Below are 112,573 nucleotides of genomic sequence, written 5' to 3'. Positions count from 1 at the left end.
CATTGCTTTTGGCACCGCCAGCTCCGCATCCAGCGCGCCTGGTGGTTTGCCGATCAACACGGCCAGCCCGTTCATCGCCTGGTGAATTTGCGACTCATACTGCGGCAGCTGCGCACGCAGTGAATGTAACTGAGCGCGAGCGTTTTCCACATCCATCTGCGGTGCCAGACCGTTGCGTTGCTGGCTCTGCGTTAGCTCAAGCGTTTGCTGCGCCACCTCGATTTGTGTTTGCAGCGTCTGGCTGATTAGTTGCGCGCCGCGCAGCTGTAGGTAAGTGCGAGCTACTTCCGCTTCAAGTGATACCAGCGCATCGTTACGGCTTTCCAATGATTCCTGCTGCTGCGCGCCTGCCGCCTCAACCTGACGGCGCACTTTGCCCCACAAATCCAGCTCCCAGGAGGCATCGAAACTGCCCTGATAAAGCCCAACCGGTTTGGTCAGCCCGTTCAGCGCCGAACTGAGATCGGTATCGTTCTCGCCTCCAACCTGATCCAGCTGGCTATAAACGCCGTTGGATTCCAGCTCGCCTTTCAGGCCGAGCTGCTGGCGCTGTGCCGAAGCCTGCCCGTTAATCGAGGGGAACCAGGCGCCGCGAGCCTGATTAAGCTGCTGACGGGAACCAGCGATGCGCAGCACTGCCTGCTGCAAACTCAAATTCCCGGCGATAGCGCGATCGATCAGGCTGTTTAACTGAGGATCGTTAAATGATTTCCACCAGCCCGGATTAGTCACGGTAGCCTGAGGACGTGAAGCGCGATCCGATGCCAGCGAGTTAAAAGCGGCTGGCGTGGAAGGTTCAGGCGCGCGGTAGTCAGGCCCGACGGTACAGGCTGATAATGCAATAGTCGCAACCAGCAGCACGCCGAGCCGCGAACGTGGGAATAAAGGAATAACGTTCATGTCAGTGTGCTCCTGCACTGCCCTCGCTCTTGATTGGCGCCAGCAGTAAACAAAATGGAATAAGAACCAGGGCCAGGATGCTTAGCCCCATAAAGACATCGATATAGGCCAGAATGCGCGCCTGAGCGATCATTTCTTTATAGACCTGTCCGGTCGCTATAGTAAGAGGATCGCCAACAGCCGAGGTAAAGTCTCTTACCCCTTGCGCCCAGCGTTCTACCGTCAGGTTAAAAGGCTCGTTAAGCGGCGTCATGTTATGCACCATATGCGCACTACGCGCCTGCTCCCGCTCTGTAATCATCGCGGTTGATAGCGAGATACCGATCGAACCCGCCACGTTACGGCACATGGTAAACAGCGCTGAAGCGTCCGCGTTCAGCTTTTGCGGGATAGTTACGAAAGCAATGGTCGTTAGCGGCACGAAAAGGAAACCCAGACCGATGGTTTGTGCACTGCGCATCATGACCAGCGTAGTGAAATCGATGTTCGGCGTTAGCTGCGCAGAGTAGATAAACGAAACAAACAGGCAGGTAAAACCGAAGGCGATAATCCAGCGCGTTTGCACAATCGGCATCAGCTTCAGCACCAGCGGGATAGTCAGCACGATCAGCACTGCGCCAGGCGAAAGCACCAGGCCCGACCAGGTCGCGGTATAGCCCAAATCCTGCTGCGCAAGTTGAGGAATAACCACGGAACTGCCGTAGAGAATAGCCGCCATACCGGACATTAAAATACTGGCAACGGCAAAATTGCGATCTTTCAGTACATGCAGATCCACTACCGGTTTCTTCGCATAAAGTAGCCAATAGACCGCGCCGACCAGACCTATGGCGCTCAAAATAGCGAAAGTCACGATAAAGTTTGAACTGAACCAGTCATCATCCTCGCCACGATCAAGGAATACCTGTAGACAGCCAAGCCCCAGCGTAATCAGGCTGATGCCAATATAGTCAATGGACAGCTTGCCCTTCGCCATCTTGCGTTCCCACGGCGGATCTTCCAGCAGCTGATAGATAGCCAGCACGCTCAGAATACCAACGGGAATATTGATAAAGAACACCCAGCGCCAGCTGTAGTTATCGGTGATCCAGCCGCCCAGCGTTGGGCCAAGCACCGGCGCAACGATAATGGCGATAGAAGAGAGACCGAACGCTTTACCGCGATCCTCCGGCTTAAAGTAATCCAGCAGCACCGACTGCTGCACCGGCTGCAGGCCGCCGCCGAAAAAGCCCTGTAGCACCCTGAACAGGATGATTTGCCACAGTTCGGTAGCGATGCCGCAGAGAAAAGAGCAGACGGTAAACATCACAATACAGATTAAAAAGAACTGCTTGCGGCCGAATACGCGGCTAAGGAAAGCGGAAATAGGTAAGACTATGCCGTTCGCCACCAGATAGGAAGTCAGCACCCAGGTCGATTCGTCATAGCTGGAGGAGAGCGAACCGGCCACGTGCGGCAGCGCCACGTTGACGATGGTGGTGTCCAGGATCTCCATAAACACCGCCAGCGTCACCGTCATGGCGACCAGCCAGGGATTGCTGGCTGGCTGCCAGCTCTGGCCGTGACTCATTCCACCGTTACCTCAGGCTCAACCGACAGGCCCAGCGGTAGCGGTCGGTTGGGATCCAGACCTTTATCAATCACGATTTTCACCGGTACGCGCTGAACAATTTTCACATAGTTGCCGGTCGCATTTTCTGACGGGAAAGTCGAGAAGCGCGAACCGGAGCCCATCTGGATGCTGTCTACGTGCCCTTCCAGCTTCATATCCGGCCAGGCATCTACGGAAATAGTCACCTTATCGCCCGGATTCATACGCTCAAGCTGAGATTCTTTGAAATTAGCGGTGATCCAGACATTTGGCGACACCAGCGAAAACAGCGAGGTGCCAGCCTGCACCAGCGTGCCGACCTGCACATTGCGCTTGGTGACAAAGCCATCGTAAGGCGCGCGTACTTCGGTATAGGAAAGGTTCAGATTAGCCGTATTCAGCTGCGCTTTCGCCTGCTCCACCTGCTGCTGGCGCGCTTCAACATTGGTTTCCTGCTGGCGGATTTGCAGTTGGATTTGCGAGGCGACTTCAACCTGCGCTTTTGCGCTTGCCAGCTCGGCTTTAGCGCTTCTCAATTGCGCGCTTGCGGCATCAATATTTCGCTGCGAAGTGGCACGCGGATCGACACCGCGCTGGCGTTTATAGTCTTCCTGCGCGTTCAGGTAGTTGGCTTCCGCCTTTGCCTGCTGCGCCAGCGCCTGATCTTTCTGCGCCGGATACTGCACGCGGGAAAGCGCCAGCTGCGCCTGAGCCTGATGCAGTTGGGCAGTAGCCAGACCAAGCTGCGCCTGCGCCTGATCGCGCTGGGCCTGATTATCCTGCGGATCGATAACTACCAGCAGATCGCCTTTTTTCACCCGCTGGTTGTCAGTAACCAGCAGCTTAGTGACATAGCCGGAAGCTTTAGGCGCGATAGTGACCGCGTCCGCTTCGGTAAAGGCATCGTCGGTGGTTTCGATATTCCGGCCGGTAAACCAGAAGTAAAAACCAACGATAATCATCACTATGACCACGACTGCCAGAATAATCAGCGGTTTTTTGCCGGGCCGTTTGCGCTCCGGCTGCTCGTCATCTTTTTGCTGGCCGTGGTCCTGCCGCTGGCCGTTTTCCTTGTCGTTATTCGATTGCGAATTATTTTGTGGATGACGCTGGTCATCATCTGAGGAAGAATTTGATTGATTAGCCATAGTTCTCATCAGGTTACGGCGGGCCCAAACCGAGCCCGCAAGATTCACGCTGTTATAAACATAGGGCCAAAATTGACAAATGCCAGTGTTTCTTTACGAAGTCAGACAAGACTCAGGTCAGAGCGCACCAATGCCTAAAAGCAGCAGCCAGCCCAGCGCCATTGCCCACAATAGCATGGGCAGCGAGTAGAAATGAAAGTGCAGCCAGACGGCGCGATCTTTCGCCATGCGCAGAGCGATAAGATTGGCCAGTGAACCGGGCAGCAGACCGAAACCGCCAATATTCACCGCCCATGCCAACAGAGTGCTGGCAGGCAGATTCGCCAGCAGCAGAATGGTGGCCGGAACGTTACTGATAATTTGCGACAGGCCTATGGCCAACAGAAACTGTTTACCTTCTGATAGCTGGGGGATCTGTTGGAGAAGATGCTGCGAGGCGGGCAGTCTGGTCAGCAGAAAAACATCTACAAACATAGCGATAAAGACCGCCAGCAGGCTCCAGTCAATGGCTAACAGCGTGCGGCGTGAGATGCTGAGAAACACCAGAAACACTACCAGCACGCCCCACGCGGTATAGCCCAACTCCAGCGCAGCAATAAACAGCAGATAAAGTATAACGCTGGCAATCAGCAACGAGCGCTGCCACTGCGGCTCCGACTGCTGTTCTGCGCGTTCAATTTGTTTGCCAGAAAAGCAAAGCGCGGTAAGCAGCAGCAGGCTAAGCATCAGCGCCCCGCCCAACGGCAGCATCTGCCCGATAAAACCAATAAAGCCAACTTTACCGTGCTGCCACAGCAAGATGTTTTGCGGATTGCCAATCGGCGTCAGCAGCGAACCGGCGTTGACCGCCAGCGCTTCAAAGATGATCAGCCGGGTAATTGGCAGCGAAGAGTAGCGACGTAACGTCAGCGTTAACGGCACCAGGATAAAAAGCGCGACGTCATTAGTAAGAAAGGTGGAAAGCAGTGCAGCAGCGGCAACCAAAAACAGCGCCAGCGAGCGCCGGGTGCGAAAGCGCTGCACCAGCCGCCTGCCCAGCACGTCAAAATAGCCGCTGGCCTCAATGCCTTTGGTCAGCATCAGCAGCCCGCACAGCGTCAGTATCGTCGACCAGTCAACCGCCGCAGGCAGCTGCCGCAGGGAAAAAGGCGCAAAGCAGGCCAGCGCCAGGCCCAGTAAAACCAACAGATGCAGTAAGCGATCTTGCAGGAAAGGCCTGAGCAGCATTGCCATTATTCACCCATTACTGACGGCTTTCATAAAACTGCTGGAAAATAGCCAGGGTTTCGTCGCTGACGTGATGTTCCAGCCCTTCCGCATCGCGACGGGCCGTATCGGGACTAATGCCCAGCGCCAGCAGGAAAGTTTCAACAATGTGGTGCCGCTTGCGGCTCTCTTCTGCCAGCGCTTCGCCTTCTTCCGTCAGGAAAACACCACGATAGGGAACCTGCTCAACCAGTCCCGCTGTTGCCAGCCTTTTCAGCATCTTCGCCACGGTTGGCTGAGAAACGCCAAGACGCGCCGCCATATCCACCTGGCGGGCCTCGCCAAATTCACGGATGAGATCGGAAATTAGCTCAACGTAGTCATCGATCAGCTCGCGCCGATGGGCTTCACGCACCTGCCGGAAGCCTTCAACGTGCTCTTCTATTTCTTTTAGTGGCGCAGGTACTGCGGTTTTCGCGCGACGACTCATTCAGCTTCCTCTTTATTATTACTGACGCCTGATATCCGCATCAGCCTGTTGGTGCCACATTGTAATCGAAGCTCAAAGAAGCACAAAATTTCGCGCAATAGCAGTAGCTACGAATTATAGCCTGTGCTATACCTGATGATAAAGCGAACAAAGGAGAAGACGATGCAAAAGCCACTTTTACTCAAGCTGCTCTGTCGCTCCCCTTTCACGCTACGGCTGAAACTGCTGGAGATGCTGACGGCGGAGACCAAACCCGGTAACCGACAGGCATAAAAAAATCCGCCACCTGGGCGGATTTTTTATCAGCCAGCCGAAGCTGGTTGTTCAGCAAGCTTAGAAGCTGTAGCCTACGCCAGCGATCCAGGTGCCAACGTCTACGCTGCGGATACGGCTCTGCTCGTAGCCAACATCCAGAGCAACGTTTTCGATGCCTGGGTTGAACTGGAAGCCTGCGCCGTAGGAAACGCCAACGTCGCTGGAGTCAGACTTAACACGGTCTGCTGCGTTCTGCTGGAATTTACCGTAGCCGATACCCACCACGCCGTAGATGCTTGCCCAGTCATTCAGACGGAAAGCAGGACCTGCGGTGATGCCGTAGTACTGACCTTTGTTATAAACGCCAGCATCGGTACGATCTTTCTCGGTGTAGGTGAAAGAACCGATCCAGCCCAGCGGATCGCTGCCGTTTTCGTAGCGGTATTTCAGGTTGAAACCGTTGGCTTTGTTAGCCACGCCCTGCATATCGCTTTGTGCGTAACCACCGGAAACAGTGCTCTGTGCCATTGCTGAACCAGCAGAAACCGCCAGTACGCAAGCCAGTGCTGAAAGACATGCAATTTTTTTCATAACCACCTCAAATGTGAAAGTACTTATCTCCTGACAACGCTGAAAATATAACAAAACTCAGGCAGAAACTCTGCCCCGTTTTTGTTGTCCAAGACAATGTTTGGTGTAACAGGACGTTAATGATTCATTGTATCTTGTTATTTTTTCAGAAATTTTCGGCATTACCGCTTCACCCGACCCGCAATGTAAAAATTTGTTCATTGAGATAAATCTTAAATAAATTGACACTTCTTTACCTTCCCATCCCCTTTTTTCCGAATTTCCTTAACCTTTTTTAGGGGCTGAATCTGCGATTTTTTCCCGGCTGTTGATACACTCCAGGGAACTTTTTTCTCACTTGATGGACAAATAAGGTTGGTTCTAAGGATGTCTTTCTCTTCTTCTCGCGCTTCCCCGATCTGGCTACCCGTGCTGCTGCTGTTACTTGCCATGATATCTATTCAAAGTGGCGCATCCCTGGCTAAAACACTTTTCCCTCTTGTCGGCGCGCCAGGTATCACTGCTTTACGCCTTATGCTGGGAACGCTGATTCTGTTCGTAATTTTTAAACCCTGGCGCCTGCGCTTCAGCCGCCAACGGGTAGTGCCGCTGATCTTTTATGGCCTGGCGCTGGGCGCGATGAATTACACCTTTTACCTGTCAATCCGCACCGTGCCTTTAGGTATCGCCGTAGCGCTGGAGTTTGTTGGCCCGCTAACGCTGGCGCTGGTGGGTTCAAGAAAGCCGCTTGATTTTCTGTGGGTGGCGCTGGCGCTGGCTGGTCTCTGGTTTCTGCTGCCGCTGGGTAAAAGCATGGCGGGTGTAGATCCCAAAGGCGCGTTGCTGGCGCTGACGGCAGGCGCATGCTGGGCTATTTACATCCTGAGCGGCCAGCGAGCGGGCGCAGAGCATGGCCCGGCTACCGTAGCCGTGGGATCGCTGATTGCTTCGCTGGTATTTGTCCCGGTTGGTTTTACCTTCGCCGACAGCGGTATCTGGAATCTGTCGATATTGCCTATCGCCCTGGCGGTGGCCGTGCTTTCTACCGCTTTTCCCTACACGCTGGAAATGGTGGCGCTGACCCGACTGCCGGCTAAAACTTTCGGCACTTTGATGAGTCTTGAACCGGCGATGGGCGCCTTTTCCGGCATGCTTTTTTTAGGCGAGCTGCTGACGCTGCCGCAGTGGCTGGGCCTGCTGGCGATAATTATAGCTTCGGCAGGAGCCACGCTAACGCTTCGCCCCGCTAAACCCAAAATTGAATCTCTTAACGAGTCGGCTAAGTAGCTATATTTTTACACCTGCGCCTTCCCGCTACGGCAATTTAAATAATCCTCTGTTAACGGAGGATTATTTTACTTAAGTCAGATAAATCTGAGATGATAAAATAATTTATACGCGCGCACAGGTTCTATATCTCTTTTTTTGCCTGCGGCCATGAAAATAAAATTGCATTTATAATCAAAAGATTACCCCTCTCGCTCTTAATGAGAATATTTATTAATCTCATTTACCAAAATAAATCACAGCAATACCAGCCAGTTAAGCTGTAAGGCGGCTGCTATTTATACGATAGGCAGTATCTTTATGGCAGGCGCGGAAAGCGCTGCTATACTTGATCGGTACATTCAGGATAACTGACCATTAAGAGGATATTAATGATGAGTACCGCTAAACTGGTAAAAACGACTTCAACCGATCTGCATTACACCCGCAACAACGTGGCTGATGAAGAGAAAAAAGCCACTATTGAAGTGCTGAATCGTCTGGTAACGGAATTCATTGATTTATCCCTGATTACCAAGCAGGCGCACTGGAACATGCGTGGCGCAAACTTTATTGGCGTACATGAAATGCTGGATGGATTCCGTACTACTATTACTGACCATCAGGATACTATCGCGGAGCGTGTAGTCCAGCTGGGCGGCGTAGCGCTGGGTACCACTCAGGTCGTTAATGACCGAACCCCACTGAAAAGCTATCCGCTAAATATCCATACTGTTCAGGATCACCTGAAAGCGTTGGCAGAGCGTTACGCTGTGGTAGCTAATGATACCCGTAAAGCTATTACAGAAGTAGAAGACGAAGATACTGCAGATATCTTCACCGCGGCTTCACGCGATCTGGACAAGTTCCTGTGGTTCATTGAATCCAATATCGAGTAAGTCAGGCTGGGCTGCCAAAACAGCCCGCTTTTCATAGAGTAATTGTAGAGCAGATGAGGCCTTTCATCTGCTCTTCTTATATGGAGGAGAATGCGATGGCCAGCGGTTGGGCACGTGACGATGCCGTACAGGAACAAATTGACTCTACGGTAGAAGATGCTGTGATGCGCGCCAGGCGTGCAATGCACCAGGGTGTTAGCGCCGAGTTTTGTGAAGAGTGTGGCGAAGCTATTCCGCAAGCCCGCCGTGTAGCATTACCCGGCGTGCAATTTTGCCTGCAATGCCAGGCAGAACGTGATAAACAGCAGGCAGCGACGCTTTATAACCGTCGCGGTAGTAAAGATAGTCAGCTACGCTAAAAATATAATTTTTCTTTCCTTCCTAATCCTTTTCACTTTGTTTTTTATCCTCCGCCAGGTTAAAACTGATTTGCACCATTATGAACGTCATGCACCATTATGGTGCCTCATGATGGTGCATGACGCTGCTACAGGCGTGAATATCCCGGCTAAATTGATTCAACGTGCTGTTTTCAATATCTTTTGAAAACCTGGCACGATTCTTTCATATGGCTGCTGGCATTTAATCGGACAAAGCGCTTGTCCGACGGCAATAAGGATAAAAAGATGAAGTCACTTGTTAAGTTTTCCCTGGCTGCGCTGACGCTGGCGTTTGCCGTCTCCTCTACCGCCGCAGAAAAAAAGCTGGTTGTCGCTACCGACACCGCCTTTGTGCCTTTTGAGTTCAAACAGGGTAACCAATATGTTGGCTTCGATGTGGAACTCTGGGCCGCCATCGCTAAGCAGCTGAATCTGGATTACACCCTTAAGCCTATGGATTTCAGCGGCATTATTCCTGGCCTGCAAACCCGTAACGTCGATCTGGCGCTGGCGGGCATCACCATCACCGATCAGCGTAAAAAGGCGATTGATTTCTCTGACAGCTACTATAAAAGCGGTCTGCTGGTAATGGTCAAAGCTAACAACGATCAGGTTAAAGGCATCAAAGATTTAGACGGTAAAGTCGTCGCGGTGAAGAGCGGTACAGGTTCGGTGGACTATGCTAAGCAGCATATTAAATCCAAAGATCTGCGCCAGTTCCCGAATATCGACAACGCCTATATGGAGCTGGGTACAGGTCGTGCGGATGCGGTTCTGCATGATACGCCAAACATCCTTTATTTCATCCATACCGCCGGCAAAGGCCAGTTTAAAGCGGTAGGCGACTCTATCGAAGCACAGGATTACGGCATCGCCTTCCCTAAAGGCAGCGATGAACTGCGCGAAAAAGTTAATGGCGCACTGAAAACCCTGCGTGAAAACGGCACCTACAACACTATTTATAAAAAATGGTTCGGCAGCGAACCTAAATAATAATTTTTATTTTTTTGCAGGCGCGCCTCGCGCCTGCCTTTTTCCACGCTAACAAAGTTTTGACCCGGAGAAATAACAATGCAGTTTGACTGGAGCGCCATTTGGCCATCTATCCCGGCCCTGCTTGAAGGCGCCCGACTGACGCTATGGATTTCCATCCTTGGCCTGTTCGGCGGCCTGATTATCGGTCTTGTCGCCGGTTTTGCCCGCGCCTATGGCGGCTGGCTTTCGCGCAACATCGCGCTGGTCTTTATCGAACTGATCCGCGGCACGCCGATTGTCGTCCAGGTTATGTTTATCTACTTCGCCCTGCCGATGGCCTTTAACGATTTACGCATCGATCCCTTCAGCGCAGCGGTTGTGACTATTATGATCAACTCCGGTGCCTATATCGCCGAAATCACCCGTGGTGCCGTGCTTTCCATCAATAAAGGCTTCCGTGAAGCGGGTCTGGCACTGGGGCTTTCCAGTCGCGAAACGCTGCGCTATGTCATCATGCCGCTGGCGCTGCGCCGTATGCTGCCGCCGCTGGGCAACCAGTGGATCGTCAGCATCAAAGATACCTCGCTGTTTATCGTTATCGGCGTGGCGGAACTGACGCGCCAGGGTCAGGAAATTATTGCCGGTAACTTCCGCGCGCTGGAAATCTGGAGCGCCGTGGCCGTTATCTATCTGTTTATTACGCTGGTGCTGAGCTTTGTTCTGCGTCGCATTGAAAAAAGGATGAAAATCCTGTGATTGAATTTAAAAACGTCTCCAAACATTTTGGCGAAACGCAGGTTCTGCACAATATCGATCTGACGATCAAACAGGGCGAAGTCGTGGTTATTATCGGGCCGTCCGGCTCCGGCAAATCTACGCTGCTGCGCTGCATTAACAAGCTGGAAGAGATCACCAGCGGCGAGCTAATCGTCGATGGACTGAAGGTTAACGATCCGAAAGTAGACGATCGCCTGATCCGTCAGGAAGCGGGCATGGTATTCCAGCAGTTCCATCTGTTTCCGCAGATGAGCGCGCTGGACAACGTAGCCTTTGGCCCTATCCGCGTGCGCGGTGCTAACAAAGCGGATGCGCAAAAGCTGGCGAAAGAGCTGCTGGGTAAAGTCGGTCTGGCTGAACGCGCCCACCACTTCCCGTCCGAGCTTTCCGGCGGCCAGCAGCAGCGCGTGGCTATCGCCCGTGCGCTGGCGGTCAAACCGAAAATGATGCTGTTTGATGAGCCGACCTCCGCACTGGATCCAGAGCTGCGCCATGAAGTACTCAAGGTAATGCAGGATCTGGCGGAAGAAGGCATGACTATGGTTATCGTGACGCACGAAGTGGGCTTTGCAAAAAAAGTCGCTTCACGTCTGATCTTCATTGATAAAGGCCGCATCGCGGAAGATGGCGATCCGGCAGCGCTGATCGACAACCCGCCAGGCGCGCGCCTGCAGGAGTTTTTGCAGCACGTTTCCTGATGCTTTGGGGCGGTTTAGCCGCCCCGCTTTCTCATTTCGCTGTTAAAAAACGCTTCCCGCTCATCCCCTTTTCCCCTGCCGACTATACTTGCTGGTCGATGCTTCTTTGCGTCGCTTCAGGAGAATATGATGTCAGGAACCCTACCATTCTGGCGCTGTACGTTCAGATGGCTACTGTTAGTCGCTTTATTGTTTTGTTGTCAGGCACAGGCCGTGTCGCTGCCTGCCGCCGCCGTTGCTGCTTCCCAGTCGAACTCCTCCGCAGCCAATCCGCCTGCCGAACCCAGCCTGGAAGAGAAAAAAACCGCCTGGGCCGCGCTGGCCACTATTCTGGAAAATGACCAGTCGCGCGCCGAGTTGATCAAGCAGCTGCGCAATGCTTCCGCCAGCGCCTCTGAAACGAAAGATCCCGTACTGGCACCGCCCGACCAGGAGGAAGAAGACAAAACGGTGCTGGAGAGCGTGACCGATGTCAGCCGTCACTTCGGCGGCGAGTTTTTAGGCAAAATTGAGCGGCTACAGCGTAATATCGCCAATGCACCGCACAAGGCCTTTAATCCTAAAACCTTTTATAACGCGCTAAGCCATTTTGCGATGTTGGCCGTTGCGCTTTTCGCTTTTTACTGGCTGATTGGTCGTGCGGTTTCGCCGTTGTACCGCCGCATGGGCGCATGGGGACGTCGCAAAAACAGTGAACGCACCAGCTGGCTGCATCTGCCTGCGATGATTTTGGGCGCTTTTATTATCGATTTGCTTCTGCTCGCCGTGGCGCTGTTTGTCGGCCAGATGCTCAGTGATTCACTGAATGCCGGTAGCCGAACCATTGCCCGTCAGCAGGGATTGTTTCTCAGCGCCTTTGCGCTGATTGAATTTTTTAAAGCTATTCTGCGGCTAATCTTCTGTCCGCGCTTTCCTCAACTGCGTTTTTTCCATATTTCAGACGAGCGCGCCGCCTACTGGAAGAACCGTCTGAGCTGGCTGAGCAGCGTCATCGGCTATGGGCTATTGGTTATCATCCCAATAGTTTCCAATCAGGTTAATGTTCAGATCGCCGCGTTAGTTAATCTGGTTTTGATGTGCGCTATCACTGCCTGGGCGCTATACCTCATTTTCCGCAACCGGCGCTCCGTACAGCTGGCGCTGGTGCAGCTGGCTGACCGCTCAATGAGCTTTTTTTCGCTGTTTATCCGCGCTTTCGCCCTTGTCTGGCACTGGCTGGCCAGCGCCTATTTTATCGCCCTGTTTCTGCTTTCCATCTTTAACCCCGGTGACAGCCTGAAGTTTATGATGTCTGCTACCGTGCGTTCACTGGCGATTATCGGTCTCGGCGCGTTGATTTCCGGCATGCTCAGTCGCTGGATCGCCAAAACTATTATCCTTTCGCCAGAACTGCGCCGGAATTATCCCGAACTGCAAAAAAGGGTTAACGGCTGGGTTTCCATGATGCTAAAACTGGCGCGTACGCTGACTGTTTTCGCCGTTTGCCTGCTGTTGCTTAACGCCTGGAACCTGTTTGACCTCTGGCACTGGCTGACGGTGGGCGCAGGCGTCAAGATGGTGGATGTGATTATCCGTATCGTGATGATCCTGTTTTTCTCTGCGGTAGGCTGGACGCTACTGGCCAGCCTGATTGAGAGCCGTCTCGCCTCCGATTCGCACGGCCGTCCCATGCCCAGCGCCAGAACGCGTACGTTGCTGACGCTGTTCCGCAACGCGCTGGCCGTGGTGATAAGCACTATTACCATTATGATTTTGTTATCGGAGATAGGCGTAAATATTGCGCCGCTGCTGGCTGGCGCGGGCGCGCTGGGGCTGGCCGTTTCATTCGGTTCGCAAACCCTGGTGAAAGATATTATTACCGGTATTTTTATTCAGTTCGAAAACGGTATGAACACGGGCGATTTAGTAACTATTGGCGCAATCACCGGCACGGTGGAACGCATGTCGATCCGTTCGGTAGGCGTGCGTCAGGATACCGGCGCTTATCACATCATCCCGTGGTCTTCGATCACTACCTTCGCTAACTTTGTGCGCGGTATTGGCTCTTTTGTGGCGAATTACGATGTGGATCGCAGCGAGGACAGCGATAAAGTTAACGCCACGCTACAGGAGGCGGTCAGAGAGCTGATGCAGGATGAAACAATTCGCGGCATGGTCATCGGCGAGCCAAACTTCGCCGGGCTGGTGGGGCTGACTAACCAGGCATTCACCGTGCGCGTCTCCTTTACCACCCAGCCGCTGAAGCAGTGGACGGTGCGTTTTGCGCTGGATAATAGGGTGAAAAAACATTTTGATGCGGCAGGGATCAAAGCGCCGCATCCCACTGTTCAGGTAATGCAAACAGGCAGCGAGCCGGATGCGGCCGCTACTTATCCTTCACTGCCTGCGCCGGAGCAATAGATCCGCACGTCCGCTAGCGGCGGCTAATCTGCCGCTCGCGGGCCGCTTTATCCATAAAGGTCCAGGCGATAAAGCGGCTCTGTTTCTGGCCCTGCGCCATTTCTACGGTGCGCACGGCAACCGCGCCGACTTTTTCCAGCGCGCGCCACAGCTCAGGAAGATTCTCGCGGCGTGACACCAGCGAAGTGAACCAGACGCACTGCTTAGCAAAATCGACGCTCTCGTTAATCATCCGGCCAATAAAGGCTTTTTCGCCGCCTTCGCACCAGAGTTCATCCTGCTGGCCGCCAAAATTCAGCGGCGCGTTTTTATCCAGCCCCAGATTGCGCGCCTTGCGCTGGCTGCCCTGCTGCGCGTCGCTGGCGGAAGCGTGGAAAGGCGGATTACAAAGTACGGCATGGTAAAGCTCGTTTTTATGAATAATGCCGCTGAAAACCGCCTGCGCGTTTTTTTGACGGCGCAGACGAACACCGCGGTTTAAGCCGGGATTAGCGGCAATAATGGCGTTAGCCGCGCGCATCGCCTCTTCATTGACTTCGCTGCCGGTAAATCGCCACTCATATTCGCGATGGCCAATTAGCGGATAGATGCAGTTGGCGCCACAGCCAATATCCAGCACGTTAATAGCGCGCGGCGCTACGGAATGATTATCTTCCGCCAGCAGGTCGGCTAAATGATGAATGTAGTCGGCGCGCCCCGGCACCGGCGGACAGAGAAAGCCGTCCGGGATAGCCCATTGTTCAATCTGGTAAAAATGTTTCAGTAAGGCCTGATTGAGCATTTTCACCGCGGCCGGATCGGCAAAATCCACGGATTCGTCCCCATACTGATTTACCGCCACAAAATCCGCCAGCGGCGGGTGGCTGGCAATCAACGCGGGAAAATCATAGCGGCCGCGATGACGGTTACGGGGATGAAGCTGGGGTTTCTCGGTACTTTTTTTCATGAACGGCTCTCTTATCAGCAGGCGCGTAAGATACCTGCTGCAGCAAAAATCGTAAACAGTTCCCGCGCGGTTACGGCTACTATAAAAGGATAATGATTTCACAAGGAGTTTAAATGACGCGTTCCCGCCATTCCTACCAGCCCCGTCTGGGCCACGGCCTGCCTCACGATCCGCTTAACGCCATTATCGGTCCGCGCCCGATCGGCTGGATCAGTTCGCAAAGCGCCAGCGGCGAGCCTAATCTGGCACCCTACAGCTTTTTCAACTGTTTTAACTACAAGCCACCGATTATTGGCTTCGCCAGCCAGGGCTGGAAAGACAGCGTGGCAAATATCGTCGAAACCGGCGAATTTGTCTGGAACCTCGCTACCCGCGAGCTGGCTGAAGCCATGAATGAAAGTTCAGCTTCGGTGCCGTCAGGCGTGGATGAATTTAAACTTTCCGGCGTGACGCCTGTTCCCGGCACTCAGGTTGCGGTAAACATGGTGGCGGAAAGCCCGGTTAACTTTGAGTGCAGACTGACCCAGGTGATTCAGCTACAGGACGCCGACGGCGGCAAGCTGGAGCAGTGGCTGGTGCTGGGCGAAGCCGTGGTTATTCATATTGATCAGGCCTTACTGGAAAACGGCATCTATCAGACTGCCAGAGCCAATCCCATTTTGCGCGCAGGCGGCCCGAGCGCCTACTATGCCATTAGCGACGATCTGCGTTTTGATTTGATGAGACCGGACGCGCGTCGCTCCTGATGCAACCATCGTTTGCCGCCGCTGTCTGAACAGGCACGCTTAGCGGCAAACGACAAAAGCTTATAACTCTTTCTTTCTGACAGGCCCGGCATTTTACGCCAGAATAGCGGCGACCGGAATTCAGGCGCTTTTTAGCCTTTATCGACGTTGCGGCTTTTTTGCTATGATGGCGGCAAGCCGGGCGCAGTCATGGAGCGATAATGAAAAGAATTGCTATTGATATGGATGAAGTCATCGCTGATTTTCATCCTAAAATGGTTGCCACTTTCAACCATCACTTTTCGCTGGAGCTAAAGCACAGTGAACTGAATCTGTTTAGTCTGGCGCAGGAAAAGCCCGACATGCTGCAGGAAATTTTCACGCTGGTCAGCGAGGATGTTGATTTCTTCGGCGACCTGGCGGTGATCGCCGACAGCCAGCGCGTTATTGAGCGGCTAAGCCAGCGCTACGAAATTTTTATCACCACCGCCGCCATGCAAATGCCCACTTCGTTTAACGCGAAATTCCGCTGGCTGAACACCCATTTCCCCTCAATCAAACCCAGCAATATCGTGTTCTGCGGCAACAAAAGCATTATCAACGCCGACTATATGATTGACGACAACGCCCACAATTTTACGGGCTTCTGCGGCGAAGGCATCCTTTACAGCGCCCCACATAATTTGCAGGTCACCGGCTACCGGCGGGTAAAAGATTGGCTGGAAATCGAAAGCCTGCTGCTTTGAAGCGGGCCTTTGCGTTGCTGCAACCCGTTACTCTACGCGCCTGTTGACCGTATAAGGAGAAGATATGATCCCCGTTTCACTGATCCAGCAAGCCGTTGAGTGGCGCAGAGCCTTTCATGCGTTGCCCGAGCTGGGCTATCAGGAGCAGCACACTTCGCAGCGGGTGGCTGAACTGCTGCGCGAGTTCGGTCTGCAGGTGCATACAGGCCTTGCGGGAACCGGCGTAGTCGGCACGCTGGAGAATGGCCCGGGGCCTGCAATTGGCTTTCGCGCAGATATGGACGCGCTACCCATCACCGAGCTGGGCGATGTTCCCTGGCGTTCCTCGCGGCCCGGCGTTATGCATGCCTGCGGACATGATGGGCACACGGCTATGCTGCTGGCGGCGGCAAAACACCTGAGCGCCACGCGCCGTTTCAGCGGCACGCTGCATTTTATTTTCCAGCCTGCGGAAGAGAACCTTGGCGGTGCCAGAAAAATGGTCGCCGACGGCCTGTTTACGCTGTTTCCTGTGGAGGCTATCTACGGTCTGCATAACTGGCCGGGCTTGCCTGTCGGGCACGTAGCGGTTAACAGTGGGCCGATGATGGCTTCGCTGGATGCCTTTGAAATCACCCTGCGCGGCAAAAGCTGTCACGCGGCCATGCCAGAGAACGGTGCCGATCCCATCGTTGCCGCCGCGCAGCTTATTCTGGCGCTGCAAACTATTCCAGCGCGGCGCTTGTCTCCGCTTTCTTCCGCAGTGGTCAGCATTACGCAGATCAACGGCGGCGAGGCGATTAATGTAATCCCGGAAAGCGTTGTGCTGCGCGGCACGCTCCGCTGCCTGCAAAGCGATGTGCGCAGTAGAGTACGCAGCATGATCGATGAGTTCGTTAGCACTTTTACCGCGCCATTGGGTATAGATGGCAGCATAGAGTATCTGGCCGATTATCCGGTGACCTGCAACCATGCCGCCGCCGCGCAGCAGGTTCGCGACTGCGCGCTGGCGCTGCTGCCGCCCGGGCAGGTTCACTGGGAAACGAATCCTTCGATGGCTTCGGAAGATTTCGCCTGCATGCTCGAAGCCTGTCCGGGCGCCTATTTCTGGATTGGTGCAGACGGCGAAAAGCCATCCGCTCCGCTGCACAACGCTGGCTATGATTTTAATGATGAAATTGTTCCGCAGGGCATTGCATTCTGGACGGCGCTGGCGGAAAAACTACTGCCGCTGACCTAGCCCACCTGCACGCATCGCCCGGCAAAATACCTTTTTTACGCCGGGCGATTTCAGATCCACTTCATAAAAGAATGAAAGCTATTGTCGGACGCATAAACTATTTTGCGTAGCCTGTTCCGCCTGATGAAAACGCCGCTCGCATCCTGATTATAGCGCTTTATCCTGACGTCATACTTATCAGGGAAGCCGCTAATTATGAACATCATCAGCAGGATGCAGACGCTGTTGCCGGACAGCAGACAGGCCATGTCATATCAGGTCAAAACGGGCGGAACGGGAGATTATTATTTACAGTTCAATGAAATAGTAACGGCAGAAGATTCTCTTATTGCTCTGCCTCAGGGATTGTTAACGGGTCAGCGCCCCGATCTTCTGACGCTACGCGGCGGCTGCTATGAAATCTTTTTCGACAGCCTGAATAATATTGAAGCCGGCACGCCATTTTTCAAAAGACGATTACGCGGTAAGCGCTCGCAGGCTTTGAATATAATTATTGATTACATAATAAACCATCACTATATTATCTATCGGCCTTATTGCTATACGTTTCTGGCTTTTGACGATCTGCTTTCGCGAGCTTATCGTCTGATCCTGCAAAAGCTTTGCAGAAGCCTGCCGCACCGGATAGCAGCCGTCCACCTGAACCTTAATCCACACAGGAGGGGTTATGCTGTCAAATTTAAATAAACCCACCAGGCCGCTAACGCTGGAAGAAGCGATAGCCCTGAAAGCCCAACGGTTGAAAGAAGGCTGGGAGCGCTTTAAGAAGCTGGGCAAAAAGCGCAACCAAAGCGTTATCTTCATCAGGCCAAAGGCGTAACGGTAAAGTAAGGCTCGCCGAGCCTTACTTTTTAACAAGCGGCCACCAGGACAAATTCAGCCTCACAAAACAGCTGGCATTTCGGTCTTGCTTGCGCCTGCGGGCCTGAGCTTCGCGATTGTCTTCCCGCTGTTGTACAAAGCAAATCGCTTTTGATCAGCGAATACCATCTGATGGCGTGGCTTGCCAAATCGCTTTTTATCAACGAACGCCATTTGATGGCGCGGCTTGCCAAATCGCTTTTTATCAGCGAACGCCCTCTGATGGCGCAGCTTGCCAAATCGCCTCTGTCTGCCCGGCCGCAGGCAGAAAACCTGCTGGCTTAATAGCCTGCCTTCGCTATCTGCTCCAGCGCGCTTTCGACATCTGAAGCGCGGCCGGTAGCCACATAGCAGCAGGCGATTTGCTGGCGCAGCGACTGCGGCACCGGCACCTCGCGGTTCAGGCAGCGTTTTATCCATTCCGCTGTTGTCTCTGGATCTTTCGCGGCGGGCAGCTCATCACGGCCAATATTGCTCTCTTCCTGCCGGGCCAGCAGCGCTTCCGGCTCGTCACCAGCGATCAGATTAAGCGCCGGACAGCGCTGCGGATTGGCATACACCTCGCCTTCCGTACCGTTCAGCAGCAGCGCGCGACCGCCGACTGCGCGAAAAAACTTGCCTACGCGCGGGATGTACTCCGGGTGCGAGACGCTGGAGAGACGCAGCGCTGCATCTTCGCCAAAAGGCGTCAGCAGCTTGGCCAGCGTATGCGCGCTGTTGCGCACGCCCAGCTGCCAGCGCAGCGCAAGCTGCCGCGCCAGCGGCGCGCAGAGCGTATCTATAGCGACAAACACCAGCTTGCCCGCTTCCAGCCGCTGCTGTGCCTCGGCCATATCGGCGGCAGCTTTCACGCCCAGCGCAGCAAACACAGCCTCGCTGGTTATGCGCGTGGCATCTTCGCTGATGCCATGCACTACTACGGGAAAACCAAGTGCGGAAAGCAGCAGCGCCAGCAGCGGCGTCAGGTTCGCCTGCTTGCGCGCGCCGTTATAGCTGGGGATGACTATCGGCATCGGCAGGTTGGCCGGCGGCTGTAGCCTCTGCACCTGCTCCTGAGTGGCCTGATAAAAGCCGAGCATCTCCTCTTCGCCTTCGCCTTTGATGCGCAGCGCAATCAGGATCGCGCCCATCTCCAGCGGCGGCACCTCGCCTGCCAGCATGCCGCGATATAACCCGGCAGCGGTGGCGGCATCCAGATCGCGGGCATGATTTTTTCCGCGTCCGACTTCTTTAATAATCTTCGTATAATCCATGCTTTTGCTCTTTCCGGTAATTAGCGACGCCGACGGCGTACTGTTTTCTTGCCCTGCATAGCCGGAACGGCTTTTGGCAACTCGCCTGGTGGCATCGGGGGTTGCTCAATCGGGAAAACCGGCAGGGCACCCAGCAGGCGTGCGCCATAGCTTTTGCTCAGTAAACGGCGATCGTAAATTACGATTTCACCAAAACAGTCGTGGCTGCGGATCAGCCGACCGACCTGCTGTATCAGGTTAAACGAGGCGCTTGGCAAACTCTGTACTTCAAAAGGATAGCGCTTCAGGCTTTTTAGCCACTCGCCCTCGGTCAAAATAACCGGACTGTCCACCGGCGGAAAGGCAATTTTATGAATATGTACCTGCGACAGTAGCTCGCCTTTTAAATCCAGGCCTTCGGCAAATGACTGCAGGCCCACCAGCACGCTGGTTTCGCCCTGTAGCACTTTCTTGCGATGCAGCGCCACCAGCGCCGGACGAGGCTTGTCGCCCTGCACCAGCAGCATCAATCGTAGCTCTGGCAAATAAGAGATAAATTGCTGCATCGCCCGGCCGCTGGCGAACAGCACCAGCAATCCTTTGTGCTTACCTTCTTTGATCTGATGACGGAAGAAGTGCGCCATTTCCGCCAGATGTTCGACCTCGTTTGCCAGCATCGGCTCATAGCGCATTTGCGGAATGATGATTTTGCCCTGCTCCACGTGATTAAAGGGCGAATCCAGCGCGACAAAGCGATCGCCTGGCTTCTCGCTCAGGCCCGCCATCTCCTGCAGGCGCTGGAAACTGTTTAGCGAGCGCAGCGTGGCCGAAGTCAGCACCACATGCGGGATCTTGCGCCACAGCAGCTTCTCTAGCTGCTCGCTGACGCGAATACCGGCACAGTGGAACAGCAGGTGCGCATTGCCTTCACGCAGTTCACGAGTCACCCATTTAGAGACTGGCGCGCCCGATGCCTGCTCCATTGAGGCCAGCCGCCACAGCTTGCTGCTGGCTTCGAACCAGCCCAGTGCGCGGTTCATTTGAATTAGCGTGCGATGCAGACGCACCACGTCGAACTGGCCAGTTTTTTCGCTAAGATCGTTAAGCAGCGCTTCTGCCAGCCCGCGCAGCCCATCGCTGAGCTTAAACAGGCGCGCGCACAGCGTCATTACCTCTTCCGGCAGCTGACCCATCTCAAAACGGTATTCGCCTTCCTGGTTACCGGGCGGCAGCAGCTGCGCCAGGATCTGCGACAGCTGCTGTAGCTGTTCCCGCACCTCTTCGCAGTGCGCCTTAAGGCGTTCCGGATTGCCGAGATGCGGCGGCTTTTTCGGCCTGAACTGCGCCATGCACTGTTCTACCAGGCGGCAAAACAGATCGAGCTGTAGCGTGCTCCAGGCCGGGGTGATATCGCCGCTCATCTCCAGCGCGTCTCGCGCCACTTCCGGCAGGTGGTGGCCTTCGTCCAGTACCAGCAGCAGATTTTTTGGTGGCGGCAGCACCGATTCCGTTTCCAGCGCCGCCATCACCAGCGCGTGGTTGGTTACCACCACATCGGCATGTTCGATTTCCCGGCGGGCCAGATAAAAGGGACATTCGCGGAACCAGTGGCAGTTGCTGCCCAGGCAGTTGGCTTTATCCGTACTGATGCGCTGCCAGAGCGAATCTTCAATGGTTTCTTCGCAGCGATCGCGCAGACCGTCCCATTCGCGGCGATCGAGCTTTTTCGCCAGCTTAGTGCAGAGCGCCCGCTCATCTTTGCTGGCGGTCATTTCGTCGTCGAGAAACAGCAGCAGATCGCCCTGCTTTTCTTCATCGCCGCCCAGCGCAGAGAGATTGCGTGGGCAAACGTAGCGGCCACGGCCAAACGCAGCGGTAAACCGCAGATCGGGAACGATCTTCTGCAGCAGCGGCAGATCCTTGCTGTAGATCTGATCCTGTAGCGCTACGTTGGCGGTACTGACCACCAGCGGCTTGTCTTCTGCCCGGCTGACCGCGATGCCCGGGATCAGATAGGAGAGCGTTTTTCCCACGCCGGTCGGCGCCTCAATCGCCAGATGGCGGCCCTCGTCGCCCGCCAGCGTTTTCGCTACTTCAGCGATCATCTGCCGCTGCGGCGCGCGGGAAATAAAATCGGGGATCTGCTGCTGGAGAGCCTTATACCAGCCGGCAATTTGCGCTTTTAACGCGGCATTTAGCGCCATAACCATCACTTTTTATTGAATCGGCCTGTATTTTTACACAGTATTCCGCTCAGCAATAGTCCCCGTTGGCCAATCCTTCGGCACGGCTCGCAACTTGCTACCCTGTCAGCATTAATTATCGCTGTCTGTCTCAAGTTTGCTCGTGCCCAGCCTGCCGGTAAACGGCAGCCGCAATGCCGGATGTTTAAAATCAATGCCGAAGTTTAACGCCAGGATATTAAATTCCAGCCCCTCTTCCGCGCCCAGCGTCAGCCCCAACACGCCCAGCAGCGACAGCTGTATGCCTTTGCCGGAGGCGGGAAGGCCTACAGGACGAGTAAGCGGACGAAAATCCTTGCCGATAGCGTTGGCGGGCAAATCCAGCTTCAGCGCGGGCACTTCCCTGCCGATATGAGCAAGGAAAGTGTTGCTGTTAGGCCCGGGCCAGACGCGATAGCGGTGCGGCCAGGGATAGCTGGCAACAGCGGCTTCGATCGCCGGGATCATCGCCGCCGCGCGCGTGCCGCGATGATCGACCAGCAACCTCGGCTTCGCGCCGAACCAATAGCCATCGGGCAAAGCGTAGTTATGGCGAACTACATTGCTGCTGCCCCAGCTGATAACTTCATAGCGGTTGTAGCGGCTTTCGCCTGCCTTTTTGTAAATGATCCACGGATGGACGGCAAACAGTCCACGCCAGCCAAATGTCGGTGCGGCATAAACCTGTACAATTGCCGTATCAATAAATTTTTTCGGATCGGGTGCTATCTCCGCCGAGTCGCGACGCGCGGTTGACCAGTGTTGGCCCGTAATAGCAACGCCGCTATGAGTAGCTTTAACGTAGCTCTGGGCAAAAGAGAGCAGCAGCATGGCTAAAAAACTGAGACTTATCGCTTTAACAAAAAACATAATACCTTCGGCTGCCCGCGATAGCGGGCCTGGCAATGAAAGGAATGACGTGAGCAAGTAGCGTTCCGTCGCTTAAAAATCAGACAGATAACATTACTGAAAATGATACCGGCATTCAATCTTTACCCGCCGAATGCCGTTATGAGCAAAAATAATGAAAGCGCGACGCTTTAAATCGCCGCTGGCTCAAAGAGTTTGTACATGACGGTGGTGGCATCCAGCTCGCCCTGGGTGGAAAGCGCAAAGCGGGGAATTTGCCCGCAGACCTGCCAGCCCTGAGCCAGATAAAGCTGCTCGGCCGCATCGCCGCTGCGCGTGTCCAGTACCAGCAGCGTTTTTCCCTGCTGCTGCGCCAGCTTCTCCACGCGGGACAGCAGCTCGCGGGCTATTCCCTGGCGTCTGGCGTCCGGATGCACCAGCAGTTTAGCGATTTCCGCGCGGTGCGCACCGTTCGGCTTGCCGCAGAACTCGAGGATTACTGTGCCAACGATCTGCTGCTGTCGGCGCGCCACCAGCAGCATTTTTTCGCCGCTGGCGACACTGTTAATAGCATTCTGCCAGAACTGCCTCATGGGTTGAGGGTCGTTATCAATAAAGCCAATGCTGGCGCCCAAAGCCACACAGGCGCTCAGTACCTGGTATAATTCCTCATGAGCCTTCTGTGCTTCTTCCGCATTCAGAATCTGGTAATCAATAGCCGTCATATTCAGCAGCATCTCCTGCAAGAACGTGCTTTGGAGCACGGGGATTAAAGGGTAAACTATACCGGCTGCGGGCACACCGCCTGCATGTTTTTGGGAACTTTCAGCAAGATATACGCTGTTGCAAAATATCGGGCAAGTTGTACAGATAAATAATAGTTGTACAACAATGGAGAGTTGGTTAGGCTCAGGGAAGTTAAACGGGTTTTAAGGAAAGGCATGGCTTTATACAGTATTGGCGACGTTGCCGAACGCTGCCGGATAAATCCTGTTACGCTCCGCGCGTGGCAGCGACGCTACGGTTTACTTAAGCCGCAGCGCACCGAGGGCGGCCATCGTCAGTTCGATGATGAGGATATTCAGCGTATTGAAGAGATCAAACGCTGGATAGAGAGCGGCGTGCCGGTAGGTAAAGTCAAGGCCCTGCTGGAAGGCGAAAGCGTCAATGTGCACGACGGCTGGACAGCATTGCAGGAAGAGATGATGGCGGTGCTGCGCCACGTCAAGCCGGCAAAATTAAGAGCGAAAGTGGCGACGGCGGGCCGGGAGCATCCTGCCGAGGCGCTGATCGATCACGTATTTATTCCTATCCGCCAGCGTCTGGGTCTGGATCAGAACACCGCCAGAACCATGTGCAGCCTGCTTGACGGCATTCTGATTGATTACGTGACCTTTTGCCTGGCAGGCAGCCGGAAAAAAACCGGTCAGGATGCGTTGATTATCGGCTGGGGCACGGAAGATCGCACCCGCATCTGGCTGGAGGCCTGGCGTCTTTCCCAGCTGGGCTGGCGTATGGAGGTGCTGGCTGAACCGCTGGATCTGCCTCGTCCTGAGCTTTTCCCCGGCCAGCAGCTGTTTATTTTCACCGGCAAGCCGCTAACTCGCCGCCAGCAGGAGCAGATAACCCACTGGCAGGAACAGGGCTACGCCGTTACGCACCAGGCTGGTTAAGCGTCGCGCGGGCTTCTTTTAACAGAAAGCCAGCAAAGGCTTAACGTCCGCTAATGAAAAGCGATATACTTTGCCCTCTTTACTACGGCAGGCGGAAAACGGCATGAACTGGCAAAAAATTGGCGTAACGATAATTTTCCTGATGATGGCGCTGGGCGGTATCGGCGGCGTTATGCTCACCGGCTACACTATTCTAATCCGTTCTTAAACCACCGCAGCAGGCGCTCAAAAAGGCGATCCGTCACGATCGCCAGCAGCGCCACCAGGCAAGCTCCCTGCAAAATATAGGCGGTATTGAACCCGCTTAGCCCAATGATAACTGGCGATCCCAGCGTTTTAGCGCCTACGGTTGAGGCGATGGTAGCAGTGCCGATATTAATAATCACCGAGGTGCGGATGCCCGCCAGGATTACCGGTGCTGCAAGCTGCAGCTCAACGTTAAGCAGGATCTGGCGTGGGCTCATGCCTACGCCCGCAGCTACTTCCCGCAGGCTTGCAGGTACCGCGCCAATCCCCGCCAGCGTGCCCTGAAGCACGGGCAGCAGGCCATACAGCAATAGCGCCACTACTGCGGGCCATTCGCCAAAACCGATAACGGGCACCGCCAGCGCCAGCACGGCGACCGGAGGAAAAGTTTGCCCGGCCGCGACTACCGTTTCCACCACGGATCTGAACTCTCTCCCCGCCCGGCGCGTCACCGCAATCCCGGCGCTCATCCCGATAATCACCGCCGCGAAGCTGGAAAAAGCCACCAGCCTGATATGCGCCAGCGCCAGCCGTAAGAAACTTTCCTGCTGATAGAGCGGCCTCTCCAGATCAGGAAACCAGCGCGCAAACAGCGGGCCGCTGTAGGGCATCAGCAGCAGCAATGCCGCAAAAAGCAAAATCAGCCAGAGAAGCGGATCGCGAAGCAGCCGCACGCTATTCCCCCTGCCGCCGCAGCAAATCGGCAAAATACAGCACGCCGAGCGGCTGCTGCCTGCTGTCCCGTACCGGCAGACGATCGGTGCCGCGAGCGATAAAGACCGACAGCGCTTCTCTCAGCGTCATGGTTGCCATAATGCTTTCTTCCTCAATCCATTCTCCTTGCCTTGCCGCTTCGCCAGCGCAACGCTGAGACAGTAGCCGGATACCCCATTCGCTCTGCCCGAAAAAGCGCCGCACAAACTCGCTGGCAGGCCTGGTCAGCAGCTCTGTCGGGGTGCCCTGCTGCACGACCTTTCCGCTATCCATCAGCACCAGCCTGTCGGCCAGCGCCAGCGCCTCATCAATATCGTGAGTGACCATCAGGATGGTTTTGCCGGAAAGCCGATGAATACGGATAATCTCCTGCTGAAGCGCTGCTCGCGTGACCGGATCGAGCGCGCCGAAAGGCTCATCCATCAGCAGCACTTCCGGATCGGCCGCCAGCGCTCTTGCCACGCCGACTCGCTGCTGCTGTCCGCCAGACAGCTGATGAGGATAGCGATGGCGAAATGCTTCTTCCATATTTAGCAAAGCCAGCAGCTCGCTAACGCGCGCTTTGATTTGCGCCCTGCTCCAGCCCAGCAGCATCGGCACGGTGGCGATATTTTTTTCTACTGTCCAGTGTGGGAAAAGTCCCGTCGACTGGATAACGTACCCCATACGGCGGCGTAGCGCCTGAAGTTCGCAACCGCCAATCTCTTCACCGTTAAAGCGAATTTCGCCCTGATCATGTTCCACCAGGCGGTTAACCATTTTCAGCGTGGTGGATTTGCCGCAGCCAGAGGTGCCAATCAGTACCGCCAGCTCGCCTTTGCCGATATGCAGCGTCAGATCGCTGACTGCCGCCTTGCCTGCAAAATATTTGCTGACTCCGTTAAATTCAATCACTCGTCTTGTTTCCCGGCAGAGAAAGTAAAAGCTTAAATAGCGCATCCACGCCCACCGCCAGCGCGATCACGGGTATCACGCCCAGCATAACCAGATCCAGCGCGCTGCTTAGCAGCCCCTGAAAGATGACCGCGCCGAAGCCGCCAGCGCCAATCAGCGCGGCGATAACTGCCATGCCAATAGTTTGCACAGCCGTGACGCGCAGCCCAGCCAGCAGCACTGGTAGCGCCAGCGGCACTTCAACCTTGCGGAAGATTTGCCCACGGCTCATCCCCATCCCCTGCGCCGTTTCAATCGCGGCGTCCGGCACGTTTTGCAGACCCGCTACCACGCTGCGCACCAGTGGCAGTAACGCGTAGAGCACCAGCGCGATAAGCGCTGGTGCCATGCCTATGCCGCTGATGCCGAGCGTTGCCAGCGCTGGAAACTCACGGGCCAGCCCGCTGAGCGGCGCGATCAGCAGACCGAACAAGGCGACGGAAGGCACGGTCTGAATAATATTCAGCGTAGTGAATACCGAAGATTGTATGCCCGGGCGACGGCAGCAGTACCAGCCGAGCGGCACGCCGATCAGCAATGCTGGCAGCAGCGTGCCGCCCAGAATTAACAGATGGCGGGAGAGCGCCTCGTCAAAGACCTCTTTCCGGTTGGCGTACTCTTTCAGCAGCGACAGTGCATCAAGCTGGCCGCTCAGCAGCAGAAAAACGATCGGTAGCCAAATCTGCGCGTTGAGCAACAGCCGCCACATGGCGTTTTGCGTAGCGCGACCGATCGCGTCTGTCGCAATCAGCAACGCCAGCGCGGATGCCAGCCAGAAACCACCACCGTAAGAGGTTCTTGCCAGCGGATGGCCCTGCTGCGCCAGCGAAGCTGCGGCGAAACCGCCAGCGGCGACCATAGCGACAAACAGCGTCTCGCTACAGGCCAGCGTTAACGCCAGGCCTGCGCGCCTCTGCGGCAAAAAGGCGAGCAGCATCAGCAGGAAAGCGGGCAACAGCAGCCACCAGCCGACGCCGTCCGCTATCTGCGCCAGCGCAACGGGCTGACCGGAAACCAGCCTGTTCGGTGCCCAGTTAAGAAAAGGCAGGGTTGTCAGCGCCGCCGTCATAAGCAGCGCAAGCGTCAGCGTTACGCGGTTATGAACCTGGATAGCCATATCTCGCGCGGCTACAGGTTTTTCTGCTGCAGATAGTCAGCGGCTACTTTTTTAGCATCCATGCCTTCTACCGCGATTTTGGCGTTCAGCTGCTGTAAGGTTTGTTCATCCAGCGAGGCGAAAACCGGCTGTAGCCAGTCGCCGATCTGCGGCCAGGCTTTCAGCACCGCTTCGCGGATCACCGGCGTCGGCGCGTAAACCGGCTGCACGCCCTGGGGATCGCTTAGCGTTTGCAGCCCCAGCGCAGCTACCGGGCCATCGGTGCCATAGGCCATCGCCGCATTGACGCCGGAAGTCTGCTGGGCGGCCGCTTTCAGCGTTACCGCCGTATCACCGCCGGCCAGCGACAGCAGCTGATCCTGTTTTAGCTTAAACTGATAGGCGTTTTCGAATGCGGGCAGCGCGTCGGGCCGTTCGATAAACTCCGCCGAGGCCGCCAGCTTAAACTCGCCGCCGTTTTTAAGATAAGCGCTCAGATCGGCCAGGCTGGCGAGTTTGTTTTTTTGCGCCAAATCGCCGCGCACCGCTATTGTCCAGGTGTTATTCGCGGGCGAAGGCGTCAGCCAGATCAGATGATTTTTTTCGCCGTCGAGTTTTTTCACCAGCTGATAGCCCGCTTGCGCGTTTTTCCAGGCCGGATTTTTTTCATCGTGGAAGAAAAATGCACCGTTGCCGGTATATTCCGGATAGATATCCAGCTCGCCTGCCGTTATCGCGCCCCTGACCACCTGAGTATTGCCCAACTGGATTTTGTTGATGGTTTTTACGCCGTGCTTATCCAGCACCTGTAAAATAAGGTTGCCCAGCAGCGAGCCTTCCGTATCGATTTTTGACCCTACTTTTACCGCTTCCGCCGCCTGAGCGCCACCTGCCAGCCCCAGCCAAACTACCAGCGCCAGCGCGCCGCCTGTTTTAATGCCCATAGCCATTTGCGTTTTCCCTGTTATCGACTCAGCTTCAAGAGTAGTCGAAAAATTAATCACTTAAAACTTTCTCTTTGCATCAGGCCAGCGCTACGTTATTTGGTTGTAACTTATAACCAGCCGGAATTTAACTCCGCCAGCGCCGGGAGTATGCTCATCGTCACGCTACTAAAAATGAACATAACATCATGACTGATTTAACTTCTTCGGCGCATATCGCCACGGCAGGGAACGAACCTGGCGGCAAGGCTTTTATCCTCCGCCAGGCTTCCGATGTTTCAGGTCTGGTAAACAACAGTACCCAGGCGCGCAGCAATGCGCAGATTGTCATAGCTATCGCGCTGGGTGGCGTGTTTCTGGATGCTTATGATTTAGGCGCGCTGGCGTTTGGCATGAAGGATGTCACCAAAGAGTTTGGCCTGACGCCCGCTGGCGCAGGCATGGTCGCTTCCGCTATCGCTTTCGGCGCTATCGTCGGAGCACTGATTGGCGGCTATCTCACGGATAAAATTGGCCGCTACCGCGTCTTTATGGCCGATATGTTTTTCTTTGTGGTAGCCGCGCTGGCCTGCGCCTTTGCGCCAAACGAATATGTGCTAACCGGCGCCCGTTTTGTTATGGGCCTGGGCGTAGGTATAGATTTGCCAGTGGCAATGGCTTTTTTAGCCGAGTTCTCGAAGCTCAAGGGCCGGGGTAACAAAGCCGCCAGTATTGCCATGTGGTGTCCGACCTGGTACGCGGCTATTTCCATCTCTTATCTGCTGGTTCTGTTCTTTTACGCGGTGCTGCCGGAAGCGCATACGGGCTGGTTGTGGCGGATTATTCTGGGCTTTGGCGCCGTACCTGCGCTACTGATTATAGCTATCCGCAGCCGCTACATGAGCGAGTCGCCGATTTGGGCCGCCAATCAGGGCGACCTGCACGGTGCCGCAGCGATTTTACGCCACTCTTACGGCATCAATGCGCAGGTAGCGGAAGGGGCCGATTTAACGCCTGCCAGACCGGTTCGTCGCGCTGGCTGGCGCAACTATGGCGAGCTGTTTAAAGGCGTTTATCTGCGCCGCACGCTGCTTGCCGCCGTGACCGCCATCGCCTCTGCTTTTGCCTATAATGCCGTGGCTTTTGGCCTGCCGGTAATTCTCTCCAGCTTTCTTGCACAGTCGATGCTGAGCACAATCCTGGTCTCGCTGGCGCTGAACCTGCTGTTCGCTTTTGTCGGTGGCCTGCTGGCGGTGCGTCTGGTGCCGCGCCTGGGCGCCTGGAAGATGACGGTAGCCGGATACGTCTGCCAGTTTCTGGCACTGCTCGGCCTGGCGCTGGTAGGCAGGCCGGACGACGGCGCGCAGGCGGCAATCTCCATCGCTATGCTGGCGCTGTTTCTGCTGGGCCAGGGTTTTGGGCCAGGTTCGCATACCATGACCTTCGCCTCGCTCAGCTATCCGACCTCGCTGCGTGGCGTTGGCGTTGGCATGAACCAGACGCTGATGCGCGGCAGCTCAACCCTGTCGCTGTTCCTTTTCCCGCTGCTGTCGGCCGCGCTGGGCACCAACGTTTTCTGGGTAATAGGCCTTGCGCCGCTGGCAGGATTACTGGCGCTACTGCTTGTACGCTGGGAACCTTCGGGTTATGACGTGGACGCCGAAGATTTTGCGGCGGCTACACCGCCAGCTGCTGCGCGGTAAAACGGGCGAATTCAGCAGGAATACGGGCAAAGGTATGCAGAAACCAGGGCGTAAACCGCTCGGGATACGCAGCCATTTCCTGCTGAATTTCCGCCAGGGAAGCGTAGCGCCAGCCGTCCGCTTCTTCCGGATTGGGCTGCGGCAGCTCGTCGCTGAAGGTAAACCAGACGTGGCCATATTCATGCTCAATCAGGCCATTAGCCAGCGGCAGATTGTAGCTGAGTTCAAACACGGGATGCAGCTTTAGCGCCAGCCCCATTTCTTCGAACAGGCGCCGCTCCGCCGCATGCTGTGTAGATTCTTCCGGATAAGGATGGCCGCAGGTGGTATTGCTCCACAGCCCGCCGCAGTGGTATTTACCGCTGGCGCGCTGCTGCAACAGCAGCTGATGGCGGGAGTTGAAAACATAGACGGTGACCGCACGGTGCAGTAACCCTTTTTGATGAACTTCCAGCTTTTCCATCCGGCCGACGGCGCGATCCTGGTCGTCAACCAGGATAACTTCAATTGCAGACATGCAGACCCCTTGAGAATAATCTCAGGTAATTGTGGCACATCTGCGGCCATCGTGGCTGGGGAAAATCGTGCGGAAATATGACGGTTTATTTAACAGGTTCCACCAGCTCCGGACGCGCCCGAAAGATATGATTGTTGCCGGACTCGGTTAAACGCTCTACTAACGCCAGCCCGCCGCGCGGCTCTGTTTCGACAAATGCCTGCTCGGCCGCCGTAACCGGTGTTGTCCACAGCAGCGTTACTTTTTCGCCCTCACGCTGCGGCAGCCTGAAGCTGTCGCCCAACGTGGCGGAAAGCAGAAAACCTTCAAAGCCGATCGGCGCTGATGCCGATGAAAGCGTATGGCCCTCGCCCAGCCAGCTAAGGCGCGCCCAGGGAAAATGAGCAAAGCTTGCCAGCGCGCTGGCCATCTGTACCGCGCTCTCTTCGCTCATTACTTCAGCATCAATCGCCATCGCCAGCTCAATGCGGCGATGGTCGGCGGCTTCTTTATAGAGAAAATCTATCCAGGGCATCGGGCGAATGCTCATCCCCAGCGTCAGGAAGTACCAGCTGCCTTCGTGATAATGCTGCGAAATCGCCATTGGCGGCCAGTTACCCTGATCGATGGCGTAGTACTTTAATGAGTCGCCGTATTGTGCTTCGTAGCAGCGCAGCAGCTCGCGCTGGATGGCATCCCACGGCTGGCCATCCTGCCACTCGCGCCAGAAGAGCCGGTCTTTTTCGGCGCGGGCATACCAGATATTGGTGGAAGCAGAACCCAGCGGCGCGGTCAGCCGGTTTTCTTTGATGCAGCCCGCAGAAAAGCTGACCTGTTTATCCTGATAAAGGCTCCAGCCGGGAATGGTCGCCAGCAACTGGCCCTGATACCAGAGCGAGGCACCGTCATCGCCTGGCGTCCAGATCACCTGCAGCCCGGCCGGATGCAGAACCGGCTCTGCTTCCAGCGTGCGGCAATATTCCGCGCTAAGCAGCGGCGGTACGCCCTGCTCCATCGCTTCGCTATCTTCCTGCGCGGGCGCGGGCAGCAGATTTCTCAGCCAGCAGCCGCGAACCGCAAACTGGCCGCGAAACGGCTCGGCGGGACGCAGATAAAAATAGGCGGTGCGCTCATCCTGCTCAACCGTGGCAATAAGGGTTTGTTGCTGGTTGAAGACTTCAGCCAGCCGGTACGTCTGTGTCATAGCGCCTCGACAAGGGTTCAGGGTCATCCCTCTTCCCGGAGAATAGAGCAGGATGCCCGCGCGCGCCATGTTACGACAAGGGTAATAATCTCAAATTTCGCGTCCCATACGCTTCATGGCGCGATAGTAGCCACCGCGCCGCACGCACCAGCGCAGCGTTGCCGCCAGTGCTTTCATCCGCAGCTGGATTAACCTGCGCTGCCAGCCGGGAAAGCAGAAGCCAAACTGCTGCTGAGTCCATTCCGGCAACAGCTCAATGCCCGCCATCATCATAATGCGCATTGCCGGACGCGCCTGCCAGCTGGGCGCGGGCGTGTTCAGCAATACCGCAAGCACTTCCCGGGTGCGTTCATCACAGCGCAGCTGCGGCCGCATTGCCGCCAGGTAATCTTCCACTTCCCGTACCGTTTTTGGAACTTGCTCCGCGCCCAGTGCTTCGGCTACCACAGCCGCTTCGGCATAATAGCGATCCTGCTCCTGCTGGCTTAGATGCGGATTTTTGTAACGCAGATGGGCCGCCAGAAAACGGCTGGTTTCGGCAACGTGAACCCAGGTCAACAGCTGCGGATCGCTGGCGGCATAGGCATTGCCTTCGTTATCCACGCCGTTAACTTTTAGATGAATGCGTTTGACGCGCTCAATTAAAGTATGGGCATCTGCCGTATTGCCGAAGGTAGTGACCGCGATAAACTGGCTGGTGCGCCGCAGCCTGCCCAGCATATCTTCACGAAAGGTAGAGTGATCCCAGACGCCCGCTAACGCCTGAGGATGCAGCATCTGCATCAGCAGTGCCGAAATGCCGCCGCACAGCATAGAAGAAAAATCGCCGTGTACCTGCCAGATAACGCTGTCCGGCCCATAAAGCCCCGGATCGCCCGGCGGCTGGCTAAGGTCGAAGTCGTTCATCGCCAGGCCGTTAAGGCGAAAGACCTGCTGCTGGATCCTGTCTCTGACTGAAAGCATAACGCTCCATAGATAAAAAAGCCGGAAGCGCTCAACGGCGGCTTCCGGCCTGGTATTGCTTCAGCTTAACAGTTCAGGCTTATGTACGCACCCTGAGCGCAGCTTCGATCCTGTCGGCCAGCTTAGTGACCACCCAGGCGATCGCCATATAAAACACCACCGCGACCGCAAAGGCTTCCAGATAGTAGAAGTTCAGCGCGGCGGTCAGCTGGGCCTGGGCAAAAATATCCACCACTTCGATAGCAAAGGCCAGCGACAGCGCTTTCATAATCACCATAAAGGCGTTAGCCAAATCCGGGATCGCCGCCACGATAATCTGTGGAAACAACACGCGACGAAATAGCTGACCACCAGTGTAGCCCAGCGAACGCGCCGCTTCCGCCTGACCAGAATCAAAGGAGTTGAGCGCCCCTTTGACCACTTCCGCCTGAAAAGCGGCCATGCAGGCGGTCAGCGCCACGACAATGATCACCCAGCCGGGCATTGAGTGCGCGTTATAGTCAATACCGAACAGCGAGACGACAAAGTGCAGCGCTGGCGGCAGGCCGTAGTAGGCGAGAAAAATCACAACGACCATAGGCACGCCCTTAAAGGCGATTTTGTAGGTCACGACCAGCTGGCGCAGCAGCGGCAGCTTTTTATGTTCGATAAAGGCGAACAGCCCGCCGAGCAGCGTGGAAAACAGGAAAATAGCCAGCGCCATCGCCAGCGTTACCGGCACCGCATCCAGAATGCTCCAGAAATCGGGCAGCAGCAGATCGAATTCAAACATGGTTGCCTCTCATCAGACGCTTGCCGTCAGCTTGATTTTTGTCGTTTCGTTTTTAGCGACCCAGCCGTGGCGGCGCTCAAAGAAGCGAACAATCAGCCAGGCGATCAGGCAGAGCAGCGAGTAAAGCACCGCCAGCACCAGATAAGTGCCAAACTGATACTGGTTGTAATCACGTTCCATGATCAGATGAGCGGTAGCCATTACATCGGCCGCACCGATATACATCACCAGCGCCACGTTGTGGATCAGGTAGATTACGGCATTGCCATAGCCGGGCAGCCCGATATGCAGCGCCTGCGGGCCGACGACGCGGCGGATTTTTTGGCGAAAGCTGTAGCCGAGGCTGTCGGCGGCGTCATGCTGGCCTTGCTCTACCGCCAGGAAAGCAGGCCGCATCACTTCAGAGAGGTAGCCGCCGTGGTAGAGACTCAGCCCCACCATCGAAGCGGTAGTTGCCGAAAGGAAATCATCCACGCCGAATAAACCACCGATCAACGGCAGCCCGTAGAAGGCGACAAACAGCTGCAACACCACGGGTACGCTGCGGGCATAGGAAACGTATAAATCTGCCAGCAGGCTCACCAGTGGTATTCTGCGCACGCGTAGCGCGGTAGTCACCAGCGCCAAAAAAAATCCGGCGAACAGCGCGACGAACACGATCGCCAGCGTCAACGGCAGCGCCGACAGCAGCTCGGGGATCATGGAGGAGAGATTCATGCAGGGCTCCTGTTTTCGCGCGGGCTGACCACCCGCGCGAATAATGACTGACGGCTAACGGCGTACGGATAGCACGCGCAACCGGGTTACTTCATGTATTTGACGACCGGCTCGCCAAACCATTTCTGCGACAGCTTATCCAGCGTGCCGTCATCTTTCAGCTCTTTCAGCGCTTTATTAATATCGTCGCTCAGCGCCTTGTTTTTATCGGATTTATGGATCAGCACGTAGGTGTTGTTGGTTACAACCGGCTCGCTCGCCTTGATCGCCAGCTTTTGATTATCAATAACCGTTTGCTCGCCCAGGTTTGACGGCAGGATCAGCGCATCATATTTGCCGTTCTGTACTTCTTTCAGGCGATCCGGATAGGGAATACCGGCGCTGGAGGCTTTGATAGTTATTTTGTCGCCTGGATTTTCCTGCTGCCACTGAGTGACGAATTTATAAACGCCGCCGCCAGCGGTAACGGGCACGATGTTTTTGCCAACCAGATCTTTCATGCCGTTAATGTTGCTGTCTTTACGGCTGTAGATTTTCATCAGGCTGGCGCCCATCGGCGCATCCGGGATCAGGAACTGCTTGCTGCGCGCTGGCGCTTTGTAATAGCCGCCGGTCGCCATATCGTACTTGCCGGTGACCAGACCGGTTTCCTGGGCGATATCCGCCGCGCCTTCCATTACAAATTTATACTGCGGCAGTTTAGCATTGACCGCTTTCAGCACGTCCGGCTCGTAGCCCTGCGGCTCGACGCCGATAGCGCCCCAGGAGAGCGGCTTGGATTCTGCCGCCGTAGCGATTTTAATGGTGCGCACGCTGTCGGCGGCATTGGCGCCAATAGCGGTAAACAGAGCGATGGCGACGCCGCCGGAAAAGGCCAGGCGACGCAGGGTGGTGATTGCAGGCATAGTATTTCCTTTTATTATCAGATTTCGCGTTCAGAATTCAGGAAGCGGGCAAGGCGCGGCAGCGTCGGGTTGTCGAAAATCGCCTGTGGCGAACCTTCTGCGGCGACCACGCCCTGATCCATAAAGACGATACGGTTGGAGATGCTTTTAGCAAACTGCATTTCATGAGTAACCAGCAGCGAAGTAATGCCCGATGAGGTGACTTCTTTGATCACTTTCAGCACTTCGCCTACCAGTTCCGGATCCAGCGACGAGGTTGGCTCATCAAACAGGATCACGTCCGGCTTTACCGCCAGCGCGCGTGCGATACCCGTGCGCTGAAGCTGACCGCCAGAGAGCTGCGAAGGATAGTGATGCTGTTTTGCGCCCAGGCCGACGCGCTCCAGCTCCTGCTGCGCGATCGCCCTCGCCTCCTGCTTTGATTTACGCTGCACCACTACCAGCGGATCCATCACGTTTTCCAGCACCGTCATATTACGGAAAACATTGAACTGCTGGAAAACCATAGCGGTACGCAGGCGAATGGCCTGCACCGCCGCTTTATCGACCTTCTGATAATCCATGCGGATATCGTCGAAAGCAATGGTGCCGGAGGCTGGCTTAGCCAGATAGTTAATGCAGCGCAGCAGCGTGGTTTTGCCGGTGCCGCTGGGGCCGATAATGGAAACGACGTCGCCGCGATTCACCGAAAGGTTGACGCCTTTCAGGATCGGGTTAGGGCCGTAAGCCAGCTTAATATCATTAAGTTCAAGCATTTGCAGACCTTTTTGCAGAAGAGGCGTGGCCGAGGACATGCATCAGACGGTTCGCCCAGCCAAAGATAGCCACAGCATGGATAAGATCGATAATTTCCTGCTCGTTCAGGCCCTGCTCGCGCAGCGCGGCAATATCTTCCGCCGTCGCCTGCGAAGGCGTCACCGAAAGGCGGCTGGCGAAGCGATAGATCGCCGCATCGCGTGGGCCAAGTTCTTCCGGCTTACTGAAGTAAAGCGCGCTGACCACCTGCTCGCTTTTGGCAAGCTGCGCATGGCGGCGCGCATGGACTACCGCGCAATATTTGCAGCCGTTGACGATGGAAGCGCCCAGCGCACCCAGTTCGCGGTCGGCACGATTCAGGCCGCCTTCGACGTACATAATCGCGTTAAACAAAAGAGTACGCGCCGAGTAGCTTTCCGGGTCGTGCGCCAGCGTGCGGACGTATTCGGAGATTTTCTTGCCGGACGGCGTCACTTCCATTGCCGTCAGCTGTTCCGGCGTCGCATCCGCCAGTTCCAGCGGCGCAATATAGGGCTGCCAGGCCAGCGGCTTCAGGCGAACTACAGGCGTCATGCCGACCTCATCAAACGCAGGCCAGCTGCCACGCGAGTCTGGAAATTTACAAAGGCGATCAGCTCAGAGAGCGCCACGATCTGCGGATTGGTTAGCCCAGCCTGCGCCAGCTTTTTCATATCGTCCGCTTCTGCTTTGGCGGGCGTCAGCGTCACCAGATCAACCTGGCGAGCTATTGCCGCCAGCGGCTGATGCAGCGTGGTTTCGCCTGCCGCCAGCGCTATCAGCGATTCTGTGGGATGCAGTTCCACCAGCTGCGCCTGATAATCTGCTATCAGCGCCTCGTCGTGGTTGAGCCTCGCCATGCGGCAGGCCAGCGCCAGGCGTAAATCTTTTGCCAGCTGCTGGTCGTTTGCTGGCTGCAATACGGAAACGCGGCACTGTTCCGCGCCCTGTACGAACTCTGGCCGTAACCGGCGCGCGTTGAACAACGCTTCATCCGGCGATAAACCGGCGGCTTTATCAATAGCGTCGATCACAACGCGTTCTCCTGTTTTAACAAAGGGGTGGAATCCGTCCATTCATCGCCTTCCAGCTCGGGCTTGTCGTAGGCGACCAGGCTGGCGAAATGGCTGTCTACATCTTCGGCAAACAGCGAGGCCGCGATGCCGCGCGCCAGGCGATCGGCTCCGGCACTGACTGCCGGAATATCGCCGGAAACCTTGCCGTGCGTCAGCATCGCAGCATCGTTGAAGCAATGGATATGGCGCAGCATCGGGCAACTACCCGCAACGCGTTCGCGGAATTCAAAAGCTGGCCCCAGATCCGGCGCGTCCGTCATACCTGAACGCGGCGCGCCCATTTCCGGCTGATAGCGGCCATCCGCCCAGCTGCGAATATGCGGCGCGATGGCGGCAAACTCCGGGCGGCCGTTAAAGGTATTGGCAAAACCGGTGGCGGCGATCAGAAAGTCATAGCGCATAGCGCCCTGGGTAGTTTCGATCAGCAGACCGTTCGCTTCTTGCTTTACCGCTTCGATCGCGCAGTCCAGGAAGAAACGAGCGTTTGCATGGCGCGATACGCGCAGCGTGGAGGAGCGCGGCGGCGGCGTTTGCGCTGCCGCGGTATAGTCAACGAACTTCCATTTCCATGCGTCCGGCAGCTGATGCATGCCGTGTACCACGCCCTGGCTGCCGATACCGGTCATTTTATTGATGCGCGGCATCTCTTTGCGACGGATCAGCAAATCTACCGCGCCTGCGCCCGCTTCCAGAGCCGTTGCGGCGTTATCCATCGAGGAAGCGCCTGCGCCAATAACCGCCACGCGTTTGTGCTTCAGTGCGTTGAAATCGATATCGTCGGCGGAATGCGCCCAGTAAGCACGATCGATGCCCTGCAGGAAAGCAGGCACGGCGAAGCCGCCGAGGCCTGAACGCCCGGTCGCCAGCACCAGGCGGCGGGCATAAATTTTACTGGTGGTAAAACCTTCAACCTGTAGCTCGATCAGCCCTTCAGCCTGGGCGATGCCGGTCAGGCGAACGCCGTTGTGCACGGGCAAATTCAATACGTGACGATACCAGACCAGATAAGCCATCCACTGGTCTTTAGGGATTTTGTCCAGCGCCTGCCAGGCCTCGCTGCCGTGCTGCGCGGTAAACCAGGCGCGAAAAGTAAGCTGCGGCAGCCCAAGCGCCGGGCCCTGTAATGTTTTGGGCGAACGCAGCGTTTCCATGCGCGCGAAAGTAACCCACGGCCCTTCGCGCCCCGCCGGAGCCGCGTCCAGCGCCAGCACATTATCGATACCGCTCAGCATGAGTTTCGCCGTAGCCGCCAGTCCGCACATGCCTGCGCCGATAACGACCACATCTTTTACTGCCTGGTCCTGATAAGTGCGCGGTGGCACCCAGGATTTAGCGGGCAGCTCCAGCAGCTCCAGATCCTGCCGCAGCCGGGCTTCCAGCGCGGCAAGGCCTGTTAAGGTTTCAGAATGCGCCATGATTATCTCCCGTACAGGTTCCCTTTGGGGAAGTGATGCCGGGCGCCACAGGCGTCCGCGCTTATAATTCCATTACCACATAATTAAGCATTAACTATCATCTATGCACATAGTAACGGGTAAGGCAGGCATCATCCTTATCGCGCCTGAAAGCGTCAAGCGAAACGCCGGTTAAGTAACCAACCTATTTCTTATAACTTATGCCAGAAAATGCATAAGCTTACAGAACATGAAGTTAAATGAATTAATCAGGTACGTTTAATAAGGATAAGGCGCCAGGCAGTTGCCCACACCGGCCATAGCGTTGATTTTAAAAAGAGAGGTTTTTACCGGTTAGCTATTTGCAGATTGCATGGCCTGCACAGGCCGCTATGCTTCAATTCGATCTGTCATGGCTTTGCGCATGATTTTCCCTCTTTATATTGATTATCATTTCCATATTATTACGCCGCTTCCTTCTCGCTGTCTGATTAAAGCTTATATTCGACATTGCCTTTACGGGTCGTCCAAATAGCCATCAGTATATTTTTATCAACACAGTTGCGCGGTGGTTTGATATCGTCAAAGCACCGCTGCTGTTCTTTACTCTCTTCCTTATAACCCTATCCAAAGGCATAGACGGTTATCAGCGCTGGGCCTGCATCGCCGGAAGGAATATGATATTTACTGCGAATTTCTTCCTGATTCTGTTCCCACCAGTAAATTTTTGCTGAATTGGAAAAGGGCAACCTGTCAACAAGGACTGCCGCAGTATATCCGTCATAGTGCACGTCTATAATATTAACTTCCTGCCTGTTAATGTACAAATAAAAACAGGCCAGTAAGGTCAGGCTAACTACCATCATGGCTTTGCGCATTGTAGTTTCTCTTCTGTATTTTTTCGCTTCCATATCGCTGCGGTATTTCCATATACTCTGCCCTATTTAAAACTCATACTCTACACCGCCTTCACGGGTGGTCCAAATATCCATAAGCATGTTTTTATCAATGCAGTTACGGGGCGACTTGACCTCTTCAAAGCACCGCCTATCCTCTTCTCCCTCTTCTTTATATCCTTCTCCGAAAGCATACACAACTATCAGAAACGGGCCATCTTCTCCGGCAGGAATATGGTATTTCTGTCTAATTTCGTTCTGATTCTTTTCCCACCAGTGAATTTTTGCCGAATCGGTGAAAGGAAGTCTGTCGACCAGAATTTCGGCGCTATGTCCATTATAGTGGACATCTATAATTTTTACATCTTGTCTGTTAATATACAAATAAAAACAAATTAGCAATATAAAAGAAATGAGAATTACAAGCTTGCGCATTAACGCTGCCCCTCAATGTATATTACCGCTTCAATATTACTCATGAATGGTCGAAAACCAAACCTGGTAAAACGTTGTAGGATAAACCATATTTTAAAGAATTGAAATTGGTTAAACTTTGCTTTTCTGATATCTTCCTCATCCAGACCAAAGTGATCCTGCCCTATAAATTTCAATTCTGCCCTCCAGCCTCGTTCATTCACATCGAGACTAATTATTTCTATTTTTGTAGCATATACCCCATGAATAGTTACTCCCATCCCATTTATTTTATCCAGAATTAAAGAATCGAATATTGGAAGGAATGAGGTTCATTACCGCAACTTTGATTTCCGATATTTTTTCCTGCGGAAAACCTTTGTTATTATAATCGATGTAACGCCCAATAGTTTTATGTATCTGATGCCTGGTATTCTTTGTAGCATAATCAGAATAAATCTTTTGTCGCCAGGCCGCATCAAGCTGTATATCTTTAAAAGGCGTGCCCGATAAGCAATGAAAATGCCTTAGCATCTGATTAATCAAATATTTGTATGGCCCTACCAGGGCAAAGGGCAGAGAAGTTACCTGCATCTCTGCAAATAACAGTCTTGCGCACTCCTGAACGCTGACCTTTTCGCCGCGGCGCTGGCCACCATACACGCCTGCAAACCGCGACTGCGGGGTATCAAATGCGGTAAGTCGGGTTAAGGTATAAGGGTCAACAACGTTTGAGATAGTGATCAGGCCAAACTCCTTTTTAAGCCTTTCTTCAGAAAGATCGCCATAGCGCATATCATTTGCGCCACGATCATTGAAACGGCGTTGCGTGGTGAAAATTGTTTGTGGAAATACAGCATTGGTCATAGCGAGTACTCCGTTACTCATTTTCTTTGATACCCGCTGGCGCGCTTTCATGGCCTGCCACTGCCGGTACCGTCCTTTGTCGCTAACAGCCAGCTGGCTGCCGCAGGCGTTTTCGTCCCGATGAAAACAACCTTTAACCATTATCAATATTTTTATGCTCAGACCTTTTACAGCTGTCACAATTTAACCAAGTAGTTCCTTTTCTGTTTGCCGCTGTCCGCAACGCAGCCGCTATTCCTGATTGATGATGCGCATCACGCGGCCATGCTCGCCCGCAGGCAGCAGTTGAAAAACGGGCAGTAGCTCCGCCGCGGCTTTTTCCAGAGCTGCGATAAGCGCCGCTGCTGCTGTAGTTAGCTGGCGGCCCTGTGGCGTAATCACGCCAAAAAAGTAGGGAATGTCTTCTTCCAGTGACCGGATAACCACGCCTTCCAGCGGCATGCCCCAGGCCGTGACCGGCTCCAGAATAGCGACGCCCAGCCCGGCGCGAACGCAGGCCAGGATATTGGCGGAAGAGTTGGTTTCAATAGTTTCATGCGGCGGCGTTTGCAGCTTTTGCAGCGCCCGGGCAAAACGGCCGCGCAGGCGCTGTGGGTTCCAGGGCGCGATGAGTCGCCGTCCCGCCAAACTGCCAAGCGCCAGCGACTTTTCTGCCGCCAGCGGATCATGTTGCGGCAACGCCACTACACAACGGGACTGCCCTATCCAGTGCAGCTGTACCGCGTGATGCTCCAGCGGCAGGCTGCATAAACCGATATCCGCTTCGGCGGTGATCACCGCATGCGCCGTTTGCTCCGCCGATTCACTGATAATCTGCACTTTGTTTTGCAGCCCCAGCATAGAGAGCGCCTGCGGCAGTAGGCCAGCAGCCAGCGCAGGCGTAGCCGCGATGCTGAGCGGTCGATGCTGCTGCTGCCCTATTTCCTGCGCGCGCTGGCGGATTTGCTGTAAAGAAACCAGCGCCTTTTGCACATACTGATGCAGCTGCAGCGCCTCTTCAGTGGGATGGATGCGCGGCCCGTTGCGTAAAAACAGCGGATAGCCCAGCGACTGCTCCAAATCCTGAATCAGGCGCGACACCACGGGCTGCGAGCGGTTCAGCGTTCTGGCGGCGGCGGTGACGCTACCGGCGGCAATCACGGCGGCGAAGGCCTCCAGCTGTTTTAAATCCAAATCCTGTAGGGTCATGCGGCGTGGGTTTCCTGCTGAGTAAGATTACCAAAACGTCCCATCATAGAATGGCTTAGCCCAATTAGCTACTTCAGGCAGGATGACTGCCAACACTTATGTCGGCGCCTATATAATGGAAAAAATTGATAATGCTTAATTCCTTCCGCAATACCCTTTATGCTTATTCGCTTTAATTTTACAGGTGAAAGGGAAAAGCCATGAGTATAACCATCCGCCAGGCGCAACCAGCAGACGCGCAAACTATCTATGACATGATTTATGAACTGGCCGTGTATGAAAAAGCGCCGGAAGAAGTCGTGACCACGCCAGCAGAAATCCGCGACACACTGTTTGGCGAAGAGAGCAAGACCGAGGCGCTGATTTGCGAAGTGGATGGTGCAACCGTGGGTTACGCAGTGTTTTTCACCAGCTACTCAACCTGGCTTGGCCGCAACGGCATTTACCTGGAAGATCTTTATATTTCGCCAGCAGCGCGCGGCAACGGCGCGGGCAAAGCGCTGATCAGGCATATTGCGCAACTGGCAGTGCAGCGCCGCTGCGGCCGCCTGGAGTGGAGCGTGCTGGACTGGAACCAGCCCGCCATCGACTTTTATAAAAGCATCGGCGCCGAGCCGCAGAGCGAATGGGTGCGCTATCGCCTGGCCGGCGACGCGCTGGTGGAATTTGCCGAGGGCGGAAAGTAAAAAAGAGCCAAATTATCGCCTTAGAGGCTGCTGATAAATTCCCAGATCGCGTTCAAATCAGCGACAGAGCAGCAGAGGCAGAGCGGAACACGGACACGCCGTGAACACGGTCCCTGTGGGCTCGGTTGGCGCGTCCATGCGCCAAACGGTCCGCTTATCCGCTCAGCCTCTGCCGCTAGCAAGCCGCTGTGTTGCTGTAAAAAGAGGCAGAGCTGATAAACGGTTCAGGTTTGTCAGCAGTCTGAGAGGCGAATTACCGCCTCTTTACCCATCACGACTCGCCCGCGTTACAGATAGCTGAACTCTGCATCGCTGGTGCGCACGGAATCCAGCCCGATCATCACGCTGAATGTGCCCGGTTCCGCTACCTGCTGCATTTTGGCGTTCCAGAAAGTCAGCGCTTTGACGTCAATCGGGAAGGTCACGGTCTGCGACTCGCCCGCTTTCAGCATAATGCGCTTAAAGCCCTTCAGTTCTTTAACCGGGCGGCTAACGCTGGCAACCTGGTCGCGCAGATACAGCTGCACCACGGTCGCGCCGTCCAGCTTGCCGGTGTTGGTCACGGTAACGGAAGCTTTAACTGTGCCATCGCGCGGCATAGTTTTCGACGACAGCGTAACCGGCGAAACCTTAAAGCTGGTATAGCTCAGACCATAGCCGAACGGATAGAGCGGGCCGTTTTCCGCATCGTAGTAGTGCGAGGTGTATTTGTTGGGCCTCGCAAAATCGTAAGGGCGGCCCGTGTTCAGATGATTGTAATAAATTGGGATCTGGCCAACCGAGCGCGGAAAGGACATTGGCAGCTTGCCGGACGGGTTATAGTCGCCAAACAGCACGTCCGCTACGGCGTTGCCGCCTTCGGTGCCGCTGAACCAGGTTTCCAGCAGCGCGTCCGCCTCGCGGCTCTGTTTCTCAATAGCCAGCGGACGGCCGTTCATTAGCACTACTACCAGCGGCTTGCCGGTCGTTTTCAGCGCGCTAATTAACGCCTGCTGTGAAGGCGGAATAGTGATATCGCTACGGCTGGAGGCCTCATGCGCCATACCCTGCGCTTCGCCTACCACTGCCACTACCACATCTGCCTTTTTCGCCGTGGCTACCGCTTCGTCCAGCAGCTGCTGTGGCGTACGCTCGTCCACCGTTACCGCTTTTTCATAGAGGTTCAGGAAGTCCTGAATGCCCTTGTTGTCGCTGACGTTGGCACCTTTGGCGTAAAGCACGGTAGCCTTGTCCGCCACGGCGTTCCTGATCCCTTCCATAACGGTAACGGACTGCGCCGCGACGCCAGCCGCCGACCAGCTGCCCATAATGTCGCGCTTGCTGTCGGCCAGCGGGCCAATCAGCGCTATGGTGCCCGATTTTTTCAGCGGCAGCGTTTCCAGACGGTTTTTCAGCAGCACTATGCTTTTGCGAGCGACATCACGCGCTTCCGGCCGGTGCAGGCGGCTCTCGGCATTGGTATCTTTGGGATCGCTTTCCGCCGGGCCAAGATGGCTGTAGGGATCGTTAAACAGCCCCATATCATATTTCACGTTCAGCACGTGACGGGTCGCGTCGTCGATATCCGCCATGCTGACCGCGCCGCTTTTCACCAGATCCGGCAGGTATTTGCTGTAATACTCATCGCTCATACTCATATTAACGCCGGACTGAATGGCGATGCGCACTGCATCCTGCGGATCGCTGGCGACGCCGTGCTTCATTAACTCCTTAATCGCGCCATGATCGCTGATAGTGATGCCTTTAAACTTCCAGTCGTCACGCAGCAGATCTTTCAGCAGCCAGCTATCGGAAGTCGCTGGGACGCCGTTAATTGAGTTCAGCGCCACCATTACGCCGCCGCTGCCCGCGTCCAGTGCTGCTTTATAAGGCGGCAAATAGTCCTGCGCCAGCCGCTGCGGACTCATATCCACCGTGTTGTAATCGCGGCCGCCTTCCACCGCGCCATAGGCAGCGAAGTGCTTCACGCTGGTCATTACCGAATAGCGATCCGCCGGACTTTTGCCCTGCATAGATTGCACCAGGGTACGGCCCAGTTCCGAAGTCAGATAAGTATCTTCGCCAAAGCCTTCTGATACCCTGCCCCAGCGCGGTTCTCGCGTAACGTCCACCATTGGCGCCCAGGTCATATTCAGGCCATCATCTGCCGCCTCATAGGCGGAGACACGCCCAACTTCCGCTACGGCATCCAGATCCCAGCTTGCCGCCAGCGCCAGTGGAATGGGGAAAACGGTGCGCTGTCCGTGCACCACATCATAGGCAAAGAACAGCGGGATTTTCAGGCGGCTGAGCTGCATTACCTGATCCTGCATCGCGCGGATATCCTGGCGGGTCACGGTATTAAAGATTGCTCCAACCTGCTCATGCTTGATCATTTCCCGGATAGCTTCTTTTGGATTATCCGGGCCGACGCTGATTAGCCGCAGCTGGCCGATCTTCTCATCCAGCGTCATTTTCTGCAGAAGGTCGCTTACAAAGGCGTCACGGGCTTCGGGCGTTAACGGATGCTGCCCGTAAATCCCCTCGGCAAAGGCTGGCTGCAGCGCCAGCGCGGCGGCAAAGCTAACAGAATAAATCCATTTCATCGGGTTGGTTTCTCTCGAGTGGACGGCTGCAAAGCAGGTCGATTAAGAAGTAGCGAGTGTGCCATAAGTTGAGAATAGCAGGTAGTTTTCAGGCCGTTAACAGCCGCTACGGTTCAGCGGTGCTAAAGTTAGGGCGTGCAATAAAAAAGGACACAAGGATATGAATAAAATCCCCTCGACCAGTGACCGGCTGGTTGCCGAACTGGCCCGCATCGTCGGGCGCGCCCATCTGCTGACCGATCCGCAAAAAACCGAACGCTACCGTAAAGGCTTCCGCTCCGGCGAGGGCGAAGCGCTGGCGGTGATTTTTCCCGGCACGCTGCTGGAGCAGTGGCGAATTTTACAGGCCTGTGTAGCAGCGGACGTCATCGTGCTGATGCAGGCCGCTAACACTGGCCTGACCGAAGGCTCTACGCCAAACGGCAACGACTACGACCGCGATATCGTGATTATCAGCACGCGCCGCATGGATAAAATTCAACTGCTCGACGAAGGCAAACAGGTGCTGGCCTTTCCCGGCAGTACGCTTTATCAGTTGGAAAAAATCCTTAAGCCGCTGGGGCGCGAGCCGCATTCGGTGATCGGCTCTTCCTGCATCGGCGCTTCAATCCTGGGCGGCATCTGTAATAACTCCGGCGGCTCGCTGATTAAGCGCGGCCCGGCCTATAGCGAAATGGCGCTCTATGCGCAGAAAGACGCCAGCGGCAGGCTGATGTTAGTCAACCATTTAGGGATAGAGCTGGGCAGCACGCCGGAACAGATCCTCAGCCGCCTGGATGATGAAACCTGGCGGCCCGAAAATGTGAAGTATGATCAGCGGCACGCCTCGGATCATGATTACGCCACGCGCGTGCGCGAAGTGGAAGCAGATACGCCTTCTCGCTTTAATGCCGATGAGCGCCGACTATTTGAAGCCTCCGGCTGCGCTGGCAAGCTGGCGGTATTCGCCGTGCGGCTTGATACCTTCGCCAGCGAGCAGGCGCAGCAGGTTTTTTATATCGGCACTAATCAGCCCGGCGTGCTGGACGAACTGCGCCGCCATATCCTGCAAAACTTCAGCGAACTGCCGGTAGCGGGCGAATATCTGCATCGCGATATGTTCGATATCGCCGAAACCTACGGCAAAGATACTTTTGTGATGATCGATAAACTCGGCACCGACAAAATGCCGCTGTTTTTTGCCCTGAAAGGCCGCGCCGATGCGTGGCTGAAACGCATTAAACCTAACTTCACCGAGCGTGTTCTGCAAAAAATCAGCGGCCTGCTGCCGTCGCATCTTCCTGCCAGGCTGAAAGCTTATCGCGATCGTTTTGAACATCACCTGATGTTAAAAATGGCCGGGCCAGGCGTGGAAGAGGCGCGTCGCTATTTACAGCACTATTTTCAGCAGGCGGATGGCGATTATTTTGAATGCACGCCGGAAGAAGGCAGCAAGGCTTTTCTGCATCGTTTCGCCGCGGCTGGCGCAGCCGTGCGCTACCATGCAGTACACCAGCAGGAAGTGGAAGATATTCTGGCGCTGGATATCGCCTTACGCCGTAACGATCGCGACTGGTTCGAGAAGCTGCCGCCCGAGTTTGACGACGCGCTGGTGCATCGGCTCTACTACGGCCACTTCTTCTGCCACGTTTTCCATCAGGATTACATTGTGAAGAAAGGCGTGGATGTACATGCGCTCAAGGAAAAAATGCTGCAAATCCTCAACGAGCGCGGCGCGGAGTATCCGGCGGAGCACAACGTTGGCCATCTTTACTCTGCCAAACCACAGTTAAAGGCTTTCTATCAGCAGCTCGATCCCACTAACAGTTTTAACCCCGGCATTGGTAAAACTACCAGGGCGAAAAACTGGGCGGCTTGCGGTTGTGGAACTAAGCCGCCCTTATAGCGATTGGACTTCGCTATTATGCCTCGCCGTCCTGCACTACAACTTTCTGGCCGTTGCGCTGTTCGACAATCATCGTCTGCGGCGTGGAAAGCACGATGCCCTCTTTACGCAGCCGCGTCAGGATATCGAATAACAGATCGCTTTTCGCGCCAGAAACCTGACGCGGACTGGCGACGTTGCCGGTTACGGCCAGCACTATTCCGGCTGGCGTCAAATCTTTAAAGGCCACGGAAGGCTCTGGCGTCTCCAGGATCCGCTCATTTTCGATATAGACATCCAGCAGCAGCTGACGCACCTTCACCGGATCGATATCCAGCGGGAAAGTCAGGGTAATGGTCGCCACGCCCTGCGCGTTGCCCATAGTGGCGTTACGGACGTTCTGCGAAATAAACTGCGAGTTGGGTACAATCACCGTGGATTTATCGCCCAGCTGGATCTCGGTGGCGCGCACGTTAATCCGGCGGATATCGCCTTCAATACCGCTGATGCTCACCAAATCGCCAACTTTAACTGGCCGCTCGGTCAACAGGATCAGGCCAGAGATAAAGTTTTTAACGATCTCCTGGAGACCAAAACCGATACCGACCGACAGCGCACTGACTATCCAGGCCAGCTTGTTCCACTGCAAGCCCATCACCGAGAGCGCCAGCAGGATCACCAGCACGTATCCTACGTTGCTGAACAGCGTGATCAGCGACACGCGCATGCCCGTGTCCATGGTGGTTTTCGGCAGGAAATCCTGATCCAGCCAGCGTTTCACTGAACGCAGCACGTAGATGCCTACAACCAAACAGAGCAGCGCGTTGAGCACGTGAGCCGGTACGATGTTCAGTGACTCAAGCCCTTTGCCGCCCCAGAACTCAATCGCTTTCTGCACCAGCTCAATCGGCGTGGCGCTGCTGAAAGTCCCGTTGAGCAAGGCCATGGCGGCGATCAGCACCAGCACGGTTTTGCCCAGCGCCCCCAGCAGCGCAGCAACCTGAGAAAGGTGGCGCTCATCAATATTCAGGGAACGCTGAATGCCTTTGCCGGTGGCGTTGCTGGTGGAAAACAGCGATTCGCAGGCGTCCGCCACCAGATGGCTGAGGATATAAAAAGAGCCGAACACGATGCCCGCCCAAATCAGCTCATAGCTCAGGAAGCGCGCCAGCGTTACGTAGCCGATGATTAGCGTAGCCATAATTGCCACGCCCGTCAGGGTAATCGCCATCTGGATCAAACCAACCAGCGTGGATTTAGCCTCCGGCTGCGCGCCTTCCAGCACCAGTCTGCGGCGCACCCGGTTGGTACGGAAACTGATTGAGAGCGCCGCTGCGCCAATCAATAGCGCAGTAATGCCGTTCGCCAGCACCGTGGTGGCCACGCTGGTATTGGCGCTGCTGTTCAGATTTTCCAGCGCCTGGAATACGAAAACTAAGCCTGCCATCAGCGGCGGGAAAGGTTTCAACGCCAGCGCCACCTCGTTGGAGATGGTCGGCAGACGCCAGGAAGGACGGCGCGTAGAGAGAAACGCTCTGCCCAGACCAGCGATCAGGCCGCAGAAAATACTCAGCCCTACCAGCTTATCGGCAAATTCCCGCACATCATCCGTCACGTCAGGATGGCGGGTAAAAGCCTGATTCAGAAAGTTAAAAGCCAGCACTACCGAGGCAAGCGTAGTCAGGGCGATGGCGGCGGCCAGAAAACTACGGCGCAGGCGCCCTTCCGGCAGCCGATGGATACCGATCCAGGCCAGAAACTCTTCCATATAGCGGCGACCCAGCGTCGCCACCAGACCCGCCAGTACTATCCAGAAAACGGTGCCGACTCGCCAGCCCGGCTGCCAGGCCAGTACCGCCGTATCCGCCAGTTCATCAAGGAACGCCCGGACTTTGTTGTTGTCGTCACTCTGGCCGTTAAACAGCGGCGACCAGAAACGCGGCCCGAAAATACTGCCTGCGTTCAGCGCCAGCTGGGTTTTTAACGCGTCACGGCGCAGATTAACGATCTGCGCAGAAAGGTTGGTCGCGCCGCTTTTTATCGCTTCCGCCTGGCTAATCTGATCGTCGATTTTGCCTTTCTGGCTTTGCAGATTCTTACGCTTACTGGTGACTTCCGCCGTTTCTTTCACACCGCTTTCCGGCTTGGGCGCCGGGCCAAGCACGTCAAGCTGTGCCTGTAGCTGGGTACGCTGCGGCGTAATCGCCTGTACCAGCGTATCGGCGTCGCTGGAGAGTTCCAGCGCCATATCGTTCAGCGCGCTCAGCTTGCCGTCGTTGGTTTCGCCGGAAACCTGCTGTTTGATTTTATCCAGCACCTTCTGCATTTTTGGCAGTTCAATGGCGGCGTTAACTTTGGCTGGCGCTTCGGCCGTTTGCTGACTGGCGCTGTCGTCATCGGCGGCATAAACCAGCGCCGGAGAAAAAGCGATCAGCGCAAAGAGACAGGCGCGGAAAAAAGTAATGAATGTAGACATGAAGAGTTCCAGATATCAGACATCGGGCGGGCGCGCTATTTTAGGCGCTTGCCTGCCCGAAAACCAGCAGATGCTTAACTATTCTGTAACGTCACCGTTGTTACTGACCATTTCCGCCGCTTTCTGCTTTTTATAGCTCAGGGCCGCGGCAGGAACCGGGGAAACTTTCCCTGTTTCCAGCCAGCTGCGCAGGCGGTTAGCGTCGGCGAAGTGCGTATATTTGCCGAAAGCGTCCAGCACCACCAGCGTCACCGGACGCTGTTTAATAACGGTGCGCATCACCAGACAGTGGCCCGCCTGATTGGTAAAGCCGGTTTTGGTTAGCTGGATATTCCAGTCCGGGCGATAGACCAAATGGTTGGTATTGCGGAACGGCAGCGTATAGTTTGGATTGGCAAAGGTAGCCATATCCTCATGCGTGGTGCTTAACTCACCAAGCAGCGGATAGCGTTTAGTGGCAATCAATAACTTAGTGAGATCGCGCGCGGTTGAAACGTTCTGAATAGAGAGCCCGGTTGGTTCCACATAGCGTGTATGGGTCATACCCAGCTCTCGCGCTTTAGCATTCATCGCGCGGATAAAAGCGTCGTAACCGCCGGGATAATGATGCGCCAGGCTGGCGGCCGCGCGGTTTTCCGAAGACATCAGCGCCAGCAGCATCATATTTTTACGGCTGATTTCGCTGTTGAGCCGCACGCGGGAGAAAACGCCGCGCATTTCTGGCGTATGGCTGATATCCACCTTTAGCATCTCATCCATCGGCAGATGCGCGTCCAGGGTAACCATTACCGTCATCAGCTTGGTAATAGAGGCCATCGGCCGCACCAGATCGGGATGGCTGGCATAAAGCACTTTATTGGTGTTGAGATCGACAATCATCGCGCTGCCCGAGGCGATTTGCGGTTGCGATAGCAAGGCCGCTTCTGGCGCGCGCGGGCTGGCGACGGCCTGATGCGGTAAAACCTGTCCGGTAAAAAGCAAAGCCAGACTCAAAAGAGACAAGCGAATTTTTGCAGGCATTATTAAAAACTTAATCGGGTAGTGATTCAGGTATGGCCAGGCCATACGCCGCCGCCGCGCAATGCTCGCCGCGCGGGGGCTGGCGCGTCATCATACGCTGGGGGCTAATCTTTTTCCTAAGGGATATTCGTATCCGGGCGTAACTAAAATAAGGGTTGGTTAAGCCTTCGCTGCAAACTAATCCTGGCTCAGGGAGCGGGCTCGGTCAAAGTAAAGGTTCAATGCTGGCTACCGGGAAAAAGAATTTATACGCGCCTTCAGCAGTTTTTAGTTGAATAAACTTCATTTTTTCACGATAGAATTTAGCAGCCTGTTCATCTTTCGCCTCTACCATAACGGCAAAGATGCCCACAGCATCAGCGGCATAGTAAGCTACGCGTAACGCATCCAGCACCAGTTGTGTGCCGAAACCTTTATTAGCAATGCGTTCGTCAATAGCAAGCCGTCCCAGTGTAATACAGGAAGTTTCCCGATAAGGGACTTGCTTCTTATACTGGCTCGTCATACCGGCTTTCGCATAACTGCCGCCGGATAACGTGTAAAAGCCCATCACTTCGGGAACAGGGTCATCAGTGACCAGCAGATACGCTTTAAGAATATTTCCGATGTGTTGTTTCGCCAGATGCTTTTTCAGAAATTCGTCCAGCTCAGGACGGCCACAGCTGAAGTTATCAACGCTTATTGCCATGCCGGGCGAATACTTTACGATTTTTAGTTTTACCGGTGCCATTCCCAGGTTGAATCCTCACGACTACGTGCGGCCGCACGACGAAGGCGTTCATTGGGCGCTGGTGGATCCTCTAACGCTTCCATAACAGCATTCCATGACTCTTCGGTCAGCTTGATACGGGTATGCTCGCTGATTACTGTTGCCGCTCGTTGCACTGCGGAGTCTGCAATGAACTGAGATACGCTGACATAGCTCAGTTGAGCAGCAGTTTCAATTTCGCTTTTTACATCGGGACTAATACGCAACTCCAGACGTTCGGTTTTAGCCGGAGCAACCATTATTTTTCTCCAGTTGGTTCTTATAAAGAACGATCGTTGCACTTTAATTTGTGAGGGCCGTTCTTGTGGAAAGGTACGGTACTCTTCCGTACATCACATCATAAAATCGTAGCCGGGCATTATCAATGACGATTGGCATAAAAAAACGACGAAATCGTCAATGCTGCCAGGAAGCAGTTATTGTTGTTTCAGCCGCCGCCAGTGGCCCGGCGGCGGCGGCGGTCAGAACATACGGTAGCCGTAGCCCCACAGGATCACGGTCAGCGCCATCAGTACCTCAAAGACCAGCACACCAATTGCCAGCGTAGAGCCGGAAAAGCGCAGGCTCTCTTCCCTATCGATATTCAGGAACATGGGAATGCCGAGATAAAGCAGATAGCCGGTATAAACCAGCGCCAGCGCGCCTACAAAGACGCAAAGCCAGACCAGCGGATAAAGCGCAACCAGGCCGCTAATAAAGAGCGGCGTCGCGACATAGCCCGCAAAAACAGTACAGCGTTGCAGGCTGGGACGCTGTGGATAGTCACGCGCCATCCAGTAAATTACGCGACCCATTACCGCTACGCCGCCCAGGATTAACGCGTAAAACAGGATAGCGAGAGCGAAAGCGTTAACCAGAGTGAGCTGCACGGTGCGTTGGGCGCCAAAATCCCAGCCGAGTTGAGTAGTGCCGATAAACGCGCAGACTACCGGGATCAGCGCCATCAGCAGAACATGGTGAGTATAGTGATGCGAGACGGTTTCGTTTTCTTGCCGGATATCGCGCATTTCACGGTCAGGATGCGCAAGAAGTCCCCAGACATGGTTCATATCTTCACTCCTTAGTCTTTGAGAGGCCGCAGCGAGCTGGCGGATCGCATAAAGTATAAACGATGGTGAAGTGTTCGTTTTTTAAACTCATTAAAAGCAAACTAACCGGTTCAGTTTATTGCAAAAAAAAGCGCGCTTTCCGGCAACTTTTATCCCGATTTGGTCATCAGGGTTTAGACTAAAAGCTTTCGGCGCATTAACCGCAGGAGCACGACTACATGGATATCAATCATCTGATCACACAGTACGGTTACGTGGCGCTGTTTTTCGGCTGTCTGGCCGAAGGGGAAACCTTTACGCTGCTGGGCGGCGTGGCTGCTCATGAAGGCCTGCTGCACTACGGGCTGGTGATTCTGGTGGCGATGGCTGGCGGTATCCTGGGCGATACCGCGCTATTTTTTATTGGCCGCCATTATGGCGCTAACATCCTGAAAAAGTTTAAAAAGCATCAGAAGCAGATCAAGAAAGCCAATATGCTGATCCGTAAAAGGCCGGTGCTGTTTGTGATCGGCGTGCGTTTTATGTACGGACTCAGGATTATTGGCCCAATTATCATTGGCTCCAGCGGGTTAAAGCCACAGAAATTTATGCTGCTTAATGTGATCGGCGCAGCGTTGTGGGCAGTGATTTTTGTCTCGCTGGGCTATGTTGGCGGCCAGGTAATAGCGCCATGGCTGCACAAGCTGGATCACCATCTTAAACATCTTTTCTGGCTGGCGCTGATCGTGGCGCTGGTTTGGGGAGCGAGGATTTGGTTTAAGCGCCGCGCCGCACGCCAGACAGAGGATTGAAGTTATTAACCACTTATTACTTCTATGGCTAGAATAGAGCCTGTGTGTAAGCACACCCGTTTTAGTTCCACGCACTTTTTGGGATTTCCGGGTTTTAAGCCATCAGCCTGTATTATTCAGGGATTCATGAGGCCGCTAGCTGTTATATTCAGCCAGCCAGCGCTCTGTGATTTCCCGTGTTCATTCAGGGTTCTGAACAGATAAAAATCCAGTATTTCTGTCCGGTACGTTCGTTTATACCGTTCAATAAATGCGTTTTGCGTCGGTTTGCTTGGCCTGATAAATTCTAGCATTAAACCGTGGTCTTCAACGCACTGGGCCAGAGCCAGTGATATCAGCTCCGGCCCGTTATCCATGCGTATGTTCAGCGGATATCAACGGTTTGCCACTATCCTGTCAAGTACCCGCACCATCCGCTGAGCCGGGATATTCAGGTCGGTTTCTATTGCCAGTGCTTCCCGGTTAAGATCATCCACCACATTAAAGGTACGGAAGCGTCGGCCACAGACCAGCACATCGTGCATAAAATCAATGGACCAGCTCTTATTAAGCGCTTCAGGCATCGCCAGTGGCACAGGGTTACGCACTGGAAGACGGTGCTTACCTTTGCGCCGAAAACTCAGTTTCAGCACGCAGTAAATTCGGTGAACACGCTTATGATTCCTGGCGTTACCCTGCCTGCAAAGTATCTGAAACAGCTTTTTAAAACCGTATCGCGGATAGCGTTCCGTAAGTTCAGTCAACATGGTTCGTTTTGCAGGGATTCTTACAATAATAAACATAAATACCATAAACTGTTCAAAATTTCTTAAATAGCAACCACATGATTTAAAATAAAATTTCATGATAAAACCTTATTGTTACTTAGCACATCTAGAAAAAAAGAAAAATACAACTTTGAATACAAAGATTAAATTTCCCATAACAATCAAAAAAGATTTTCATTTACCTCTCGAGCGTCATGACAATCAACGGATAGTTGATGTTTTACGGTCATGTCAACATGAAGAATCATGCACATCTGGCAGTAATAAAAAGATTGAGCTTTCTCCATATGAATTTTGTTCACTATACGAAACTACAATGGCAAGCCATTGTAAGTTAAGGGCGATAATAATCCCTAATATTAGTTACACTCGATATAAAAAAGCAGAATTAAAAAAAATACCTTTTAATCATGTCAAGGAAACTATATATTCTGAATTACGCTCACCAGATGATCCTTTATGGCCTCTGTCATGGATATACCCACTAAGAAAAAACAAGATTGATTTTTCATATGATAGTTTAAATTTTATAAGTAGAATTCCCATATATATATTATCATTCAACGCTGACTGGCATGATTTAACTTCTACAATTATAACTAACCAGCTTAAATGGATTAATTAAATGATACGAATATATGTTTATGGCGCGTCAGGAACAGGTACCACAACTATATCTCGCCTTATAGCAGAGAAGTGTAATATTATGCATGTCGATTCTGATGATATATTTTGGCACTCAACTAAAAGGCCTTATCAAAAAATCCGCGCTTATGAAGAGCAAATTAGTGAAATAAACGCAAGATTATTGAAACATGATTCATGGGTCTTGGCTGGTTCTCTTGAACTTTGGAAAAGTCAACTCGAAAAACATACCACTCATATGATATTTCTAACATTAAGTGATAATTTAAGGATAGACCGCATTTTAAAAAGAGAAAAAGATCGCTTTGGTGATAAAATAAATAAAGATGGTGAACTATATGAAATGCACCGATCTTTCATAAAGTGGACTAAGCAATATCATAATAAAACTACTAAAAACTCTAATTTTGCAATGCATTTGAGGTGGTATGAAAATTTTATGCGAAAGAAAACTTTAATTAATAGCGATCAGCCTTTAACAAACATCCTAAACAGAATATTACTCGAAATGCCGGAGGTTACAACATGACTATAACAAATTATTCTAAACGTATACACTCTTTAGGAGTTTTGTATGTCGACATCTATCCCTGGAGAAAGTCCCCTTTAAATGATATTGAATTTCTTTTATTGAAGAGAAATGAAGAGGTTGAACTTAGTAATACGTGGCAAACTATATCAGGTAAGATACTTGAAGATGAGAAAATTAGTGACGCTTTTTGGAGGTTGGCACGCAAAAGAACAGGTACTACACCTTTAAATATCTTTAAGATAGATTATGTAAATGTTTTTTATGACTCGTATTACGATACTGTAATGCATGTCCCTGTTGCGGCAGCTGAAATAGAGTGCTCTAGCGATATAGCCCTAAGCGATTTACATGTCGACTATATGTGGGCAAGCATGGATGAAGCCTTACAAAAATTAATATGGCCAAATCAAAAAAAATCCTTGTACTTAATTAGAGCTATGATTAAAAAAAATATGATAACCCGATTTCATTACCTGGAGAATAAAAATTGAAACTTACTATCCTTTTATTAAACATGAGACGCAGAGTATATTTTCTTAAAAAGCTAAAAGAGGAGCTAAGCAATACGCCACATAAAATAATATATGTGGACTCAAACAATCTTGACCCAATGAAAAACTATGCTGATGAGTTTATAGTTCTTAATGATAAGGATGCGAATTTCGTCACTAATTTGTTTGATTTATGTGTAAAAAAGGATGTTAATTTAGTTATACCCTGGCTCGACAGTGATATAAATCTACTATCTTCTAATAATTATCTTTTCCAAGCTGGCAACATTTCATTAGCTATTCCAGATTCGGAATTTATTGAAATAAGCAATGACAAATTCATTACATATGACTGGCTATCTCAAAAAAACATACCTACTCCATTAAGTTTTAAACTATCAAAAGACAATCATGAATATTTTTCATTAAAAAAGACTAATACGTATAATTTTCCACTTATAGCAAAGCCAAGATTTGGTCAGGGCAGCCGTAATGTCATTAAGTTAAACAATGCCTCTGAATATGAAAATTTTGCAAACAAAATTAGTGATGATTACTTAGTCCAAAACTTTCTCCCTGGAAAAGAATTGACAATAGATGTTTGTTGGTATCGAAATCAAATCTATTTTTGCGTTCCTCGGTTAAGATTAAAAGTACGTGGAGGAGAATCCATGATCTCTAAAGTTGTTAAAACTAAATCCATAGAGATTCTGTCTAAGAAAATATGCAGTTTTTTTGATGAACCTTTATTGTTTAATTTCCAGGTAATTTATGATGAACTCAATAACCCTAAAGTAATTGAAATAAATCCACGCTTTGGAGGAGGCAGCGATTTAAGCATTCATTCGGGTGCTAACATACCAAGAGCAATACTTAAAATTTATTTGAATTTAGGGTGCCTACATAAAGATAAAATAGAAAATAACATTATAATGTCAAGATATTTTCATTCGGAGTTTTTCAAGTCTTGATTACAAAAAAGACCATTCATAATCACTTATATTTTAATTTTAATTTCAATTTTCTTATAAAGTTGAACTCACCTGCTCTTTATTTTAAAATAAAACCACCGCACCAAAAAATTATTTATCTTGCAAGAAAAAGGATAAGCCTTGAAAAAAATATTAACCTTTTTAACTATATATATAGCTGTAAGCATTCTCTATGCGCTACCTGCTGATATTATTACAGATGACAACCTTCACGGATATTCTATTGTTGAAATGCAAAATTTAGGTATACCAAAAAACCTTCGTATGATATCTGTAGAAGACTTAGAGAAAGAGTTAAGAAGCAAGCCGCCAATGGCTGTTGGTTTTGATATCGATGATACAGTAATATTTAGCTAAGCCGCATTTTATCGCGCTAAAAAATATTTCATATCTGAGCGTAATCTTGATATGAATAGTCAAAAATATTGGGACAAAATAAATTGTGGCTGGGATGCATTTAGTTTACCCAAAGAAGTAGCCTTTAAGTTGATTATGATGCACAAAAAGCATGGTGATACTATTTTTTTATTACCGGAAGAAAACCTTCTGAATGTAAGTTCACCGAGAAGTATCTAGAGGAAGTTTTCTCAGTACCTACGTATAAAAGAGTTTTTTTACAGGTAGTAGTACAGATAAATACCCTAAATCCAAAATAATACTTGACCATAACATAAGAATTTTTTATGGCGATGCTGATAGTGATATCATATCTGCCCGCATTGGAGGTGCAGAAGGAATTAGGATCATGAGGGCTTCAAATTCAGTATTAAAGCCTTTACCTGAAAATGGAAAATATAAAGAAAGGATAATAATTAATTCCGACAATTAATAGAACTAACCTTCATGTATTTGAAAAATAAAATCTTAAAAAGAACAAAAACTTCACTTAGGGGTCTCCCAAATATAAGCAATCATAACAAATAATATTACAAAAGTGTTTCTGCAACCATTTATTAAATCCGGCCTTGTCATAGAATTCACTTCGACAAGGCCGCACCAGTTATTTTTTCTGAATATAATACTGCGGGTTGGTCAGCGTAAAACCGCCGTCGATAACAAAAGACTGGCCGGTGGTGTAGCTTGACCACTCGGAGCAAAGCCAGGCAACCATACTGGCGATTTCACGCGGATCGCCTGGTCGGCCCGCCGGAATTTCAGGAATAGAAACATTGCGGGCGTCGTCGTCACTCATATCGTTCATCGGCGTAGCAATGGCGCCCGGTGCTACCGAGTTCACCAGGATGTTATGCGGTATCAGACTTAGCGCCATAGATTTAGTCAATCCGCCCAGCGCGTGTTTAGCAGCGGTGTAAGCTACCGAGTTCGGCAGCGGCGTGTGCTCATGTACGGAAGTGATATTAATAATCCGTCCGCCTTCACCCTGCTCTACCATATGGCGCGCGGCAATTTGGGCGCAGACAAAAGCGCCGTCCACATCCACCGTAAAAACTTTTCGCCAGGCTTCGAAAGACGTTTCCAGAAAGTCCGCCTGTTCATTGGTGCCTGCGTTATTCACCAGCGCGTCAATTCGCCCCAGCTTGCCGATTAACGTTTCCAGCGAGCGACCGCCCTCCTGCGGATCGGCGAGGTCGAAATGAACGATTTCCGCCCTTCTGCCCAGTTCACGCACCTTTTGCGCCGTCTCCTGTGCGCCCTTTTCGTCCGAGCGCCAGGTGACGCCGATATCATATCCCTGCTCCGCCAGCATAATGGCGCTGGCCTTGCCAATGCCGGAGTCAGAAGCGGTAACAACGGCGACTTTATGCTCTGCTTTACTCATGGATTGTTCCTCAAGGGTGATCGGACAGCTAAGTATAGGTGAGGGAACTTCAGCCGCGTTTACACTTGCTTGCGCTTCCTGACGCCGCCTCTGCCGCTTGCTGTCTATAGTTAAAAAAATGCGGCAAAAACAACCAGAGGAAGGGCATGAGCGAAATAAAAAGAAAAATCGAAGATCACGGCGTAATTGGCGATCTGCGCACCTGTGCGCTGGTCGCTAACGATGGCGCTATCGACTACTTTTGCTGGCCGAATCTTGATAGTCCTTCGGTATTCAGCGCCCTGCTGGACGGCGACGAAGCGGGCCTCTTCAGTATCCAGCCCAACTGGCCGGAAGCGCGTCGCCAGCAGCTTTACTTGCCTGATACCAATATTCTGCAAACCCGCTGGCTGGATCGCAGCGGCGTCACTGAAATTACCGACTATATGCCGCTGTGCAACCGGGAAGATACTTTGCCGCGCCTGATACGGCGGGTAAAAGTAGTGCATGGTGAAGCAACCTTTACTCTGCGCTGCGCGCCGGTACACGACTATGCGCGAGCGGAAACAACCGCCAGCAAAATCGATGGTGGCGTCGTCTTTAGCGCAGAAGATCAGCCTTCGCTTCGCCTGAGCGGCCAGGTCGATTTCCAGCTGGCAGGCAATGCTGCAACCTCAACTTTTACTTTGCAGGCTGGCGAGCACCGCGAATTCGTGCTGGGCTGTGCGGAAGATGAAAAAGTGGAGGAAGAAAAAACCGCCCTTTGTTTCCAGGAAACGCTGCATTTCTGGCGCGACTGGAGCAGCAAAAGCACCTATCACGGCCGCTGGCAGGAGATGGTGACCCGCTCGGCCCTGACGCTAAAATTGCTGACCTCCTGGAAACACGGTTCCATCGCAGCCGCCGCCACTTTTGGCCTGCCTGAAGAGCTGGGCGGCGAACGTAACTGGGACTATCGTGCTTCCTGGCTGCGCGATGCCTCGTTTAGCATGTATGCGCTGATGCGGCTGGGCTACGTTGACGAGGCCCGACATTTTACCCATTGGGTTGGCCGCTGCGTGGAGAACAGCCATCACGACGTGGAAAAGCTTCAGGTGATGTATCGGCTGGACAGCGGCACCGAGCTGCACGAAAGCGAGCTGCTCAACCTTTCCGGCTACGCTAATTCTACGCCGGTGCGCATTGGCAACGACGCCTGGAACCAGAAACAGCTGGATATTTATGGCGAGCTGATGGATGCCGTTTATCTGGCGAATAAGTATGGCGAAGCCATTTCCCATCGCGGCTGGGCGCACGTTTGCAAAATGATTGATTACGTAGGCGATAACTGGGATCAGCCTGATGCGGGCATCTGGGAGATGCGCGGCGAGCCGGAGCACTTTCTGCATTCACGCCTGATGTGCTGGGTGGCGCTGGATCGGGCGATCCGGCTGGGCCAGAAGCGATCGCTTTCCTTCCCTTATGAGCGCTGGCTACGCGTTCGTGACGAGATCCGCGAGGATATCTGGAGTAATTTCTGGAACGAAGAGAAAGGCCACTTTGTCGCCACGCGCCACGGGGATTTCGTTGACGCCTCTATGCTGTTGATGCCGCTGGTCAGGTTTGTCGGCGCGACCGACGCCGACTGGCTGGCGACGCTGGATGTCATTAAAGATCAGTTGGTCAACGATGGCCTGGTGAAACGTTATAACCGTTCTGAAACGCCAGCGGACGGGCTGGAAGGCACCGAAGGATCCTTTACCGCCTGCTCTTTCTGGTACGTCGAATGCCTGGCGCGCGCTGGTCGGGTTTATGAGGCCCATTTTGAATTCGAAAAGCTGCTAAGCTATGCCAATCCGCTCGGGCTTTATGCCGAAGAGTTCGATCACCAGGGTTTTGCGTTAGGCAATACGCCGCAGGCGCTCAGTCATCTGGCGCTGATCAGCGCGGCCTTTTTCCTTAACCGCAAGCTGAACGGCGACGATCCTTTGTGGCAACCCTGAAGTGGCGCCAGCATCAACAGACCTGCAGAGCGTAAATGCAGGTTTATTCCTGGCGAGTTATGACCATATAATGTGCAGCCGGTCGCAGCTGACCGGTTCAGGCTCCTTTATCCACAGTTTACATGGCGCTATACCTTGAAGAATATGAAAAAGAGCATCCGCGCGTTGGCCGCTTTACTGCTGGCCGCTACCGCATACAGCCAGTCCGCTTTTGCCGTGGTTTACAACCTGCCCGCCGCTAACAGCCGTCTGCTTGGCGAAAACATCGAAATTACCGTACCTCAGGAGAGCAAACTGCCGCTGGAGGCTTTTGCCGCTCAGTATCAGATGGGCCTGAGCAATATGCTCGAAGCCAATCCAGGCGTCGATGTCTACCTGCCCAAAGCAGGCACAAAGCTGATTGTTCCGCAGCAGTTAATCCTGCCGGACGCCCCGCGCGAAGGCATTGTGATCAACAGCGCCGAGATGCGTCTTTACTACTATCCAAAAGGCGGTAAAAAAGTTGTCGTCCTGCCGATTGGCGTCGGCGAACTGGGCAAGGATACGCCAGTAAGCTGGACCACTACGGTACAGAGCAAAAAAGACGGCCCAACCTGGACGCCGACCAAAAAAATGCATGAAGACGCCGCCGCTGCCGGTTCGCCGCTGCCGCCGATTTTCCCGGCCGGTCCGGATAACCCGATGGGTCTGTATGCGCTCTATATCGGCCGCCTCTATGCCATTCACGGCACCAACGCCAACTTTGGTATCGGCCTGCGCGTCAGCCATGGCTGCGTGCGCCTGCGTGCCGACGATATCAAGTGGCTGTTCGACAACGTGCCGGTCGGCACGCGCGTCCAGTTTATCGATCAGCCGGTCAAAGCAAGCGTGGAGCCAGACGGTTCTCGCTACATCGAGGTGCATAACCCACTGTCGCAGACCGAAGAGCAGTTCAATTCCCGCGAGCCTGTTCCGCTGACGCTAACTGCCGCCGTAAACAAAGTGGTTGGCGACGCCAGCATCGACAGCGCGACGCTGGAAGAAGCGCTGAAAGCCCGTACCGGTATGCCGACCAAGGTTAACGGCGCCTCCGGCAATGGTTATGCCGCGCCAATCCCGGTAGAGGAAAATAATCAGGCGCAACCAAAAGAAGAGCCAATGACGCCGGTAACGCCTCAGGGCGCTAACGTCGACGGCAGCGCCGCGCCAGCAACGGATACTCCGACCGTTGATGGCCAGCCTGCAGAAAATGCGCCGGCTACCACCAACGGCGAGCAACAGGCTCCGGCCGCCGGAAACAGCGATTTTGTGGTGCCAGCCCAGCCGGGCCCGGTTTACGACAAAACCACTAAACCGGCAGCTAAAGCAGTAACGCCAGCGCAGTCTTAATCTTTGCGTTTGCGAAAAAAACGGGCCTGATGGCCCGTTTTTTTGGCTGTAATCCGTCATTCAGAACAGGTTCATCCGGCCAACAGTTTCTCAAGGTCGGCAATCAAACCCGGCCCCTGCGGTTGCCATTGCAGCTGCTCCTGAGTAATCGCGCTTGAGGCTGACATATCCTGAACCACAAACTTACTTAGCCAGCCAAAGTGCTCCGGGATTTCGGAAGAATTAAGTCGCGCGACAGGCACATCCAGAACACGACCGATAGTTTCGGCAATTTCGCGCATCGTAATACCTTCTTCTGCAACCGCATGATAGCGACTACCCGGACAGCTTTTTTCCAGCGCGCGGATATAAAGCAGCGCGGCGTCACTGAGATGAACCGCCGACCACCGGTTCTGCCCTTCTTCGCCATATGCGGAAACCCCTTTTTGCCGTGCCGTTTCAATTAACGGCGTCACCAGTCCCTGTTTCAGCGGGTTATGCACCTGTGAAAGCCGGATAACCGAAACATTGACGCCATTTTGTAGGGCCTCTATTCCTGCCAGCTCCGAAGCTTTTCGCGGGTTCGGATGGTCAGGGTTAAAATGGTTTTCAACGGCGGGAGCGTTCTGCCCTGCGGAACCTAAAGCAACGCCAGAGGTGATAATCAATGGTCGCTGCGTGCCCGCCAGGGCTTCGGCCATCGCCTGAATAGGCCGGCGATCTTTTTCACAGTTCGCTATAAAGTGGGAAAAATCGTGATCGAACGCAGTATGTATAACGCCATCGCTTGATTCGGCGGCGCGCCGCAGACTTTTACTCTCCTCAATATTGCCAAAATAAGGCTCAACACCTGCGGCAGCCAGCTGTTCGGCACCCTGCTCGCTTCGGGTTAACCCGACCACCTGATAGCCTGCTGCAATCAGCCGTGCCGCGACTGCCGAACCGATAAACCCGGTGGCTCCCGTTAGAAAAATACGCATTTTAGCCGTCCTTATGTCGGTAACGGATTGCTTGCAATCCAATACGGCTACTTTAGGCGCGGACAGCAACACTATCTATGTTATAAAGTCGCTATTTTATGTCCAATCGTCCAGGAAAATTATGGACCCGCTTTCTCAATTATTGTCGCTGCTCAAAGCTGAAAGCTACGTTTCTGGTGGCGTAGTACTCAGCGCATCATTATCGGTGCAATGGCCTGCTCATGACGGCGTTAAGTGTTATGCCGTGGTAGCAGGGGAATGCTGGCTATCCGTGGAAGGCATTGCCGATCCGATACGGCTTACGGCGGGCGATTGCTATCTGTTGCCGCCGGGGCCGCCTTTCCGGCTGGCGACGGATTTGTCACTGCAATCTGTCGATTTCACCACTGTGCGCACCGAAATGACCACGGGCATCGCAGTTAAGAGTGAAGAAAAATCAGGCTGTTTTCTGGTTGGCGGTCATTTTTTACTGGCTGGCCACGCAGCCCAAATGCTTTTGGGATCGCTGCCGCCGGTGGTACATATTCGCCACGATGCTGACAAGGCGGCCATGCTCTGGGCGCTGGAAAGAATGGCTCAGGAAGTGTGTAATCCCCAGCCGGGCGCCGGATTAATCGTCCAGCAGCTGGCGTTTATGCTGCTGATTCAGGCGCTGCGGCTGCATGTCAACGACGGTCAGCAAGCCAATGTTGGCTGGCTTTTTGCGTTAAGAGATAAAAAGCTGAGCGCCGCCATAGCCAGTATCCATAAAGACCCTGGCCATAGCTGGACGCTGGCAAGCCTGGCCGCGCAGGCGGGCATGTCGCGTTCCGCCTTTGCCAGACATTTCCGGCAAACCGCAGGCGTTACGCCCATCGACTACCTTACGCAGTGGAGAATGCTGCTGGCCTGCGATCGCTTACAGCATTCAAATGATTCCATCGCGCTTATTTCAGCTACGTCAGGCTATGAGTCTGAAAGCGCATTTGCTAAAGCGTTTAAACGCGTTATCGGCTGCTCTCCCGGCAAGCTGGGCGTAAGGAAAAAGCAGTAACAATCTTTACTGTCAACGTGCCGAACTGTTGAGCGTCTCACAGTGAAACCACTAAAGGTTTGTGCCCATAGACCGATACCCGTTTAAGGCTTTCTGTAAAGCCGCTTCCAGTCCTCTTTCAGCCATACCAAACAGGAGAGCAAAATGGATGTATCACAAATTGCATCACTGGCTACCGGCTTTGATAATATGGAACTCGGTAACAAGGTAAGCACGCTCGTACTCAAGAAATCACTGGATAGCCAACAGTCTCTGGCAGCCGGGATCGTTAATTCTATCCCTCAGCTACCGGCAAACCCGGCGATTGGACGTAACATCAATACCACGGCCTGACAGGAAGGTTGATTGATCGGCTGATACGGTGAAAATATCGTCATCTTCTTTCTGTACAAAACAAGTTAACGCGGATGCATGGATGCTCCGCTTTGTGCGAAGAGCAAACCTTTTATTAATGACGATTGCGTGCGCTGAACATGACATCCTTACGAAGCGTATTGACTGGCAATTTAGGAGAGCGTCAATTATTATCCAGAATCTATGGATGTGAATATTTTGGGCTTTATGCCAGCACTACTCCCTGTTGCATTGTCTCCCGGAGCAAGCTTCACTCTCGTTATAAACAGTGCTCTGGCAGGGGGTCACAAAGGCCTGTTCAGAACGCTTGCCGGAACAGCTTTAGGCATATATACCCATGCGGTTTTTATAGGGCTTGGTATCACTGCTGTGCTGATCTCGTCTCCAGCAATTTTTGCTGTACTTAAGGCTGTTGGAACTGCCTACCTGCTGTGGTTAGGAGCGATGCTCATTCGCAGTGGCATAACGGTAAATAATGGCGAGTTTACTGATACGAAGCATTCGGTAACGTTAAAAGAGGCCTGGCTGGCTAATGTTTTGAACCCTAAAGCCATTATTTTTTATCTGACGGTCGTTTCACAGTTTGCTGGAATAAAGGGAGGCGTTTGCAACTACCTTATCCTGGCTTCGCTACATGTCGTGGTTATGAGCATTTGGCTTTTCTCAGTCAGTCAGACACTGCTATCTTCGGTAAAAAAAACTAACCCATTAATGCTCAAAAAATATGTCAACATTGCCGGCGGGCTGTTGCTTATCGCTTTTTCTCTGCACAGCCTGCCGCCGTTGCCGCAAATCAGATAACCCCTAACCCAAATTCCGCATTACGCAAAGCAGGCAGCCACCCCACCTGTCTCCACTCATCCAGCAACAAATCCAAAAGATGTTATAGCCGCTCACGACAGATGCAGGCTGCACGGCTATGGTATAAAGCAGGGTTCATTAAAGATTTCAGGCAGATCGGCCGATAACCGTAAACTACTACTTCTGACCTTGAAGATTGTCACAGATGATTCCCCGCTCGCTTCTGCGGGCAAGCGGCACTGTAGCATCTGCGGTTGAACAGGCTGTAGCGTTAGCCACCGCTCCTGACTGACGCTCGCGCAGCTGAGAAGCACTTACCGCAGTAGCTCCCGGATTTTCAGGAGCGGCAAACAACGGATCCGACCACCATGAACGCCATGATAAAACCTACCCTTTCCGCCGTTTGGGCCACGGATGCCCTGGGCATGTGCATCACCAGCCAGGAAAGCCCTGCTGGCCTGATGCCTGCGCTGAAAGGTGTAACGCTATGTGCGTGGCTGAAGTTGGCGCAGGCCGATGATGATGCGAAGATCGCGCTACAGCTTACTGCGGCGCTGGAACGGGTAACGCCTTTTCATATCGAACTGCCGATCCATTGTCTGGACGGCACGACGCGGCAGGTCATTGTTTCAGGCCTGCCGGATTGTCAGGCCAGCGCTTCCTGCCTGCAATACAGCGGCTTTATTCTCGATATAACCGCCCAGCGTAAAGCGCTCGAAGATGCGCTGCGCACGGCGGCGGAATATCGTCTGCTGATCGAGAACAGCACTGACCTGATCGCCCATTGCGATAAGGACGGCAGATACGTTTCGATCTCGCCTTCTTATAGCAAAATGATAGGCTGGTCAGCCGAAGAGATGACAGGCCAGGCAGTAGTGGATTTCCTGCATCCCGACGATCGCGCTCCCGCTACGGAAGCCCTTTCGCATATTTTCAACGGTGGCGTGCTGCCAGACGTAGTCGAGGTGCGCAAGCTACACCGCGATGGTCATTACATTACCCTTGGCACCAAAGCCTGCGGCGTCAGCGATCCTTCCACAGGCAAAAACATCGGTGCTGTGTTGATTTCGCGAGACATAACCCGTGACAAGGAGAAGATGCGGAAGCTTGAGAAGCTGGCAACGCTCGACGCACTGACGGGATTGCCCAATCGGGCGTGGATCAATGACCAGGTTAGTCACATGCTCGCGCGAAGCGAAGATCGGGATTACACCACCGTCCTGTTTATCGATCTGAACGGCTTCAAAGCGGTCAACGATTCGATGGGACACGCGGCAGGCGATGCCTTGCTACAGCAGGTAAGCGTACGTCTTCAACGCTGCATGCGTCCGGGCGATTCCGTAGCGCGTCTTGGCGGAGACGAATTTGTAGTAGCCGCGAAGTGCAGTCATCGCGCGGCGGCCTCCGCCATCGCCCAGCGTCTGATTACCAGCCTGAAAAAGCCATTTACTGTCAAGGGCATGGAAGTACGCATCGGAGCAGCCGTTGGCATCAGCCTTGCCCAGACCGGGATGGCATCAGCCGAAGAGTTATTCGAGACTGCCGATATAGCGATGTACCGGGCAAAAGCCCGGCGCGACGGGTCATATCAGTTTTTCGATCCCTCAATGCTGCCTTTAAGTAATTAAATGACCAAAAGCATTAAATTTTCCTGCTACCACTTCAGTCCCAGCCCGGTAGTGAAATTGCGCTCATTCAGCGTATCGCGCGTGCCGCTAACCAGATCGTGGCCATAGGAAATATTCAGCGAAGACCAGCTGGTTAGCTGATAGCGCAGCCCGACTTCGGCATCCAGGGTAAAGATATTGCCGTCCAGTGAGTGGCCCACGTCACCATGGCTGAACAGCGCAATTTTCCTGCCCTGGAGAAAACGTTGATAGTCCCAGCGCAGCGAGGCGCCCAGATGGCTGTCGGCACTGCCGTCGCTGTAGCCATAGGTAAAAGCGCCGCCCAGCAGCGCCAGCGAGAAAGATCCCAGCTCGTTATCCCAAAACTGATAGCCCGGCCCGGTGCCGATCAGCGCCTGTTCCGATAAATCCTCTACCCAGTCGCGCTTATAGCTGGCTCTTCCCTGCCAGAACAATTGATCCTGAAACTTATAGTCCAGCGCGTAGCGCAGACTGTAGTTTTCGGTGTTCATGGTGGCGTCTTCTTTTTCGCGCGTATAGGTGCCGCCAAAATCGTTACGCCATTTGCCCACGTTGATCTTGTTGTTGTAGGCGAAGTGAGAATCCTGCGTATGGGTAGAGGCTTTTTTCAGGCTGACGCCCACATCAATATTACCGGTCCAGCTTAGCGCATCGGTTTTGGGCTTAGGCTTCATAAATTCTTCGAATTGAGAGACGCGCACGCGTTGCTCATCTTCGCCGCGTCGCACCACGATAAAGCCCCGATCGGCGGCATCCAGCTGCGCTTTAAATACCGTTTTGCCGCTGCGCACATCTATTGCCTTTTCGCTGGAGAGCGTGCTGACCGCCTTCCAGTCAAGCGAAAGCGTGCCGCCATAGCTGCTGTCCATCACCAGCTTGCCGTCGCTTAATGAACGCACCGTACCGCTCAGGCGATCGCCGTTTTTCATCCAGACCGTATCGGCGCGGGCCGAGCCGACAGCCAATATTATTAGCAGGCCAGTAAGACAAAAGCGGATGAAAGAACAAGACATGACTATCCTTTAAATGATGCGGCGGGCTAAGGTTATACCTTAGTTGATAACTGCCGCGCTAATCACAGGGATATGTCTGATAAATAAAGCTATTAACGCACCAGGGCCGCTTAATGCGGCAATAAGCGTTCGCCTGGTCATCCTACTGTCATCAAGACTGCGTACACCTTCAGCAGACCGGAGTCTCTTTTTCGCTGACAGCAAAGAGGATTTATGAGCCACAATAGCGCATTACCTCACTATCAGGCGGCCAGCAGTCGCCCTGTTTTCCGTAAAAACAGCCGGCTTTCCGTGCTGCTGTTTATTCTGCTGACGCTGCTGGGCATCGCCTTTGCTGGCGTCAACCTGTTTAATGACGTTACCGACGCAGGCGGCGCCAGCACCAGCTATGTGCCCTATCTACTGCTTGGGCTGGCGCTGCTAATCGCGCTGGGCTTTGAATTCGTTAACGGCTTTCACGATACGGCTAATGCCGTGGCGACGGTGATCTATACCCATTCGCTAACGCCAACCGTAGCGGTAGTCTGGTCAGGCTTCTTCAATTTTCTGGGCGTGCTGCTTTCCAGCGGCGTGGTCGCCTTCGGTATTATCTCCCTGCTGCCGGTTGAGCTGATTTTACAGGCCAGCAGCGGCGGCGGCTTCGCCATGGTATACGCCCTGCTTTTCTCCGCTATTTTGTGGAATCTGGGCACCTGGTGGTTCGGCCTGCCCGCTTCATCTTCCCATACGCTTATCGGTTCCATTATTGGCGTCGGCGTCGCCAATGCGCTGATCCATGGCCGTACCGGCACCAGCGGCGTGGACTGGGATCAGGCGCTTAAGGTTGGCTATGCGCTGTTGCTGTCGCCGATAGTGGGGTTTGTCTGTGCGGGCCTGCTGCTGCTGATAATAAAGCGAGTGGTAAAAAATCGTCGCCTTTATAGCGCCCCGCAGGGAAATAAAAAGCCGCCAGCCTGGATCCGCGGCCTGCTGATTTTAACCTGCACCGGCGTTTCCTTCGCTCACGGTTCTAATGATGGGCAAAAAGGGATGGGGCTGATTATGCTGATCCTGGTCGGCACCATGCCAATGGCCTATGCCCTCAACCGCTCTATTCCCGCCGAACAGAGTCCACGCGTGGCGGCGCTGGCGACCGTGACTAAACAGGAACTGTTGCGCCAGTCGCCCGGCGTGCAGGCACCTGCCTCGCCTTATAACGTATTAACGGCCTATGTACGTACCGAGACGCTAACGCCGCAGGTGCTGCCTGCGCTGGCACAACTAACCGGCGCAATCGGCGATCAAATCCGGCAGTACGGCACTGTAGATAAAATTCCGGCGCAGGCGGTAACCAATACGCGCAACAATATGTATCTGGCTTCGGAAACAATTAAGCATTTAAAAAGCAATCCACAGTTTAAACTACCCGTGCAGACCCAGCGCGATCTGGATGCGCTGAAGGCGGAGCTGGATAACGCCACGCGCTTTATTCCCTGGTGGGTGAAAGTGGTGGTCGCTATCGCGCTTGGTTTAGGGACGATGGTAGGCTGGCGCAGGATTGTGGTGACAGTGGGCGAGAAAATCGGCAAGGCGCACTTAAGCTATGCTCAGGGCGCCAGCGCCGAGCTGGTGGCGATGGCGACCATAGGCGCGGCGGACGGTTTCGGCCTGCCGGTTTCCACTACGCACGTGCTCTCTTCCGGCGTGGCGGGCACTATGGCGGCTAACCGTTCCGGGCTGCAGTTAGCCACGCTGCGCAACCTGGCGATGGCCTGGATACTAACGCTGCCGGTATCAATTCTGCTTTCCGCCTCGTTGTACTGGCTGTTTACCCGTTTCTGATTGTAATTTGCGGTCTGTCTCGCTTTTCTTTGCTTTTGTCAGACCGCTTAGCTTTTTTTGGTTGTCTCACCTAAGCCTTCAACGTGCACTAAACGTACTCTTGTTAACGTCAGCCAGGATGCAGCACATTAGCTAATTCACCTCTGCCACCCCGGGCGTCAGTTTTTGCAGGCGCACAATAACCGCCAGCGCCAACAGCACCACGACCGCAGCCGCCAGATAGATGGAATCTATGCCCCAGTGGCCAATCAGCAATCCGGCTACCGGCCCGGTGATCCCCAGGCCAAAATCCAGAAAAGCGGAATAGAGACCCAGCGCCGATCCCTGATTCTGTGGCGCCACCTGGCGAATAGCCGCTACGCCCAGTGCCGGGAAAATCAGTGAGAAACCCGAACCGGTAAGGAAAGCGCCGATATCCGCCATCAGCGGCGACTGCGCCTGCCAGATGGTCAGCAGGCCGATGCATTCCACGGCGAAGGAAAAGAGGGAAACGCGAAGTCCGCCAAAGCGACTGATAAAACTGCTGAATATTAACCGCATAGCGACGAAGCCAAGGCTGAATAGCGACAGCGAAAAAGCCGCCCCGCTCCAGCTGTGGCTGGCAAAATAAAGCGTGATAAAGGTGGCAATGGTGCCGAAGCCGATCGTACCTAATCCCAGACAAAGTCCATAAAGCCAGATACGCGAAAACACTTTACTGAAGGGAATACGCTGACCGACCGTAGCTACCACGGCTGGACGACGGGCGGCGAGCCACAGGCCGAATACCGCCATCAGTATAATCAGCACGGCGAAGCCGGGAATGCCGAACGCTGAGTTAAGCATTACGCCCAACGGCGCGCCCATCGCCATCGCCAGGTAGGTTGCTACGCCGTTCCAGGAGATAACGCGCGCGCTTTGCGTGGTGCCAACTATATTCATGCCCCAGAGCATAGAGCCGGTTGAGGTCAAACTCTCGCCAAAGCCCAGTACTACTCGCCCCGCTGCCAGCAAAATCAGGCTGGTCAATGGCGCGTTAAAGATAACCGCCAGCACGCTGAACAAGCCGCTGGCACCGCACAGCGCCAGGCCCATTAACACGACCTTTTTTGGGCCAAGCAAATCAGCGTAGCGTCCGGCCTGAGGTCGGCTAACCAGCGTGGCAAAATATTGCAGACTGATAATCAAACCGGCGACAAAAGAGCTGTAGCCCAGCTGGTTATGCACGTAGCCCGGCAGAACCGCCAGCGGCAGGCCGATTGAGAGGTAGCAAAAGAAGGTGAAAACCACTACCGAAATAATGCGCTTGTTAAGCTGTGCGCTGGATAACGCGGGGGTCGCAGACATAGCAAAGCCGGAAAATAAGTGTGATAAGGCTCACATCATACCCTTAGCAGGCTAAGATAGCTCAGGGTAAATGTTACAAATTTGTAATTCAGACGGTCGCCAGCGCATAGCGATTGATGGCATGCGCAATTTCACCCGACGTTTTTAACGCGCGAATCTGGCTGAATAACTCGCTGGCCTGCTGGTATTCTTTGCGCAGATAGCCCAGCCACTGCTTGATACGCGCCACGTGATAAAGACCGGTATCGCCCTGCTTTTCCAGCTGGACATAGCGTTGCAGCAGCGCCACCACTTCCGGCCAGGGCAAGCGAGGCTCATTATATTTAATTACCCGGCTCAGATTAGGCACGTTTAATGCGCCGCGCCCTATCATAACCGCATCGCAGCCGGTGACTCGCAGGCACTCCTGGGCGCTTTGCCAGTCCCAGATTTCGCCGTTAGCGATCACCGGAATACTCAGGCGCTGGCGGATTTCGCCAATAGCCTGCCAGTTGATGCGCTCTGGTTTGTAGCCATCCTCTTTGGTTCTGCCATGCACTACCAGCTCGCTGGCGCCCGCCTGCTGTACCGCATCTGCGATTTCAAACTGCCGCTCGCCTGACTCCCAGCCCAGCCGCACTTTTACCGTTACCGGCAGATGCGACGGCACCGCTTCGCGCATCGCTTTTGCGCCGCGATAAATCAGCTCGGGATCTTTCAGCAAGGTCGCACCGCCGCCGCTGCCGTTCACGGTTTTGGAAGGACAGCCGCAGTTGAGATCGACGCCCCAGGAACCCAGCTCTACCGCGCGCGCGGCGTTCTCCGCCAGCCACTCAGGATACTGACCCAGCAGTTGAATACGCACCAGCGTGCCGGAAGGCGTACGGCTGGCGTTATGCAGCTCCGGGCAAAGGCGATAAAAAGATTTGGCAGGCAAAAGCTGATCCACCACCCGCAGAAACTCGGTGATGCAGAGATCGTAATCATTGACGTCGGTGAGCAGCTCGCGCACCAGTGAATCAAGCACGCCCTCCATCGGGGCCAGTAAAACGCGCATGTCACAAACCGTTGCTAAGAGAAGTGAAAATAAGTTGGCTTAACCGCCGGATAAAACAAGGGGATCTGCCGATCCCCTTAGCCATTACGCCGGGTCAGAACGACGCTGGCGAGTTTTGTTGGTGCGAGGTGCACCAGCGCTTTCGCTCTGACGGCGCGGGCCGTTGCCCTGGCTGCGCTCGCCAGCCGCCTGGCTGCGACCGCCGCCGTTGCCGCTGCGATTGCCGCCGTTGCCACGCTCGCCACCGCGGTTACCCTGGCCTGGCGCGCCGCGACCGCGTCCACCGCCGCCGCCGCCTCGCTGCTGGCGGCCATTCTGAATTGGCTCCGCCTTGATGCTCGGATCCGGCTCATAGCCTTCAATAGCAATACGCGGAATTTCACGCTTCAGCACTCGTTCAATATCACGCAGCAGCTTGTGCTCATCTACGCAAACCAGTGACAGCGCTTCGCCGGTAGCTGCGGCGCGACCGGTACGGCCGATACGGTGTACGTAATCTTCCGGCACGTTCGGCAGCTCGTAGTTAACCACGTGCGGCAGTTCGGAAATATCAATGCCGCGCGCCGCGATATCGGTCGCCACCAGCACACGGATATTACCTTCTTTAAAGTCGCTCAGCGCTCGGGTACGCGCTCCCTGACTTTTATTGCCGTGGATCGCCGCAGCGGTAATGCCATCTTTATTCAGCTGTTCAGCCAGATGGTTAGCGCCGTGCTTGGTACGGGTAAAGACCAGCACCTGCTGCCAGTTATCGCGGCCAATCAGGAAAGAGAGCAGCTCCCGCTTGCGCTTTTTATCGACAAAATGCACATGCTGGGTGATCTGCTCGGAAGCGGTGTTGCGGCGAGCCACTTCCACCTGCTCCGGGTTATGCAGCAGTTTTTCCGCCAGGGTTTTAATCTCATCAGAGAAAGTAGCGGAGAACAGCAGGTTCTGGCGCTTCACAGGCAGTTTTGCCAGCACGCGACGGATATCGTGGATAAAGCCCATATCCAGCATACGGTCGGCTTCGTCCAGCACCAGGATTTCGACTTTAGAGAGATCCAGTGCGTTCTGGTGTTCCAGATCCAGCAGGCGGCCAGGCGTTGCCACCAGCACGTCCACGCCGCCGCGCAGCTTCATCATCTGCGGGTTGATACTAACGCCGCCGAATACCACCAGCGAGCGGAGATCCAGGTACTTGCTGTAATCGCGAACGTTTTCGCCAACCTGCGCCGCCAGCTCGCGGGTTGGGGTCAGGATCAGCGCACGAACCGGGCGACGACCTTTCGGATGCGGGTTCGAGCTGCTCAGCAGCTGCAGCAGAGGCAGCGTAAAACCAGCGGTTTTGCCAGTGCCGGTCTGGGCGCTGGCCATCAGGTCGCGTCCGCCCAACACTACCGGGATAGCCTGACGCTGAATTGGCGTTGGCTCGTTGTAGCCCTGTTCGGTTACTGCACGCAAAATATCGGCGTTAAGGCCGAGAGAATCAAATGACATAAAGTTGACTGACTCCGGTTCCGCCCTGACCGCTTCAGGCGGTGTAGTTTCCAGGGGGAGAATATGACGCCAGGCTCAGCCTGACGCTTGAAAGGGGGCACAAACCACGGTGCGTAAGCGGCGGATTATAACAGATGTTATGCGTATGCAGCGAAATATTCTTGGGGAGCAAAGAAAAAGAGCGGGCCAGCACGGCCCGCCCAATTTTAGCGCTGGCGCTGGCGTACCGGCTCTTTTGCCAGCAGCGAAACCACGGCCGGGCCGGTCAGCATCACTACACCGACGCAGCCTAGCAGCAGGTTGTTGTGTACTACGCGAGAAAGCAGATAAAGCACCAGCATGGCGGCGCCAAAGTAGTAAGTGGTGGTCACATCTTCCAGGAAATCGCCCAGGCGGCGCAGGCGCGGCAGGCGCTGGGCTGGCAACATAGCGAGAAAGACGCTGGCGTACATCGCCAGTAAAACCGTGCTGACCTGTAACAGCGCATGATGCTTCCAGCCCAGCACCAGGGCGGCAATCAGCAGCAGGTGCAGCGTGATATGGACACAGGTTTGTCCGGTAACAATCTGAATGCGATTGGACCATTTCATGTTTTTAATCTCCCGGCAGACCCAACAGGGATCTGCCCAAGTCTGGCTACCACAGTAAGCGATAGCACATTTCATCAGACTACCGTAGTTCTTAATTAATGCCGTAAATTTCTGCACTTAGCGGCACGCTTTTGTGACAAGGACTACACTTTACTCTTCCTGATCCGAAGAGGAGAGCGCGCACAGTATGTCACAAAAACCGCAAGGATTTTCATTAAAAGTCCTGACGATCAATACGCACATGGGTTTCAGCGCTACTAACAAGCGTTTTATTTTGCCGGAATTACGCGATGCGGTCAGAGCCACCTCAGCCGATATCGTCTTTTTACAGGAGGTGATGGGGTCGCACGATCTGCATTCGCTGAAGGTGCCGAACTGGCCCGCCACGCCGCATTACGAATTTTTGGCCGATATGATGTGGCAGGATTTCGCCTATGGCCGTAACGCCGTTTATCCGGAAGGTCATCACGGCAACGCGCTGTTATCACGTTTTCCTATTTTGTCCTGGGAAAACCGGGATATCTCGGTGGAGGGCACGGAAAAACGGGGCCTTCTATACTCTAAGATAGCGATCCCTGACAGCGACAGAATATTACATACGGTTTGCGTACATCTGGGGTTACGGGATGCCCATCGCGCCGCCCAGCTGGCGATGCTGTGCGAGCTGCTGAACACACTGCCGCCGGACGAGCCGGTAGTGGTCGCAGGCGATTTCAACGACTGGCAGCTGAAAGCCAATAAAATATTACAACGAGGAGCGGCGATGGAAGAGGTCTTCAGCCGAAAAACCGGCCGCCCGGCGCGCACCTTCCCTGCCCGCTTTCCGCTGCTGCGGCTGGACAGGATCTACGTCCGTAACGCTGGCATCAGCGCCCCGCAAAAAATACCTTTGCGACCCTGGTCGCATCTGTCCGATCACGCGCCTCTGGCTGTGGAGATACATTTATGAAAACGGAATGGCGTGACGGTAACCGCCTGCGTCTGCTGGCCAACGGCGAACAATATTTCCCTCGGGTTTTTGAAGCTATTCGCCGGGCGAAAGAGAGCGTGCTGCTGGAAACTTTTATCCTTTTCGAAGATGAGGTTGGCAAACAGGTACAGGAAGTTATTCTGGATGCTGCTTCACGCGGCGTGAAGGTAGAGATGCTGCTGGATGGCTACGGCTCTAACGACCTGTCACCGGAATTTATCCGTAGCCTGACCGCAGCAGGCGTGCGTTTTATCTTTTACGATCCGCGCCCGCTGGTGTTCGGCATGCGTACCAACGTCTTCCGCCGTATGCATCGTAAAACCGTGGTATGCGACGGTGAAATCGCCTTTGTCGGCGGCATTAATTACTCCGCCGAGCATGTTTCCAGCTACGGCCCGGAAGCAAAGCAGGATTACACTGTCGAAGTAAAAGGCCCTGTGGTAGAAGATATTGCCCGCTACGTTAAGCAGGCGATTAACAGCAAAGAACCGGTTCGCCGCTGGTGGAATACGCGCTCGCATCGCGCCGTGCGTAACCAGAAACCGGGCGATGCGCAGGTGCTCTTTGTCTGGCGCGACAATGATGAACACCGGGATGACATTGAGCAGCACTATATCGATATGCTGCGCGAGGCCAAAGAAGAAGTGATTATCGCCAACGCCTACTTTTTCCCCGGCTATCGCCTGTTACGCGAAATGCGTTCGGCGGCCCAGCGCGGCGTTTCAGTAAAGTTAATCGTGCAGGGCAAGCCCGATATGCCAATTGTTAAAGTTGGCGCGGAGCTGCTTTATAACTATCTGGTCGGCGGCGGCGTCGAAGTCTATGAATATATTCGCCGCCCGCTACACGCCAAAATCGCGATACAGGATAACTACTGGTCAACGGTCGGCTCCAGCAATCTGGATCCGCTCAGCCTGTCGCTGAACCTGGAAGCGAACCTGATGATCCATGATCGATCCTTCAATCAGATCCTGCGCACTGAGCTGGTTCGGCTGCTGACTCAGGATTGCGAACGGGTTGAGGAAGACAAGCTGCCCAAACAGAACTGGTGGCAGCTTGGCAAAAGCATCGTCGTCTTCCATTTTCTGCGGCACTTCCCGGCTATCGCTGGCTGGCTGCCTGCGCATACGCCGAAACTGGCGCAGATACCGCCACCGGTTCAGCCGGAAATCGAAACCCAGGATCGCGTCGAATCCGACAGCGAAAAAGAGAGGGCCAACCCCTGATGTCTCAGTCAAACGCTCGCTGGAAATGGGTAAAAAAAGGCCTGACCGGTCTGTTTTTTATCGCGGTAATAGTGCTGCTGGTGATCTACGCCCGCAAGGTAAACTGGCATGATGTGCTTGATGTCATCACTAACTATAACCGCACGGCTATTCTCGCTTCGGTCGCGCTGGTGGTGGTCAGCTATCTGACCTATGGTGTTTACGATCTGATCGGCCAGGCTTACTGCGGCCATAAGCTGCAAAAGCGCCAGGTCATGCTGGTTTCCTTTATCTGCTATGCATTTAACCTGACGCTCAGCACCTGGGTCGGCGGCGTGGCGATGCGCTATCGGCTTTACTCGCGGCTTGGCCTGAGCGGCAGCACTATTACGCGAATATTTTCACTTAGCATCGCTACCAACTGGCTTGGCTACGTGCTGGTGGCCGGTATCGTTTTCAGCAGCGGCGCAGTGCCGATCCCCAAAGGGTGGTTTATCGGCGAAGGCACGCTGCGCACTATCGGCGTGGGGTTACTGGTCTTTGTAGTGTTTTATTTGGCGCTTTGCGCCTTCTCTAAGCGTCGTCGCTGGACGGTCAGAGGCCAAAAGCTGGCGCTGCCCTCTTTCCGCATGGCGCTACTGCAATTTGCCGTTTCCAGCGCTAACTGGCTGGTAATGGGCATGATTATCTGGCTGCTGTTTGCGCATAAGGTGGATTATCCGCAGGTGCTGGGCGTGCTGCTGATCAGCAGTATCGCGGGGGTAATTATTCATATTCCCGCCGGGATCGGCGTGCTGGAAGCGGTGTTCCTGGCGCTGCTGAGCGGCGAGCACCTTTCGCACGGCGCGATTATTGCGGGACTGCTGGCCTACCGCGTGATCTACTTTATCGCCCCGCTGCTGCTGGCGCTGGTGCTTTATCTCTGGCTGGAAAGCCGGGCGAAAAGCCTGCGGCATAAAAACCAGCAGGATATGGCGAAAAACAGCTCCTGAGTTTCTCCGCCTCGGCCTGACTAAAGCGCTGCGACAATCTGCTGCCTGAGCCATTGGCTGGCGGGGTCGCGGTGCAATCGCTCATGCCACAGCATAAAAATGTCAAAGCCCGGTATTTCCAGAGGTGGCTCAATAGCGATAAGCCCGCTGGCACCACGGGCTAAACGTTCAGGCACCATCGCCACCAGATCGCTATCGACCAGCGTTTCAAGCATAAACAGAAAATGTGGTACAGATAGCACTACGCGTCTCTTTCGCCCCATTTTCGCCAGCGCGATATCCGTTGCCGCACTAAAGCCGCCGCCGTCGGGTGAAACAATGGCAAACTCCAGCTGGCAAAACTCATCCAATGTTGGTTGGCGCTTTAGCTGCGGATGGCGGCGGCGACCAACCAGCAAATATTTTTCCTTAAATAACCTGCGCTGGTGCAGTGTCGATGGGATATTCTCCCCATTATGAAATGCCAGATCTAACTCACCTTTTTCTAACTGCAACGCCACGCTGGAGGGATCCAGGCTGAATAGAGCCATACGGCTAAGCGGTGCCGTAGTGCGGATCGATTTCAATGCAGGCAGCAGCGCGGAAGAAATGTAGTCAGTGGCGGCGATGCGCCAGGTCAACTCCGCTTTAGCCGGGTTAAACAGACCAGGCGGCAATACAGCTTTTTCCACAGCTTCCAGCGCCAGACGTAACGGCTCACGCAATGCCAGCGCCCGTGCAGTAGGCAACATGCCGCGCGGGCCGGGCAGCAGCAGCGGGTCATTAAAATAATCTCGCAGGCGCGCCAGCTGAGCGCTTACTGAAGGCTGCGACAGATTCAGGCGCCGTGCAGCGCGCGTCACATTCAGCTCTGTTAATAACACATCCAGTGTATGCAGCAGATTTAAATCCAGTGCAATGCTATTCATGCCATCTATAGCTCGAATATTAATAATCGATTTCTACTATATATTGCCAGTGCTTATCCTGCAGCTGTTTTCATTATGAACAGCAGGGGAAAATGATGAATGTATTGATTGTCTGCGCCCATCCGGAACCGCAGTCATTAAATGGATCGCTAAAAACTGTCGCCGTAGCTCATCTTCAGCAGCGGGGTCATCAGGTAAAGGTTTCCGATCTTTACGCCATGCGCTGGAAAGCCCAGCTTGATGCTGCCGATACGCTGGCGCCGCTGGTTGGCGCTCATTACGACGCCAGTGTTGATTCGCGTTTCGCCTTTGAAAATCATCTGCAACCAGCCGATATTGCAGCTGAACAGGAAAAGCTCCGCTGGGCGGATTGCGTGATTTTTCAGTTTCCGCTGTGGTGGTTCTCCATGCCCGCCATTTTGAAAGGCTGGTTTGACCGCGTCTATGCGAACGGCTTTGCTTACGGTGTGGGTGAACATAATGACCAGCATTGGGGAGATCGTTACGGTGAAGGCAATCTGGCGGGCAAGCGCGCTATGCTGGTGGTCACTACCGGTGGCTGGGAGTCGCATTATAGTCCGCGCGGTATTAATGGCGACATTAACGAATTGCTATTCCCCATTCAGCACGGCATGCTTTTCTATCCCGGCTTTAGCGTATTGCCGCCGCTGGTATTTTATCGCGTGCAAAAATCTTCGCAGCAGCAGTATGCAGCGTGGTGCGATGAGCTGGTAGCCAGGCTGGATACGCTGGCAGAAGCAGAGCCGATCGCCTTCCGCAGGCAGAATAACGGCGATTACGATATTCCGGCATTAACGCTGAACGAGGAACTGGCGGCAGGAAAGCAAGGCTTAAGCATACATATAGCGAAGTGAGTAAAGCAGTAACGGCCCACAGCCTTAGCCATGGGCCGTACAGCCTGTTAACGACGGTTGCCGAAAATACGCAGCAGCATCAGGAACAGGTTAATGAAATCCAGATAGAGCGTCAGCGCGCCCATAATGGAGTAGCGGCGCAGATTCTCTTTATCATCTATGTTGATGTTCTCGCCGATATTTTTTAGCTTCTGCGTGTCATACGCGGTCAGACCAACAAATACCAGCACGCCGATATAGGTTACGGCCCACATCAGCGCAGGGCTCTTCAGCCAGAAGTTAACCAGTGAAGCCAGCACGATACCGATCAGCGCCATAAACAGAATGCTGCCCATTTTGCTGAGATCGCGTTTCGTGGTGTAACCCCAGAAGCTCATCACGCCAAACATGCCGCCGGTCACTACAAAAGTACTGGCAATCGAAGAGTAAGTGTAAAGCAAGAAGATGCTCGCCAGCGTCAGGCCGGTCAGCGCTGAATAGAGCATAAACAGCCCGGTAGCGACCGCCCCGCTCAGCTTATGCACCATGCCGGACAGCACAAAAACCACCGCCAGCTGCGCGATAATCAAACCATAAAACGTAATTCTACTGGAGAAAACCAGCTGCATTACCGCTGGCGTGTTGGCCGCAAACCAGGCAACAAAAGCGGTCAATAACAGTCCGCAGGTCATCCAGCCGTAAACCTGCGCCATATAGGCCTGTAGCCCGGTAGTGGCGTTTGAAACAATGGAACCGCCGGAACGAGGATATCTCTCCATGATGCTCTCCTTTAAAGTGAATTTACCGCTAAGTCTGGCACACTCAGGCCCGATTGGGCCAGCGCCGCCCGGGCCTTTTTCGTGACAAAAGATAGCACTGCGTGGCAAAGCCGCCGAACACTTTTTCAGCTGCATAAAGATTAAGCTTTTTTTGCCGATAGAGTAACCACAAGGAGAATGTTTACCGGGAAGTCTGCGAACTATTACACCACTGCCAGGGGTTTCTGATGAACAAGCCACACCAGAAGCGAAAAATGAGCACGCGTACCGTTATGCTATTGTCCGGCGCGCTGACTATCACGCTCGGTTTTACCATTACCATCGGCCTGCTTAGCTGGCAGTCCAGCCAACAGCAGCGCAAAATCGCCGAGCAATACCTTGGCCAGATCGCTGAGAGCAACGCGCTTAGCGTCCAGCAAAGCCTTGACTACGCCCGCACAGTTGCCAGAGATATGGGCCAGAGTATTCTCGCCCTGCCCGCCGCTGGCATAGCTGACCGCAAAGTGGCGGAAGAGCTGATGAAGTACTCCATGAAGCAGAACCCGGACTATTTGTCGCTGTCGATTACCTTTGAGGCCAACGCCTTTGACGGCAAAGATGCCGAGGTCGCCGCACAGCCCGGATCGCCGCCGCAGGGCCGTTTCGCGCGCTTTGTCGATCGCGACGCCTCAGGCAATCTCGCTCTGCACAATCTGGAATCTATTTTTACGCCGGGCCAGGGCGACTACTATCTGATCCCGCAAAAGCTGCAAAAAGATGTGCTGATCGAACCTTACAGCTACGCCTATAACGGCGTGCCAACGCTGCTGACTTCGGTCGCGGCGGTAATTATGGATAACGGCCAGTTGAAAGCGGTAGCCACCTCCGATATTTCGCTCGCCTCGCTGCAAAAAAGCGTCGGCGCGGTGAAGCCCTGGGACGGCACCGGCTACGCGCTGCTGCTTTCCAATAAAGGCCTGGTCGTCTCCAGCCCCACCAAATCGGAAGCAGGCAAAGCTTATAAAGGCGAAACCAACGGCTTTACGCCGGGTGTTGTACAACATTTTGACAGCGTGCTGGGCGAAGAGGTGCTGGAGACCTGGCGTCCGGTGACCATCGGCAACAGCCAGCAGCCCTGGTATCTGGGCATAGTCGCGCCGGTCAGCGCGGTAATGGCCGAAGCCAACCGCCAGCTGCTGCACGCATTGGTTATGATGGTGCTGAGTATTGTTATTGTCTGCGCCGTACTGGGCGTGCTGTTCAGCCGTAAAATCTCCCGGCCGGTCGGCGGCGAGCCTTCTCAGGCAGCGGAAATCGCGCTTGGCGTAGCCGAAGGCGACCTTACGGCGGCTATTCCGGTCGAGGCGCAGGATCGGCAGAGCATTTTCTTCGCTATGCAAACTATGCAGCAGCAGTTGCGCACCATGGTCGGCGAAATTATTTCTGCCAGCGATTCCGTTCGTCAGGGCGCGGAAGAGATCGCCTCCGGCAACCTGGATCTGGCCTCGCGTACCGAGCAGCAGGCAGCCGCACTGGAAGAAACCGCCGCCAGCATGGAGCAGCTCACTGCTACGGTGAAGCTCAATGCTGACAACGCCCATAGCGCCACGGCGCTTACCGATAATGCCACCGCCATCGCGCAAAGAGGCGAGCAACTGGTACATCAGGTAGTAGAGATCATGCAGCAGATTGACGACAGCTCGCAGAAGATTGGCGCCATTACCAGTATCATTAACGGCATCGCTTTCCAGACTAACATCCTGGCGCTCAATGCCGCGGTGGAAGCCGCACGTGCTGGCGAACAGGGACGCGGCTTTGCCGTAGTGGCGGCGGAAGTACGCAGCCTGGCGCAGCGCAGCGCCAACGCGGTTAAAGATATTTCGGCGCTGATTGGCGAATCGACCCAGCGAGTTAATACCGGCGTCACGCTGGTGCAGGATGCGGGCAGAACCATGCAGGAGATGAATACCGCCGTGAACTCGGTGAAAACTATTATCGGCGAAATCGTTCACGCCTCCGACGAGCAGTCGCAGGGCATTGGTCAGGTAACGGTAGCAGTTAACCAGATGGATGGCGCGACCCAGCAAAACTCCGCGCTGGTGCAGCAAATGTCCGCCGCCGCCGCTTCGCTGGAAGACCAGGCGAAGCAGCTGGCGCAAACGGTGCAGCTGTTCCGGCTGGAATCGGCTTAGAACAGACGAAAAAAGCAGGGGTGGTTTGCCCCTGCTTGATTCAGGTTCCTTCGGCTCTTACAAGCGTCCGGTCAATTGCCTTATCGCAATGATAATTTGCAAGGTAACGTGGATAACCTCCAGCGCTACCAGAAGCGTCGCAAGACTTATCACCTGGCTTTCTCCTGTCAGGGAGAGCGCCACGCGCCGCTTATGCCTTTGGTTTTCCCTCACCGCGCGTCTCGGGTTGGCAGAGACAAGCAGCGCTCTGTAGGTGGAGGCAAATCGGACAGCACCACCTGTTTCCAATCGGGAAAAACTGAAGCGCCTGAGTTCAGCCACCTGGACGAATCTGCACAGCCTGTCTGTCAACGCGCAAATTATAAGCAGCAACCACCGACGCAGCAACAAATATTGACCCTCTTATTTAAGGTGCTAAGATGTCGGAGTTGGCAGAGACAAGCAGCACTCATCCTGATACGGCGACCAACCGTTCAGGATGGAAAATAACCCGATTCACCAGATCGGGTTATTTTTTTGCCTGAATATTAAGCCATTTCCTACATTACTTTTTGTAAGATCAGGATTTTCTGCGGGCAGCCTCGCCTCACTTCGCTCGTGCCATGCAGCTTTGATAGCGGCTGTTTACGCGCTGGGCAAACCAGGCCGTGGTCAGGTTACGGGTAATCTTGGGGCTTTCCAGTTTGATTCCTGGCAGCATCTCACGCGGCTGGCGCTTGCCGGCATTTTTATCTGCTCGCGCAAAGACTTCCTGCCAGAGATCGCTTTTTTCAAACGCCAGGGTTTCGCCTTTTTCCAGCGCGCTACGAATAGCGCTGTTGCTCATGCCCAAATGCAGCGAGCGCACGGCCAGCTCGGTGGAACCAGCAGCATCGGAACCGTACTGAATCAAATCGCCGTCCAGCGCCAGCTTAATGCCGCTAAGCCGGGCAACAGCCGCCTGAAAAGCGGCGTTGCGGCTGGCATACCAGCCCGCATTAAAATCGGCAAAACGATAAAGCGGCTGGCTATAGTTAGCCGGATAGCCCAGCAGATGGCGCGTGCCGAACCAGACGCCGCCGCGACGACTGAAGACTTCCTGACGAATAGTGCCGTCACCCGGATAAGGATAGCCATCGGCATGCGCTTCGGCAAAGGCGATGCTGACCTGCATCGGGCCGCCGGTATGTATCGGATTAAGATTGCCAAACAGCGTCTGGCCCATCGGCACCATATTAATAAAATCATCAAAGATGGCGCTCAGCTCTTTTTCGCTGCGCACTTTGTCCAGCCGCTCGGTATAGCTTTCGCCGTTGGGCGATTTAATCCTGAGCGCGGTACGTACCAGAAAAGAAGGAATATGCAGCTTGCCCGCACGGCGATCGATTTCGCCCCAGGCGATTTTCGGCAAGCCCGGCACGCTGGCATCGGCGTTGAACGTGGATTCCTGATCGGCAACGGCGATGACCGAACAAATATTGCTGGCTGAGGCATCAATTTTTTGGCTGGAGAAAGCGGCAAAAATATCGTTGCTCCAGCCAGCGCGATCGCTGACCTTCGCGGGCAGCAGCTGGGTAATTTGCGCTTTGACATCCGCCGGACGGCGCTCGGGGAGCTTTTTCTCCTGCTGGCTGCTACAGCCCGCCACGACCAGCAGAGCCAGCAGCGACAGGCGTTTTACTGTGGAATAAGACATAACTTTCCCTGTGATAAAAAATCTTACCTCAAGGTTACACAGCGCAGCGCAATTTAGCCATTGACGCGGTTTCTTCCGGCGAGAAAGCCGCCAGCTTGCGGACTATTCCCAGCGGGAAGCGGCTTCTTTATCGCTATCGCGCGACTCAACCCAGCGGTCGCCTTCCGGCGTGGCTTCTCTTTTCCAGAAGGGCGCGCGAGTTTTCAGATAATCCATAATAAACTCGGCGGCGGCGAAAGCGGCACCGCGATGCGCACCGCTGACCCCCACCATCACAATCTCATCGCCGGGAAACAGCTCGCCGATACGATGAATAACAGTTACGCGCTGCATCGGCCAGCGCTCCCGCGCCTCGGCCACGATTTCCGCCAGCGCTTTTTCCGTCATGCCAGGGTAGTGCTCCAGCGTTAGCGCGGAGACGTTATCGCCCAGATTGTGATTGCGTACTTTACCGGTGAAAGTGACTACCGCACCATCTTCATCGCAGGCGGCCAGCCAGCGATACTCTTCCGCCATATCGAACGGTGCCTGCCCTACTCTGATACGTGTGGCCATTTTAACCTCCGGTAACCGGCGGGAAGAACGCGACCTCGTCGCCTGATTTTAGCGGATGCTGCGCGGAAACCAGCGTCTGGTTCACCGCCGCCAGCAGCTTGTCGGAAGAGAGCGCCAGCGCCCAGCGGTCGCCCCGCTGCGCCAGCGCCGCGCGTAGCGCTTCCACGCTTTCATACTCTTCGGCAAGGCTCAGGCTGTCGGTGCCGACCAGCTCACGCACCTGAGCGAAAAAAAGCACATTAATCATTGGAGTCTGCCCTGAAGTCGCCGGATTTGCCGCCGCTTTTGCTTAGCAGGCGGCACTGTTCGATGCTGATATCTTTCTGCACCGCCTTACACATATCGTAAATAGTCAGCGCGGCCACCGAAGCCGCCGTCAGCGCTTCCATTTCGACGCCGGTTTTGCCGGTCAGGCGGCACAGCGACTCGATACGTACGCGGCTGTTAGCCGTATCGGCGCTCAGCGTGACTTCTACCTTACTCAGCAGCAGAGGATGACAAAGCGGGATCAGCTCCCAGGTGCGTTTGGCGGCCTGAATACCGGCAATACGCGCCGTGGCGAAGACATCGCCCTTATGGTGGCTGCCGTCCAGAATCATTTGCAGCGTATCGGGATGCATTACTACAAAGGCTTCCGCACGCGCCTCGCGTACGGTTTCGTTTTTGGCGGAGACATCCACCATATGCGCCTCGCCGGCGGCATTGATATGAGTTAATTGCGACATCAGAGCTTCTTCAGGTGTGAGACAAAATTACAGGGCCGGGTGCGGGCATCCAGCTGCTCGCGAATGATCCTTTCCCAGGCGCTTTCACAGGCGCGCGTCGAACCCGGCACGGCAAAAATCACCGTCTGGTTAGCCATTCCGGCCAGGGCGCGCGACTGAATGGTGGCGCCGCCGATATCTTCGTAAGAGACCATGCGAAACAGCTCGCCGAAACCGTCGATTTCGCGGTCGAACAGCGGCAACAGTGCCTCTGGCGTACTGTTTTTGCTGTTAAAGCCGGTGCCGCCGTTGATGATAACAACCTGCACATCCGCGCTGGCGATCCAGCTGGAGACCACGGCACGAATACGGTAAAGGTTATCTTTTACCAGCACGTGATCCAGCACCTGATGGCCCGCTTCGGTCAGCGCCTCACGCAGATAGTCGCCAGAGCTGTCTTCCGTCGCGTCGCGACTGTCAGAAACGGTCATTACCGCTACGTTTAGCGGCACAAATTCCGCCGTAGGTTTTGCCATTGTTGACTCCATGCGTTAACCGCCAATAAAAGAGAGATTCTGCGTGATGCCGGTATTGCCCTGATGCAGAAAATGGGTCTGTTTTTTGGTTCTGAGGCTGGCGGCGATACGCGCCTGCAGCTCATCCTGCTGCTCATCGCTTTGCAGCAGATCGCGCAGCGAGACGCCGCCATCGCCGAACAGGCAAAGATGCAGCTTGCCGACCGCCGACACGCGCAGCCGGTTACAGCTGGCGCAGAAGTTCTTTTCATAAGGCATAATCAAACCGATTTCGCCTTCATAATCTGGATGGCAAAAGACCTGCGCCGGGCCGTCGCTACGGCCGCGAATTTGCCGGATCCACCCTTGCTGTAGCAGTTGGTCACGGATAAACTCGCCGGAAATATGATGCTTGCGGAACAGATCGCCGCCCTCACCAGTTTCCATCAGCTCAATAAAGCGTAGCTGGATTGGCCGATTGCGGATCCAGTCGAGGAAAGTTTGCAGGCTGTGATGGTTGACGTCTCGCATCAGTACGGTATTGACTTTTACCTTACTGAAGCCCGCATCAAAGGCGGCATCAATACCGGCCATCACCTGATGGAATTTATCCTGGCCAGTGATAGCGTGAAACTGACGGGCGTCCAGACTGTCGATGCTTACGTTCAGCGCGGTCAAACCCGCTTCGCGCCAGCTGGCGACGTCGCGGGCCAGCCGGTAGCCGTTGGTGGTAACAGCAAGCTGGCGAATAGCGCTGTTTTCGCGCACTGCGGCGATGATATCGGTAAAATCGCGGCGCAGCGAAGGTTCGCCGCCCGTAAGGCGTACTTTTTCCGTGCCTGCCGCCGCAAAGGCGCGGGTCACGCGCCGGATTTCATCCAGCGACAGGAAGCTTTTGTTAGTCACGCCCTGCGGTTTATAGCCATCCGGCAGGCAGTAGGTACAGCGGAAGTTACAAACATCCGTGATCGACAGGCGCAGATAGTAGAAACTGCGGTCGAAATTATCAGTAAATTGTGGCACCAGAACACCTTTCCAAATATCGGGAGATGCAGGCATTTCTTTCTGCACCCTGGCAACTCGGGGTTGCGGCCGGGGCGCCATATCCGCAGACTTAGGCGCCAGGGCTAAGTGTGACCGACCTTATGGTCGGCCCGGAGAACGAAATTCTACTGCTAACCGCCGGCCGTTGCCAGCGGGGAATTTCGCTATGTATTATGATATATAACGTTTTTTTACCGCGCTTCGCTGCATCTTCACGTAAAATAAGGCAAAGCGTCAAACAGCTTTACCGCCTCGTTAACAAATTGAAGGAATTTTATGCGTAATCGCACTCTCGCCGATCTTGACCGCGTCGTGGCGCTCGGCGGCGGGCACGGGCTGGGCCGGGTTTTATCGGCGCTTTCCCCACTGGGTTCTCGTCTGACCGGCATCGTCACTACCACCGATAACGGCGGCTCTACGGGCCGTATTCGCCGCGCGGAAGGCGGCATCGCCTGGGGCGATATGCGCAATTGCCTGAACCAGCTGATTACCGAACCCAGCGTGGCTTCCGCTATGTTTGAATATCGTTTTGGCGGCCAGGGCGAACTGGCCGGGCACAACCTGGGCAACCTGATGCTGAAAGCTTTAGATCACCTCAGCGTGCGGCCCATCGAGGCGATCAATCTGATCCGCAACCTGCTCAAGGTAGATGCATTTCTGATCCCGATGTCCGAGCAGCCGGTAGATCTGCTGGCTATTGACGATCGGGGCCAGCAGGTTTACGGCGAAACCGCGATAGATAAACTTGCCATGCCGCCGCGCGAGCTGCTGCTTTCCGACAGGGTCTGTGCCACCCGAGAGGCGATCGAAGCCATTAATGAAGCCGATCTAATCCTGATCGGCCCGGGCAGCTTCTATACCAGCCTGATGCCGGTGCTGCTGCTGCCGGATATGGCCCAGGCGCTACGCCGTACGCCCGCGCCCATGGTATTTATCGGCAATCTGGGCAAAGAGCTTAGCCCGGCGGCAGCACAACTCTCGCTGGCCGATAAACTGGCGATAATGGAGCGCTATATCGGTAAAAAGGTAATTGATGCGGCGGTGGTCGGCCCGCAGGTTGATACTACTGGCGTAGCGGGTCGCATAGTAGTGCAGGAGCCGCTGGAGGCGAGCGATATTAAATATCGTCACGACCGGCAGCTGCTGCACAGCGCGCTGGAGCATACGCTACAGCGGCTGGGATAAAACCGTATACGCGCTTTTTGCGCGAGCGCTGGCATAGGTGGCGCGCCTTAGCCCTGCGTGAATGCGGCTAAATACAAAAACGGCCCTTTACAGGGCCGTTTCTTCGTTATGAGGCCGCGATAAACAGCTCGCGCACCTCATGCAGCTGGTCGCGCACGTTAGCAGCCTCTTCAAACTCCAGGTTCTGCGCGTGCTCCTGCATTTTCGCCTCCAGCTCGCGGATGCGCTTCTGCAGCCCTTTTGGCGACAGATCCACCACTGCCGCATCTTCTTCCACCACCGCGCGAGGCGATTTGCCGCGGCCTTTGGTTTTGTTTTTATTGATGCCCTGACCCAGCTCCAGAATATCGGCAATCTTTTTGTTAAGCGCCTGCGGCACGATGCCTTTTTCCTGGTTATAAATTTCCTGTTTCTCGCGGCGGCGCTCGGTTTCGCCAATCGCTTTTTCCATCGACGGCGTGATTTTATCGCCGTAGAGAATTGCTTTGCCGTTAACGTTACGCGCGGCGCGACCAATGGTCTGGATCAGCGAGCGCTCGGAGCGCAGGAAGCCTTCTTTATCCGCATCCAGAATCGCTACCAGCGACACTTCCGGCATATCCAGTCCCTCACGCAGCAGGTTGATGCCCACCAGCACATCAAACTTGCCCAGACGCAGGTCGCGAATGATCTCTACGCGCTCGACGGTATCGATATCCGAGTGCAGATAGCGCACCCGCTCGCCGTGTTCGGTCAGATATTCCGTTAAATCCTCTGCCATGCGCTTGGTCAGCACTGTAACCAGCACGCGTTCGTCTATTGCCACGCGTTTGCGGATCTCCGACAGCAGATCGTCAACCTGGGTCGCTACCGGCCGTACCTCGATCAGCGGATCCAGCAGGCCAGTCGGACGCACTACCTGATCCACCACTTCGCCGCCCGATTTCTCCAGCTCATATTTACCCGGCGTGGCGGACACATAGATAGTCTGCGGTGCCAGCGACTCGAACTCTTCAAACTTCATTGGGCGGTTATCCAGCGCCGACGGCAGACGGAAACCGTACTCCACCAGCGTCTCTTTACGCGCCCGGTCGCCGCGATACATGCCGCCGATCTGCGGAATGGTCACGTGGGATTCGTCGATTACCAGCAGGCCGTCTGCTGGCAGATAGTCGAACAGCGTAGGCGGCGCTTCGCCCGGGCCACGGCCGGAAAGATAGCGCGAGTAGTTTTCAATGCCCGAACAGTAGCCCAGCTCGTTCATCATCTCCAGATCGAACTGGGTACGCTGGGAGATACGCTGTTCTTCGAGCAGCTTGTTGTTGGCCAGCAGCGCCTGGCGGCGCTCGCCCAGTTCGACTTTGATCTCTTCCATCGCCTGCAGAATACGCTCACGTGGCGTAACGTAGTGCGTTTTGGGATAGATGGTATAGCGTGGGATCACCGAAGTGATCTGCCCGGTTAACGGATCGAAAATCGACAGTCGTTCGACCTCTTCGTCGAACAGCTCGACGCGCAGCGCATAGTCGTCCGATTCCGCCGGGAAAATATCGATAACCTCGCCGCGCACGCGGAAGGTGCCGCGCTGAAACGCCTGATCGTTGCGGGTATATTGCAGCTCCGCCAGCCGCCGCAGGATGGCGCGCTGATCAATGACCATGCCGCGCGTCAGGTGCAGCATCATTTTCAGGTAGGAATCGGGATCGCCCAGGCCGTAAATAGCCGAAACGGAGGCGACCACAATCACATCACGCCGCTCCAGCAACGCCTTGGTAGCCGAAAGACGCATCTGCTCTATATGCTCGTTGACCGAGGCATCCTTTTCTATAAAGGTGTCCGAGCTGGGCACATAGGCTTCCGGCTGATAGTAGTCGTAGTAAGAGACGAAGTATTCCACCGCGTTTTCCGGAAAGAATTCCTTCATCTCGCCGTAAAGCTGCGCTGCTAAGGTTTTGTTTGGCGCCAGCACCATCGTGGGACGATTCAGGTCGGCGATCACGTTGGCAACGGTAAAGGTCTTGCCGGATCCCGTTACGCCGAGCAGCGTTTGGTGCGCCAGCCCATCCTGCAGCCCTTCTTCCAGGCGGCGGATAGCCTCAGGCTGGTCGCCAGAGGGTTTAAAGGCGGAATTAAGTTTAAAGACTTTGCTCATTACGTGGCTACCTGATGATGAAAAGCGCGGACAGGGTGGTAATTTTACTCCGCTATGACGATTTTGCCAGCAAAAAATACTGGATATATCACCAGTTATTGAGTAAAACAACAGAACACAGCCAGCGCGGCCGCGCGAACAACGCCAGTGGAAGCTTAAGCGGCAGGAAAGTGCCAGGGTTATCCCCAGCCGGGCTGACACTTTAACATTTGTCAATACGCCCTGACAAAATGAACAGGCCAAATCAGTGCGGCCGCATCAGCCGCTTGATTTTCGATAACTTATTGAATTTTATTTTTTTCTTATCGTCGCCGAGTTTAGCACCAACTCAAGCTTAAGCCGCGCCCGCTCTCGCCTGACAAAGGTTTTCAGCTATTCATACACATGGTTATCCACAAGAATAGTGGATAACTGATTTCAGCGCCCTAGCCGTCTGCTGTGTATAAATCTGCGCCAGCTGCGAGCGGCTACGCAAAAAATATTTTTTCTTTAATTTTTTTACCCATCGCCTGCGGCTTTACGCTGCTTAAGCACAATTTTATCAGCCGGGCCAGCGCTTTTTTACTGTAATACTGCCGCCGGACTTGCCTTATCTACAGGCAGCTGCACCATAATTGATAAGTTTCCGGCACCGCCGAAGTGCAGGGAAAAATTCCCCCTGGCAATTATTAACCTTTTCTGACCAATAATTGGTACTAAAGGCAGCTTTCACCGCGGGTTTTGACCGCACGTGTAAATCTGGCCTGCGAATTGCAACAGGCTTTACCGCCTCACGCTTCCATTAGACCAGAGCGAGAAGCACAAGCCGCGCGCGTTGCATCAACGCTGACGACTGCCCGCCGTCCGTACAGAAACGGAGGCGAACAGGTGCGATCGAAAATTTTCTGGAGGAGAGTGCCAGATGCTGAGCCTGCATGCGATAAATCAGTTTTACGGCCAGAATCATATTTTATGGGATGTCGATCTGGAGCTGCCGCCGGGCACCTGTACGGGCGTGCTGGGCAGGCCCGGAATGGGTAAAACCACGCTGGTGAACTGCATTATGGGCCATCTGCCCATTAACAGCGGTTCAATTCTCTGGCAGGAGGGCGATCTGCCGCCACAAGACTTACTGCTACAGCCGGTAGAAAAACGCGCGGCGCTTGGCATCGGCTATGTGCCACAGGGGCGGCATATTTTTTCACAGCTGAGCGTCGAGGATAACCTGCAAATAGCGCTGCTGGCAGGCATCGGCCGGGAGCGTCATCCGGCTATTCCGGCCATGGTTTACGATCTTTTCCCGGTTTTATATTCCCTGCGTCACCAGCGCAGCGGCGAGCTGCCGCCCGACCAGCAGCAGCAGCTGGCGCTGGCAAGAGCGCTGGTGCTGCAGCCGAAGCTGCTGATTCTGGATGAGCCGACGGAAGGCATGTCGCCGTGGCTGGCGGAGGAAATGGGCAATCTGATCTGGCGGCTGAATCACGATTTCGGCCTGACCATTCTGCTGCTGGAACAGCAAATTTCATTTATCCGCAAGGTGGCCGACTATTTTCTGCTGCTGCATCGCGGGCGCAACGTCGCCCACGGCAAGGTGGCCCAACTGGATGAGAACATGGTTAACACCTGGCTGACAGCCTGAGAGGCTTCCGGCGCGGAGAAGGCGCCGGGAAAAGCACTTATTCAGGCAGGCGGACGTATTGGCCTAGCCGGTCAAAATCGGCGCTGTCAGTGAGATACGGGATTTCGCCCAGCAGCGGCGCAGGCAGCCGCTGTTTCAGCGTCGCCATATACTCTGCATGGCGTTTGCCCGGCGGCTGTACCTGATTAGCTATCCAGCCTGCCAGGCGCAGCCCGCTGGCCTGAACGGCCTGCGCCGTGAGCATGCCATGGTTGATACAGCCCAGCTTTACGCCAACCACCAGCACCACTGGCAGTTGCTCAAGCACCACCCACTCAGCAAAGGTGGTAGTCTCCGACAGCGGCGTAAACCAGCCGCCTGCGCCTTCGGTCAGCACCCATTCCGCCTGCTCGCGCAACGTCGCCAGCCCGGCGGAAAGCTCGGTAAACGCAATTGGCCTGCCCTCTTCCGCGCTGACGATATGCGGCGAAGTCGGTTCCAGAAAGGCCAGCGGGTTGATCTGCTCATAGGGCAGCGCCAGCACGCTGTTACGCTGCAAAGCCAGCGCATCACTGTTGCGGATGCCTTCCGCCGTTATTTCACAGCCGGAAGCAACGGGTTTATAGCCTACGCTGCGTAATCCGGCAGCTTTTGCCGCCTGAAGCAGTGCGGTACTGGCGACCGTTTTCCCCACTTCCGTATCCGTGCCGGTAATAAACCAACTACTCACAATCGATCGCTCCATACAGCAAATGGTAGCTGAGCAGAAAACCGCGCTCGTCGCGCGGCCAGATCTGCGCCAGCTGGTTAAAATGTTGGCGGCTAAACATGCCGTCGCCGCGTCCCTGATGCAGATGGGTTGCCCCGATGCCTTTCAGCGAACGCAGCGCGCTGAGCACATCCGGGAAAACCAGCGTCAGCGTTTGCGGCACCAGTCGCCATCCTTGTGCTGCCTGTTGTATCTCCGCAACGTCAAGAAAGCGATTCACGGGCGCTGGCAGATCCAATCCACGCCAGGCCTGGTTAAGCTCGTTCAGCGTTCCAGCGGTCAGCGTAGAAAACAATACCTGGCCACCCGGTCGGGTTACACGCCGCATTTCAGCGAGCGCCAGCCGCAGATCGCTACACCATTGCACCGCGAGGTTACTCCAGCACACATCAAAGGCGGCATCGGCAAAAGGCAGCGCTTCTATGTCGCCCTGACGATATTCATCGGCAGTTTCGCGCAGTCTGGCTTCCTTTAACATTTCTGTCGATAAATCCAGCGCGGTAACGCGATTGCCCTCGCTGCGCCAGCGTTTGCTGAACCAGCCCGGCCCGCAGCCTGCGTCCAGCACATGGCGCCTTTGCGTATAGCGAGCCAGCGAGAAAAGCGCCTCGCCGCAGAGCCGTTGCAGTTCCGCATGCTGGTTGTAGCTTTGTGCCGCCCGGCCGAAAGCTCTGGCGACCGCCGTTTTATTAACTGTTTGCGTCATCCAGCGCCTCCAGCAAGCATAAAATATCTTCTTCGCGGTGCGCCGCACTTAACGTAATTCGCAGTCTTGCCGTGCCTGTGGGAACGGTAGGCGGTCTGATTGCCGTTACCCAACATCCTTTTTCGCGCAGCCTTTCCGCCAGTTCTAAAGCCCGCGGCTCTTCACCTACTAACAGCGGCTGGATGGCCGTAGCGGAAGGCAGAAGTTCAAGTCCGAGCTCCGCAGCTCCTTTGCGGAACAGACTAATATTGTGTTGAAGCCGCGCGCGTAGATCGTCGCCCTGCTGCACAGCATGCAAAGCAGCCTGTAGCGCGCAGGCCTGGGCAGGCGGCATCGCGGTGCTGTAGATGAGATGACGGGCAAACTGCAACAGATAATCCGCAGTTTCCTCACTACAAAGCACCGCCGCGCCGCTAAGGCCAAAAGCTTTACCAAAAGTCACCACCAGCAGTTCCGGCTGCACTTTTTGCTGCCAGCAGCTGCCGCGTCCCTGCTCGCCCGTCACACCGATACCGTGCGCGTCGTCCACCATCAGCCAACTGTTATGGCGAAGGGTAAGCTGATGCAGTTCCGCCAGTGGCGCGCTGTCACCATCCATGCTGAAAATACCTTCCGTGACCACCAGTGTTTCGCCAACGTCAGCGGAACCCGCCAATAGCTTAGCGAGCGCTTCCGGCTGATTGTGAGCAAAGCGGCGTAGCGCGGCCGGACTTAGCGAGGCCGCTTCCAGTAGCGATGCATGCGCCAGGCGATCGGCAAAGATACAATCATTTTTCTGCATCATCGCGGCAATAATCGCCTGGTTGGCAGCAAAACCCGAGATAAAGAGCAGCGCGCGCGGATAGCCCAGCCATTCCGCAAGTTCACGCTCAACTTCCTGATGAGGCGCGCCATAGCCGGTTACGTGGCCCGAGCCGCCAGCGCCGACGCCGTAGCGCTCTGCGCCCTGCTGCCAGGCTGCGATGACACGCGCATCACGGCTCAGACCCAAATAATCATTTGAAGAAAAATTCAGGTAGCCACGATCGTTAACGCGAATAGTGCGGACATCGCCCTGTTGGCTGACACAGCGCTGGCGAAATTGCTGCTTCTCCCGGCGCTCCGTGAGCGCCAGGCTAATGCGTTGTTGCCAGCTCATTTACACTGCCGCGTTGTAGAACTGTTCAGTATCGGCATGAAGCAGCTGGCCCGCCAGCGCCTGCTGCTGTTCGTTGTCACCCGCTTCCGTAGTGGTATGCGCAGGGTTCAAGCCCAGTTTGCGGAACAGGATCAGGTCTTTGTCTTCTTCCGGGTTCGGCGTGGTCAGTAGCTTACAGCCGTAGAAAATAGAGTTGGCACCAGCCATAAAGCACATGGCCTGCGTTTGTTCACTCATCTGCTCGCGACCGGCAGAGAGGCGTACATGCGAGGTTGGCATCATAATGCGCGCCACGGCGATAGTGCGGATAAAATCGAAAGGATCGACATCGTCGTTATCCGCCAGCGGCGTGCCTTTGACCTTGACCAGCATATTGATAGGCACGCTTTCCGGCGGCGTCGGCAGGTTTGCCAGCTGTACCAGCAGACCCGCGCGGTCGTTAACGGTTTCGCCCAGACCAACAATGCCGCCGGAACAAACTTTGATACCTGCATCACGCACTTTGCCCAGCGTATCCAGGCGCTCCTGATAGCTGCGGGTTGTGATAATGCTGCCGTAAAATTCCGGCGAGGTATCCAGATTATGGTTGTAAAAATCCAGCCCGGCGTGCGCCAGCCGCTGCGCCTGGTCATCGCTCAGCGTGCCCAGCGTCATACAGGTTTCCAGCCCCATCTCCTTGACGCCTTTTACCATTTGCTCCAGATAAGGCATATCGCGCTCGTGCGGGTTTTTCCATGCCGCGCCCATGCAGAAACGGTCAGAACCTGCGGCTTTGGCTTTGCGGGCGGAAGTCAGCACCTCTTCCACTTCCATCAGGCGCTCGGCTTCCAGGCCCGTTTTATAGCGCGCGCTCTGCGGACAATATTTGCAGTCTTCCGGACAGGCGCCGGTTTTGATCGACAGCAGCGTGCTGACCTGTACCTGACGCGGATCGAAATGCTGACGATGCACCTGCTGCGCTTCAAACATCAGCTCCAGAAAAGGCTTGTCGAAAAGGGCCTGAGCCTGGGCGATTGTCCAGCGATTTGCCATTGCTTGCTCCAAAAAATAGATCTCATGTTCATTTTACGGTTATGCTTGTAAACTAAATTTTTTAATTTTGGTTTACAAGTATTTTATGACTCCTCTCGATCTCGCGTTTGACCGCGACCATATCTGGCATCCCTACACCTCCATGAGCAAACCGCTGCCGGTTTATCCGGTAGTGGCAGCTCACGGCACGACCTTGCAGCTGGACGATGGCCGCGAGCTGGTGGACGGGATGTCCTCGTGGTGGGCGGCAATCCATGGCTATAACCATCCGCGCCTGAATCAGGCGATGCGTGAACAGATTGAACAGATGTCGCATGTTATGTTCGGCGGCATTACTCATCCCGCCGCCGTGGCGCTCTGCCGCCGCCTGGTAGAGATGACGCCGCAGGGGCTGGAGTGCGTGTTTCTGGCCGATTCAGGTTCGGTCGCAGTTGAAGTTTCAATGAAAATGGCGTTGCAGTATTGGCAGGCGCGCGGGGAAAAGCGTCAGCGTTTTCTGACCTTACGCAACGGCTATCATGGCGATACTTTCGCCGCCATGTCCGTCTGCGATCCGCAAAACTCTATGCATTCTCTCTATCAGGGCTACCTGCCGAACCACCTGTTCGCCGCCGCGCCGGGCTGCGGTTTCGACGATGAGTGGCAGGAAGAAGATCTGGCTGATTTCGCCCGGCTGATCGCAGAACATGCGCACGAACTGGCCGCAGTGATCCTGGAGCCGATTGTTCAGGGCGCTGGCGGTATGCGTTTTTATCATCCGCGCTATCTGCAAGGCGTACGCGAACTTTGCGACCGTCATAATGTGCTGCTGATTGCCGATGAAATCGCTACCGGTTTTGGTCGTACCGGCAAGCTTTTCGCCTGCGACCATGCAGGCATCTCGCCGGATATTATCTGCGTTGGCAAAGCGCTAACTGGCGGCACCATGACGCTTTCCGCCACGCTGACCACCCGTGAAGTCGCCAACACTATCAGCAACGGCGAAGCGGGCTGCTTTATGCACGGCCCGACCTTTATGGGCAATCCGCTGGCTTGTGCGGTCGCCAGCGAAAGTCTGGCGATGCTACAGGAAAATCACTGGCAGCAGCAGGTCGCCGCGATTGAAAAGCAGCTTAAAGCCGCGCTGTTGCCATTGAAAGCGCAGCCGGAAGTGGCCGATGCCAGAGTATTGGGCGCCATTGGCGTAGTCGAGACGCGTCGCCCGGTAAATATGGCCGCGCTACAGCGCTTTTTCGTAGAGCTGGGCGTCTGGATCAGACCTTTTGGCAAACTGATCTATCTGATGCCGCCTTACGTTATCACCCCGGAAGCGCTGCAAAAGCTGACTGATGCGATCACCGCCGCCGTTGCGCGTCCGGAGCTATTTTTGCCGCTTAATCATAATTGAAATAGAGCGTAGCGGTAGCCACCACCGAACCCGGACTAAGGGTAGCCGGATCATAGATTTTATAGGCTACTTTTAGCGCTGGCGGCGCAACGTTAATATCGCCTCCGCTGGCGATTTCCAGCACCTTGCTGGCCTCGCTGTCGTCAAGCGTCAGCGGCTGGTCCCGGCTGTCGCTCAGAATAAAACCGATGCCGCTGGAGGTAGAACTGCTGTTACGCATAATCTGCCTGTTGTCGTCGATTACATCGGCGCTGGAGAGCCAGGCGCTCAGGCTCCGGGTGGCGCCTCCTGCCAGCGTATTCAGGCAGGTGATGGGAAGTTCAAAAGGCGTGCTGCCGTTTTCCTGCCCTTCCCGCAGCGCGCTTAGCGGTATACGTGGCAAAGTGACCTGTTGATTCGGCATTTCACAGGTGGTTTCAGCGGGATTAAAGGTTACCCTGAGTGACTGATAGCCCAAATAACTACTATCCCAGCTTCCCGAGGCCGCCACGGCAGCAACCTTGTCGATATCCGGCACGCTGCCGAGTCTGTTAGTGCTATAGATAACCATAGGGATTAGAGAAACGCTGTTGCTGTGGGTAACCTGATAATAATTGCCGTCGGTAACGTTCGGCTCGCCGTCTGCTAAAGACGCCGTTAGCGTGTAGGCGATATCTTCACCCCTGAGCACCGGGCTTGCGTTGTTATAGCTCAGCTTGCTGAGAAACTCACTGACCTGAAATTTCACCCATCTCGATACGCCTGCCGCATTGATAAAGTTAACCCAGTAGCCGTTGCCAAGCGGACTGATAAAATTTACCTCGTTTGGGGGAATAACTGCCCAGCAGTTGACGGGAATTTCCCAGGTGCCGGCACTTCTTTTCGCCGCGCTGCTCTGCATGGTCAGCAGCTCGGTTATATCTACCGTATCCGTTGCCTCTACCGTGGAACCGCTTATCAGCGAACATCCTGCCCAGCACGCCGAAGAGTGCAGTAACAGCATGCCAGCAAACGGGCGGCACCATTTCAGCGTAAAGCGAGGCTTTTTTCTTTTCGGCGAGTAATCTTTACTGGCTAAGAAAAGAGAGAGCGGCCCTGTTTTCGCGAAAAAAAGTTTTAGTCCGTGCAAAGGTTGTCTCCTTCCATAGCGGGTCGATGGATGTGGCACCTTTTCGCCCCTTTGTCCGTTACCAGCTCTACCACCAGCGTATCCGGCAGCCTGTCCGCTTTAAGGTAAAGCAGACTTCCCTGGGAAACATAGCCCAGAGGCTTACTATCCGGCGTGCTTACTGTTGCCCCAAAGGGTAAAGGACGACCGTCGGGCTGGAGAGCCCTGAAGGTAAAAACCCGGCGCGTATCCGTTTTATATTTGAGATAGCTAATGCTGCCAGCCCAGGGAGCGACCTGAGCGGTATTGCCCAGCAGCTCGCCGTTTTCGCCTTCCGCCAGTCGGAAGCGATTAATGCGGTATGGCGCGACGGAAGCGACAAGCACCCTGCCGCTGCTATTGGTTTTGACGCTGCTGTTGCCGTTGACCGTAGCCCCGGTGATGCCCGGCGCATCCAGAATGGCGAAGGTGTCGCCGCTGGCGCCGGAGGCCAGCACGCCGCCTCGCCAGAGCACCAGGCTGCCGCTGACACCGCCACCTGCCTGCCGCCAGGCGGACGCCTGACTGTAGTTACCGCTCAGCCTGGCCCAGGGCGAGCGCCAGGCGCTGTAAAGCCCTGCTCCTGAAGTTTGCCCCTCGCGGTCATGGCTGAAACTCAGGCTGTAATCCACCTTGTCGATAGCGCTGTTTAATCCTGCTTCCAGCCCGGTGAACCGCCCTTCTTTTAAGGAGCTGCGCAGCGTAGCGCTGGCGTTACTGGCGAACAGACTGAAAGGAACGGAAAGCGACCAGTCGAGACGATTTTCGCTATAGCTTTTACGACCGCTGTCGGCGTAGTCATAATAATTACGCCGCGCCGCAAGGCTCCAGCTGGCGCGACGATAATTATTGCTCAGCGTCAGGCTGTATTGACGAATGGCAGGCGTATCGCTGCGGTACTGCCGCCACAGGCCATCCAGAGCAAGCCTTCCCCAGCCTTCCGGTAGCGTCTGGTCGAGTATTACGCTAACGCTCTCGCGGCTTTTTGCCCGGTTGCCGCTCATTTTTCTCTGGGCAACGGCATCGTAAAAAGAGAGATAGTCCGACGAATTATAATACCAGGTCGCCAGCGTTAAGTTGGTGCGGGTGGGGAAATAACGACTCCAGGAAAGCTGCCAGCGCTGGCCCCGTGACTGTTCCTCTCTTTTCAGGCGGGCTTGCGCCATATCAAGATAAGCCGAAAAAGATCCGAGACGGGAAAAACTGAACGCGCCGCCCAGCAGCAGTGAAGAGTAGGCTTCGCTCAGGATCGCGCCGCCGTATAGCGTCAGATTATTGTTAATCCCTTTCGACACTTCGCCCTGAACAAAAGCCGGATGATAATCCAGCCCGCTGATTTGTACTTTCCCGGCGTGCGCCGTCCATGCAGTCGTGCCTTTCCTCAACATATCCGAGACGGAAGAATACGGCACCACAAAGCGCTCCGTTTCTCCGCCCGCGTTAATTACTTCTACCACCAGTTCACTGCGAGAACCGGCTGGCATCAAATCGTCGATTTCAAAAGGGCCTGGCGGCACCGTAAGCTGACGAAGCAGCGTCTCATTTTGCCAAATTTTGACCACGGCGTTGGACAGAGCCTGCCCCCGGATCACTGGCATATAAGTACGCCAGGTGTCGGGATACATACGCGGCTCCTGTTTCAGCGTAACGCCGCTAAAGCGTATGCTGTCAAAGCGCGGTGAATCCACGTAGCTTTCGCCAACTCTCAGGATGGAACGCAGTGCCGGCAAAGCTCTTTCTATATAGCGCGCAGAAGTATTCCACGAGGTTTTGCCGGAGTTTTTAAGCAGATTACTGTTATCGATAAACTGCCAGCCGGCGATATTAAGACCGCTATTAAGATTAAGATAAAGGCTATCTGTATTAATACCGTTATCTTTGCGTCGGGAATGATAATAATTGAAGTTATAGCTGGCCCAGGCACCATTGATTCCTGAATCCCACAGTTCAGGAGCAAGCCACCGCCGATCTCTTTCTTTTACCCAGGCCTGAGGAATGGTTAGCTTAAGCTGTAGCGCGCTGGTAGCAAAGCGGGCCTTGCCGCCATGCAGCAGGCAGTTGACCGGCAGCCAGCTACGGCTTTCGCAACGGCTTTTTTCAGGGTCAAGCGGCAAGGTTTTAAGCGATTCTCCAGCCAAATAAAGTTGGTTATTTTCCGCTACTTTTAATGGCTGGTTGCCATACCAGGCTTCGTTGATATAAATATCAACATCGTAAATCCCGGGAGAGATAGTCTTATCGCGGTCGTTCCAGACAGCCTGAGCAGAATCGCCCACCAGAAAGCTGGTATGAAAGGTTTCGGCTTTAAGCCGGAAAGCCCCTGTTAAAAAAAGGCTGAGCAAAATCCCTTGCCCGATAAGGGAAAGCGAACCCGAAGTTGCTTTCATTGTTCTTTCCTGTAATTTATTTTACTTGCGCGATGGCCGGATTGCGGCTGCCAAAATCATCGATATACACCAGTTGATAAGGTTTGGCCTTTGGCCTGAAAGGCTCTCCTTCCGGGGCACGACAGCTATAAGGAGGAATAAGCAGGGCCTTGCGAATCAGATTATCGCTCTTTTTTCCCTTTTGTATTTTTGTGCTTTTTCCGTCCCAGACCATAGCCTGTAGCAGGGTTACATAATAAGGCGTTGCGTTGTCAATACAGGCCGACGTGCCCTTAAGATTAATAGATAAATTTTTTGCTATGTCGCCAGGCTTTACCGCCAGCCCTTCTGGTCGCCAAAATAATTTAATGCGGTTACGGATAGCAAACTGCATATAATTCCCGCTATTTTCCCGATTGACGGGTACTGGAGGAATATCTAACACATTAAGCCAGAATATGGATTCCCGATCCTGGGGTAGATCCTTAGCATTGTTATCATGAGTAATTTTAATTGTTTGCCCATCGTCGCCATTTATTTTTACTACAGGCGGCGCTGTTCTGAAAGGCGTGATGATGTTTTCCGGTTTCTCATCTACTCTGCCGTCATCGATCCAGGACTGGATAAGATGTTGTTCCCGACTTTTATTAACCAGCTGCACCGAAACGCTTTTTGCGCCAGCAGGATAGACGACTCGCGTAGAAGTAATAATAACGTTTGCGCTGACGGAAAAAGAACAGCAAGCGACAAAAGCACAGAGAAATTTTTGCACGGAAACTCCTGTAACCTTGCAGATAAAGGCGGGAAGCGTTAGCTTTCCCGCCTGAAAATTATTCGTAGCTGAAGGTATAGGTCGCGGTAGTCATCACTGACCCGGCACTAACATCCGCCCCGCCATAATTATAATAATTAGCATAGAAACTTATATTACCCGCCGCGCCGGTATCAAAAGTACCATTCCCCGAGCGGGTAGTAGCCAGGCCGGTATCAATGGCCTCGTTCATTGCTAACAGCGTGGAGCCGTCACGGGTGATAGCGATACCCACGCCTTCTGCCGTACCCGTTTCGTTTTTCAGATAGCGCATATCGTCAGAAACGCTGGTGCCGGTAAAAGTAATATTTAGCGGTTGGGCGGCGATGCTGGCAGCATTGAAGCCGCTGCATCCGGCAACGTTAATGGTGAAAGGCGTGGCTGCCGCGCTAACGACGCCCGGGCTGGTGCCTATCTCTTCATGCGTAACGGGAGAAACATTAACGGTGAAATCAGAACCGTTATTGGTAGTGATATCACAAGTGGTATCGCTGACCGCGCCGCTGAAGGTAATAGTTCCGCCAGGCACGCCCGAGTCGGTTATTGCCAATGCATTGCCTGCCAGAAACAGGCTAAGGGCTGCTGTAGCCGTGCAAATCTTTTTCATTAATCGTCCTTTTTTATGTTGTTGACAGATAAAAACCTGACATTCCTTTCCGAGCGGTTAAACAGAAAAATGGTCCTGCGCCGTTCTTCGCCAGGCATTTTCCGACTTTTCTTTCTTTTGCGCAAATAATTTTACACAGAGAACGGCTATGAAATAGAAAAATACTTAAGAAACAAAATAAATGTTAAATAAAAAATACAGCTATATTACCTTGCTGTTGGTGCCGAAAAAAAATTGAGATCTACTTATAGCAATTAAAAATAAAAATAATAAAACTCAACACGAAATTATAAAAAACAAAACACGCCCAACATAAAACGCTAATACCCACCTATATCCTTACTATGGCAAGAAAACCGGATACGCAAACCTTGCCATGCTATCAGCATTAATTGGTATACTTTGTCATTAAAAATTCTGTAAAGCTTATAAAAAAAACAACCAGCTTAAAATTAGATTCAAAGCTAACTTACTGTTTATTGTTACTCTTTTTTCTTAATGCTCCGGATAATTATATTTTCCAGTTATTGCCTGTATGCTTAACGCTATTTTTCCCTTCTTCGTGAGCCTGTCTCGGGCATAAGAGACGCGTATGCACTACTCTTGTACAAGTTGTACTTTGTGAAGGAGAAGAAACATGCCGCAAGATAAACAGACAAACCGGCGTATCGTACTGGCTTCACGCCCGCACGGCGCGCCAACCGAAGCCAACTTCCGTCTGGAGTCGCAGCACGTGCCAACGCCCGGGAAAGGCCAGGTTCTGTTACGCACTGTCTGGCTTTCGCTGGATCCCTATATGCGCGGGCGAATGAGCGATGCGCCTTCCTACGTGCCGCCCGTTGCCGTCAATGATGTGATGGGCGCAGGCACTGTCGCCATTGTCGAACAATCAAACCATGAAGATTATCAGCCGGGCGACTGGGTAGTCAGCCAGAGCGGCTGGCAGGATTTTGCCCTGTCGGACGGTAAAGACCTGTTTAAACTCAGCGGCCCGGTACTTAAACACCCTTCCTGGGCGCTGGGCATGCTGGGCATGACCGGCTTTACCGCCTATATGGGGCTGCTGGATATCGGCAACCCCCAGCCGGGCGAAACCGTGGTCGTGGCCGCCGCCACTGGCGCAGTAGGCTCAATGGTTGGTCAGATAGCCAAACTTAAAGGCTGCTACGTAGTCGGCATCGCTGGCGGCGAAGAGAAATGCCGCTATGCCGAAGAGGTGCTCGGTTTTGACCGCTGTCTCGATCACCGTTCCGGCGATCTGGCCGAGGCGCTGAAGCGCTACTGCCGTGACGGCATTGATGTCTATTTCGAAAGCGTCGGTGGTCCGGTATTTGATGCCGTGCTGCCGCTGATGAACACCAAAGGACGCATTCCCGTTTGTGGACTGATTGCTGATTACAACAGCAGCGACGCGCCGCAGGGCCCCGATCGTCTTCCGCAGTTCCAGGGCGCTATTCTACGCAAGCGTCTGCGTGTCGAGGGCTTTATCATCACTCAGGATTACGGCCATCGCTTTAACGAATTTTTCCAGCAGATGAGCCAATGGGTGGCAGAAGACCGCTTTGTGTTCCGCGAAGATGTCGTGGATGGCCTGGACAATGCGCCTGAAACCTTTATTGGTATGCTGGAAGGCAAAAACTTCGGCAAGGTGCTGATTAAAGTGGCTGGCGATCAACCAACAGGAGCCTGAGATGAAAATTTTAATGGTGCTGACCTCCCATGACCAGCTTGGCGATACCGGCAAGAAAACCGGCTTCTGGCTGGAAGAGTTCGCGGCGCCCTATTATGTATTCCGCGATGCGGGCGCCAACGTGGTGCTGGCTTCGCCTGCAGGCGGCCAGCCGCCATTAGATCCCGTCAGCGATGAACCGGACGCGCAAAGCGCCGATACCGAACGCTTTCGCAAAGATATCGCTGCCCAGCAGGCGCTGGCTAATACCCAGCAGTTGAGCACCATCGATAGCAGCAAATTCGATGCGGTATTTTATCCCGGCGGTCACGGGCCGCTCTGGGATTTGGCTGAAAATCAGCAGAGTATCGAACTGATTGAAAGTTTCTACGCCAACGGCAAGCCGGTCGGTGCGGTTTGCCATGCGCCGGGCGTGCTGAAGCGGGCGAAAAAACCGGACGGCTCGCCGCTGGTGGCCGGTAAACGCGTTACCGGCTTCAGCAACAGCGAAGAAAGCGCCGTCGGACTAACGGATGTGGTACCTTTCCTGGTTGAGGATGCGCTGAAGGCTTTGGGCGGCGACTATGAGAAAACCGACGACTGGGGCAGCTACGCCATTGTGGACGGCCATCTGGTTACCGGCCAAAACCCCGCTTCCTCCGCAGCCGCAGCCGAGGAGCTGCTGAAACTGCTTCACCAATAATACCAGGAGGGGAAATGAAACTCTTTAGTCAGGATTTTAACGATGGCGACAAGCTGCCGCAGCGCCAGGTTTTTAACGGGATGGGTTATGAAGGCGATAATCTGTCGCCGCATCTGACCTGGGATGAAGTGCCGGCCGGCACCAAAAGTTTTGTCGTCACCTGTTATGATCCCGATGCGCCAACGGGCTCCGGCTGGTGGCACTGGGGCGTGGCTAATCTGCCTGCCGATACGCGCGTACTGCCACAGGGTGCGGGTTCTGGCGTAGCCGAGCTGCCTTCCGGTGCGGTGCAAACCCGTACCGATTTCGGCAAAGCGGGCTACGGCGGCGCCGCGCCGCCAAAAGGCGAAAGCCATCGCTATATTTTTACCGTTTACGCGCTGGATGTGGAAACGCTGGAAGTGGATGAGAACGCCAGCGGCGCTATGCTGGGCTTTAACGTACACTTCCACCAGCTGGCAAGCGCTTCGCTTACCGCTATTTTTAGCTGATAGCAGGCGCGCCGGTTATCCGGCTCCAGTCTGAAGTCCGGCATTCGTCCGGACTTTTTTCTTTGTGGCATAACGCGAGAGCCATCACAAAAAATAACAATGGCGTTTCTTTAAATTAGCCAGAGCCAGAACAGCAAAAGCATGGGGCAGAACTGCTTTGTTTGGCTCGAGGATAGCGGACAATTTGCATATTTAATGCTGAATTTGATGAGGTTACCCGGCGAATCCTGCTTTATCGCCGCTGACGAGCCAGTCGTCACCCTTCGGGGAAGAGGACGCCTGGCGCGGGTTTATAATGCTTTTCCCTGAAGGGTGCCTAAATTTCGGTAATAGTTACCCACATCGGCCCCTGCCCGACCGCATAGCGGCCCAGCGGCGTTAGCAGGCCTCTTTCGCCAGCGATTTTATAGACTTCGATATGGTGCGATTTCTGCCCGGCTGCGATCAGAAACTGACCGCTGGCGTCGATGTTAAAACCGCGCGGCTGCGTTTCGGTAGGCTGATGACCTTCAATCTGCAGCAGGCCGCCGTCTTCGCTGACGCTGAATATGGTCAGGAGGCTGGCGGTACGATCGCAGGCATAAAGGTGGCGGCCATCCGGCGTAAGACGAATATCCGCCGCCCAGCGCGTATCGCTGAAGTCCGCAGGCATCATATCCAGGCTCTGTACGCGTTCAACTTCGCCATGCGCATTATTCAGCTGCCAGACGTCTACGGTGCTGTCCAGCTCATTTACGCAGTAGGCATACTGCTGATTAGGATGGAAAACCATATGGCGCGGGCCTGCACCTTCAACCGTAGTTACCTGCGGCTGCGCATGCGGCAGCAACTGGCCATCTTGCTGAAGATCGAACAGGCAAATACGATCCTGCTTCAGCGCCGGCACGTACAGCGTCTGGTTGCGCAGGTCGATATTGGCCGAGTGACAGCCATCCAGCCCTTTAATAACCTGAACAGGTTCGCCCGGCAGCCCTTCGGCATCTACTGGCGTTACGCTGACGCAGGCATCGTTATAGGAGCCGGTAAAGATAAAGCGGCCTTCGCGATCGGTGGAAATATGCGTCGGGCTGCCCGGCAGCGGCGCTTCCGCCGCTTTGGTCAGCTTGCCTTCGCTGTCGATATGAAAAGCGATGACGCGGAAATCCGGGCGGATACCCACATACAAAAAAGCTTTGTTCGGGCTGACTACCATCGGCTGTACCTGCCCCGGCAGATCGACCACCTGTAGTAGCGTCAGCGCGCCCTGCGGGTCGAGCTGCCAGGCATGGATCTGCCCGCTTTCCGGGCTTGCGGTATAAACGACTTGTTTCATGAATGCTCCTTTTTCGTGGGAATCGGGTCTGCTTCAGCGTAGCGCGTTTTCAGCGGCCTCGCAGGCGGATTTGTGCCGGGTATTTTGTTAACGCCGTCACAGGGTGTAGACTCAAAAATTCGTTTTTTAACCACATTTGGAACGGTTTATGAGTTATCGCGTTATTGCTTTGGATCTGGACGGCACGCTGCTGACGCCGCGTAAGACTATTCTTCCCGAGTCGCTGGCAGCCCTGCAGAAAGCCCGGCAGGCTGGCGTAAAGATTGCGATCGTGACCGGCCGCCATCATGTCGCTATCCATCCTTTTTATCAGGCGCTGGCGCTTGATACACCTGCTATCTGCTGTAACGGTGCCTATTTGTATGATTATCAAGCGAAAAAGGTATTGAGTGCCGATCCGCTGCCGCAAAACCAGGCGCTGCGGGTGATTGAGATGCTGGACGAAGCCGCCATTCACGGTCTGCTCTATGTCGATAATGCCATGCTTTACCAGACCGAAACCGGTCACGTAACCCGCACCATTAACTGGGGGTTATCGCTGCCCGAGCATCAGCGTCCCACCTTTACTAAAGTGCCGAGTCTGGCAAAAGCGGCGCAGCAAGCCGACGCCATCTGGAAGTTCGCATTATCGCATCCTGATACTCGCGCGCTGCAGCAGTTCGCCGACAGCGTAGAGCAAGAGCTGGGTCTGGCCTGTGAATGGTCATGGCACGATCAGGTCGATATCGCCAAAGCGGGCAACAGTAAAGGCAAACGGCTGGCGGAATGGGTTGCATCAGAAGGCCTGGAGATGCGCGACGTGCTGGCTTTCGGCGATAACTATAATGATTTGAGCATGCTGGAAAACGTCGGGTTAGGCGTCGCTATGGGCAACGCCGACGAGGCGATCAAAGCCCGCGCGCATCGCGTGATCGGTACCAACCTGGAGCCGGGCATTGCCGAAACGATTTATCGGGAAGTGCTGTAGCGGGTTCGGGAGTTATCAATTAATACCTGGATTGCCTTTCAGGTTCAAACATCTGGCTAATTCTGATAGTTCCATGCTTATATAGATGGAATTATTTGAAAGATATTGGAACCGGATCACACCGATATAGCTCATAATATTTGCGAAAGGATGCACTGGCTATGGACATAATTGCGGACGACTATTTAATTGACACTGCTTTAAGACGTAAGCGGTTTATCTATGATAAAGCATTACATTACGCTTACCAGTTTATGGTCGGCGGTAATTTTTACTCTGTTGTTATCCGGCTGATTACTGATGAAAAAGAATTAATCCGGCTCGGTTATGTCTTGCCGGTGGGGGTAACTTTTCCTCAACAAGGCATGGGCGAAGTTATCTTTGATATGTACATCGACGTTGAGTCTTTTGGCAGTTTTCAGCATGTTGTAAACCTGGGGTTGGGCGGCGGCAAAGTACTCACTAAAGTTGCGCTGGCTATGGTAACTCACTATGATACTTACGGTGTAGGCGGCTATTTATTTCAGGCTGCAACCCGACCTTCCGGAGGTGCTCAGCGTTTTGTAACTCTTGAAGAAACCTATGATTATTTATTAGGTTTACGCACAACACCTCGCATTAATTTAAAAACTGGTTTGCTTAAAAAGCCCCCGACACCGTTATTGCCTGAAGGCATGTCGGCCTTCAAGCATACCTCTATGGGAGTTAGCTATGTCATCCTTTGTTAAAGCAACACCCGAAACGATCGCCGCTCGCCAGCGTAATACTCTGCAAGCCTTTGCATCAGCGGCTATACGCCAGGATCCTGTGGTTAAGGAAGAATTGTTTAAGGGCGCTTCTCTGACCAATGCAGTGAAAAAAGCTGCTGAGGCCCTGGCTACAACCCAGTCGCGCGGCATATCCAGCAGTAAACTTTTGCGTCAACGGTTGCATAAAGCACGCACACTGGATAAATAGTAATCCAATGAAACAGTGCTACAGACTTGTATGCCCGGACTTTATCTGTCTCAGCAAAAGACGATGTTTTTGCAGCCAGGACACTCTTCTGCAGTGGTCATTGATTTTAACCTTTACAGAACAATGGCCACGCTTTTAATCTGAGCATAGAGCCACATACCTGGCTTAATCATCAGCTCGTCCCGCGCCCAGGGCGTGATGCGCGCCCAAAGTTCACTTTGCCCCACCAGCAGCTTCACCTCGACCTGATTATCTATTTCCAGCAGCTCGCCGACCTGGGCGGGAATAACATTGCGGATAGTGCTGTTGAGCGGCGGCTGTAATACCAGCGAGACATCGGCGGCCTGAATGCGGATGCGCAGCGCTGTTTTCAGCGGCGCCTCTATACGATTTACCCAGATATGCTGGTCGCCCAGCGACAGCGCCGTCATCGCATAGTGCGGATGCTGTTCCAGCACCTGCACCCGCAGCACGCTGCTTTGCTCTGCCCGCGGCAGCCAGGGACGCATAGCGCTGCTGGCCCAGACCTTTTCCAGCGTGCCCAGCGCTTTGACTTCGCCTTTATCCAGCACCAGCACGTTATCGGCCAGCTGGATAATCTCGTCCAGGCTATGGCTGACGTAAAGAATGGGAATATCTACCTGTTTGGCCAGCGCCTGTAAATAGGGCAGCAGCTCGCGCTTGCGCGGCAGATCCAGCGAGGCCAGCGGCTCATCCATCAGCAAAATCTCCGGCGCGCTAAGCAGCGCCCGGCCTATCGCTACCCGCTGTTTTTCACCGCCTGACAGCGAAAAAGGAAAGCGCGACAGCAGTTCGCCGATACCCAGCAGCGCCACCAAAGAGTCAAACTGCGGCCGCATGCTTTTCGCCATGCCGTATTCCAGGTTACCTTTGACCCTGTAATGAGGAAAAAGCCGCGCATCCTGAAAAACATAGCCGATGCGGCGCTTTTCCGGCGGCAAATCTGTCCCCGATTCCGTATCGAAAAGTAGCCGATCATTGAGCGTAATCCGTCCCTGCTGGGGTTTAGTTAACCCGCCGATAGCGTTAATCAGCGAAGTTTTCCCCGCGCCTGAAACGCCGAAGATAGCGGTGATGCCTTTTGCTGGCAGCTGAGCGTTAACCTGCAAGGTATGATCGCCAAGGCGCTGGCTGAAATTGAGTTCTAGCATGGTATGCCCAGCCTCTTGCGACCGCGACGCGCCAGCCATTCCGACAGCCACAGCGAACAGAGCGCCAGCACGATAGCTATCACGCAAAGCCTGGCCGCCGCGTTCTCTGCGCCCGGCGTTTCGATCAGCGTATACATAGCAGAAGGAATAGTGCGGGTTTCGCCCGGAATATTGGAGACAAAAGTGATGGTCGCGCCGAACTCGCCCAGCGAGCGGGCGAAGGCCAGTACGGTTCCGGCGATAATGCCGGGCAGCGTCAGTGGCAGAGTAATAGTAAAAAAGACCCGCCAGCGTCCGGCACCTAACGTGCGGGCAGCCAGCTCCAGCCTGCCGTCGACGCCTTCCAGTGCCAGACGAATTGCCCGCACCATTAAAGGAAAAGCGACCACGGCAGAGGCCAGCGCCGCGCCGCGCCAGCTAAAGGCGAAGGTAAAACCGAACCAGTCATAAAGATACTGGCCGATAAAACCGCGACGGCCAAAACCGAGCAGCAGCAGGTAGCCGACCACCACGGGCGGCAGCACCAGCGGCAGATGGATCAGACTGTCCAGCAGCGTTTTACCTGGAAAACGGCAGCGCACCAGCACCCAGGCCGTTGCTATGCCGACCGGCAGGCTGAACAGCACCGCCACGCTGGAAACTTGCAGGCTGAGCAGCACCGCCTGCCATTCGGGATCGCTTAATATCACAGAGGCGTAAATCCGTAGTGTTTAAAGATGGCCGCGGCTTCCGGCCCTTTCAGGTAGTTGTAGAATGCCGTTACGCTGGCGGAGTCATGGCCTTTCAGCTGCGCTACCGGATACTCTACCGGCTTGTGGCTCTCTGCCGGGAAAACACCGACCACGGTAACCTTTTTGCTGGCCATCGCGTCGGAACCGTAAACGATGCCGTAAGGCGTTTCGTTGCGTTCCACCAGCGCCAGCGCGGCGCGCACGCTGTTGCCCCTGGCCAGCATTGGCTCTACCGTTGACCAGGCACCCAGCGACTGCAAAGCTTCTTTAGCGTAAATCCCCGCGGGTACGTGATCCGGATCGCCAACCGACAGGCGCTGGCCTTTCAGCAGGCTTTTCCAGTCGGTGCTTTTTGCCAGCGTTACCGGCTGCGCTTTAGCTTCCGCTGGCGCAATCAGTACCAGATCGTTGCCCAATAGCGTATAGCGGCTCTGCTCCTCGATCAGCTTTTTCTGCGCAACGTAATCCATCCATTGCTGATCGGCGGAGATAAAAAGATCGGCTGGCGCGCCCTGCTCAATCTGCCGCGCCAGCGTAGAAGACGAAGCGAAGGAGGAAACGATTTTTACCTCTTTCCCCTGCTCGTAATCTTTGGCGATATCCTGCAGCGCGTTAGTTAAGGAAGCGGCAGCAAAAACGGTAATGTTTTCCGCCGCAACGGCCTGGCCGGCCAGGCTCGCCGTCACCACGGCGCCGATAAAGAAATGACGTAATTTCACAGACATGCTCTTCTCCAAAGGTCTCGTTATACAGTCATCACTATAACGATTTACCATCCGGTGTCATGAAGATTATCGGCAAAACAGGAGAGAAGTTGAGGCGGGTCGCAAAAAACGCCCGAAAGGCATCGGGCGTAGAAGAAGAAGCTTTAGCGGCGATCTTTAGCGGGCTGTTTATTATGATGACCGATTGTTGAAATGACGTTAAATACTTCGCCCAGGCCATAAATCAGCCCCAGGATGATCGCCATAACCACGGGCACCATGAGGATCGCCTCTGCAAGACCAATCAGTAATTCCAGCATGGTGTTTTTCCTCACTGAACAAAAAAACTATTGTATCCGCAAAGAAAAAAAGCGCACTGACCTTTTGTGCGTTTTACCTGTTTTTACGTCTGTCGCCCACAACCGTGTACAATTCACAGATAAAACCTTTTTTACAGGAGTGATTATGCAGGCTGAACTCTCCCTGATCCTGAAACTTCAGCAGCGGCTTTTTGCCGATCCTCGCCGTATTGAACTGCTTAAACAGGTCGGCGCAACCGGCTCCATTAGCCAGGGCGCTAAAATGGCTGGTATCAGCTACAAAAGCGCGTGGGATGCCATCAATGAGATGAACACGCTCGCCGACCGCACGCTGGTAGAGCGAGCTACCGGTGGTAAAGGCGGCGGCGGCGCGCGGGTCACCGCCTATGGCGAAAGACTGATCCAGCTTTTTGCGCTGCTGGAGCAGATCCAGCAAAAGGCCTTCGATGTATTGCACGACGATGTGCCGCTGGGTAGCCTGCTGGGCGCCATCGCCCGCTTTTCGCTGCAAACCAGCGCCCGCAACCAGCTCTTTGGCACCGTTGTCCAGCGCGACGCGCAAAGCGTCCAACAGCACGTAGAAGTTCTGCTGGCGGATGGCGCAACGCGCATTAAAGCTGCGTTAACCGAACAGAGCGCCAATCGCCTGGCGCTTGAGGCAGGTAAAGAAGTGTTGGTGCTGATTAAAGCGCCGTGGATAGAGATCGGCCAGCCGACTTCCGCCGCCGATAATCAGCTTGATGGCACGCTGAGCGAGCTGATCAAAGGCGAAACTCACAGCGAAGCGTTAATTGCTTTACCAGGCGGCGAAACGCTCTGCGCCACCCTGACTAATCGCCAGGCAGAAGAGCAAAATCTGCAGGCGGGTATACCGATAACAGCATATTTTAACGCCGACCGCGTAATTATCGCCACGCTGCTCTGAAAAGAGCAGCGGCGTTTGACAGCATCGCCGCCGGGGATCAATAGTGAAGGGAATAATGCATAAAATGGAATAGACAATGGCTACGTTGCAAATTTCGCAAGGCACGTTTCATCTTAGTGCTACCCGTAATCTGATCCTGCCCGAACTCACTATCCGTTCAGGCGAAAGCTGGGCTTTCGTCGGCGCGAACGCCAGCGGCAAATCCTCGCTGGCCCGCGCGCTGGCTGGCGAGCTGCCCGCCGCAAAAGGCTCGGCGCACAGCGATTTTACTCATCCTGTCCGCCTTTCCCTGGAGCAGCTGCAAAAGCTGGTTTCCGATGAGTGGCAGCGTAATAACACCGATATGCTGAGCCCTGACGAAGAAGATACGGGACGCACTACCGCAGAAATTATTCAGGAAGAAGTTCATGATGAAGCTCGCTGCCGTCAGCTGGCCGGGCTTTTCGGTATTACCTCGCTGCTTGAACGACGCTTTAAATACCTTTCAACTGGCGAAACGCGTAAAACTTTGCTTTGCCAGGCGCTGATGGCCGAACCCGATTTGCTGGTGCTTGATGAGCCTTTCGATGGGCTGGATGTAGATTCGCGCGCAAACCTGGCAGCGGTGCTGGCGCAGCTGCATCATAACGGCTACACGCTGGTGCTGGTGCTGAATCGCTTTGACGATATCCCTGATTTCGTCGATCGGGTCGGTATTCTGGCGGAATGCGAACTCACGCATATTGGCGATCGTAAAGCTATTTTGGCCGAGGCGCTGGTCGCCCAGCTGGCGCATAGTGAAAACCTGGAGGGCATCACACTGCCGGAGGCGGACGAGCCGCAGGCAAAACCCACTTTACCACCCGAAACGCCTTTAATCGCCCTGCGCGATGGCGTGGTTTCCTATAACGATCGCCCTATTCTGAATCATCTTAGCTGGACGGTGAATCGCGGCGAACACTGGCAGATTGTCGGGCCAAACGGCGCAGGCAAATCCACGCTGTTAAGTCTGGTTACGGGCGATCATCCGCAGGGTTACAGCAACGATTTAACGCTGTTCAGCCGCCGTCGCGGCAGCGGAGAAACCATCTGGGATATCAAACAGCATATCGGCTACGTTAGCAGCAGCCTGCATCTGGACTATCGCGTCAGCAGCAGCGTGCGCAACGTGATCCTCTCCGGCTACTTCGATTCTATCGGCATCTATCAGGCCGTCTCCGATCGCCAGCGGAAACTGGCAGACGAGTGGCTGCGCCTGCTGGGTATGGAAACAGTGGCGGACAGCTCTTTTCACAGCCTTTCCTGGGGACAGCAGCGGCTGGCGCTGATCGCCCGGGCGCTGGTCAAGCATCCTGCGCTGTTGATTCTGGATGAGCCTTTGCAAGGACTGGATGCCATTAACCGCCAACTGGTGCGCCGTTTTGTAGACGTACTGATCGGCGAAGGTGAAACACAGCTGCTGTTTGTTTCACATCACGCGGAAGATGCGCCGCAGGCTATCACGCACCGCCTGACCTTTGTGCCCGATGGCGAAAGTTATCGCTACCAGTTAGATACGCTCTGACCTGTCAAATAGTCCGCTAATGCCACGGATGGCGCTACGGCTATTTCTTGCTATGACGATATCGCCCCGTCTGCTTTGATACATACGCTTTTACCTGTTTTTTAAGTGAGTGATAAAAACCGTCTTTTTGTATGTTGGCACTAAACCTGACAAACGGCTCCGTTTGCCGCCAGCGTGCCGGTAAAAACGCATTCAGTCGCCAGGGCCTTTTCAGGATGTTGGCACTAAACCCTGCTCAGGCTCCACAGTCTGTCATTCCCTTCCGATTATTCTGATAGTGAGGGTTTGGCACGCCGCAATGGCTGTATATAAAATCCGCGCCCTTATATGTAACCGCTTCCACTTCAGGCCTTTGCGCTCAGTAGACCCGCGATAGTGGATGTTGCTGCATCGGCACTTAGAGATTTTTTGACTTGTGTAAACGATTCCATTTATTCACACTCGATCACGCTTTTTCGCCGTGCGCTGTGCTATTTTTCTTTTCAGGCTTGCAGGCAATTTCAGATTATCAGGACTCACTATGCAAAAATTCGATCCGGTGGAGCATCCTCACCGCCGCTACAACCCGCTGTCCGATCAATGGATCTTGGTTTCTCCACATCGCGCCAAACGCCCCTGGCAAGGCGCGCAGGAGACCCCCTCTCAGGAGAAACTGCCTGCGCACGATCCTGACTGTTTTCTGTGCCCTGGCAACACCCGCGTCACC

111 protein-coding genes, 2 pseudogenes and 1 riboswitch (1 of these 114 cut by a window edge) are annotated in these 112,573 nt (G+C 54.3%); of the genes and pseudogenes, 47 read left to right on the top strand and 66 right to left on the bottom strand.

Annotation, left to right across the window (positions count from 1 at the left end; genetic code table 11):
• The 6 genes from ACETPC_RS11010 to ompX all read right to left on the bottom strand — a co-directional run.
• Positions 1-900, bottom strand: the 5' portion of a protein-coding gene (locus ACETPC_RS11010; RefSeq protein ID WP_380181306.1) for an efflux transporter outer membrane subunit. It extends 672 nt beyond the left edge of the window; 900 of the gene's 1,572 nt are visible here — the first part of the coding sequence; its start codon is at positions 898-900; the stop codon falls past the left edge of the window.
• A 1-nt stretch (position 901) separates the two neighbouring features.
• Positions 902-2,470 carry a DHA2 family efflux MFS transporter permease subunit gene (locus ACETPC_RS11005; protein WP_380181304.1) on the bottom strand — a complete coding sequence of 523 codons (1,569 nt, stop codon included), beginning with the start codon at positions 2,468-2,470 and terminating at the stop codon, positions 902-904.
• Positions 2,467-3,648, bottom strand: a complete 1,182-nt coding sequence (locus ACETPC_RS11000; RefSeq protein ID WP_380181302.1) for an HlyD family secretion protein — start codon at positions 3,646-3,648, stop codon at positions 2,467-2,469. Before ACETPC_RS11000 ends, ACETPC_RS11005 begins: the two co-directional genes overlap by 4 nt.
• A gap of 108 nt (positions 3,649-3,756) precedes the next feature.
• The gene (locus tag ACETPC_RS10995; protein ID WP_380181300.1) at positions 3,757-4,872 is read right to left on the bottom strand and encodes an SLC13 family permease; all 1,116 of its coding nucleotides are present in this window, start codon (positions 4,870-4,872) and stop codon (positions 3,757-3,759) included.
• Positions 4,873-4,882: 10 nt separating this feature from the next.
• The gene (mntR, locus tag ACETPC_RS10990) at positions 4,883-5,335 is read right to left on the bottom strand and encodes a manganese-binding transcriptional regulator MntR (RefSeq protein WP_380181298.1); all 453 of its coding nucleotides are present in this window, start codon (positions 5,333-5,335) and stop codon (positions 4,883-4,885) included.
• A gap of 333 nt (positions 5,336-5,668) precedes the next feature.
• A complete protein-coding gene (gene ompX / locus ACETPC_RS10985; protein ID WP_380181296.1) occupies positions 5,669-6,181 on the bottom strand; it encodes an outer membrane protein OmpX in 513 nt (170 codons plus the stop codon).
• Between the two features lie 366 nt (positions 6,182-6,547).
• On the opposite strand from ompX, the gene rhtA reads away from it, so the two are divergent.
• The 7 genes from rhtA to ybiO all read left to right on the top strand — a co-directional run bounded on the left by rhtA (position 6,548) and on the right by ybiO (position 13,555).
• A complete protein-coding gene (gene rhtA, locus ACETPC_RS10980) occupies positions 6,548-7,447 on the top strand; it encodes a threonine/homoserine exporter RhtA (RefSeq protein WP_380181294.1) in 900 nt (299 codons plus the stop codon).
• Positions 7,448-7,821: 374 nt separating this feature from the next.
• Positions 7,822-8,325, top strand: coding sequence for a DNA starvation/stationary phase protection protein Dps (dps, locus tag ACETPC_RS10975; protein WP_380181732.1), 504 nt, complete (start codon positions 7,822-7,824; stop codon positions 8,323-8,325).
• A 95-nt stretch (positions 8,326-8,420) separates the two neighbouring features.
• Entirely contained in the window at positions 8,421-8,684 is a 264-nt protein-coding gene (locus tag ACETPC_RS10970; protein WP_380181292.1) for a DksA/TraR family C4-type zinc finger protein, read from the top strand.
• A gap of 267 nt (positions 8,685-8,951) precedes the next feature.
• Entirely contained in the window at positions 8,952-9,698 is a 747-nt protein-coding gene (glnH, locus tag ACETPC_RS10965; protein ID WP_380181290.1) for a glutamine ABC transporter substrate-binding protein GlnH, read from the top strand.
• A 78-nt stretch (positions 9,699-9,776) separates the two neighbouring features.
• Entirely contained in the window at positions 9,777-10,436 is a 660-nt protein-coding gene (gene glnP, locus ACETPC_RS10960; protein WP_380181288.1) for a glutamine ABC transporter permease GlnP, read from the top strand.
• On the top strand, positions 10,433-11,155 hold the full coding sequence (gene glnQ, locus ACETPC_RS10955; RefSeq protein ID WP_380181286.1) for a glutamine ABC transporter ATP-binding protein GlnQ: 723 nt from the start codon (positions 10,433-10,435) through the stop codon (positions 11,153-11,155). Before glnP ends, glnQ begins: the two co-directional genes overlap by 4 nt.
• Before the next feature lie 129 nt (positions 11,156-11,284).
• Entirely contained in the window at positions 11,285-13,555 is a 2,271-nt protein-coding gene (ybiO, locus tag ACETPC_RS10950; RefSeq protein WP_380181730.1) for a mechanosensitive channel protein, read from the top strand.
• A gap of 13 nt (positions 13,556-13,568) precedes the next feature.
• Here ybiO and rlmF read toward each other — a convergent pair whose 3' ends face one another.
• Positions 13,569-14,501: a 23S rRNA (adenine(1618)-N(6))-methyltransferase RlmF gene (gene rlmF, locus ACETPC_RS10945; protein ID WP_380181284.1), complete on the bottom strand. Its 933-nt coding sequence runs from the start codon at positions 14,499-14,501 to the stop codon at positions 13,569-13,571.
• Between the two features lie 113 nt (positions 14,502-14,614).
• Here rlmF and ACETPC_RS10940 point away from each other — a divergent pair, with 113 nt between their 5' ends.
• From ACETPC_RS10940 to ACETPC_RS10915, 6 genes are all read left to right on the top strand, one after another.
• Positions 14,615-15,247 carry a flavin reductase family protein gene (locus ACETPC_RS10940; RefSeq protein WP_380181282.1) on the top strand — a complete coding sequence of 211 codons (633 nt, stop codon included), beginning with the start codon at positions 14,615-14,617 and terminating at the stop codon, positions 15,245-15,247.
• Positions 15,248-15,447: 200 nt separating this feature from the next.
• Positions 15,448-15,972 (top strand): 5'-3'-deoxyribonucleotidase, encoded by a 525-nt coding sequence (locus ACETPC_RS10935; protein WP_380181280.1) that lies wholly within the window; start codon positions 15,448-15,450, stop codon positions 15,970-15,972.
• Positions 15,973-16,036: 64 nt separating this feature from the next.
• Positions 16,037-17,191, top strand: a complete 1,155-nt coding sequence (locus tag ACETPC_RS10930; protein ID WP_380181278.1) for a M20 aminoacylase family protein — start codon at positions 16,037-16,039, stop codon at positions 17,189-17,191.
• A gap of 195 nt (positions 17,192-17,386) precedes the next feature.
• Positions 17,387-17,878 carry a hypothetical protein gene (locus tag ACETPC_RS10925; RefSeq protein WP_380181276.1) on the top strand — a complete coding sequence of 164 codons (492 nt, stop codon included), beginning with the start codon at positions 17,387-17,389 and terminating at the stop codon, positions 17,876-17,878.
• Positions 17,859-18,011: a hypothetical protein gene (locus tag ACETPC_RS10920; RefSeq protein ID WP_380181274.1), complete on the top strand. Its 153-nt coding sequence runs from the start codon at positions 17,859-17,861 to the stop codon at positions 18,009-18,011. Before ACETPC_RS10925 ends, ACETPC_RS10920 begins: the two co-directional genes overlap by 20 nt.
• A 152-nt stretch (positions 18,012-18,163) precedes the next feature.
• A complete protein-coding gene (locus ACETPC_RS10915) occupies positions 18,164-18,337 on the top strand; it encodes a hypothetical protein (protein ID WP_380181272.1) in 174 nt (57 codons plus the stop codon).
• Here the strand turns inward: ACETPC_RS10915 and ybiB are convergent.
• The 4 genes from ybiB to ACETPC_RS10895 all read right to left on the bottom strand — a co-directional run bounded on the left by ybiB (position 18,334) and on the right by ACETPC_RS10895 (position 23,080).
• Positions 18,334-19,305 (bottom strand): DNA-binding protein YbiB, encoded by a 972-nt coding sequence (ybiB, locus tag ACETPC_RS10910; protein ID WP_380181270.1) that lies wholly within the window; start codon positions 19,303-19,305, stop codon positions 18,334-18,336. The genes ACETPC_RS10915 and ybiB overlap by 4 nt on opposite strands.
• 20 nt (positions 19,306-19,325) lie before the next feature.
• Entirely contained in the window at positions 19,326-21,488 is a 2,163-nt protein-coding gene (gene dinG, locus ACETPC_RS10905; RefSeq protein ID WP_380181268.1) for an ATP-dependent DNA helicase DinG, read from the bottom strand.
• Between the two features lie 111 nt (positions 21,489-21,599).
• Positions 21,600-22,376 carry a DUF3750 domain-containing protein gene (locus ACETPC_RS10900; protein ID WP_380181266.1) on the bottom strand — a complete coding sequence of 259 codons (777 nt, stop codon included), beginning with the start codon at positions 22,374-22,376 and terminating at the stop codon, positions 21,600-21,602.
• Positions 22,377-22,546: 170 nt separating this feature from the next.
• A complete protein-coding gene (locus ACETPC_RS10895) occupies positions 22,547-23,080 on the bottom strand; it encodes a GNAT family N-acetyltransferase (RefSeq protein ID WP_380181264.1) in 534 nt (177 codons plus the stop codon).
• 216 nt (positions 23,081-23,296) lie between these two features.
• On the opposite strand from ACETPC_RS10895, the gene ACETPC_RS10890 reads away from it, so the two are divergent.
• Together ACETPC_RS10890 and ACETPC_RS10885 are read left to right on the top strand one after the other, a co-directional pair.
• Positions 23,297-24,028 carry a MerR family transcriptional regulator gene (locus ACETPC_RS10890; RefSeq protein WP_380181262.1) on the top strand — a complete coding sequence of 244 codons (732 nt, stop codon included), beginning with the start codon at positions 23,297-23,299 and terminating at the stop codon, positions 24,026-24,028.
• A gap of 103 nt (positions 24,029-24,131) precedes the next feature.
• Positions 24,132-24,236, top strand: coding sequence for a protein YohO (locus ACETPC_RS10885; RefSeq protein WP_380181260.1), 105 nt, complete (start codon positions 24,132-24,134; stop codon positions 24,234-24,236).
• On the opposite strand, the gene ACETPC_RS10880 is transcribed toward ACETPC_RS10885, so the two are convergent.
• The 4 genes from ACETPC_RS10880 to ACETPC_RS10865 are packed head-to-tail and all read right to left on the bottom strand — an operon-like array spanning position 24,217 to position 27,961.
• Positions 24,217-24,948 carry an ABC transporter permease gene (locus tag ACETPC_RS10880; RefSeq protein ID WP_380181258.1) on the bottom strand — a complete coding sequence of 244 codons (732 nt, stop codon included), beginning with the start codon at positions 24,946-24,948 and terminating at the stop codon, positions 24,217-24,219. The genes ACETPC_RS10885 and ACETPC_RS10880 overlap by 20 nt on opposite strands.
• A gap of 1 nt (position 24,949) precedes the next feature.
• Positions 24,950-25,882 carry an ABC transporter ATP-binding protein gene (locus ACETPC_RS10875; protein ID WP_380181256.1) on the bottom strand — a complete coding sequence of 311 codons (933 nt, stop codon included), beginning with the start codon at positions 25,880-25,882 and terminating at the stop codon, positions 24,950-24,952.
• Positions 25,875-27,038: an ABC transporter permease gene (locus ACETPC_RS10870; RefSeq protein ID WP_380181254.1), complete on the bottom strand. Its 1,164-nt coding sequence runs from the start codon at positions 27,036-27,038 to the stop codon at positions 25,875-25,877. The genes ACETPC_RS10875 and ACETPC_RS10870 overlap by 8 nt, the downstream gene beginning before the upstream one ends.
• 11 nt (positions 27,039-27,049) lie before the next feature.
• The gene (locus tag ACETPC_RS10865; RefSeq protein ID WP_380181728.1) at positions 27,050-27,961 is read right to left on the bottom strand and encodes an ABC transporter substrate-binding protein; all 912 of its coding nucleotides are present in this window, start codon (positions 27,959-27,961) and stop codon (positions 27,050-27,052) included.
• Positions 27,962-28,149: 188 nt separating this feature from the next.
• Between ACETPC_RS10865 and ACETPC_RS10860 the strand changes: the two genes are divergently transcribed.
• Entirely contained in the window at positions 28,150-29,643 is a 1,494-nt protein-coding gene (locus ACETPC_RS10860) for an MFS transporter (RefSeq protein WP_380181253.1), read from the top strand.
• Here the strand turns inward: ACETPC_RS10860 and idi are convergent.
• The 15 genes and pseudogenes from idi to ACETPC_RS10785 form a co-directional block, all read right to left on the bottom strand.
• Positions 29,618-30,160, bottom strand: coding sequence for an isopentenyl-diphosphate Delta-isomerase (gene idi, locus ACETPC_RS10855; protein WP_380181251.1), 543 nt, complete (start codon positions 30,158-30,160; stop codon positions 29,618-29,620). The two genes, ACETPC_RS10860 and idi, sit on opposite strands and share 26 nt — an antisense overlap.
• 85 nt (positions 30,161-30,245) lie before the next feature.
• Positions 30,246-31,343 carry a suppressor of fused domain protein gene (locus ACETPC_RS10850; RefSeq protein WP_380181249.1) on the bottom strand — a complete coding sequence of 366 codons (1,098 nt, stop codon included), beginning with the start codon at positions 31,341-31,343 and terminating at the stop codon, positions 30,246-30,248.
• A gap of 90 nt (positions 31,344-31,433) precedes the next feature.
• Positions 31,434-32,306, bottom strand: a complete 873-nt coding sequence (locus ACETPC_RS10845; RefSeq protein ID WP_380181247.1) for an oxygenase MpaB family protein — start codon at positions 32,304-32,306, stop codon at positions 31,434-31,436.
• A 79-nt stretch (positions 32,307-32,385) separates the two neighbouring features.
• Positions 32,386-33,078, bottom strand: coding sequence for an amino acid ABC transporter permease (locus tag ACETPC_RS10840; RefSeq protein ID WP_380181245.1), 693 nt, complete (start codon positions 33,076-33,078; stop codon positions 32,386-32,388).
• Positions 33,079-33,090: 12 nt separating this feature from the next.
• Entirely contained in the window at positions 33,091-33,795 is a 705-nt protein-coding gene (locus ACETPC_RS10835; RefSeq protein ID WP_380181243.1) for an amino acid ABC transporter permease, read from the bottom strand.
• A gap of 86 nt (positions 33,796-33,881) precedes the next feature.
• Entirely contained in the window at positions 33,882-34,700 is an 819-nt protein-coding gene (locus tag ACETPC_RS10830; RefSeq protein WP_380181241.1) for a transporter substrate-binding domain-containing protein, read from the bottom strand.
• A gap of 17 nt (positions 34,701-34,717) precedes the next feature.
• Positions 34,718-35,455: an amino acid ABC transporter ATP-binding protein gene (locus ACETPC_RS10825; RefSeq protein WP_380181239.1), complete on the bottom strand. Its 738-nt coding sequence runs from the start codon at positions 35,453-35,455 to the stop codon at positions 34,718-34,720.
• On the bottom strand, positions 35,448-36,029 hold the full coding sequence (locus ACETPC_RS10820) for a peroxidase-related enzyme (RefSeq protein WP_380181237.1): 582 nt from the start codon (positions 36,027-36,029) through the stop codon (positions 35,448-35,450). Before ACETPC_RS10820 ends, ACETPC_RS10825 begins: the two co-directional genes overlap by 8 nt.
• On the bottom strand, positions 36,026-36,508 hold the full coding sequence (locus tag ACETPC_RS10815) for a CMD domain-containing protein (protein ID WP_380181235.1): 483 nt from the start codon (positions 36,506-36,508) through the stop codon (positions 36,026-36,028). The genes ACETPC_RS10820 and ACETPC_RS10815 overlap by 4 nt, the downstream gene beginning before the upstream one ends.
• Positions 36,505-37,965 (bottom strand): NAD(P)-binding domain-containing protein, encoded by a 1,461-nt coding sequence (locus ACETPC_RS10810; RefSeq protein WP_380181233.1) that lies wholly within the window; start codon positions 37,963-37,965, stop codon positions 36,505-36,507. Before ACETPC_RS10810 ends, ACETPC_RS10815 begins: the two co-directional genes overlap by 4 nt.
• 470 nt (positions 37,966-38,435) lie before the next feature.
• Positions 38,436-38,807, bottom strand: a pseudogene (locus ACETPC_RS10805) (DUF943 family protein).
• A gap of 81 nt (positions 38,808-38,888) precedes the next feature.
• A complete protein-coding gene (locus ACETPC_RS10800; RefSeq protein WP_380181231.1) occupies positions 38,889-39,275 on the bottom strand; it encodes a DUF943 family protein in 387 nt (128 codons plus the stop codon).
• The gene (locus tag ACETPC_RS10795) at positions 39,275-39,535 is read right to left on the bottom strand and encodes a DUF3289 family protein (protein WP_380181229.1); all 261 of its coding nucleotides are present in this window, start codon (positions 39,533-39,535) and stop codon (positions 39,275-39,277) included. Before ACETPC_RS10795 ends, ACETPC_RS10800 begins: the two co-directional genes overlap by 1 nt.
• A gap of 10 nt (positions 39,536-39,545) precedes the next feature.
• Entirely contained in the window at positions 39,546-40,301 is a 756-nt protein-coding gene (locus ACETPC_RS10790) for a DUF3289 family protein (RefSeq protein ID WP_380181227.1), read from the bottom strand.
• Between the two features lie 51 nt (positions 40,302-40,352).
• Positions 40,353-41,309, bottom strand: a complete 957-nt coding sequence (locus ACETPC_RS10785) for a LysR family transcriptional regulator (protein ID WP_380181225.1) — start codon at positions 41,307-41,309, stop codon at positions 40,353-40,355.
• 200 nt (positions 41,310-41,509) lie between these two features.
• Here ACETPC_RS10785 and ACETPC_RS10780 point away from each other — a divergent pair, with 200 nt between their 5' ends.
• The gene (locus tag ACETPC_RS10780) at positions 41,510-41,995 is read left to right on the top strand and encodes a GNAT family N-acetyltransferase (RefSeq protein ID WP_380181223.1); all 486 of its coding nucleotides are present in this window, start codon (positions 41,510-41,512) and stop codon (positions 41,993-41,995) included.
• Between the two features lie 287 nt (positions 41,996-42,282).
• On the opposite strand, the gene bglX is transcribed toward ACETPC_RS10780, so the two are convergent.
• On the bottom strand, positions 42,283-44,580 hold the full coding sequence (bglX, locus tag ACETPC_RS10775; RefSeq protein WP_380181221.1) for a beta-glucosidase BglX: 2,298 nt from the start codon (positions 44,578-44,580) through the stop codon (positions 42,283-42,285).
• A 160-nt stretch (positions 44,581-44,740) separates the two neighbouring features.
• Here bglX and dld point away from each other — a divergent pair, with 160 nt between their 5' ends.
• Complete coding sequence (dld, locus tag ACETPC_RS10770) at positions 44,741-46,465, top strand: D-lactate dehydrogenase (protein ID WP_380181219.1); 1,725 nt, start codon at positions 44,741-44,743, stop codon at positions 46,463-46,465.
• Between the two features lie 16 nt (positions 46,466-46,481).
• Here dld and ACETPC_RS10765 read toward each other — a convergent pair whose 3' ends face one another.
• The 5 genes from ACETPC_RS10765 to ACETPC_RS10745 form a co-directional block, all read right to left on the bottom strand.
• A complete protein-coding gene (locus ACETPC_RS10765; RefSeq protein ID WP_380181217.1) occupies positions 46,482-48,920 on the bottom strand; it encodes a DUF3772 domain-containing protein in 2,439 nt (812 codons plus the stop codon).
• A gap of 78 nt (positions 48,921-48,998) precedes the next feature.
• A complete protein-coding gene (gene pbpG / locus ACETPC_RS10760; protein ID WP_380181215.1) occupies positions 48,999-49,940 on the bottom strand; it encodes a D-alanyl-D-alanine endopeptidase in 942 nt (313 codons plus the stop codon).
• Positions 49,941-50,145: 205 nt separating this feature from the next.
• The gene (locus ACETPC_RS10755) at positions 50,146-50,670 is read right to left on the bottom strand and encodes an N-acetyltransferase (RefSeq protein ID WP_380181213.1); all 525 of its coding nucleotides are present in this window, start codon (positions 50,668-50,670) and stop codon (positions 50,146-50,148) included.
• Positions 50,658-50,948: a DUF1778 domain-containing protein gene (locus ACETPC_RS10750; protein WP_380181212.1), complete on the bottom strand. Its 291-nt coding sequence runs from the start codon at positions 50,946-50,948 to the stop codon at positions 50,658-50,660. Before ACETPC_RS10750 ends, ACETPC_RS10755 begins: the two co-directional genes overlap by 13 nt.
• Positions 50,949-51,170: 222 nt before the next feature.
• Positions 51,171-51,758 carry a Yip1 family protein gene (locus ACETPC_RS10745; protein WP_380181210.1) on the bottom strand — a complete coding sequence of 196 codons (588 nt, stop codon included), beginning with the start codon at positions 51,756-51,758 and terminating at the stop codon, positions 51,171-51,173.
• A gap of 218 nt (positions 51,759-51,976) precedes the next feature.
• Here ACETPC_RS10745 and ACETPC_RS10740 point away from each other — a divergent pair, with 218 nt between their 5' ends.
• The gene (locus tag ACETPC_RS10740; protein ID WP_380181209.1) at positions 51,977-52,549 is read left to right on the top strand and encodes a DedA family protein; all 573 of its coding nucleotides are present in this window, start codon (positions 51,977-51,979) and stop codon (positions 52,547-52,549) included.
• Positions 52,550-52,643: 94 nt separating this feature from the next.
• Here ACETPC_RS10740 and ACETPC_RS10735 read toward each other — a convergent pair.
• Positions 52,644-53,292: pseudogene (locus ACETPC_RS10735) on the bottom strand (integrase core domain-containing protein); the annotation flags it as partial.
• A gap of 649 nt (positions 53,293-53,941) precedes the next feature.
• On the opposite strand from ACETPC_RS10735, the gene ACETPC_RS10730 reads away from it, so the two are divergent.
• The 4 genes from ACETPC_RS10730 (at position 53,942) to ACETPC_RS10715 (ending at position 56,333) form a co-directional block, all read left to right on the top strand.
• Positions 53,942-54,490: an AAA family ATPase gene (locus ACETPC_RS10730; RefSeq protein ID WP_380181207.1), complete on the top strand. Its 549-nt coding sequence runs from the start codon at positions 53,942-53,944 to the stop codon at positions 54,488-54,490.
• Positions 54,487-54,984, top strand: a complete 498-nt coding sequence (locus ACETPC_RS10725) for an NUDIX domain-containing protein (protein ID WP_380181205.1) — start codon at positions 54,487-54,489, stop codon at positions 54,982-54,984. Before ACETPC_RS10730 ends, ACETPC_RS10725 begins: the two co-directional genes overlap by 4 nt.
• The gene (locus ACETPC_RS10720; RefSeq protein WP_380181203.1) at positions 54,981-55,955 is read left to right on the top strand and encodes an ATP-grasp domain-containing protein; all 975 of its coding nucleotides are present in this window, start codon (positions 54,981-54,983) and stop codon (positions 55,953-55,955) included. Before ACETPC_RS10725 ends, ACETPC_RS10720 begins: the two co-directional genes overlap by 4 nt.
• A gap of 141 nt (positions 55,956-56,096) precedes the next feature.
• A complete protein-coding gene (locus ACETPC_RS10715) occupies positions 56,097-56,333 on the top strand; it encodes a hypothetical protein (protein ID WP_380181201.1) in 237 nt (78 codons plus the stop codon).
• A 643-nt stretch (positions 56,334-56,976) separates the two neighbouring features.
• Here the strand turns inward: ACETPC_RS10715 and ACETPC_RS10710 are convergent.
• Complete coding sequence (locus ACETPC_RS10710; protein ID WP_380181199.1) at positions 56,977-57,756, bottom strand: SDR family oxidoreductase; 780 nt, start codon at positions 57,754-57,756, stop codon at positions 56,977-56,979.
• Between the two features lie 146 nt (positions 57,757-57,902).
• On the opposite strand from ACETPC_RS10710, the gene ACETPC_RS10705 reads away from it, so the two are divergent.
• Together ACETPC_RS10705 and ACETPC_RS10700 are read left to right on the top strand one after the other, a co-directional pair.
• On the top strand, positions 57,903-59,717 hold the full coding sequence (locus tag ACETPC_RS10705; RefSeq protein WP_380181197.1) for a glycoside hydrolase family 15 protein: 1,815 nt from the start codon (positions 57,903-57,905) through the stop codon (positions 59,715-59,717).
• Positions 59,718-59,861: 144 nt separating this feature from the next.
• On the top strand, positions 59,862-61,085 hold the full coding sequence (locus ACETPC_RS10700) for a L,D-transpeptidase family protein (protein ID WP_380181195.1): 1,224 nt from the start codon (positions 59,862-59,864) through the stop codon (positions 61,083-61,085).
• 71 nt (positions 61,086-61,156) lie between these two features.
• Here the strand turns inward: ACETPC_RS10700 and ACETPC_RS10695 are convergent, their stop codons facing one another.
• Complete coding sequence (locus tag ACETPC_RS10695) at positions 61,157-62,044, bottom strand: SDR family oxidoreductase (protein ID WP_380181193.1); 888 nt, start codon at positions 62,042-62,044, stop codon at positions 61,157-61,159.
• Between the two features lie 121 nt (positions 62,045-62,165).
• Here ACETPC_RS10695 and ACETPC_RS10690 point away from each other — a divergent pair, with 121 nt between their 5' ends.
• The 4 genes from ACETPC_RS10690 (at position 62,166) to ACETPC_RS10675 (ending at position 65,860) form a co-directional block, all read left to right on the top strand.
• On the top strand, positions 62,166-63,077 hold the full coding sequence (locus tag ACETPC_RS10690; protein WP_380181191.1) for an AraC family transcriptional regulator: 912 nt from the start codon (positions 62,166-62,168) through the stop codon (positions 63,075-63,077).
• Between the two features lie 144 nt (positions 63,078-63,221).
• Positions 63,222-63,410: a YjfB family protein gene (locus ACETPC_RS10685; RefSeq protein WP_380181189.1), complete on the top strand. Its 189-nt coding sequence runs from the start codon at positions 63,222-63,224 to the stop codon at positions 63,408-63,410.
• 204 nt (positions 63,411-63,614) lie between these two features.
• Positions 63,615-64,232, top strand: a complete 618-nt coding sequence (locus ACETPC_RS10680; RefSeq protein ID WP_380181187.1) for a LysE family translocator — start codon at positions 63,615-63,617, stop codon at positions 64,230-64,232.
• Between the two features lie 368 nt (positions 64,233-64,600).
• The gene (locus tag ACETPC_RS10675) at positions 64,601-65,860 is read left to right on the top strand and encodes a diguanylate cyclase domain-containing protein (RefSeq protein ID WP_380181185.1); all 1,260 of its coding nucleotides are present in this window, start codon (positions 64,601-64,603) and stop codon (positions 65,858-65,860) included.
• Positions 65,861-65,886: 26 nt separating this feature from the next.
• On the opposite strand, the gene ACETPC_RS10670 is transcribed toward ACETPC_RS10675, so the two are convergent.
• Complete coding sequence (locus ACETPC_RS10670) at positions 65,887-66,894, bottom strand: DUF481 domain-containing protein (RefSeq protein WP_380181183.1); 1,008 nt, start codon at positions 66,892-66,894, stop codon at positions 65,887-65,889.
• Between the two features lie 213 nt (positions 66,895-67,107).
• Between ACETPC_RS10670 and ACETPC_RS10665 the strand changes: the two genes are divergently transcribed.
• On the top strand, positions 67,108-68,715 hold the full coding sequence (locus ACETPC_RS10665; protein WP_380181181.1) for an inorganic phosphate transporter: 1,608 nt from the start codon (positions 67,108-67,110) through the stop codon (positions 68,713-68,715).
• Between the two features lie 132 nt (positions 68,716-68,847).
• Here the strand turns inward: ACETPC_RS10665 and ACETPC_RS10660 are convergent, their stop codons facing one another.
• The 4 genes from ACETPC_RS10660 to ACETPC_RS10645 all read right to left on the bottom strand — a co-directional run bounded on the left by ACETPC_RS10660 (position 68,848) and on the right by ACETPC_RS10645 (position 73,146).
• Entirely contained in the window at positions 68,848-70,041 is a 1,194-nt protein-coding gene (locus ACETPC_RS10660) for an MFS transporter (protein WP_380181178.1), read from the bottom strand.
• An 88-nt stretch (positions 70,042-70,129) separates the two neighbouring features.
• A complete protein-coding gene (dusC, locus tag ACETPC_RS10655) occupies positions 70,130-71,077 on the bottom strand; it encodes a tRNA dihydrouridine(16) synthase DusC (RefSeq protein WP_380181176.1) in 948 nt (315 codons plus the stop codon).
• 84 nt (positions 71,078-71,161) lie between these two features.
• Positions 71,162-72,556, bottom strand: a complete 1,395-nt coding sequence (gene rhlE / locus ACETPC_RS10650; protein ID WP_380181174.1) for an ATP-dependent RNA helicase RhlE — start codon at positions 72,554-72,556, stop codon at positions 71,162-71,164.
• 206 nt (positions 72,557-72,762) lie between these two features.
• Positions 72,763-73,146 carry a YbhQ family protein gene (locus ACETPC_RS10645; protein ID WP_380181172.1) on the bottom strand — a complete coding sequence of 128 codons (384 nt, stop codon included), beginning with the start codon at positions 73,144-73,146 and terminating at the stop codon, positions 72,763-72,765.
• Between the two features lie 187 nt (positions 73,147-73,333).
• Between ACETPC_RS10645 and ACETPC_RS10640 the strand changes: the two genes are divergently transcribed.
• The 3 genes from ACETPC_RS10640 to ACETPC_RS10630 are packed head-to-tail and all read left to right on the top strand — an operon-like array spanning position 73,334 to position 76,313.
• Positions 73,334-74,095, top strand: coding sequence for an endonuclease/exonuclease/phosphatase family protein (locus ACETPC_RS10640; protein WP_380181170.1), 762 nt, complete (start codon positions 73,334-73,336; stop codon positions 74,093-74,095).
• Positions 74,092-75,342 carry a cardiolipin synthase ClsB gene (gene clsB / locus ACETPC_RS10635; protein WP_380181168.1) on the top strand — a complete coding sequence of 417 codons (1,251 nt, stop codon included), beginning with the start codon at positions 74,092-74,094 and terminating at the stop codon, positions 75,340-75,342. Before ACETPC_RS10640 ends, clsB begins: the two co-directional genes overlap by 4 nt.
• Positions 75,342-76,313 (top strand): lysylphosphatidylglycerol synthase domain-containing protein, encoded by a 972-nt coding sequence (locus tag ACETPC_RS10630; protein ID WP_380181166.1) that lies wholly within the window; start codon positions 75,342-75,344, stop codon positions 76,311-76,313. Before clsB ends, ACETPC_RS10630 begins: the two co-directional genes overlap by 1 nt.
• 20 nt (positions 76,314-76,333) lie before the next feature.
• On the opposite strand, the gene ACETPC_RS10625 is transcribed toward ACETPC_RS10630, so the two are convergent.
• Positions 76,334-77,221: a LysR family transcriptional regulator gene (locus ACETPC_RS10625; RefSeq protein ID WP_380181164.1), complete on the bottom strand. Its 888-nt coding sequence runs from the start codon at positions 77,219-77,221 to the stop codon at positions 76,334-76,336.
• Positions 77,222-77,316: 95 nt separating this feature from the next.
• Here ACETPC_RS10625 and ACETPC_RS10620 point away from each other — a divergent pair, with 95 nt between their 5' ends.
• Complete coding sequence (locus ACETPC_RS10620) at positions 77,317-78,096, top strand: NAD(P)H-dependent oxidoreductase (protein ID WP_380181726.1); 780 nt, start codon at positions 77,317-77,319, stop codon at positions 78,094-78,096.
• Between the two features lie 47 nt (positions 78,097-78,143).
• On the opposite strand, the gene ACETPC_RS10615 is transcribed toward ACETPC_RS10620, so the two are convergent.
• Positions 78,144-78,854: a Bax inhibitor-1 family protein gene (locus tag ACETPC_RS10615; RefSeq protein WP_380181162.1), complete on the bottom strand. Its 711-nt coding sequence runs from the start codon at positions 78,852-78,854 to the stop codon at positions 78,144-78,146.
• A gap of 227 nt (positions 78,855-79,081) precedes the next feature.
• Between ACETPC_RS10615 and ACETPC_RS10610 the strand changes: the two genes are divergently transcribed.
• The gene (locus ACETPC_RS10610; RefSeq protein WP_380181160.1) at positions 79,082-81,025 is read left to right on the top strand and encodes a methyl-accepting chemotaxis protein; all 1,944 of its coding nucleotides are present in this window, start codon (positions 79,082-79,084) and stop codon (positions 81,023-81,025) included.
• A 586-nt stretch (positions 81,026-81,611) separates the two neighbouring features.
• Here the strand turns inward: ACETPC_RS10610 and ACETPC_RS10605 are convergent.
• The 6 genes from ACETPC_RS10605 to moaA form a co-directional block, all read right to left on the bottom strand.
• Positions 81,612-82,700: a DUF1615 domain-containing protein gene (locus tag ACETPC_RS10605; RefSeq protein ID WP_380181158.1), complete on the bottom strand. Its 1,089-nt coding sequence runs from the start codon at positions 82,698-82,700 to the stop codon at positions 81,612-81,614.
• 102 nt (positions 82,701-82,802) lie between these two features.
• Positions 82,803-83,255, bottom strand: coding sequence for a molybdopterin synthase catalytic subunit MoaE (gene moaE, locus ACETPC_RS10600; protein WP_380181156.1), 453 nt, complete (start codon positions 83,253-83,255; stop codon positions 82,803-82,805).
• 1 nt (position 83,256) lies between these two features.
• A complete protein-coding gene (gene moaD / locus ACETPC_RS10595) occupies positions 83,257-83,502 on the bottom strand; it encodes a molybdopterin synthase sulfur carrier subunit (protein WP_380181154.1) in 246 nt (81 codons plus the stop codon).
• Positions 83,495-83,980, bottom strand: a complete 486-nt coding sequence (moaC, locus tag ACETPC_RS10590; protein WP_380181152.1) for a cyclic pyranopterin monophosphate synthase MoaC — start codon at positions 83,978-83,980, stop codon at positions 83,495-83,497. Before moaC ends, moaD begins: the two co-directional genes overlap by 8 nt.
• Entirely contained in the window at positions 83,980-84,495 is a 516-nt protein-coding gene (moaB, locus tag ACETPC_RS10585; protein ID WP_380181150.1) for a molybdenum cofactor biosynthesis protein B, read from the bottom strand. Before moaB ends, moaC begins: the two co-directional genes overlap by 1 nt.
• A 15-nt stretch (positions 84,496-84,510) precedes the next feature.
• A complete protein-coding gene (moaA, locus tag ACETPC_RS10580) occupies positions 84,511-85,500 on the bottom strand; it encodes a GTP 3',8-cyclase MoaA (protein ID WP_380181724.1) in 990 nt (329 codons plus the stop codon).
• A riboswitch (molybdenum cofactor riboswitch) is annotated at positions 85,487-85,620 on the bottom strand. (Overlaps the previous gene by 14 nt.)
• A 174-nt stretch (positions 85,621-85,794) precedes the next feature.
• Here moaA and yvcK point away from each other — a divergent pair.
• A complete protein-coding gene (gene yvcK / locus ACETPC_RS10575) occupies positions 85,795-86,703 on the top strand; it encodes a uridine diphosphate-N-acetylglucosamine-binding protein YvcK (protein WP_380181148.1) in 909 nt (302 codons plus the stop codon).
• 106 nt (positions 86,704-86,809) lie between these two features.
• Here yvcK and uvrB read toward each other — a convergent pair whose 3' ends face one another.
• Entirely contained in the window at positions 86,810-88,834 is a 2,025-nt protein-coding gene (gene uvrB, locus ACETPC_RS10570; RefSeq protein ID WP_380181146.1) for an excinuclease ABC subunit UvrB, read from the bottom strand.
• Between the two features lie 901 nt (positions 88,835-89,735).
• On the opposite strand from uvrB, the gene ACETPC_RS10565 reads away from it, so the two are divergent.
• Positions 89,736-90,452, top strand: a complete 717-nt coding sequence (locus tag ACETPC_RS10565) for an ABC transporter ATP-binding protein (RefSeq protein ID WP_380181144.1) — start codon at positions 89,736-89,738, stop codon at positions 90,450-90,452.
• A 37-nt stretch (positions 90,453-90,489) separates the two neighbouring features.
• Here ACETPC_RS10565 and bioD read toward each other — a convergent pair whose 3' ends face one another.
• Genes bioD through bioB form a run of 4 tightly spaced genes read right to left on the bottom strand, consistent with a single transcriptional unit; the run spans position 90,490 to position 94,076 of the window.
• Positions 90,490-91,161 (bottom strand): dethiobiotin synthase, encoded by a 672-nt coding sequence (bioD, locus tag ACETPC_RS10560; RefSeq protein WP_380181142.1) that lies wholly within the window; start codon positions 91,159-91,161, stop codon positions 90,490-90,492.
• Positions 91,154-91,906, bottom strand: coding sequence for a malonyl-ACP O-methyltransferase BioC (gene bioC / locus ACETPC_RS10555; RefSeq protein ID WP_380181140.1), 753 nt, complete (start codon positions 91,904-91,906; stop codon positions 91,154-91,156). Before bioC ends, bioD begins: the two co-directional genes overlap by 8 nt.
• Positions 91,890-93,044, bottom strand: a complete 1,155-nt coding sequence (gene bioF / locus ACETPC_RS10550; protein ID WP_380181138.1) for an 8-amino-7-oxononanoate synthase — start codon at positions 93,042-93,044, stop codon at positions 91,890-91,892. Before bioF ends, bioC begins: the two co-directional genes overlap by 17 nt.
• Positions 93,045-94,076 carry a biotin synthase BioB gene (gene bioB / locus ACETPC_RS10545; RefSeq protein ID WP_380181136.1) on the bottom strand — a complete coding sequence of 344 codons (1,032 nt, stop codon included), beginning with the start codon at positions 94,074-94,076 and terminating at the stop codon, positions 93,045-93,047.
• 85 nt (positions 94,077-94,161) lie between these two features.
• Between bioB and bioA the strand changes: the two genes are divergently transcribed.
• Positions 94,162-95,463 carry an adenosylmethionine--8-amino-7-oxononanoate transaminase gene (gene bioA, locus ACETPC_RS10540; RefSeq protein WP_380181134.1) on the top strand — a complete coding sequence of 434 codons (1,302 nt, stop codon included), beginning with the start codon at positions 94,162-94,164 and terminating at the stop codon, positions 95,461-95,463.
• Here bioA and ACETPC_RS10535 read toward each other — a convergent pair.
• From ACETPC_RS10535 to ACETPC_RS10520, 4 genes are read right to left on the bottom strand one after another with little or no spacing between them, the layout of a single operon-like run.
• Complete coding sequence (locus tag ACETPC_RS10535; RefSeq protein ID WP_380181132.1) at positions 95,450-96,571, bottom strand: fimbrial protein; 1,122 nt, start codon at positions 96,569-96,571, stop codon at positions 95,450-95,452. The two genes, bioA and ACETPC_RS10535, sit on opposite strands and share 14 nt — an antisense overlap.
• A complete protein-coding gene (locus ACETPC_RS10530) occupies positions 96,559-98,976 on the bottom strand; it encodes a fimbria/pilus outer membrane usher protein (protein ID WP_380181130.1) in 2,418 nt (805 codons plus the stop codon). Before ACETPC_RS10530 ends, ACETPC_RS10535 begins: the two co-directional genes overlap by 13 nt.
• A gap of 16 nt (positions 98,977-98,992) precedes the next feature.
• Entirely contained in the window at positions 98,993-99,727 is a 735-nt protein-coding gene (locus ACETPC_RS10525; RefSeq protein WP_380181128.1) for a molecular chaperone, read from the bottom strand.
• Positions 99,728-99,785: 58 nt separating this feature from the next.
• The gene (locus tag ACETPC_RS10520) at positions 99,786-100,373 is read right to left on the bottom strand and encodes a fimbrial protein (RefSeq protein WP_380181126.1); all 588 of its coding nucleotides are present in this window, start codon (positions 100,371-100,373) and stop codon (positions 99,786-99,788) included.
• A gap of 637 nt (positions 100,374-101,010) precedes the next feature.
• Between ACETPC_RS10520 and ACETPC_RS10515 the strand changes: the two genes are divergently transcribed.
• From ACETPC_RS10515 to ACETPC_RS10505, 3 genes are read left to right on the top strand one after another with little or no spacing between them, the layout of a single operon-like run.
• Positions 101,011-102,063 carry an NADP-dependent oxidoreductase gene (locus tag ACETPC_RS10515; RefSeq protein WP_380181124.1) on the top strand — a complete coding sequence of 351 codons (1,053 nt, stop codon included), beginning with the start codon at positions 101,011-101,013 and terminating at the stop codon, positions 102,061-102,063.
• Between the two features lies 1 nt (position 102,064).
• A complete protein-coding gene (locus ACETPC_RS10510; protein WP_380181122.1) occupies positions 102,065-102,745 on the top strand; it encodes a type 1 glutamine amidotransferase domain-containing protein in 681 nt (226 codons plus the stop codon).
• 14 nt (positions 102,746-102,759) lie between these two features.
• Positions 102,760-103,236 carry a kinase inhibitor gene (locus tag ACETPC_RS10505; protein WP_380181120.1) on the top strand — a complete coding sequence of 159 codons (477 nt, stop codon included), beginning with the start codon at positions 102,760-102,762 and terminating at the stop codon, positions 103,234-103,236.
• A 316-nt stretch (positions 103,237-103,552) separates the two neighbouring features.
• Here the strand turns inward: ACETPC_RS10505 and pgl are convergent, their stop codons facing one another.
• Positions 103,553-104,548 carry a 6-phosphogluconolactonase gene (pgl, locus tag ACETPC_RS10500; protein ID WP_380181118.1) on the bottom strand — a complete coding sequence of 332 codons (996 nt, stop codon included), beginning with the start codon at positions 104,546-104,548 and terminating at the stop codon, positions 103,553-103,555.
• 148 nt (positions 104,549-104,696) lie between these two features.
• On the opposite strand from pgl, the gene ACETPC_RS10495 reads away from it, so the two are divergent.
• From ACETPC_RS10495 to ACETPC_RS10485, 3 genes are all read left to right on the top strand, one after another.
• Positions 104,697-105,515: a pyridoxal phosphatase gene (locus tag ACETPC_RS10495; RefSeq protein WP_380181117.1), complete on the top strand. Its 819-nt coding sequence runs from the start codon at positions 104,697-104,699 to the stop codon at positions 105,513-105,515.
• Positions 105,516-105,676: 161 nt separating this feature from the next.
• Positions 105,677-106,243 carry a hypothetical protein gene (locus ACETPC_RS10490; RefSeq protein ID WP_380181115.1) on the top strand — a complete coding sequence of 189 codons (567 nt, stop codon included), beginning with the start codon at positions 105,677-105,679 and terminating at the stop codon, positions 106,241-106,243.
• On the top strand, positions 106,227-106,472 hold the full coding sequence (locus ACETPC_RS10485; RefSeq protein WP_380181113.1) for a hypothetical protein: 246 nt from the start codon (positions 106,227-106,229) through the stop codon (positions 106,470-106,472). The genes ACETPC_RS10490 and ACETPC_RS10485 overlap by 17 nt, the downstream gene beginning before the upstream one ends.
• 113 nt (positions 106,473-106,585) lie before the next feature.
• Here ACETPC_RS10485 and modC read toward each other — a convergent pair whose 3' ends face one another.
• The 4 genes from modC to ACETPC_RS10465 all read right to left on the bottom strand — a co-directional run bounded on the left by modC (position 106,586) and on the right by ACETPC_RS10465 (position 109,399).
• The gene (modC, locus tag ACETPC_RS10480; RefSeq protein ID WP_380181111.1) at positions 106,586-107,644 is read right to left on the bottom strand and encodes a molybdenum ABC transporter ATP-binding protein ModC; all 1,059 of its coding nucleotides are present in this window, start codon (positions 107,642-107,644) and stop codon (positions 106,586-106,588) included.
• Positions 107,638-108,333 carry a molybdate ABC transporter permease subunit gene (gene modB, locus ACETPC_RS10475; RefSeq protein WP_380181109.1) on the bottom strand — a complete coding sequence of 232 codons (696 nt, stop codon included), beginning with the start codon at positions 108,331-108,333 and terminating at the stop codon, positions 107,638-107,640. Before modB ends, modC begins: the two co-directional genes overlap by 7 nt.
• Positions 108,330-109,100 (bottom strand): molybdate ABC transporter substrate-binding protein, encoded by a 771-nt coding sequence (gene modA / locus ACETPC_RS10470; protein ID WP_380181107.1) that lies wholly within the window; start codon positions 109,098-109,100, stop codon positions 108,330-108,332. The genes modB and modA overlap by 4 nt, the downstream gene beginning before the upstream one ends.
• A 143-nt stretch (positions 109,101-109,243) precedes the next feature.
• A complete protein-coding gene (locus tag ACETPC_RS10465; RefSeq protein WP_380181105.1) occupies positions 109,244-109,399 on the bottom strand; it encodes an AcrZ family multidrug efflux pump-associated protein in 156 nt (51 codons plus the stop codon).
• Positions 109,400-109,544: 145 nt separating this feature from the next.
• Between ACETPC_RS10465 and modE the strand changes: the two genes are divergently transcribed.
• The 3 genes from modE to galT form a co-directional block, all read left to right on the top strand.
• On the top strand, positions 109,545-110,324 hold the full coding sequence (gene modE / locus ACETPC_RS10460) for a molybdenum-dependent transcriptional regulator (protein WP_380181103.1): 780 nt from the start codon (positions 109,545-109,547) through the stop codon (positions 110,322-110,324).
• Positions 110,325-110,400: 76 nt separating this feature from the next.
• On the top strand, positions 110,401-111,867 hold the full coding sequence (gene modF / locus ACETPC_RS10455; protein WP_380181101.1) for a molybdate ABC transporter ATP-binding protein ModF: 1,467 nt from the start codon (positions 110,401-110,403) through the stop codon (positions 111,865-111,867).
• A gap of 520 nt (positions 111,868-112,387) precedes the next feature.
• Positions 112,388-112,573: galactose-1-phosphate uridylyltransferase (galT, locus tag ACETPC_RS10450; protein ID WP_380181099.1), on the top strand; the 186-nt coding region annotated here is incomplete at its 3' end.

This window comes from Pantoea sp. sgz302252 (genome assembly GCF_042610525.1).
GTDB lineage: Bacteria > Pseudomonadota > Gammaproteobacteria > Enterobacterales > Enterobacteriaceae > Erwinia.
The sequence above is the reverse complement of the archived record's forward strand: the minus strand, read 5'-3'. Positions and strand labels throughout refer to the sequence as shown.

Bases quoted from the DNA above. Each gene is read 5' to 3' on its own strand.
- ACETPC_RS10645 (WP_380181172.1), bottom strand. From the start codon at position 73,146: ATGAAATGGTCCAATCGCATTCAGATTGTTACCGGACAAACCTGTGTC.
- ACETPC_RS10925 (WP_380181276.1), top strand. From the start codon at position 17,387: ATGAACATCATCAGCAGGATGCAGACGCTGTTGCCGGACAGCAGACAG.
- rhtA (WP_380181294.1), top strand. From the start codon at position 6,548: ATGTCTTTCTCTTCTTCTCGCGCTTCCCCGATCTGGCTACCCGTGCTG.
- mntR (WP_380181298.1), bottom strand. From the start codon at position 5,335: ATGAGTCGTCGCGCGAAAACCGCAGTACCTGCGCCACTAAAAGAAATA.
- ACETPC_RS10675 (WP_380181185.1), top strand. From the start codon at position 64,601: ATGAACGCCATGATAAAACCTACCCTTTCCGCCGTTTGGGCCACGGAT.
- bioB (WP_380181136.1), bottom strand. From the start codon at position 94,076: ATGGCAAATCGCTGGACAATCGCCCAGGCTCAGGCCCTTTTCGACAAG.
- clsB (WP_380181168.1), top strand. From the start codon at position 74,092: ATGAAAACGGAATGGCGTGACGGTAACCGCCTGCGTCTGCTGGCCAAC.
- ACETPC_RS10820 (WP_380181237.1), bottom strand. From the start codon at position 36,029: ATGACGCCTGTAGTTCGCCTGAAGCCGCTGGCCTGGCAGCCCTATATT.
- ACETPC_RS11000 (WP_380181302.1), bottom strand. From the start codon at position 3,648: ATGAGAACTATGGCTAATCAATCAAATTCTTCCTCAGATGATGACCAG.
- ACETPC_RS10920 (WP_380181274.1), top strand. From the start codon at position 17,859: ATGCTGTCAAATTTAAATAAACCCACCAGGCCGCTAACGCTGGAAGAA.
- ACETPC_RS10465 (WP_380181105.1), bottom strand. From the start codon at position 109,399: ATGCTGGAATTACTGATTGGTCTTGCAGAGGCGATCCTCATGGTGCCC.
- ACETPC_RS10780 (WP_380181223.1), top strand. From the start codon at position 41,510: ATGAGTATAACCATCCGCCAGGCGCAACCAGCAGACGCGCAAACTATC.
- glnP (WP_380181288.1), top strand. From the start codon at position 9,777: ATGCAGTTTGACTGGAGCGCCATTTGGCCATCTATCCCGGCCCTGCTT.
- ACETPC_RS10705 (WP_380181197.1), top strand. From the start codon at position 57,903: ATGAGCGAAATAAAAAGAAAAATCGAAGATCACGGCGTAATTGGCGAT.
- ACETPC_RS10700 (WP_380181195.1), top strand. From the start codon at position 59,862: ATGAAAAAGAGCATCCGCGCGTTGGCCGCTTTACTGCTGGCCGCTACC.
- ACETPC_RS10765 (WP_380181217.1), bottom strand. From the start codon at position 48,920: ATGTCTACATTCATTACTTTTTTCCGCGCCTGTCTCTTTGCGCTGATC.
- ACETPC_RS10845 (WP_380181247.1), bottom strand. From the start codon at position 32,306: ATGCTTTCAGTCAGAGACAGGATCCAGCAGCAGGTCTTTCGCCTTAAC.
- ACETPC_RS10620 (WP_380181726.1), top strand. From the start codon at position 77,317: ATGAATGTATTGATTGTCTGCGCCCATCCGGAACCGCAGTCATTAAAT.
- ACETPC_RS10870 (WP_380181254.1), bottom strand. From the start codon at position 27,038: ATGGCTATCCAGGTTCATAACCGCGTAACGCTGACGCTTGCGCTGCTT.
- bioC (WP_380181140.1), bottom strand. From the start codon at position 91,906: ATGACGCAAACAGTTAATAAAACGGCGGTCGCCAGAGCTTTCGGCCGG.
- ACETPC_RS10835 (WP_380181243.1), bottom strand. From the start codon at position 33,795: ATGAATCTCTCCTCCATGATCCCCGAGCTGCTGTCGGCGCTGCCGTTG.
- ACETPC_RS10940 (WP_380181282.1), top strand. From the start codon at position 14,615: ATGACGCGTTCCCGCCATTCCTACCAGCCCCGTCTGGGCCACGGCCTG.
- ACETPC_RS10690 (WP_380181191.1), top strand. From the start codon at position 62,166: ATGGACCCGCTTTCTCAATTATTGTCGCTGCTCAAAGCTGAAAGCTAC.
- ompX (WP_380181296.1), bottom strand. From the start codon at position 6,181: ATGAAAAAAATTGCATGTCTTTCAGCACTGGCTTGCGTACTGGCGGTT.
- ACETPC_RS10785 (WP_380181225.1), bottom strand. From the start codon at position 41,309: ATGACCCTACAGGATTTGGATTTAAAACAGCTGGAGGCCTTCGCCGCC.
- ACETPC_RS10510 (WP_380181122.1), top strand. From the start codon at position 102,065: ATGAAAATTTTAATGGTGCTGACCTCCCATGACCAGCTTGGCGATACC.
- ACETPC_RS10810 (WP_380181233.1), bottom strand. From the start codon at position 37,965: ATGGCGCATTCTGAAACCTTAACAGGCCTTGCCGCGCTGGAAGCCCGG.
- ACETPC_RS10795 (WP_380181229.1), bottom strand. From the start codon at position 39,535: ATGGGAGTAACTATTCATGGGGTATATGCTACAAAAATAGAAATAATT.
- ACETPC_RS10900 (WP_380181266.1), bottom strand. From the start codon at position 22,376: ATGTTTTTTGTTAAAGCGATAAGTCTCAGTTTTTTAGCCATGCTGCTG.
- ACETPC_RS10970 (WP_380181292.1), top strand. From the start codon at position 8,421: ATGGCCAGCGGTTGGGCACGTGACGATGCCGTACAGGAACAAATTGAC.
- rlmF (WP_380181284.1), bottom strand. From the start codon at position 14,501: ATGAAAAAAAGTACCGAGAAACCCCAGCTTCATCCCCGTAACCGTCAT.
- ACETPC_RS10490 (WP_380181115.1), top strand. From the start codon at position 105,677: ATGGACATAATTGCGGACGACTATTTAATTGACACTGCTTTAAGACGT.
- ACETPC_RS10995 (WP_380181300.1), bottom strand. From the start codon at position 4,872: ATGGCAATGCTGCTCAGGCCTTTCCTGCAAGATCGCTTACTGCATCTG.
- ACETPC_RS10680 (WP_380181187.1), top strand. From the start codon at position 63,615: ATGGATGTGAATATTTTGGGCTTTATGCCAGCACTACTCCCTGTTGCA.
- ACETPC_RS10895 (WP_380181264.1), bottom strand. From the start codon at position 23,080: ATGACGGCTATTGATTACCAGATTCTGAATGCGGAAGAAGCACAGAAG.
- ACETPC_RS10740 (WP_380181209.1), top strand. From the start codon at position 51,977: ATGGATATCAATCATCTGATCACACAGTACGGTTACGTGGCGCTGTTT.
- ACETPC_RS10890 (WP_380181262.1), top strand. From the start codon at position 23,297: ATGGCTTTATACAGTATTGGCGACGTTGCCGAACGCTGCCGGATAAAT.
- ACETPC_RS10660 (WP_380181178.1), bottom strand. From the start codon at position 70,041: ATGTCTGCGACCCCCGCGTTATCCAGCGCACAGCTTAACAAGCGCATT.
- ACETPC_RS10935 (WP_380181280.1), top strand. From the start codon at position 15,448: ATGAAAAGAATTGCTATTGATATGGATGAAGTCATCGCTGATTTTCAT.
- ACETPC_RS10840 (WP_380181245.1), bottom strand. From the start codon at position 33,078: ATGTTTGAATTCGATCTGCTGCTGCCCGATTTCTGGAGCATTCTGGAT.
- ACETPC_RS10665 (WP_380181181.1), top strand. From the start codon at position 67,108: ATGAGCCACAATAGCGCATTACCTCACTATCAGGCGGCCAGCAGTCGC.
- modF (WP_380181101.1), top strand. From the start codon at position 110,401: ATGGCTACGTTGCAAATTTCGCAAGGCACGTTTCATCTTAGTGCTACC.
- dinG (WP_380181268.1), bottom strand. From the start codon at position 21,488: ATGGCGCTAAATGCCGCGTTAAAAGCGCAAATTGCCGGCTGGTATAAG.
- ACETPC_RS10565 (WP_380181144.1), top strand. From the start codon at position 89,736: ATGCTGAGCCTGCATGCGATAAATCAGTTTTACGGCCAGAATCATATT.
- ACETPC_RS10520 (WP_380181126.1), bottom strand. From the start codon at position 100,373: ATGAAAAAGATTTGCACGGCTACAGCAGCCCTTAGCCTGTTTCTGGCA.
- pbpG (WP_380181215.1), bottom strand. From the start codon at position 49,940: ATGCCTGCAAAAATTCGCTTGTCTCTTTTGAGTCTGGCTTTGCTTTTT.
- moaE (WP_380181156.1), bottom strand. From the start codon at position 83,255: ATGGCCACACGTATCAGAGTAGGGCAGGCACCGTTCGATATGGCGGAA.
- modA (WP_380181107.1), bottom strand. From the start codon at position 109,100: ATGTCTGTGAAATTACGTCATTTCTTTATCGGCGCCGTGGTGACGGCG.
- ACETPC_RS10625 (WP_380181164.1), bottom strand. From the start codon at position 77,221: ATGAATAGCATTGCACTGGATTTAAATCTGCTGCATACACTGGATGTG.
- ACETPC_RS10515 (WP_380181124.1), top strand. From the start codon at position 101,011: ATGCCGCAAGATAAACAGACAAACCGGCGTATCGTACTGGCTTCACGC.
- dusC (WP_380181176.1), bottom strand. From the start codon at position 71,077: ATGCGCGTTTTACTGGCCCCGATGGAGGGCGTGCTTGATTCACTGGTG.
- ACETPC_RS10885 (WP_380181260.1), top strand. From the start codon at position 24,132: ATGAACTGGCAAAAAATTGGCGTAACGATAATTTTCCTGATGATGGCG.
- ACETPC_RS10710 (WP_380181199.1), bottom strand. From the start codon at position 57,756: ATGAGTAAAGCAGAGCATAAAGTCGCCGTTGTTACCGCTTCTGACTCC.
- ACETPC_RS10750 (WP_380181212.1), bottom strand. From the start codon at position 50,948: ATGGTTGCTCCGGCTAAAACCGAACGTCTGGAGTTGCGTATTAGTCCC.
- bioF (WP_380181138.1), bottom strand. From the start codon at position 93,044: ATGAGCTGGCAACAACGCATTAGCCTGGCGCTCACGGAGCGCCGGGAG.
- ACETPC_RS10610 (WP_380181160.1), top strand. From the start codon at position 79,082: ATGAACAAGCCACACCAGAAGCGAAAAATGAGCACGCGTACCGTTATG.
- moaC (WP_380181152.1), bottom strand. From the start codon at position 83,980: ATGTCGCAATTAACTCATATCAATGCCGCCGGCGAGGCGCATATGGTG.
- dld (WP_380181219.1), top strand. From the start codon at position 44,741: ATGAATAAAATCCCCTCGACCAGTGACCGGCTGGTTGCCGAACTGGCC.
- bioA (WP_380181134.1), top strand. From the start codon at position 94,162: ATGACTCCTCTCGATCTCGCGTTTGACCGCGACCATATCTGGCATCCC.
- modC (WP_380181111.1), bottom strand. From the start codon at position 107,644: ATGCTAGAACTCAATTTCAGCCAGCGCCTTGGCGATCATACCTTGCAG.
- ACETPC_RS10730 (WP_380181207.1), top strand. From the start codon at position 53,942: ATGATACGAATATATGTTTATGGCGCGTCAGGAACAGGTACCACAACT.
- ACETPC_RS10800 (WP_380181231.1), bottom strand. From the start codon at position 39,275: ATGCGCAAGCTTGTAATTCTCATTTCTTTTATATTGCTAATTTGTTTT.
- pgl (WP_380181118.1), bottom strand. From the start codon at position 104,548: ATGAAACAAGTCGTTTATACCGCAAGCCCGGAAAGCGGGCAGATCCAT.
- ACETPC_RS10755 (WP_380181213.1), bottom strand. From the start codon at position 50,670: ATGGCACCGGTAAAACTAAAAATCGTAAAGTATTCGCCCGGCATGGCA.
- ybiO (WP_380181730.1), top strand. From the start codon at position 11,285: ATGTCAGGAACCCTACCATTCTGGCGCTGTACGTTCAGATGGCTACTG.
- yvcK (WP_380181148.1), top strand. From the start codon at position 85,795: ATGCGTAATCGCACTCTCGCCGATCTTGACCGCGTCGTGGCGCTCGGC.
- ACETPC_RS10485 (WP_380181113.1), top strand. From the start codon at position 106,227: ATGTCATCCTTTGTTAAAGCAACACCCGAAACGATCGCCGCTCGCCAG.
- ACETPC_RS10695 (WP_380181193.1), bottom strand. From the start codon at position 62,044: ATGCGTATTTTTCTAACGGGAGCCACCGGGTTTATCGGTTCGGCAGTC.
- idi (WP_380181251.1), bottom strand. From the start codon at position 30,160: ATGTCTGCAATTGAAGTTATCCTGGTTGACGACCAGGATCGCGCCGTC.
- ACETPC_RS10670 (WP_380181183.1), bottom strand. From the start codon at position 66,894: ATGTCTTGTTCTTTCATCCGCTTTTGTCTTACTGGCCTGCTAATAATA.
- ACETPC_RS10830 (WP_380181241.1), bottom strand. From the start codon at position 34,700: ATGCCTGCAATCACCACCCTGCGTCGCCTGGCCTTTTCCGGCGGCGTC.
- ACETPC_RS10685 (WP_380181189.1), top strand. From the start codon at position 63,222: ATGGATGTATCACAAATTGCATCACTGGCTACCGGCTTTGATAATATG.
- dps (WP_380181732.1), top strand. From the start codon at position 7,822: ATGAGTACCGCTAAACTGGTAAAAACGACTTCAACCGATCTGCATTAC.
- ACETPC_RS10530 (WP_380181130.1), bottom strand. From the start codon at position 98,976: ATGAAAGCAACTTCGGGTTCGCTTTCCCTTATCGGGCAAGGGATTTTG.
- ACETPC_RS10605 (WP_380181158.1), bottom strand. From the start codon at position 82,700: ATGTCTTATTCCACAGTAAAACGCCTGTCGCTGCTGGCTCTGCTGGTC.
- ACETPC_RS10930 (WP_380181278.1), top strand. From the start codon at position 16,037: ATGATCCCCGTTTCACTGATCCAGCAAGCCGTTGAGTGGCGCAGAGCC.
- ACETPC_RS10505 (WP_380181120.1), top strand. From the start codon at position 102,760: ATGAAACTCTTTAGTCAGGATTTTAACGATGGCGACAAGCTGCCGCAG.
- ACETPC_RS10615 (WP_380181162.1), bottom strand. From the start codon at position 78,854: ATGGAGAGATATCCTCGTTCCGGCGGTTCCATTGTTTCAAACGCCACT.
- glnH (WP_380181290.1), top strand. From the start codon at position 8,952: ATGAAGTCACTTGTTAAGTTTTCCCTGGCTGCGCTGACGCTGGCGTTT.
- ACETPC_RS10865 (WP_380181728.1), bottom strand. From the start codon at position 27,961: ATGGGCATTAAAACAGGCGGCGCGCTGGCGCTGGTAGTTTGGCTGGGG.
- moaB (WP_380181150.1), bottom strand. From the start codon at position 84,495: ATGGCAAAACCTACGGCGGAATTTGTGCCGCTAAACGTAGCGGTAATG.
- modE (WP_380181103.1), top strand. From the start codon at position 109,545: ATGCAGGCTGAACTCTCCCTGATCCTGAAACTTCAGCAGCGGCTTTTT.
- ACETPC_RS10630 (WP_380181166.1), top strand. From the start codon at position 75,342: ATGTCTCAGTCAAACGCTCGCTGGAAATGGGTAAAAAAAGGCCTGACC.
- moaD (WP_380181154.1), bottom strand. From the start codon at position 83,502: ATGATTAATGTGCTTTTTTTCGCTCAGGTGCGTGAGCTGGTCGGCACC.
- ACETPC_RS10860 (WP_380181253.1), top strand. From the start codon at position 28,150: ATGACTGATTTAACTTCTTCGGCGCATATCGCCACGGCAGGGAACGAA.
- bglX (WP_380181221.1), bottom strand. From the start codon at position 44,580: ATGAAATGGATTTATTCTGTTAGCTTTGCCGCCGCGCTGGCGCTGCAG.
- ACETPC_RS10745 (WP_380181210.1), bottom strand. From the start codon at position 51,758: ATGAACCATGTCTGGGGACTTCTTGCGCATCCTGACCGTGAAATGCGC.
- ACETPC_RS10850 (WP_380181249.1), bottom strand. From the start codon at position 31,343: ATGACACAGACGTACCGGCTGGCTGAAGTCTTCAACCAGCAACAAACC.
- ACETPC_RS10495 (WP_380181117.1), top strand. From the start codon at position 104,697: ATGAGTTATCGCGTTATTGCTTTGGATCTGGACGGCACGCTGCTGACG.
- ACETPC_RS10725 (WP_380181205.1), top strand. From the start codon at position 54,487: ATGACTATAACAAATTATTCTAAACGTATACACTCTTTAGGAGTTTTG.
- ACETPC_RS10825 (WP_380181239.1), bottom strand. From the start codon at position 35,455: ATGCTTGAACTTAATGATATTAAGCTGGCTTACGGCCCTAACCCGATC.
- ACETPC_RS10640 (WP_380181170.1), top strand. From the start codon at position 73,334: ATGTCACAAAAACCGCAAGGATTTTCATTAAAAGTCCTGACGATCAAT.
- ybiB (WP_380181270.1), bottom strand. From the start codon at position 19,305: ATGGATTATACGAAGATTATTAAAGAAGTCGGACGCGGAAAAAATCAT.
- rhlE (WP_380181174.1), bottom strand. From the start codon at position 72,556: ATGTCATTTGATTCTCTCGGCCTTAACGCCGATATTTTGCGTGCAGTA.
- ACETPC_RS11005 (WP_380181304.1), bottom strand. From the start codon at position 2,470: ATGAGTCACGGCCAGAGCTGGCAGCCAGCCAGCAATCCCTGGCTGGTC.
- uvrB (WP_380181146.1), bottom strand. From the start codon at position 88,834: ATGAGCAAAGTCTTTAAACTTAATTCCGCCTTTAAACCCTCTGGCGAC.